The organism is Nitrospira moscoviensis (assembly GCF_001273775.1).
Classification (GTDB): Bacteria; Nitrospirota; Nitrospiria; order Nitrospirales; family Nitrospiraceae; genus Nitrospira_D; species Nitrospira_D moscoviensis.
The window spans coordinates 1,671,749-1,785,362 of the sequence record NZ_CP011801.1; the positions used below are offsets into that span (position 1 = coordinate 1,671,749).

A 113,614-nucleotide genomic window follows, 5' to 3' on the forward strand; every position below is an offset into this window, starting at 1 on the left:
TCCCATGGTGGCGGAGTCCTATCCAGGTTTGCAGCTGTTCTTGGTCGGGGAGGGCCGAACGAAAGGGGCGCTCGAAGACCTCGTGCAGCGACGGGGCCTCGGCGCGCACGTACGATTTGTGGGACGGGTGGAGTTTGATGCGGTGCCGGCATGGGTTGCCTCGTTCGATGTCTGTGTCGTCCTCCATCAACGGACCCGGTCCTATCCGGGCGACAGCATGAAACTATGGGAATATCTGGCCTGCGGCCGCCCGGTCGTGACGACCGCCGGTCCCGGGTACGGCGACACGGTGGAAGCCATGGGAGCAGGCTTGTCCGCGAAAGCGGATGACGCGGAGGATCTTGCGCGCCAACTCCGCCGTCTGCTCGCCGATCGGGCGGTGCGGGCGGCGATGGGTGAGCGGGGACGAACCGCTGTGGTGCAGTCCCACACCTGGGCGGCGCGCGCGGCGCAATTGGAGTCGGTCTGCCGGCGGGTCCTATCGCGGGAGGAACTGGCCGCATGACCTCGGCGGCGCTTCAGAGCGAGCGGATCTCGGATCAGCAACCGCCGCGGCACGATCCGGCCGTGCCGCCGCGTCTCCGCCACCGTATCGTGAGAGCGGGCGGATGGGCCGCGGCGGGATTCGGCTTGGATAAAGCCCTCGCGATGGTCCAACTGATGGTGGTCGCGCGGCTCCTGACGCCGGCCGACTTCGGCCTGCTGGCCGCATCGGCTGCGGTCTTGCTTGCGGTGCTGACGGTGACGGAGCTCGGCTTGGAATCGTCGCTGGTGACCCGCCCGGAGGTGACGGAGCACGATTTGGCGGTGGCCTGGACCTTGTCCATCGGCCGTGCCTGCCTGCTCGCCGCGGGACTGTGGCTCTGCGCCGATGCCATCGCCCGGTTGATGCGGATGCCGGAGCTCGCCCTGCTGGTGCGGGTGCATGCCTGCGTTCTGTTGATTCAAGGGGCGAAGAGCCCGGCCGTCGCGCTCCACCTCAAGAATCTCGATCTCGGTCGGCGTACGCGGCTCAATCTGGCCTCCCGTGCCCTGGAAGTCTTCGTCACGATCATGCTGGCCTGGCGCCTTCGGAGCGTGTGGGCGCTCGTGTACGGCCAGATGGTCGGGTTCGTCTTCAACAGCCTTCTGTCGTACCGGGTCGCTCCGTTTGTCCCCCGCCTGCTGGTGGACCGGCAGGCGTGCGCGCGGTTCCTTCGATTCGGCGCGCATGTCAATGTCGCCCACATCCTGGCGTTCGGCGTGTTAAGCGGAGGCGAATTCGTTATCGGGCGAATGTTGGGACGGGAAGCACTGGGGTTCTATCTGATGGCGATGGTGATTCCGACGATGGTGGGCATTCGGGTGCCGGCCGTCCTCTGGGAAGTCAGCTTGCCGGTCTATGCCTCGCTCCAACGGGATCGGCGGGGAATCGTCCGCGTGTTCGGCATGCAGTTCGGCATTCAGACGCTGGTCTTGCTTCCCGTGGCCGGAGTGCTGGCGTTCCTCGCCCCTGACATCGTCTCGATCGTCGCCGGTGCCCAATGGTGGGCCGCCGCGCCCCTCTTGCAGGCGCTGGCCGTCTTTGCCTGCTGCAGCGCGCTCGCCAGCACGATGGGGTCTCTCCACTATGGGATGCAGCGCCCGGAGTTTCCGACCAAAGTGTGGGCCTGCCAGTTCCTTCTGTACGGCACGCTCATCGGGCCGTCGATAGCCGCGTGGGGGCTCATGGGAGCGGTCTGGGCCCTCAATGCGAGCTATCTCATGGGATTGGTCTTATGGATGGCCGGTACGTGGCGTCTGTTGGGACATGACGCCCGGTCGGCCTTCGGCCCCTTTATAAGAGCCGTGACGCCGGTCACGGCGGTCGCGAGCGGCATCGTGCTGCTTCAGGACGGCCGGCTCTTTGCGCTCGATACGTGGCTCATTGCGCTGTGCTTGGCCGCCGGCGCCGCCCTGTACTCGATGTACGTGTGGCGCGTCGAGTACCCGCGGCTTCTCCGGCTGTGGCACGCATAAGAACGACGGACGCACGCCGATGGATGTGGCAATTGGCATCGTGAATTGGAACACCTGGACGCTGTTGGAGCCGTGCCTGCGTTCCCTGACGGAAGGGACGAAGGGCGTGTCCGCCCAGATCATCGTGGTGGACAATGGGTCTGCCGATGGCAGCGCAGCCAACGTCCGCACTCGATTTCCGGAAGTCATGCTGATCGCCAATGAAGCGAATGTAGGGTTTGCACGCGGGACCAATCAAGCCTATGCGATGGCGAAGGGGCGGTATTTTCTGCTGCTGAATCCCGATACGGTGGCCCGTCCCGGCGCCGTCGCGTCGATGGCGCGGTTTCTCGATGAAACGCCTGCGGCGGCCGGCGTCACCTGCCGGCTGGTCAATCCCGACGGGTCGTTTCAGCGGATCTACACGCGGCTTCCCGCCTGGCGGTACGTGTTGGCCGTCCACACCGTCTGCCGGGCCTTCCGACCCAACAATAAATTCGCGCACGAATTCTATATGGTTGATGATCCGTTCGATCGCGCCATGGCGGTAGAACAGCCCTCGGCGTCCTGCTTGATGATTCGCCGGGCGCTGTTTCCCGGTCCCGTGCTCCTCGACGAGCGGTTTCCCATTCTGTTCAACGATACGGACTTGTATCGGCGCATCCACGATCGCGGCCTCCGGTTCTTCTTCTCGCCCGCGGGAGAAGTGCTGCACCATCGCGGAGGCGGCGGGGTCGGCCAAATGGGCGACGACGGCATCATCGACTATTTGATTTGCCTCGTGCGCTATTACCGCAAACATGAGGGATGGGCCGCGGCCGCGTTTCTGTGGTGTCTGTTCACCGCCGGCTCTGTGTTGATCCTCCTGAAAGGACTGGGCGAGGTGATGCTGGGCGCCAAAACGATCGCCTGGCTGCGACATGAATCGAAGCGGCGGTTCAGACTGGCGCGTTGCCGCGAACGCTTCTCTTATCCCGCAGGCATCACGCCGGCGGTTCCTTACCGGCCGGCTATGCCGGAGGGGACCCAATGAACGTGCGGCGGGAAACGGCGGGGGCCTGTCCCCTGTGTGGAACGGCCGGTGAAACACGGTACACCGAGTTGTCCGACCGATTGGAGACGTACGAGAGCGGGTTCGGATTTCAGCGGTGCCCCCGCTGTTCGGTCCTCTGGCTCTCGCCGCGGCCGGAGCGTGAGGAATTGCCGAAATTCTATCCCCAGGGCTATTACGCGTATCAGACCTCCGATGACGGAGCGGCAGCCGGTGGAATGGGCAGAGGACTGCGCGACCACCTTCGCCGGCTGATTCTCAGGGAAGTCTTCGGGTACGCCCATCTTGTCAGAGGCGGCCGCTGGTCGTCCTGGGTCGGGCGCCTGTTGGGCGCGATTCCTTCGTTGCGGCGCCGAGCGGCGTTTGATTGGGAAGAGCTGCTGCCCCGCTTTGTGCCGAACGGACGTCTGCTGGACGTGGGATGCGGAGCGGCGACGTATCTCGCGCGCATGCGGGAGCTGGGATGGGATGTCCACGGAGTGGATCTCTCGCCCGACGCGGCCCGGGCGGCGCAGAATCGCTACGGCATTCCCGTCAAAGTGGGCATGTTGCCGGAGGCCCGATTTCCAGACGGCATGTTTTCCGTCGTGACGATGAGTCACGTCATCGAACACGTGCCGGACCCGCCCGCCCACCTGGCGGAGTGCCGGCGCATCATGGCGCCGGGCGGGCGGCTCATCATCAAGACGCCGAATCTGGCGGGATTTGCCAGCCGCCTGTTCGGAAAGCACTGGGTTGCCTTGGACCCGCCGCGGCATCTTGTCCTCTTTAGCCCGCAGGCTCTGCGGGAGTGCGTGCAGCAGGCCGGGTTCCAGGTCATTCGGGAGCGCAGCCATCCTGCCATGGCGGAGTGGAACGCCCGCATCAGTCTCTTCATCCGCCGGCAGGGGCATGCCCGGGGCTACGCGCGCATCACCAGGACCGGATTCGCTGCATGGGTGTGCGGGCTGATCGAGCGCCTGCTTCTGTTGCTGTGGCCTTGGGCGGGGAATGAATTACGGCTTGTCGCGATGAAGCCGCGCTCGTGAGTCGGCGCAGGCAGGCGGCGGTGTGTCTTGTCGCAAAGGATGAAAGGACCATCCGTGCGGATCGGCATTAACAGCCAAGTGCTCGGCATCGGGGTGCGGCACGGGTTCTCGACCTATCTCGACAATGTGTTGAGAGCGCTCCGGGCCCGGCACGGCGCGCATCAGTTCGTGGAGTGGGCGTGCGAAAGCGGTCCGCACTGGCGCCTGCCTGATCAGCTTTGGTGGGATCAGGCGCTGGTGCCTTGGCGCGCATTTCAGGATCACGTCGATCTGGTGCACGTCCCGGCGTTTTCCGGTCCTGTCCTCAGGACCTGTCCGCTGGTCCTGACGGTGCATGACTTGTTGTATACGCGGTATCCGGAATGGCTGCCCACGCGGCGCGCCCGTTGGTATTGGCGGCAATGGATTCCCTTCACCGCCCGGCGCGCGACGGCCGTCATTGTGCCCTCGATGGCGACGAGAAACGATGTGGTCGAACTGGCCGATGTGCCGGCGGAGCGGGTCTCGGTCGTGCCGGAGGCCCTCGCGCCCCAATTCCGCACGGTCCCGCCGGCGCAGGAGATAGAAGCGTATCGAATTAGAAAAGGATGGGTCGAGCCGTATCTGCTCTACGTGGGCAGTATCGACCGGAGGAAGGATTGGCGCGGATTATTGCGGGCCTTCGCGATGCTCCGCGACGCCGGCCATGCGCGTCGACTGGTGATCGCAGGAACGGTCAGCCCGCAGCGGGCGAAACCATTGCTGGAAGAAATAGAACGGAGTGCCGTGGGACGCGAGATCATGCTCACTGGGTACGTTCCTGACGAAGAGCTGCGCGTGCTCTATGCGGGAGCCGCGCTGTTCGTCTATCCCTCCTGGTGGGAAGGATTTGGGTTGCCTCCGTTGGAGGCCATGGCCATGGGCGTTCCCGTCATCACGTACCGTCGCGCGTCCTTGCCCGAAGTCGTCGGCGATGCGGCGGTTCTCATAGAGGAGCCGTTCTCACCCGAGGCGCTCGCGGAAGCCATGCGCCGGCTGCTGATCGATGACGCCTGGCGGCAGACGCTCATTGGACGAGGTTTTCGACGGGTCAATCAGTTCAGTTGGGATCGGGCTGCCGATCAAACCATGGCCGTGTACCACCGCTGCTTGGCGGCATAGGGAGGAGGTGTCGTGAAAGGCGAGTCACATATGTCCGCGGCGCCTTCCGAAGCCTTCACGTTGACGGGCGATGACCCAGCCGCAGGTCGCGAGAGGAGGTGGGCGCCCCCATTCTTCCATGAGACCGTGCTGCTGGCGGGCGTCGTGCTCTATGCGGCCAGATATTGGCTCTACTGGGATCGATTTGTCGAAGGCACGATGGACGAAGCGATCTGGATTCCGCTGGCGATGAAATGGAATGACGCCACGATCTTCGCACAGGACCCGTTTGTGCCGGTCGTCTTACCGTTCTTCCCCGTCGCCTATACCTGGCTCATGGCGTCGATGCTGACGCTGTGGCCGGATCCGGGAACGGTGTTGTTACTCAGTTCGAGCGCGTTGCTCGCGATCTATGCCGCGGGCGTCTATTGGCTGGCCCGGCTCATCGTGGAGCATCGCCTCGCGGCGCTCTTGATCGCGTTCGTTTCGCTGCGCGTCAACGTCGATCTCAGCGGGACCGGGTGGGGCATCTATCTTGGCAATGCGATGCCTCGCGCGTTCCTCTTTGCGGCGACTCCATGGATAGGGGGATTGTTCATCCAACGGGTCCGCTCTGCGGCCCGTCTGGCGTGGGTGGGAGTGGCGCTCGGCGTGGTAGGCAATCTCCATCCGCTGTCCGCGCTGCATCTCTATCTGCTGATGACGGGAGCGATTCTCCTGACGGAGGGGCCGGACACAAGGCTGTCGCGCTGGAGCAGCTTTACCGGAGGCTTGGCTGTCGGGATCCTACCGTACCTGTTGCAGTGGGCGCAGGTCCGCGACGTGACGCCGCTGCGCATGGAGATCCTCCGGTTCCGGGCCGACGTCCAAAGCTTTCCCCAATGGGATGTCATCATTCGGCATCTTCTGTCTTCGTACCTGCCCCCCTGCCTGATCGCGGCGGTCGGATGGCGGTGTCTCAGGTCGCCACAGGATCGCGACAGGGCAGAGGCGAGCATCCGGTTGGCGCTCGTCGCCGTGACTTGCACGGCGCTGGGTCCCCTGTTGGCCTGGCTGGTGCCGCGGCTTTTTGCCGTTCACCTTCTGCGCATGAGCGGATATGTGTTTCTCTTGTGCCTCCTTCTCTCCGGATTTGTCGTGCGGGAGCTGCTGCGGCGCGGGACAGGGATGATGACGGCGGCGGGCTATGGCCTCGCGGTCGTGCTGTTCCTGACCGCCGGGGGCGGAAGAATCGGCGAGATGGTCCAATGGGCGACGGGGACTTCATCGAAAACGATGACGGCGTTGGGCGCCGACGTGGGAGCGCGGGAGGGCGGCGAAACGGACAAGCAGGCCTTTCTTGATCTCTGCCGCTGGGCCCGCAGTCAGACGGATCGCGACGCGTTGTTTCTCGCGCCGCCGAAACGGTTTGCGTCGTTTCGAATCTATGCGGAACGAGCGCTGTTCGTGACATTCAAGGACGGAGCGGTCACCGTCTTTTCAGGCCGATCTGCCGAGGACTGGTATGAGCGATATCGCGAGGCGGCACGACTCTACCAAGCCTTTCAGCCTGACGCCGTGATCGCCCTGTCGCAACGCCACGGCATCGGCTATGTCGTGCAGGAGAGTACACGGCGGGCCGTCGATCTCCCGGTTGTTTATGAGAATCATCGGTATCGGGTCTATCGAGTACCGGCACCAGAAAGGGCCTAGCATGCGAGCGCAGGCGTATCCGAACCACATCATCGGCGGAAATGTATTCGACAAGTACCATTCTTCCAATCCGGTGGCGGGACTGCTCGTGCGGAACTTTCTTCACACCATGCTCGGCATGTTGGCGCCTCTGCCAATCAAGCACGTTCTCGATATCGGCTGCGGAGAGGGTTACGTGTTGAATCTCCTGTGCCGGCAATTGAAACCGGAAAAGGCCGAGGGTGTGGATGTCGTGCTCGATGTGGTCAGCCGGGCGAGGCATGAGCATCCGCACCTGGCATTTTCCGTCGCCTCGGTTTACGAGCTTCCATATGCGACGAAGTGTGCCGACTTGATCGTGATGAGCGAGGTGCTGGAACACCTGGATGATCCCGCGAAGGCATTGACAGAAGTCCGACGGGTTGCGGCGCGATTTTGCTTGTTCAGCGTGCCGCATGAACCTTTGTGGCGCATATTGAACGTGATGCGGCTCACGTATCTGCGCGATATGGGCAATACGCCGGGTCATGTTCAACATTTTTCGAGCAGAACGTTTCTCGCCGCGCTACGCGAGCAGTTTCATGTGCGGCAGCTGGCGATGCCGTTTCCCTGGTTGATGGCGCTGTGCGAGCGACGGGATCCATAAGGAGAGGCCATTCGTGAAGCCGACATTGCTTGAACGGTTAGTATGTCCAGCTTGCAGAGGCACGCTGGTCTTGTCCGAAGCAGTCGAAGATAGTGGCGAGATATATGGCGGCACGCTGCGGTGTGGCACATGCCATGGAGGCTATCCGATCACTCATGGAGTGCCGCATCTCGTGCGCCCGTTGTCTCCTGGTGAAGTCCAGGTGAAAGACAGGTTTGAGCTGCAATGGAGTACATGGGGAGACGAGGAGCGGATTTTCGGGCGGACGAAGCAGGATGTGATGGCGTACTTGGTGACGAATTTGATGCATCCGGCGATGACGCAAGAATCCCTGCGGGGGAAGTGGGTGCTCGACGCGGGATGTGGGCATGGCATGTATATGCGCTGTCTAGCTGAGTGGGGAGCGGAGGTCGTCGGGCTCGATGTCGGCACCGCCGTGAGGCAGTCATACAACAGTATCCGGGGATTTTCCAATGCACACGGTCTGCAAGCAGATGTACTGGCTCCGGCTCTTAAGCCGGGGACATTTGACTATGTGTTCAGTAACGGGGTCATTCACCACACTTCGGACACCAGACTGGCATTCCAGCAGTTGGCCTCGTTGGTTCGTCCGGGTGGCTATCTCGGTGTCTGGGTGTATCCCTTCCGCAATCCGATATGGGAAGGCACTCAGCGCGCCATTCGTGCCGTCACAACGCGGTTGCCTCCACGGGTGTTGCGTTCGCTCTGTTATCTCCCTGTGCCGCTGCTCGAGCTTTTCCCCGCCTATAGCGGAACGAGCCTTCGAACCGCGACATGGCGGCAATGCGCACAGGTCGTGTTCGATTTTTATGCTCCCAAATACCAATGGCATCATGAGGCTGAGGAAGTCCAACAGTGGTTCTATGAGGAAGGATTCGAGGACGTCGTCGCTATGCCCGATCCGGTCAGTATGACCGGGAAGCGACGCGGGGAACCCTGATGTGCGGCCTTGTCGGCATGGTCTTGTGTGAGACGGAGCGTCGTGCGAACTCCTCCGTGTTGGAGCGCATGACGGCGCGATTGCGCCATCGTGGGCCGGACGACGCCGGCCTGTATATCGACGGTGAATTCGGCGTCGGCGTCAGGCGGTTGAGCGTACTGGATCCCGGCGGCGGGCATCAGCCTATGACCAACGAGGACCGGACAGTCGTGGCAGCATTGAATGGGGAAATCTATAACTTCCGCGCGCTCAAAGCCGAATTAAGCGGCAAGGGCTACCGTTTCAGGACCGATTGCGATACGGAAGTTCTCTTAAGGAGCTACGAGGCCTATGGGTTCAAATGCTTCGAGACATTCGAGGGCATGTTTGCGGTGGCGCTCTGGGATGCCAGCCGGCGTGAACTGATCCTTGGCCGAGATCGGCTGGGCATCAAACCGCTCTTCTATGCACGGATCAAGCATGGGCTCGTCTTCGCCTCCGAGCTCAAGGCACTGTTGGAGCATGAAGGGGTCGAGCGGACCGTCAATATGGAGTCGTTGTCCCATTTTCTGACGCTCGGGTACACGCCGGGGCCGCAATCGATCCTCGAAGGGATCAGACAGGTGCCGCCCGCGCATTACCTCCGTATCGGCAGGGAGGGAGTCGAATCCGTCGAATGGTGGTCCTTGCCTCACAAAAGAGTCCACCCCGGGACTGTTGCCGAAGCCGAGCATGATCTAGCCGATCTCTTGGAACAGTCCGTCGGCAGCCACCTCGTGAGCGATGTGCCGGTCGGGCTGCTGCTCAGCGGCGGGATGGACTCGGCCGTGCTTCTGGCGTTGATGCGCGACAAAACGAGAGAGCCGGTTAAAACATTCACGGTGACGTTCGACGAGCCCTCCTTTGACGAGGGCCAGGCCGCGCGGGAAGCGGCCGCATGGTATCGAAGCGAGCATCATGAAATTCTCTGCCGTCCATCGTACGTAGCCGAGCAGCTGTCGTCGATCGTGCAATCCACGGACAATCTCATGGCCAATCCGGCGGCCATTCCACTCCATCTTGTCTGTAAATTGGCCGGTACTCATGTCAAAGTCCTGCTCTCCGGCAACGGCGGAGACGAGGTCTTCGCCGGCTATCCTACTTACGCGGCCGACAAGCTCGCTCCGTTCTATCGAATGGTTCCCGCCGTCCTGCACGACCATCTGTTGAATCCTCTGGTTCACGCGCTCCCAGCATCGTTCGACAAGTTGACGTGGGAGTACAAGCTCAAGCAGTTCGTCGAGGGGGCGAGGCTGTCTCCCGAGCAAGCCCATTATTGGTGGCGGACGATTTTTACCGAAAAGGAGAAGCGGCTTCTCTTCCAATCTGATGTCGACCGGCGCGACACGTTCGGGGTCTTCCGGGCCCATTTTGAACGAACGCAAGGCAACCCCGACTTTCTGAATCGAGCGATCTACTGCGACATAAAAACCTGGCTGGCCGACATGGGATTGCCGTTGTTCGACAACATTGGAATGGCGCACTCGGTGGAGATCCGCGTGCCGTTCCTAGATCATCGGTTGATCGAATACTCGATGCGCCTGGCGAGCTCGCTGAAAATGCCGGGCTTGCGGCTGAAACATCTCTTGAAGCGCATCATGGCGCACCGGCTGCCTCCGTCCACCCTGCGCCGCCCGAAAGCCGGCTTTCACGTGCCGCTCGCCTCATGGTTGTGCGGCGACCTCAAGCCCCTCATGTGCGATGTGTTGACCCCCGAGGCGGTCAAGCGGGTGGGGTTGTTCAGAGTTGAGGTGATCGAGCGGTTGAAGTTGGAGCATCTGACTCGCCGGCACGATCATTCCTGGCGGCTGTGGAATGTGCTGTGTTTCTTCGTCTGGCAGGAGGCGTTTCTCGCCAAGCGGTGAACGGTCCTCGGAGAGATGACCATGAAAGTGATGATCCAGATTCCCTGTCTCAATGAAGCGGCAACGCTTCCGATCCTGTGGCCGCACTTGCCCGCTGTCCTGCCCGGCGTGGATATCATTGAAACGGTCGTGGTGGACGATGGAAGCCGGGACGGCACGGCCGATGTGGCCCGGCGGCTCGGCGCGACGCACATCGTCCGGATGACGTCAAGAAGGGGGTTGGCGCACGCCTTTAAGGCAGGCATGGAGACCTGTCTGCGGCACGGCGCGGACATCATCGTGAATATCGACGCCGACAATCAATACCGGGGAGAGGATATCGCCGCCCTGATCCAGCCTATTGTCACCGGCTCAGCCGACATTGTGATCGGCGATCGCCAAGTTGGGTCGCAGCGCGGCTTTTCACGTGGCAAGCGGCTGCTTCAGCGGTTCGGAAGTTGGGTGGTGCGCAGCCTGTCCGGCATCGACGTGCCGGACGCGGCGAGCGGGTTTCGCGCCTATTGCCGCGACGCGGCGCTCAAGACCCATGTCTTCTCGTCGTACACCTACACGCATGAAACCTTGATCGAGGCGGGCCGGAAGAATCTCACAGTCGCCTCGGTTCCCATCCGAACCAATCCGCCGCTCCGCACGTCGCGGCTCTTCAAAAGCACCTTGGTCTATGTGCTGCGCTCCGCCAAGACCATTCTCCAGACCTATATCGTCTATACTCCCCTGCGTGTGCTGGCGTTGTGCAGTGCGTTGGCGTTTCTCCCCGGTGCAGCGCTGACGGGGCGGTTTCTGTACTACTACGCCACATCCGAAGGCCAGACGGGATACATCCAGTCCTTGGTGGTCGGAATCGGGCTGGTCATGATCTCAGTCTTTGTCCTGTTGTTCGGGATTATTGCAGATCTGGCGCGGGTGAACCGGACGTTGATGGAAGACATGTTGTACATCCTGCGCAGCACCCCGGCGCCGCCGGCCGCCGGAGTCGAATTGGGCCCTGTCCTCTTGTCGCAAGCGGCAAGAGACGATCGTGGAAGACCGGCGATAAGGGGGGGTCGAAGAGCTCATGTCAGAGAGGTCTAGCAGGCGATGATCGCTGCCATGGACCGGTTCTATCGCGCGCTGACTACCCCGCTGTACGACCGCTGGTTGGGCGGAGTCCATGCCGGACTCGTCATTAAAGGGCTGTATCTCCAGTGGATGGTGGCGCGGTTCCTACGAGAGGGCCGTCGGCGCGTCCTCGACGCGGGATGCGGACCGGAAGCTCAGATGGCGGCGCTGTTGGCCGGGCGCTATCCGACCTCTTCGTTCGTCGGGTGGGATTTGCATCTTGCCCCTCAGGCGCACGCACGGCGGCCCAACTTGTCCGTAGTCGAAGCGGATCTGAAGACGCTGGGCGAGGTGGAGACGTACGACCTGGTGTACTCCATCGACGTGCTGGAACATATGGACGACGTGGAGGGCGCGCTCGATCGCCTGGCCAGATCGCTGCGTCCCGGCGGGCTGCTGTTCATCCATGTGCCCGATCCCGAGGCACGATCGTGGTGGACTTGTGCGGAGGGGGAGGTGCCCAATTGCTTTCGCCCTCATCGGACCGGCGATGACCATGTGCACGAGGGGTTTAGCGTCCCGCAATTGGTGCAGGCGCTCCGGCGGCGGTCGCTCGAGGTGCTCGATGCGCGGCCGACGTTCGGGCGGGTGGTCGGGTTGATCAAGGACTTGTTCTCACTCGGGGAGCGCCGAGGGATCAAGGGCATCGGGCTGATGCTCCTGCCGGCGGTGCTGCTCGGAGTCGCGGGGGAGATCGTCTTTCCGCCGAAACGAGGCAACGGCTCCATGATTCTCGGGAGAAAATCCGGAGGCTTCGCGGCATGATCGTTCTGGCCGAGCTCGCCGGGTCCGCCGGTTATGGCGGCGGCGAGCGCTATTTGGACGTGCTGTTCGAAGGCCTGGACCGCTCGCGCTACCGGCCGCTGTTGATCTTGCCGGAGCCCGGTCCGTTTGCGGACACGATGAACGCCCGCGGGATCGCGACGCGGCTCGTCCGGTTGGACCCGCTGGTCAATCCGCTGGCGTTGCTCCGGCTCGTGCGGCTGCTGCGCGAGGAGCGCGTGACCATCTTGCAGACGCATGGAGCCCGCGCGAACGTCTATGGCCGGCTGGCCGGCCGGCTGGCCGGCGTGCCCTGCATCGTGTCCACCGTGCATAATGCGATCAAGGATTATGAAGTCAGCCCGTTCAAGCGCTGGTGCTATGAGACTGCGCTTCGCGTGACGGCTCCGCTCGCCCATCGCATCATCTGTGTGTCGGAGGCCATCAGATGCGATGTGATTCAGAGCTGCCCGCCAGTTGCCGCGCGCGCGGTCACCATCTACAACGGCGTGGACCGCGCATGGCAGCAGCAAAACGGACAGGGCTCTCGCGTCCGGGCCGCATGGCGCTGCGAACGAGGGCCGGTGCTGCTGGTCGTGGCGCGGCTCACGGAGCAGAAGGGGCACCGCTATTTACTGCAGGCCTTGCCCACGCTGCTCGCCCATTGGCCCACGCTCACCAGCCTGTTTGTCGGAGCGGGTTCGTGCCGCGAGTCGCTCCAACAGGAGGCGGAGCAGTGGGGCGTCGGGCAGGCTTGCCGGTTTGTGGGAGCGACGGAGGCGGTGGCGGATTTCTATGCGGCGGCCGATGTGGTGGTGTTGCCGTCCCTGTCGGAGGGATTTCCGTTCGTCATTCTGGAGGCGCTCGCCATGGGCAAGCCCGTGGTGGCGACGCGCGTCAATGGCGTGCCTGAGATCATTGAGGACGGCCGCACCGGGCTCCTTGTGCCGCCCCGTGATGCGCCGGCGCTCGAACAGGCGATCGCGCGGGTGCTCCGGCAGCCGGATGACGCGGCCCGGATGGCGCAGGCCGGTCGAACGGCGGTCGCGGCGCGCTTTACGGCCGAGCGGATGGTGCGGGAGACGGCGACTGTGTTGGAAGCTGGGCTTCCCGGAACGCAGTCCCTGCAGTGTTCACCGAAGGTGGCGGCGTGACCGGCGTAAAAGCCTGTACCACAGCGGAGCTCGGGTGCCCTTGCGGAAGCCGGGCCTGGTTCGATCTGTTTCGCACGCCGACCAGGCGCTATGTCCGGTGTTCGGCATGCGATTTGGTGTTTCTTTATCCACGCCAAGGCCGTGGCGTGGTGGAAGGGTATTTTCGCAGTGCCTACGACGGCGACTATGGAGCAGCCGAAGCGTCGGACGACCGGATGCCGGTCTTTGAAAGCGTCTTCGAATATGTATCGGCCTCTCGCCGGACGCCGGGCAGCGTGCTGGACATCGGCTGCGGCGACGGCGAGTTCTTACATCTCTGCCGGTCGGCCGGGTGGGCCTGCGCCGGGATTGAATTGTCGCAAGGCGCGGCGGCCCGGGCGGCCAAACGCGGATTCACGATGGTGCCGCCTCAGGCGCTGGAACAGCCCGACGGGGCCGGGTCGTTCGACGCGGTCACGTTGATCAATGTGTTGGAGCATGTGGCCGACCCGTTGGTGATGCTGCGGCAGGCGGCGCGGGCCTTGTCGAGGGACGGCGTGCTGGTGGTGCGGGCGACGAACGGTTCGTTTCACCTGGCGATGCGGGCGCCGGCCCGCTGGATCGGGTCGCGGCACGATCAGGCCTTCCATTGGTACCTCTATACGGCCAGGGCGCTGCGGAATTTGATGGACAAAGCCGGCCTGGCAGTCATCGGCCTGCGTAACTCGACACCCAGCCGAGGCCCGGTGTCGCCGGCGCATCCCGTATGGAGCCGGGTGAAATGGACGATCAGCCGCGGGCTGCTCTGGCCGGCGGCCCAAGGGCTGTTCGCCGTGACCGGCGGGCGCATGGTGTGTGCGCCGTCGTTCGAAATGGCCGCTCGCAAACGAGGCGTCCGATGAGCGGCGGCTATCCGAGAGTACGTCGGCCGTTGCGGAAGAGAGTACGGCGGTGGGTGGCCGTCCTGCTGTTGTGCCTCTTGGGCGCGGCGGCGGCCTTGGGCCTGCGGGGTCTGCTCGATTCCGTCGGTTCATCCAAACATACGCGTTATGAGCCGGTCGATGTGCCGCCCTCGTCGGTCTCGCCGCGGCACGAGCGGGAGCGCGAGGAATTGCAACGCCGGGATCGCGCCGTCTCGGAGAAGGCTCCGTAACCATGTGCGGCATTTGCGGGATCATTGGACCCGACGATGGCGAGGCGCTGCGGCCGATGCTGCGGCGATTGATTCATCGCGGGCCGGATGAGGAGGGCATCCATCGCGAAGCCGGCATCGCGCTGGGCGCGAGACGGCTGCGCGTCATCGATCCGGCCGGCGGCCATCAGCCGGTGCAGAACGAAACCGGCGCGATCTGGGCCGTGATGAACGGCGAGATCTATAACTATCGCGCGCTGCGCGAGGAGCTGATGCGGAAGGGGCACCGGCTCACGTCCCGCTGCGACACCGAGGTGCTGGTGCACCTCTACGAAGAGGAAGGCCTGGCGGGCTTCCACCGGCTCCGCGGCATGTTCGCGATCGCGCTCTGGGATGGGGAGCGGCGCGAAGCCTATTTGCTGAGGGATCGGCTCGGCATCAAGCCCCTCTATTATACGGTCCGGCTTCCGGAGGCCGGTCTCGGGAGCCGGGTCTTCTTTTCATCCGAGCTGCCGTCGCTGTTGGCGGCGCTTCCGGAGTGGCGTCTGCGGCCCGAGGCCGTCGCCGGGTACTTGACGCATCTCTATGTGCCGGGACCGGACACGATCGTCGAAGGGGTCTATCAGCTCCGGCCGGGCGAGGCGATGAAGATGGCGGACGGCAGGGTGGAATTCGTCCGCTACTATCGGCCCCAGCCGGATCCGTCTCCTGTCCGTGATTGGACTGCCGGCGTCGAGCAGGAGGCGATGCTCGCGGTGCTGCGGGACGCGGTGTCTTCCCACCTGGTGAGCGATGTGCCGCTCGGCTTGTTCTTATCGGGCGGCCTGGATTCCGCCGCGCTACTGGCGCTGATGCAGGAGGCGGGCGGCGGGCCGGTGAAGACCTTTTCCATCGGCTACGAGCATCCAGCCGATCAATCGTTCAATGAGCTGGCCGCGGCGCGGCAACTGGCCCGGCACTTCGGAGCCACACACAGCGAAACGATCCTGGCTCCCGACGTGCGCGCGCTGTTGCCGCGGGTGGTGGAAGCCATGGGCGAGCCCTTCGCCGACTCGTCGGCGATCCCGACGTTTCTCATATCCGAAGTGGCGCGGCGGTCGGTCACCGTGGCCTTGTCCGGCATCGGCGGCGACGAACTCTTCGGCGGCTATCCGCGGTATCTCGGCATGCGGGCCGCGGCCCGCTATCAACACGTGCCGCCCACCGTTCGGACCTGGCTCGCGAAGGTCGGAGGGAGGACCTTGCGGGAATCAGGCGGCGGGCGCGATCAGGTTGGGCGACTGAAGCGATTTTTGATGGATGGGCACCGGCCGCTTGCGGAGCAGTATCGCCGCTGGACGACGTTCATACCGGGTGAATGGGAAGACCGGCTGTGGAGCTCGAATTTTGAAGCCATGATGGCGCTGGAGTCCGCTCACAGCCTCGTGGAAACGCTGTTCGATGAATGGCCTTCCTCCGATCCGTCAGACTGTGCGATGGGCGTCGATCTGCAGACCTATCTGCCGGACGATCTCCTTCGGATGGGCGATCGGATGAGCATGGCCCATTCCCTCGAGCTGCGGGTGCCCTTTTGCGACGATCGTATCGTCGCGCATGCGCTCCGCATCCCGGCGCCGGCGCGGTTCAGGGGCCGGCGGTTGAAAGGTTTCATGCGCCGGATGCTCCGCGGTCTGGTGCCGAACCCAATCTTGGATGCGCCGAAGCAGGGCTTCATGGTCCCGCTGGCCCGCTGGTTGCGGGAGGATCTCGACGACATGGTCCGTGATCTGCTCTCGGACGACGCCGTCCGGCGTCGGGATTATGTGAAGCCGGCCTATGTGCGGTGGCTCCTCCAAGCGCATCACGGCGGGCGGCGCAATTGCGCCGATCAACTCTATGCCCTCATGGTGCTGGAGCTGTGGCATCGCTCGGTGGAGGCGCGAACCGACGCGCCCGTCGCGGAGGCGGCGTTGTCATGAAGCTCGCCATGTTGGCCGAGGTGACGGCCGAAAAGGTGATCGGTGGAGCCGAGCGGGTGCTGCGTCACCAGGCGCTCGGTCTCGCCGCGCTGGGGCATCACGTCGAGCTGCTGGTGCGCGCACCGGAAGGAACCGTTACCGATGCCGTGACGATCGGCGGGATTCGCGAGCGGCGCTATGTCGTCGATCGCGCGCATGAGGCTTCGTTTGTCTGGTCGTCGGTCCGCCGGTCGGTCGAGGCGTTCGACCGGCAGCGGCGCACGGAGCCGCTGGAAGCCGTCGTAATCCATCAAGCATTGGCCGGATTGGGGCCGATCCTGTCCCGCCGCCACGCGGCCTCGCGCTGGATCTACGTCTGCCATTCGCTCGCCCATGAGGAATACGCGACGAGACAGGCAGCGGCGCGGTCCAACGGGTTGCGCCGCTATCTCAATGGGCATGCGCGGCGCTGGATCGAACGGACCGTGATGAGCCGCTGCGACCGGGTGGTCGTTCTAAGCGAATACATGCGCCGGCGCGTGATGGAGACGCACGGCATGCCGGCCGAACGCATCGTGCTGATTCCCGGCGCGACGGATCCGCAAACCTTCGTACCCGTCGTTGATCGTAAAGCAAGCCGCGCCGCCCTCTGCCTCCCGGCACACCGGCGCGTGCTGTTCACCGTCCGGAATCTCGTGCCCCGCATGGGCTTGGAGAATGTGTTGGACGCGATGGCGCTGTCGCGGACCGCGAGAGAGACCTGCACGTTGGTGATCGGGGGCGAAGGGCCGTTGCATGCCGCGCTCGAAGCCGGCATCCGGAAGCGCGGATTGGCGGGAGCCGTCCGGTTGATCGGATTCGTGCCGGAAGCCCGATTGGCGGCCTATTATCAGACCGCCGACCTGGTCCTGATGCCGAGTCTGCAGTTGGAGGGATTCGGACTGGTGACGGTCGAAGCGATGGCCTGCGGTACGCCGGTGCTCGGCACGCCGGTCGGCGCGATTCCGGAAATTCTGAGCCAGGTCGATCCCATCCTGGTCGCGCAGGGGACCGACGGCCGATCGCTCGCCACAGCTCTGGAAACGCTGCTGCGACGTATCGACGTGCCCGGCGAATACGAACGGTTGGCCGGAAAAGGTCGCGCGCTGATCGAACGGCGATACAACTGGGCTGATCATTGCGCGGATCTGGTCGGACTGTTGGACGGCCGGATCGAACGGAAGAACGCTGCGTAATCTCATGGCGCCTCGGAAAGTCATCCATATCATTACCCGGCTGGATCGCGGCGGGTCGGCACAAAATACGATGCTGACCGTGTTGGGTCACGATCGCACCCAGTTCGAGCCGATCGTCATCACCGGCGACTCCCGCATGGAAGATGCGCAGGGCGGCCTCCGGGCGACCGCCGACAATCTGCGGAGGTTGGAGAAAGAGCACATCCGGTATCACGTCATCCCCTCGCTCGTTCGGCGGGTCAGTGCGCGCCGGGATCTCGTCGCGCTGTGGAATCTCTATCGGCTGTTGCGAAGGGAGCGGCCGGCGATCGTCCATACGCACACGTCGAAAGCCGGCGTGTTGGGCCGGCTCGCCGCATGGTGGGCCGCGGTGCCGGCGGTCATCCATACGCCGCACGGCCACGTGTTCTACGGCCATTTCGACCGGCTGCGCTCATGGCTGTGTCTGATGATCGAGCGCCTGCTGGCGCGGATCACCAGCCGTCTCATCGCACTGACCGGCGCCGAGCGCCAGGAGCATCTTGATCGCCATGTGGGAACGGCCGAGCGGTTCGCGGTCATTCCGAGCGGCATCGACGTGGAGCGGTTTCGCCGCGTCCGGGCCGGCGGCAAACTGGTGCCCGACTGGTTCGGCTGTCCTCCGAATAGCCGGATCGTCGGCTCGGTCGGCTGGTTGACCGGCATTAAAGGGCATCGTGTCTTGGTGGAAGCCGTCGCGATATTGAAACAAGAGTTTCCGACCCTGCATCTCGTCATCGCCGGAAGCGGCGACCGGCGCGAGGCGCTGATCGAGCAGGCCCGGCAAGCCGGCATCTCCCACGCCGTGCATCTTCCGGGACATCGCGAACAGGTTGAGGACTGTCTCAAGGGTTTCGATTGCTTCGCCCTCCCGTCGCTCAACGAGGGGATGGGCCGGGCGTTGATTGAAGCGATGGCGGCCGGCTTGCCGATCGTGGCCAGCCGGGTGGGGGGGATTCCCGCCGTCGTGCAGGATGGAGTGAACGGTCTGCTGGTTCCGCCGGGAGAGAGCCGGGCGCTTGCAGAGGCGCTGCGTTCGGTGCTGCGCGATCCTCAATGGGCGCGGCGATTAGGGGAGCAGGCCGGCCGATCGATCGGAGAGGAATACGGGATCGACCGGATGGTGCGCGCGATCGAAACGGCCTATCGGGAAGCCCATGGCTAAACGACACGTCATGGCGGCCGGTCGCGCGGGCTTTGCGCTGCTGTGGCTGTTCTCGGCGCCACTCGTACGCGCAGAGAGCCCAACCCCGGCGCGAATCCCGTTGCGCGCCGCCGTCCATGTCCACAGTACCGTCAGCACCGGCACGTTGAGTCCGGAGTCGCTGGCGCAGCGGGCCGAACGGCAGGGATTGGATGTCCTGATTCTGTCCGAGAACTTCACGCTCCGCTACGACTATGGTCTCCGTCCGTTGGAAGGGATTCTCAAATACGGAGTCTCCTTCCCGTCCGTCTTGGACTATGGAATCGAGCGGTTTCTCACCGAGCTGCGCGAGGTCCGGCGGCGGCATCCGAAGTTGATCATCATGCCGGGTGTAGAAGTGGCACCCCACTATTATTGGACCGGGTCGCTTCTGGCGGGCGACCTCACGATGCACAATGCGCAGCGCAATGTCTTGGTGATCGGGCTAGAGAAGAGCGAGGATTACGCACGGATGCCGGCGCGCGGCAATCCCCATTCCTTCGTCTGGGACGGGAAGAGTCTCGCGAACGCCGCGCCGTTCCTCCTCCTGGCCGTGCCGGCTATCCGGCTGTGGCTGCCCCGCCGTCGGGAGAAAGAGGCGTGGCGTCATTCGCATCAGACAATTCGGCGGATGGCGGCTGCCGCGGGTCTTGTGCTGACGGCGGGACTCGCGGCCAACGCCTGGCCGCTGACCAGCCCGCGGTTCAGTTCCTACGACGCACAAGCCGGCTACCGGCCCTATCAAGCGGTCATCGACGCGGCGATTGAGCGGGGCGCGTTGGCGTTTTGGTCCATGACGGAGGCGCGGGATTTCAGCCGGCATTCCTTCGGTCCGCTGACCGTCACCGTCAAGACCGATCCTCATCCCGACAGCCTCCTCTTGACTCAGGGCTACACCGGCTTCGGCGGGCTCTATCAGGACACCCGGCGCGTCACCGCTCCGGGCGGGGTGTGGGATCAAGTCGTGCAGGCGCGATTGAATGAGGGCGGGCCGGTTCCGACCATGATCGGGGAAGTCGCGTTCCACGGCTTACAGGACGCGGGAAAGGATTTGGATCGGGTCTACACCGTCGTGCTGGTCACCGAACGGACGCAGGCCGGCGTACTGGAAGCGTTGCGCACGGGCCATGCCTATGCGGCGGCGAGAGGTGACGGAGATATCCTGCTCCAGTTGGACGAGTTCAGCGTCAGCGATCGTCGCCGCTCGGCCGGGATGGGAGACCGGCTGGAATCGGAAGGGGGAAGGCCGGTGACGGTTCGCGTCGCGGTGTCGGCCGCTGATCGCGACGCTCATCCGGTCCGGCTCAGGGTGATTCGCGCCGGACAGGTGGTCGGCCAGATCGAAGGGCGGACTCCGCTGCGGTACGAGCTGACCGACGGCGACGCGCCGGCCGATCGCTGGCTGCCGTATCGGGTGGAAGCGATCGCTCAGAGCGGCGAGCTGCTGACGAACCCGGTGTATGTGTTGAAAGTTAAAAGTAAAAAGTAAAAAGGAAAAAGTATTGAGAGCCATGCGCGTCACGATCCATCAACCGCAGTTCCTGCCCTGGTTGGGGTATCTCGACAAGATCGACCAGGCGGACCTCTTTATCGTATTGGATACCGTCCAGTTCAAAAAGAACGAATGGCAGAATCGCAACCGCATCCGCACGCCGAAGGGCTGGCAATGGCTCACGGTGCCGGTGCTGCAGCGCTTCGGCCAGCGGATTCACGAGGTGAGCATCAATCAGACGGTCAACTGGCGGGCGCAACATCTGCGCGCGCTGGAGATGCACTATGCCCGCGCTCCGTATCGCGACCCATATCTGGACGAACTCCGTGCCTTGTACGCCATGCCCTGGGAGAAGCTCGCGGACCTCAACTTGGCGGTGATCGAATGGCTGCTGCGGTCTTTCGGCATCGCGACGCCGGTTCGTCGTGCCTCCGAATGGCGGGCGCGGGAAGAGCCGACGGATCGGCTGATCGATCTCTGCCGGTCGGCCGGCGCGGCCGACTATCTTGCCGGTCCCGGCGCCGACCGGTACATGGACAAACCACGCTTTGAAGCGTCCGGTATTGCGCTCATCATGCAGGCGTTCCACCATCCCCGGTATCGCCAGCTGTACGAGCCGTTCGAGCCGAACGTGTCCGCGATCGATTTGCTGTTCATGCAGGGGGCCGAGGCCCTGGCGACGTTGCGCCGGTCGCGAGTACAGGCGCCCATGCCCGTCGTATAGGAGGGAGTCCGAGATGGCGAAGAAGACGGAACCGATGCGCATTTTGGCGTTAGGCGCGCATCCCGACGACATTGAAGTGGGCTGCGGGGGGACGCTGATCAAGTACGCCGAAACCGGCCATCGGATCTTTCTGATGGTCATGACGGAGGGCGGGCAGGGCGGGCTGCCGGACATGCGCAAGCGCGAGCAGGCGCAGGCGGCGAAGATTCTGCGCGCTGAAAAAGTCTTTTGGGGCGGGTACCAAGACACCGAAGTGCCGATGGGGCGCGACTTGATTCAAACGGTCGAGGAGATCGTCAAGAAGATCGAGCCGCACTTCATTTTCGTCCATTACCACGACGACACGCATCAGGATCACCGGCATCTCGCGATGAGTACGATCACCGCCACCCGCTACACGAAGAACGTGCTCTTTTATGAAGGACCCACGACGCAGAACTTTGCGCCGACCGTGTTCGTGGACATCGAACAGGCGCTCGACCGGAAGATCCAGTCGCTGGAGGCGCACGCGTCCCAGGTCAGGAAGACGAATATCGAGGGGCTGAGCATCGCCGACGTGGTGCGGTCGTCGGCGCAGTTCCGCGGCATCCAAGGGCGCGTGAAAAACGCGGAAGGCTTCCTCCCGCTGCGATTGTTTATTAATATCGGCCTATGACGACCGTCGCCAGGATGATTCCGCATTCTCGGCCCTCCATCGAATACTCCGACATCCACGCCGCGACAGAGGTGCTGCGGTCCGGCCGCCTGGCACAAGGTCCGCTGGTCGAGCGATTCGAACGGCGTCTGGCGGCTGACATCGGCTTGGCCGGCGGCGTGGCGGTCAACTCGGGCACGTCGGCGCTGGAAGTCGCGCTGCGGGTGCTGGACATCGGGCTCGGCGATGAGGTCATTCTGCCAAGTTATGTTTGCGCCGCGCCCTGGCTCGCCGTGCAGCGGGTCGGCGCGACCGCTCGGCTCGTCGATATCGAACCGGAGACCTATAACATCGACCCCGATGCGGCACGCCGGGCGCTGAACCCCACAACACGCGCGATCATCGTGCCGCATCTCTTCGGCTTGCCGGCCGACTTGACGGCGCTCGAACCGCTCGGCGTGCCGCTCATCGAAGACTGCGCGCAGACGCTACGAGCCTTGGAGCAGGGAAGACCGGTCGGATCGGTTGGACGGCTGACGGTCTGTTCCTTTTATGCGACGAAGCTCCTCTGTACCGGCGAGGGGGGGATGGTCCTGTCGCGCGACGAGGCTCTGTTGGACCAGGCACGCGCGTTGCGCGAGTACGATGAGGGCGCCGCACTCACTCCGGCTTCCACGAATGTGAAAATGACAGACCTGCAAGCGGCGATCGGCTTGGCTCAGTTGGATCGCCTGCCGTCGTCATTGGAGCGACGCCTCGAGCTTGCCCGTAACTATACGGCGGCCGTGAAGGGGACCGATCTCCGGCCGCCGGTCGTCCCCGCCGGCCGGAGCCATGTCTATTCTCGTTTCGTCGTTCGCGTGTCCGGCCTTCGACATGAGCCCGACGCGTTGAACGACGTGATGGCGCGTTTCGAGCGGTCCGGCCTGCACTGTCGCAAGCCGGTGTTTCGGTCGCTCCATCGCTATCTCGGGCTCCACGGATTTCCGGCTGCCGACGAAGCGGAGCGCACGGCGCTTTCCATCCCACTGTATCCTGGACTGAACGACGACGAGGTGGCTCAGGTGTTGGCTCTGTTACGAGGGGCGCGGGCATGAAGGCCGTCGAGACCGCCCTCGCGCCATCACTGTTTTTGCAGTCGTGGCGCTGGCTCACGCCGGCCGTCGCGGGCGCGGCGCTCGGAGCCCTCATCCTGGCGGTGCCGTCGATCAGGGAACTGTTCCAAGTTGAGGGACTCCGCTGGCTCTATATTCTGCTCTTTGCTTTTCTCGGAACCGGCGCGTTGACACCCGTCATGGTCCAGGTGGGCCACCGTTGGAACCTTGTGGATACCCCGACGGATCGTAAGATTCACGTTCTGCCGACCCCGCGGCTCGGCGGGATTGCGATCTATGTCGGATTCGTCGGCTCCGTGCTGCTCAATTCGATTCTGCCCGAGTGGATGTCGGCCATCCTCGCGGCCGGCTCGCTCTTGCTCGTCATCGGGGTCCTCGACGATGTGCGCGAGCTGCCGGCCTCGGTCAAGTTGACCGGCCAAGTCGTGGCGGCCGGCATTGTCATCGCCTCCGGCACAGTGCTCACGCTCTTTCCAGCCGGCCCCTTCGGGGACACGGCCAACATTGCCTTGACGCTGTTCTGGGTCGTCGGCATCACCAACGCGTTCAACTTCTTCGACGGCATGGACGGTCTCGCGACCGGCCTCGCCGTGCTGATGGCGGCGTTCCTCGGCGCCGTGGCGTTCGAAACGAATCAAGCCGGACTGGGTTGGCTGGCGATCGCCATGATCGGCGCGGGGCTCGGCTTCCTGCCCTACAATTTCCGGGGCCGTGAGCCGGCGATGATTTTTTTGGGCGACGGCGGCTCCACGTTCATCGGCTTCACGCTCGCCTGCCTGGCGGTCAAAGGCAACTGGGCCGACTCGAACCCCATCGTGTCCTTCAGCAATCCGCTGCTCATTTTCGGCGTGTTGATCTACGACATGATCCACATCACGGTCGAACGCATCGCCACGGGAAAGGTCCGGTCGGTGAAAGCATGGCTGGACTATGTCGGCAAAGACCATTTACATCACCGTCTCGAACGGGCGCTCGGGTCGCGCCAAGCCAGCGTCGCGATGATCTTTCTCCTCACCATTTGTCTCGGTCTGGCCGCGATGGCGCTCCGGCATGCCGGCACCACCGAAGCCATGCTGCTCTTGGTGCAAGCGGGGCTCATCGTCGCCATGGTCACGCTGCTCGAAGTCACCGGCCGCAGACGGCGCCCGTAATAGCCTCTTGCACTCTCCCTCCTGTTCCCGCTAGAAGAGTCCTCCATGGTTCCTACCGTTGAATGGAAAGACGGTGCGGTCTGTCTACTGGATCAGAGCCGGTTGCCCGGTACGGTGGAGATTCTGACCTGCCGCGATTATCGTGCCGTCGCCGACGCGATCCGCGAGTTGAAAGTCCGTGGAGCCCCCGCGATCGGCGTGACGGCGGCGCTCGGTGTCGCGCTGGGCGCCTTGTCCGTTCGCGCGACGGACTACGCGTCATTCGCCAAAGCGGTGGGGGAGATTTGCAATCATCTGGCGGCAACGAGGCCGACGGCCGTCAATCTGTTCTGGGCTATCGAGCGGATGAAGCGGAAGCTGGAGGCCTCGACGAGTCTTTCGATTCCCTCCGCGCAGCAGGCGTTGCTGGCCGAAGCGCAAGCTATTCTTCGAGAGGACATCGCCTTGTGCAAAGCGATGGGGAAGCACGGAGCCGAATTGATCCGGGACGGACAAACGGTGCTCACCCACTGCAACGCCGGCGCGCTGGCGACTGCGGGGTACGGCACGGCTCTCGGAGTAATCCGGGCAGCTTGGGAACAAGGGAAAACAATTCAGGTCATCGCGGATGAAACGAGGCCGGTCCTCCAGGGCGCGCGGCTCACGGCCTGGGAGCTGATGCAGGATCACATTCCTGTCACGTTGATTACGGACAACATGGCCGGGTCGTTGATGCGGCAAGGCAAGATTCATTTGTGCGTGGTGGGGGCGGACCGCATCGCCGCCAACGGCGACGTGGCGAACAAGATCGGGACCTATTCCGTCGCCGTGCTCGCCAAGGCGCACGGCATTCCCTTTTATGTGGCGGCGCCGTATTCCACGATCGACCTCAAGACGAAAACCGGCGCCGACATTCCGATCGAACAGCGCAATCCGCTCGAAGTGACGTCCATCCACGGCAGCCACCCCGTCGCCCCCGCCGGCGTCCGTGTCTACAATCCCGCCTTCGACGTCACCCCCGCGGAGCTCATCACCGCCATCATCACGGAGCGGGGGGTGTTCAAGCCGAGTGAGTTGGCCGACCGGTTTCGGTAGGTTTCACTGCGCGCCCGCTCGATCCTGCGGTTGAGCGGACGATCAATGATGCCTTTGCATCTGAGATGAAAAGACATCTGTAAGCCTACATGTTTCCTTCGGCTGGCCTTTCTAGTCAGATATGACTATCATCTGGTCATGAAAGGGACCGGGGAGCTGGCAAGACTGTTTGCTTCATAGCGCCGCAGCTCTAGTCAAGCTCTTCGCAATGCAACGTCCATGGCAATTGCGATCGCCGCATGCCGATTGTCGATGCCGAGCTTCTGGTAGATGCGTTCGACATGTTTGTGAACGGTTCGCACGCTGATGCTGAGAATGTCGGCGATCTCGGCATTGGCTTTCCCTCGTGCGACCCACATTAAGATTTCGGTCTCCCGCTGACTGAGCCCCAACTTCAGCAAGACCGGCAGCGATACATCGGGTGTTCGCTCCTCGAGAATCACCAACCGCCTCTCCCCATCCTTGATGAATCGGACACGCAATCGTCTCCCGTGGAGCTCGACATCCAAGGGCTGAGGCGGCGCTGATAAGAGTGTGCTTTGCGACAGGAGACGGTCTTGCTGCAAGACCCAATCGGAAAGAGGGGATGGAAGCCGGGCAGCATCCTTCTGTCTCTTGTCCAGAGGCTGTAGCAACATGGCGGCTCTGGGAGTTGCCCAGCTGATCCTGCCCTTCGGCGTCACTTGGATAATCGCCTGATCCAAGTGTTCAATCAGCCGCTTGTAGTCCGCGACTTCCCGGCGCATCTCTGTCACGGCTTGGGCATTGTTATAGGCCTGAGACAGATGGGGGCGGAGCACGTTGAGGATGGAGCGGTCCCTCTCCAGAAAATCACGCCCGCCCCGATGGAAGCCCATTGAGACGATCGTCGAACGATCCCGTCCGCTGGCGAACTGCATGCCGAGGTTATGGACCGTCCGGAAGTGCTTATAAAACTCGTTATATAGCGGCGTGCGTTTCCACTGATTGACGGAAATGAAGTCGGATATTTTCGTCGGCGACCCGTCGCCTGTCGTGTGGGCATGGGCTACGCATGGATGCTGGTGCAGCAGTCGGCCCAAGATCTCAAAGCCGTTCTCGGGCATAGGGACGTCATGAGGAGCCACCTTCACGAAGGTCTTCTTCGTTGTGGGATTCAATTCATCGTATGAAGCCACATCGACCGGGACAAGCGAGGCGAGCACGTCGACAAGAGTGGTCGTAAAAGAGGCGTGATCTTGCAACGTGTAAAGGCGCTGTACGCCGTCAAACAGGCGGCGCAGATCCTTAGCGCCGAGCGGTTCCCGTCCCATCAATCTCACCCCATGCGTACGCTCTGACAGAACATCGCCGCTTTTGAGATGCGCTAGCTCAAAGTAAATACCTTTGCCATTGCGGCATGACGATGGTCCACGCCAAGATCCTGGTAAATCCTTTCAACATGCTTGTGCACCGTGCGGACGCTGATATTGAGAATATCCGCGATCTCCGGATTCGATTTGCCTCGCGCTACCCAGCCAAGGACTTCTGTCCTCCGCTTGTTCAGTCCGAGTGCTCGAATGGCATTGATTTCGACGCCGCGCGATTGTTTTTCGAGCGATAGCAGTATTTCACCGCCTTCTGAGAGTTTGCGTGCAAAAACCGAGCCTCCTAAACCATGGACATCCAGCGGTAGACGGGCCGCAGCAATGCTGCTTTCTGCACTTACTTGTCGCGGGCGAAGCCATTCGCGCATGGAGTCGGATAAAAACTCTATACGGGTCGGATGAAGTAACCCATATTCCCGACATAATGTCCGGGCCGCTTCAGTCTGCCATCTGATCTGCCCACTCACGGTTACGGCCATAATGGGCTGTTGCACAGTCTCTAGTGCCGCCTGCCGGGACGCCGCTTCCTTTCGCGCAGAACTATAAATGCGAGCGTTCTCGATCGCCTGCACCACATGAGGGCGGATGAGATCGAGGGTTGTTCGCTCTGATTCTGAGAAATCTCTCTTCCACCGATGAGAAGTCAGAGTGATGAGTGTTTTTCGGCGAGACGTCAACGCGGTGGAAAGATGATATCGGATTCGAAATGGCAAGTAAAACTCATTGTGCAGGGCGCAGTGCTGGAATTGTCCCAGGGGGATGAAATCGGTGACTTTTTTGGGGCGGCCGTCGCCGGTCCTTTCGAAATAGGGAACCACGGGGTTCTCTTCCGCATGTCTTGCCAGGATGCTGAATCCGTCAGGAATCATCTGCACCGATGAGGGAGCCCATTTTGCTATGGCCTGTTTCCGCTCTGTACAGATCTCGTTATAAGCGTGGATATCGCCAGGAACGATTCGCCCTACAGATGTGACGAGATAGTCGGGAAATTCACTGTGAGGTCGCAAGGCATAGCTGTCGCGGATGAAGTCCAGCAGCCTTCGTAGTTCACGGCTACTTAAGCGCGCCATTGCTGCCTCGCCGAGGCTTTTTAACACCGGACTTGTACACGGGAGGCACGCCCGCAGTCAAATTATGAATACGCATGGATGCGTATTGGACCTTTGGAGGGAATGCGGTAATGGGACCAGGTTAGCAGGTAATGGACAGGATTCTTTAAGCATGGCGAGGCGCCATGTCAGTGGATCGTTTTAGATTGTCAAAACATTTGCTTGGGCAGTTCCGAAATTGGGCGCAGCCATAGGGGGCAATCATGAGAGGAACCGGTGCATGCATTGGACTGCTTGCTGGACTGCTTCTACTCTTCAATAGCTCGCTGCCTGGTGAGGCCAGCGTCACGACTGGTCTTCCGCCGGTAACCCCGCCACCCAGCCTTTCTAAGCCATTGGTCGCCACGATGCTCAAGGCCCCGATGAGCTTCGAAGCCAATCAAGGCCAAACCGATCCCCGCGTGAACTTCATCGCCCGTGGCAGCGGTTACACCATGTTCATTACGCCCACGGAAGCGGTCATGGTGTTGCAGCAATGGACGACAGCGGATGACGGAAAAGAGATCGGAGTGCTCACTCAACCGCCGTCCCACAAGCGGAGTGTATTACGGATGAAATTAGACGGTTCTGACCGGACCGCTACTGTCGAAGGCAGCGATAAGCTACCCGGCATCGTGAACTATTTCATCGGCAATGACCCTACCAAGTGGCGGACCAAGATTCCGACGTACGCCAAGGTGAGCTATAAGGAGGTTTATCCCGGTATCGACGTTACTTACTACGGCAACCAAGGTCGGTTGGAGTATGACTTTATCGTTGCACCTGGCGTGGATCCTAAGCAGATCAGGATCGTCTTCGAAGGTGCCTCAGACGTCCGAGTGAAGGATGACGGTAGCCTGTCACTGTTCACCGCACTCGGAGAAATGAAACTTCAGAAGCCGGTTGTCTATCAGCTGACAGAGAGCGGTCACAAGCAAGCGATTGCAGGGCACTACATTCTGGGCGAGGCTAAAAACGACGTCCGGATAGCTTTAGCAGAATATGACCGTTCAAAGGCCGTTGTTATTGATCCTGTGTTGGACTATCTCACGTATCTTGGCGGCCGGTATGTCGATTTTAACTCTTCTATCGCAGTTGATACTCAGGGCAATGCGTATGTGACTGGTACGACAGGCTCATTAGACTTTCCTGTTACAGCGTCAGCATATGATTCGACATTCAACAAGTATCCTGCTTGTCCTAACCCACCGCCGACAGACACAAGATGTTTCGATCCTGCGCTTACTCTAAACATGAATACGGACTACTTTGTCGCAAAGGTCAACGCATCGGGCACAGCCCTCATTTACTCCACTTACCTAGGCGGCACTGGCCCTGAATTGCTGATACCGAAAGTGGTTGTTGATGCTACGGGCCATGCCTATGTTGCAGGCGAAACCCGGTCTGCTGATTATCCTGTTACCTCTGGAGCGTTCCAAACAACAGCACACCATTCACCCACCTGCGTGTCGCCGAGCAACTGCAGCGCAGACGGAGTCATCACTAAGCTGGACCCCTCAGGCAGCGGCCTCGTTTACTCGACCTATTTTGGCGGCAACAGCGGTGATGGAATTACCGCTATCGCCGTGGATAGCACCGGCAACGCTTATGTGACCGGCGATTTTCGGTCGACAGACATTCCCATCACGCCAGGAGCCTTCTCGTCTACACCCCTCGGCGGTTATGTGGCCAAGCTTAATGCTGCCGGCAGTGCCGTTGTATGGGGCACGCGTCTTGGTATCGCAGGGAGCGGATTCCAAGAGGGCCGCGGTATTACTCTTGATGCGGCCGGAAACGTCATAGTCACGGGTGGGGCGCAATCGGCCATTATGCCTTTAGTAAACCCGGTCCAGTCCTCGTACGGTGGTAATTCGGATGCCTTCTTGTGGAAGTTCAATCCGACCGGCACCGCGCTGTTGTTTTCTACCTATCTTGGTGGGTCGGGAACGGATTGGGGCTACGGTGTTACCGTAGATAGCGCTGACAACATCTATGTCACGGGTTATACGCAATCGACAAATTTCCTCGTTACGTCTAGCTCTTACGACCCCACTCATAATGGTAGTAGCGATATTTTCGTTACCAAGTTAAGCCCGGGCGGAGCTCCGATAATCTATTCGACTTTTATCGGGGGGAGCGGGTCGGATGAAAACCGAGGAAACATTGTCGTTGATGTCGCAGGGAACGTGTATGTTGCAGCGGACACAAATTCTTCGGATTTCCCGCTCACAAACCCTTTAGATACGACACGCGTCAGCGGCGAGATTGCGATTGTAAAGCTCAACGCCGGCGGTACTGGTCTTCTCTACTCGACTTTCCTAGGTGGCAGCGGCAATGATTTCAGACCCTATATCGCTCTGGGCCCATCGGGCTCACTCTTCCTCACTGCTACAGCAGGGTCTAACAACATGCCAGTCACGCCAGGCGTTTTTCAGCCGGCGACAGCCGGGTTTGAAGACATCTTTATCGCAAAAATAACGGACAAACCCATTGCCAACGCCGGCCCTGATCAATCCGTCCCCGAAGGGACACTGGTCACTTTGGATGGTAGCGGTTCGATGGGTGGATCGCTGACGTACCAATGGACTCAAGTTGCCGGTCCGCCTGTGTCACTGGGCAGCCCCACGACCGCCCATCCCACGTTCCCGGCCCCGCACGTGCCCGCCGCGGGCGCGACCGTCACGTTGCAGTTGATCGTCTGCGAAGGCACCAGCAGCAACTGTAGCGACCCCGATGCCGTCAACGTGCATATCACCAATGTGAACCAACCGCCGGTGTCCCAGGCGGGCCCGGATCAGACCGTGCAGGAAGGGAGTCCGGTGCAGTTGGATGGCAGCGCGAGCTTCGATCCGGACATCGAACCGCTCACCTATACCTGGCTGCAGCTCTTTGGGCCACCGGTCACGTTGGCGAATCCATTGACGGCCACCCCCTCCTTTACCGCTCCCTCGGTGGGGACGTCAGGGACCCAGGTGGACTTTGAATTGATTGTGACCGATCCCCATGGGCTGAACCACTCGGACTATGTGTCGATCTTCGTCACCAACGTCAATCAAGTGCCGACGGCGAATGCGGGACCCGATCAAACCAAGAACGAACAGACACTCGTCACGTTAGACGGCAGCGCGAGCCACGACCCGGATCTCGATCCCTTGAGCTATAACTGGGTGCAAACGGGTGGCCCGCTCGTGGTCGTAACCGGGGCCAACACCGTCAATCCCACCTTTACCGCGCCCGATGTCGGAGCGGGCGGGGCACTCCTCACCTTCCAACTCACGGTGCATGACGGGCACGCGGCCAGTGCGCCCGATACCGTGCAGGTGGCGGTGGTGAACGTGAATGATCCACCGGTCTGTAGCCTGGCACACGCGAGTCCCTCACTTCTCTGGCCGCCGAACCACACGATGAGCCAGATCAGCATCCAAGGCGTCACGGATCCGAACAACCACAGCCTGACGATCACCTATACCGCGGTGACGCAGGATGAGCCGGTGAACGGGGTGGGCGATGGCGATACAAGCCCCGATGCCGTCGTAGCCGGCAACTCCATCCTGCTCCGAGCGGAGCGCGCCGGGACGGGTAATGGCCGCGTCTACGTCGTGCACTTTACGGCGACGGATACGGAAGGGGCGCATTGCAGCGGGACGGTGCGCGTGAGTGTGCCGCACAGCAAGAAGGACCCGGCCGTCGAAGGGTCGCAGCTTTACAACTCCTTCGGACCGTAGTTAGATCGTGAAGAGAGAGGGGCTCCGACAAGGAGCCCCTCTACTGTCTCGCTCGGCTCATCTTCTTTTTTCAGACTTATCGTGCCCCGAACAGCGCAGCTCGCTCAAGCCACCCCGTCGCGCCCGCCGGCGTCGGCGTCTACAATCCCGCCTTCGACGTCATCCCCGCGGAGCTGATCACCGCCATCATCACGGAGCGGGGGGTGTTCAAGCCGGGGGAGCTGGCTGCGCTAGCGTACTGACATGCAAGGTCATTACCTGGAGACTATAGTAGTAGTAGTCACATCGATCAGACCAAAGAGGCGGTCATGAAACGAGCAGCGGTTTCGACGGTCAAGGCGACGTTCAGCGCCTGCCTGGCCAAGGTGAAGGCGGGCGAAGAACTATTGGTGATGGAGCGCGGGAAGCCCGTGGCCAAGTTGGTACCAATACCGAAAGAAACTGGAGTCGAGGAGGACCGCGCACTGGTGCGTGATTTGGCTCGCGCGGGCCTGGTTCGAGTCGGGACCGGGAAGTTGCCGGCGGGTTTTTGGAAGATGGCCAGACCGCGGGATAAAAAGGGGCGTGCAGTGGCGGTCCTGCTGGCTTCGAGAAACGGCTCGGCGCGAAGGTTTCACCGTCCTTCCTAAGCTCTGAGTACAGCTACAGCGGGCCCTTGATCAGAGGAGCGCGTGAAGTTTGCTCAGGGTTTCAGCTACGACGTTGGACGAGGCGCTTCCCTTCTTGATGGCCCGCCAGGCTTTCCAATCAAGACTCTTTACCTGATCCGCCAGTACCAGGCTTTTGTGGTCCGGTTCGTCGGTTACCACGACCTCGAAGGGATATCCCTCCTTCTGGCTCGTCATGGGGCAACAGATCATCAAACCGCTTGCGCGATTGTAGTTGGCCGGTGACAGTACCAGAGCCGGTCGATGTCCGGCTTGCTCATGACCTGCTTGTGGGGTGAACTGCAACCACACAATGTCTCCTCTGTCCGGGACGTACGTATGCCGCTTCATCACCAAGCGTATCCCGGCCGGCACAAGTCGACGACGAGGCCGGTCTCTTCAGGGCTTGGCGTGTTGCCTGAGCACCGTCACAGCGGCGCGGTTGCAAGCCGGATAGGAGGTCCCTATAATGCGCGCGACTCTTCAATTCATCCTTTAACTGTGCGGAGGGAACCGTAGAGACAATGAGCGAACGAACGTTAGCGATCATCAAGCCGGATGCGGTAAAGAAAAATGCCATCGGCGACATCGTCAGCCGCTATGAGAAGGCGGGCTTGAAGCCGGTGGCGATGAAACTGATGCACATGTCGAAGCGGACGGCGGAGGGATTTTACGCTGTCCATAAAGCCAGGCCGTTTTTCGACAGTCTCTGCTCGTTCATGTCGTCCGGTCCTTCGCTCGTACTGGTCCTCCAGGGTGACAACGCGATCAAAAAGAATCGGGATCTGATGGGCGCGACCGATCCGGCGAAAGCCGACGCCGGGACCATTCGCAAAGTCCATGGGACCAACATCGAGTTCAACGCCGTGCACGGGTCCGATTCTCCGGAGACGGCGGCGTTCGAGATCGGCTACTTCTTTCCCGGCATGGAAATCTTCGGTTGACGGGACGCGGTCACGTTATTCCTCCGTTGCCCTGAGCTTGTCGAAGGCTGCTGCTCGATACGAGACCATCAGGCTTCGATGGCTTCACGCTTCGACAGGCTCAGCGTGAGAGGATATGTGGTTCCTGGACTTGATTGCCGCACCTCGGAGGGCGGTGAGACGGTTGCTCTTCTCCCATGTCATTCGGATAGTCGGGAACGCCACCCTATTGAGCCTGTGCCTTCTGTCCTCCTGCACCTCTCCGACCTTCCAAATTCCTGCTCTTTCTCAGTCTGATCAAGTTCCACTGGGAGATCCAGCCCGTGATGCGCAGGCGCGCTTGCTGGCTGAGGCGCATCGGGCTTTCGCACAGGCACGGTATCCCACGGCCGTCTTATTTTTCACGCGATTTATCGAGCGTGCGCCGGATTCTCGCCATGCCGCTGAAGCCCGTTGGTGGCTGGGGCAGGCGCACGAGCAATTGGGCGATTACGCCGCCGCAATGCAGGAGTACCGGATCGTGGCGGCGGGTGCCCTCTCGGCGCGAGCGAATAGCAGGGAGTATGAGACGCAGGCGCTTCGGAGACTCGACGAACTACGGGGACGGCAGGCCGCCGATCGCACCAGCGGCAGACGCCCGGTTGCCGTGCGCCTGCCGGCAGCCTCTCTTCCCGCGGAATCGGCGATCACCGCGTGGCTTCGCGATCTGTCATCGGCCGGGGTCACGGCCCTCGTGATCGATGCGGATCCTTTGCCGGCGACCGAGCGGGAACGGCGCCCTCTTCAGCGCGCCAAACAAGTGATTGCTGAGGCGCATCAGCTCGGGCTCCTCGTCTGGATGACGTTCGATGTGCATCGACCGCAGGGGATCGGTGTGCGGCCGGATTGGCTGAGCGTCACATCCAACGGGGCCGCGTCGGCCTCGACTCCCGATGTGACCAACATCGGCTATCAGGCGTACCTTGAGAAAGTCCTTCGCGAGTTGCTGGACACCGGATGCGATGGGATTTTCGTACCGGCGCGGCCCACTGATGGATTTGCCGCCGAGTTCTCCGAGGGCGGGTTTCGCGCCTTCGCCGCTTCCTTTGAGCCGAGCCTTTCTCCGCAAGACCTGTTCTCTCCCGGTCCATCCTCGGACGGCTCGCCGTCGGACCGGACTGTGTGGTATTGGCGCTGGGTAGGTTGGAAAGCGGCTTCCTATGCGAAGTTTTTGGTGAGCCTTGCCGCGGTGCTGCGGGCCGGCGGCACACCGCGCGCGCTTCTTCTGGAAGTCCACCAAGAGACGTTGTTGAATCCGCTCGAGGGGTTGGAGCGTTATGGAGAAGACGTCGTGGAATTGGTGCGGCGGACGGGCGGGACGATCATCGTCAGGCGCGAGGCCGCCGACGGGGAAGTCCTTATCGAAAAACTCGGGCAGCAACTAGGTGCCCCCGATCGGCTCTGGACGGAAATTCTTCCTAGAGCCAGCGGCGATCCGTTCTCGGCCGCGTCGTTGAGACTACTTTTAGGAGAGCAGGATGAAGCCGGCCGGCGGTCGCTGCTGATCGCACCTCAGCTCGTTCCCGCCGTTCCTTGACAAAGCCGGTCGAGGCCCACTATGATCCGTCCGCGTTGAGTGCGACGCGCTGATCATCATATGAGGAGCCTATGATCCCTTCCGAGTTGCGGTATCACAAAGAACATGAATGGGTTCGCCTGAACGGCAGGCAGGCCACCATCGGCATCAGCCATTTTGCGCAGGATGCGCTGGGCGACATCGTGTTTTTGGATCTTCCGAAAGCCGGCACGGCGGTCAAGGCCGGCCAGCAAATCGGGGAAGTGGAATCGACGAAGACCACCTCGACCATCTATACGCCGGTCAGCGGGACGATCTCGAGCATCAACACAGATCTCAAAGACCATCCGGAGGTCGTCAACTCCGACCCCTATGGCAAGGGCTGGATCGCCGTCATCGAATTGTCCAATCCGAGCGAGGTGGACGGGTTGATGTCCGCCGCCCAGTACGAGCAGTTTCTCGCCAGCCAGAAGAAAGGTTAAGGTCGAGGCTCAGGCTCAGGTACCCTCGGCCTCAGCCTAAGCCTTAACCTTCATATGTCTTCCCCAGCCCACATCGCCATTCTCGGCGCCGGCCCGGGCGGCTATGTGGCCGCGATTCGCGCGGCCCAGCTCGGCGCGCGCGTCACGGTCGTCGAGCGCCAGGCGCTCGGCGGCGTCTGCTTGAATTGGGGCTGCATTCCCAGCAAGGCGCTCCTGTCCGTCATCGAGCTCGGTGACAAGCTGAAAAAAGCGGATGAACTCGGGCTGGTCCTCTCGGAGCCGGCCCGCTATGATCCCGCCCGCATGGTGGCCCGTAAAAATAAAGTGGTCGCCGGCCTGGTGAAGGGCATCGGGACTCTCTTCAAAGCCTGGAAGATCGAGGTGGTGGAAGGGACCGGGGAGTTGCTGGACGCCCGAACCATCGCCGTGACCGGCGCCGATGGGACGGCTCGCAAAGTCGAGGCCGATGCGGTCGTCATTGCGACCGGATCGTCGTGGCCGCAACTCGCCCAGTTTCCCGTCGACGGCAGGCAGATCATCACCAGCAAGCAGGCTTTGGATCTCGAAATCGTGCCGAACCGGATCGTCATTTTGGGAGGCGGCGTGGAAGGCTGCGAGTGCGCATCGCTGTACAGCGGATTGGGCGCACAGGTGATCTTGGTCGAATTGATGCCGCGTGTGCTGCCGCTCGAAGATGAAGAAGTGTCTGCGATCATCACGCGAGAGCTCAAGAAACGGGGTGTCGAGATCAGGACCGGCCTCACCATCACAGCGGTCGATCGGCGAGCGGGGACGCTGGCCGTCATGCTGAGCGACGGCGCGACTATAGAGACGGACCAACTGCTCATTTCCATTGGACGCGGGTTTCATTCCAAGGGGATCGGTCTCGAACGGGCCGGAGTGGCCACAGGCAAACGGGGCGACGTGCTCGTCGATGACCGCATGGAAACGAACGTGCCGGGCGTCTATGCGATCGGCGACGTGGTCGGCAAGGCCATGCTCGCCCATGTGGCATCGGCCCAGGGCAAGGTGGCGGTCGAAAACATTCTCGGGCATCGCGCGACGATCAACTACGATGTGATTCCGGCCGGCATCTTCACCATCCCGGAAGTCGGTCGTGTCGGTCTCACGGAACAGCAGGCGCGTGAACGGGCCGCGGCGGCGGGACAGAGTGTGGAAAAAGCGATTCGGGTGGGTCGCTTCAAGCACGTCGCGCTCGGCAAGGCGCAGGCGACCGGCGAGACCACCGGCTTTTTCAAAGTCATTACGGATGGCGACAGGGGGAAAATTCTGGGTGTCCACATCGTCGGAGCGCATGCGGCGGATTTGATCCATGAAGCGGCCGTGGCGATGGAGGCCGGCGCGACGGCGGGACAGCTGGCGCGGACCATCCACGCGCATCCCACTCTGGCGGAAGGCCTCATGGAGGCGGCGGAGGATGTCGAAGGCGCGGCGATTCACCAGGTGCGGATCAAAGCAGGATCATGATCCAATCACTGCTGATCAAGGTGGCGATGTTGACCCTGACGATGGGCGTCGTCTTCTGGATCGGCTGGCAGGCACCGCAGGCTTCGCAGGACGACAGTGATTCGGAGCCGGTTGCCGTCCAGACGGAGCAAAAACCTGGACCTGAAAGAACAGCGGTCACTCCGGATACTGTCCGGCCGGCGCCGAAGACCTCGGCGGTCTCGACGCGCCGGACAACCGGCGTCCCTGCTACTCCGCGCACCGTGGATCTCAATCGCGCGAGCGCGGAGGAGCTTGAATCCTTACCGGGCATCGGGGCAGTCTTGGCGCAGCGGGTCATCGAGTACCGCGGGTCACATGGAGGGTTTCGAAGCGTGGAGGACTTGCGGCAGGTGAAAGGTATCGGCGCGAAGAAATTCGAGCGGGTACGATCCTTGGTGAGCGTGGCGGCTCCCGCCGCGGCGGGACAGTCGGAGAAGCGGCAACTATGACGGACGTGAACCAGCAGTTGGATCTGATTCTGCGCGGCGTCGTGGAAGTGATTCAACCGGGTGAGCTGGAATCGAAGGTGACTCGCTCGCTCAAGGAGCGGCGGCCCCTTCGTGTGAAAGCCGGCTTCGACCCGACCGCGCCCCATCTGCACCTCGGCCATACGGTGCTGATCCACAAGCTGAAACACTTTCAGGATCTGGGGCATCATGTGATCTTCCTCATCGGCGACTTTACGGGCATGATCGGCGATCCCACCGGCGTCTCGGAAACGCGCAAGGCGCTGACCAAGGAGCAGGTGCTGGAAAATGCCAAGACCTATCAGCGCCAAGTGTTCAAGATCCTCGATCCGGCGAAGACGACGGTCGAGTTCAACAGCCGGTGGATGGGGTCTATGTCGGCCGGCGGGCTCATTGAGCTGGCCGCGCACTACCGTGTGGCCCGCATGATGGAGCGGGAGGATTTCCGCAAGCGATTCGAGGAGCAAAAGCCGATCAGCGTACACGAGTTTCTATACCCGCTGGTCCAGGGCTACGATTCGGTCGCGCTGAAAGCCGACGTCGAGCTTGGCGGGACGGATCAAAAGTTCAACCTCCTGATGGGGCGGGAACTGCAGCGCGACTACGGCCAGGAATCTCAAGTCGTCATCACGATGCCGTTGCTCGAAGGCACCGACGGCGTGAAGAAGATGAGCAAGAGCGTCGGCAACTACATTGCGCTCGAAGACAAGCCGGGCGACATGTTCGGCAAGCTGATGTCGATCAGCGATGCGCTGATGCAGCGCTATTACGAATTGCTGACGACGGAGGATCTGAGCCGCGTGAAGACGCTCCATCCGATGGAGGCGAAGCAGTCGCTGGCCGAGATGATCGTCGCCCGTTATCACGGAGCCGACGCGGGTCGCCAGGCGCGGGCGGAGTTTCAGCAGAAATTTCAGGAGCGGGAATTTCCTGACGAGCCCGACGTGCGTCTGTTCGTCACTGCCGACATGCTCCGCGAGGGCGACGCGATCGGCCTGGTTGATTTGGTCGCCAAGACGGGATTGGTGCCGAGCAAGAGCGAGGCCCGCCGGTTGATCGTCCAAGGCGGCATTGAGCTGGACGGGCAGAAGCGGAGCGACGCCAATACGATCGTCACCGTGCTGCCGGGACAACGATATCGCCTCAAAGTCGGGCGCCGCAAATTCGCATTCATCGAGCGGGCGCCGTAGGGACCGGGGGAAGTTGGATTGTTGGAGCGGGCGATGGGATTTGAACCACACTCCGTCGCCGGGTCGGCCCTGGGGCTTGCCTCCCGGCTCCCACAGAGGGGGCCAGCCCCCTCTGTGCGCTCCCCGCGAAAGGGGCTCACCCCTTTCGAAATCCCCTGTCGTGGGTTCAAATCTACGGGAGAGTCGCGTGGTGCATTGGAGCGGGCGATGGGATTTGAACCCACGACAACTTGCTTGGGAAGCAAGGACTCTACCACTGAGCTACGCCCGCTCGCGAATCGAATCCTACGCTGGCGTTAGGGCCAAGTCAAGGAATGACCGGCAGTAATGAAAGGATGATCATGGTGACAAGACGACGGTTTCTTCTGCTTATGGTCGCCGCATTCGCAGGCGGTCTACTCGGCGGGGCCGTGAGCGATCAGCTGTGGTCCGGCCGCGCCGCTCAGGCGCAGAAGCCCAACGGCGTCAATGCGGAAGAATTCCTGCTGCTGGACGCAACCGGCAAGGCACGAGGCGGCTTCGGGCTGGACGCCAACGGTGAAATCGGGCTGGTGCTCACCAGTAAAGACGGCAGCCGGACGCTGACCCTCACTCCCGATGATCGACAAGTGATCAAGCTGGTGGAGCGGGGAGGCCGGGTCCTCTGGGGAGCGCCGTAACGAAGGAAGAGGACGGAGGGATCAAACCGCCTTCTTGACGAGCCCGGAACGCAGACAGCGGGTGCAGACGCGGATGCGCTTATGGGCGCCGTTGACCACCGCGCGCACGGTCTGCAGATTGGGGCTGAATACCCGCTTGGTCTTGTTGTTCGCGTGACTCACATTGTGCCCGGACTGATGTCTCTTCTGACACATTTCACATACGTACGCCACGATGAGGCTCCTTCCGCGTCGGTCGAATGTCTATCGTTTACAAACCGGGGGATGCTATCACAGGGCGGCGAACCGTGACAAGCGGTTCGGATATCAAGAGGAGAGGATGGACTTCGTCACTCAGATCGGCTCAGTAGCGGGCGCCCTCACTACCATCGCCTTCTGGCCTCAACTCCGGAGGACCTGGAAAACGCGATCGGCGGACGATGTGTCGCTCGCCATGCTGCTCACCTTCACGACGGGCGTCTTTCTGTGGTTCGTCTATGGGTGGCTCTTGAACGCGTGGCCCATCATCGTTACGAATGCCGTCACGTTTCTGCTCACCGCCTCGATTCTGGTGCTGAAGCTGCGCTTGCGCTCGTAAGCCGGGTTTCAGCGAGCCGCCCGTTTGGCGACGGCCATGGACGGGTCCATCGCCGGCGTCAGCGGCACGCTGATGTCGAAGGTCGGATCGCCGCCGTCGTCCAGCCCGTCTTTCCCCACGCTGTACAGCCTCTTTTGTGTCGGGCTCCACAGCATCGGAAAGCCGGTGAAGGGATCGAAATACATCGAGCCGACTTCCGCCAGTCTCGTCGGGATGGTCGCCGTCGTGGCCGGATTCCGCAATAAGATCTGCAGCGAGGCCAAGCGAAGCCGCGCGTCCGTTTCCACCAACCGTTGCGCGAACGGCTCCCAATTCGGATCGAATTCCAGCGGATTCGTCATCCGTTCCAACAGCGTCAAGGGCGAGTCGCGGGCGACATCCCGCAGTTTCGGGAGCGGGCTATGGACGGAATCGGCGGCCTTGATCGTCGCGTCATAAAACATCGCATAGGTATCCCAGGTCCGCTGCGAGGCCGAAGACATCCCGAAGAACCGGTGAGTCCTCGGGTGCTCCACGGTCTTGAATAATTCAGGCTGGAGATGCGCCGCGCGAGCCAGCGACGCCGTCGTGGAGTTGTCGCGGCGCTCTTGAGGGATGAGCGTCCGGTCGGAGCGCTGCTCGCGCCGGTACCCGAGCACGAACTCGCTCTGGACGGGCCATCGCAAGGAATACTCGCTCCGCGTGAGCGGCTGGAGGAGGTGCAGGGCTTGCGTCAGCAGAGTCCGGTCCACCGTGGGCTGGCTGATCAGGCGGGACAGGAACTCGACGTCGTCTTCGAGCATCACTTCCGCCAGCACCTTCATGGACAGCGTGCGGGCTTCGCGCAGGACGATGCGCCAGCGCGTCACATCCCGCGTGAGGCGTTCGAGACCCAGCCTGGATTGTTGCGCAAACCCGTCGGCGACGTAGAGCCGGTGCGTGCTCATCAGCTCTTCAACGCGGGGGGCGCCGGTATGGGCGTATCCCCAGTCTTCAAACCGCATGCGCAGCCACTGGTCATACCGCTGGAGCAGGATTCGATACCGGGCGGCCGAGGTCCGAAACAGCGCATCCCGCCGCTGAAATTCCTCGAGCGGGTTCGAAGCCTTCCATTCCGGCAGGACGTCGTCGATGCCGACCGGCACGCGAAGCTCGGATCGGCCGGGTTTCTCGAAATCGAACTCCTGCGGGAGGGAGCGACCGTCCGCCTCGAGCCAGATGTCGTAGCCGACCTGGACGGGATCGGCGCCGGAGGCTGCGGCAAATCCCAACAACAAGAAGTAGCCGTTCTCCAGCGGGTTGTCGAGGACATGGGGCACCGGCTCCGTGAGTTTCAGAAATGTCTCGCTTGGTTTGTCCTTCTTCGACGACCAGATCAAGCCGGAGATTTCGAGAAACATCCCGACAATGCAGAGGCTGATGATGAGGGTGCGCAGGGGAATCGTCCGGGATTTCATCGTATGCATCGGTCCTTCATGGTGGAGGGGGCGGAGTGTCCGCGATTGCCGGCCGAGAGAATGAGCAAGGCCTGTGCCGAATGGGATCGTGGCAACCCTTTGTCACATAGCCCATTTTCTGGGAATTCTTTCCAGAGGGCGGTCCCGGCTGTGGTGTCAGTGAGCAGGGGCGGACATTATTGAACTTGACAACTTTTGGCACTCTCTCCTAGAGTGCCCGCACATCACGAGTGATCCTGAGTGACGGGAAGAGGGTGCAAATCCCTCGCGGTCCCGCCGCTGTAAATGGGGACGAACCCCGCGGATGCCACTGTCTTAGAGACAGTGATGAGTGATCAGTGACGAGTGATGAGTTGGGAGCTTGGATTTCCACTCATCACCTATCACACATCACCCATCACTGCTCAGCAAGCAAGATGGGAAGGCGCGGGTAGTAGATCGGTGGTCGTTCCGCCGGTCCCCTGAGCCAGAAGACCTCCTCAGGATCGTACGGACTCTCCCTCGTGGGCTGGGGAGGGGTGAGGATGAGCTGCGGGTTGCCAATCCTCAGGGTCCAAGCCCTGGGGATTTTTTATTTTGAGCCGGATGAGTCGGAGCCGTGGCGCCGCCGTAGGCATCGGGCTTGCGCTTCTGGCTTTCCTCTCTCTCACGTGTGCGGCTGAGCCTGGATCGTCAACCGATATGAAACGGCGCCAACAGGGCATTCTGACCGGCATGCCGTTCATGGCGAACATCGTGCCGCGGACGTTCGTCGACGACCTGAACCGGAAAATTTATTTGGCGCAAGCCCCGGCGCGCATCGTTTCGCTCGCGCCCAGCATCACGGAAATCCTGTTTGCCCTCGGCTTGAACGACCAGATCGTCGGCGTCACCGACTTCTGCGACTTTCCCCCTGAGGCGAAGCAGAAGCCGAAGGTGGCCTACTCTCATCCGAACGTCGAAGCGATCGTGCAGCTTCAGCCGGAGCTGGTGCTGACGCCCCGGGCCTTTCTCCGTAACGATGTGCTGGCAAAACTGGAGCAGCTCAAGATTCCGGTCTTCGTGGTCGATCCGGAATCGTTTGAGGAGATCCCGAGTCGTATTCAGCTGCTCGGTCGCATGCTGAATCGATCCGCGACGGCCGATGCTCTGGCGATGGAGATGCGGAAGCGGACTGCGGAGATCCAGCGCAAGATGCAGGCGCAGCCGCGCCTCCGGGTGCTCTACGTGCTCAACAGCCAACCGCTGATCACCGTCGGGCCGGGGAGCTACATTCATCAGGCGATCGGGTTGGCCGGCGGCCTCAACATTGCGGCTGAGGCGAAGGCTCCGTATCCCCACCTGAACATGGAAGCGGTGCTCAGGGAGGATCCCCAGGTTATCGTGTTTCCGATCGGCGCGGCCGAAGGCATTCCCCCGGGCGAGCAGCAACTCTGGCGGCAATGGACCTCGCTGTCGGCCGTGAAGCGCGGACGCCTGCATCAGATTCCCGCCGACGTGCTGAATCGTCCCGGTCCGCGGATCGTCGAAGGACTGGAACAACTGGCCAGGATCATTCACCCCGAGGCTTTTTAGTCGGCGCATGATTGCCACCGAACCGCACAAGGCTGAGCCGATCACGGCGACCGTGGCCCGCAAGGAGACGGTCCGGGGAAGCTTGAGTCGCATCGGTGACGCGCGGCTGACGCGCGGACGGTGGTGGGCGGTCTTGGCATCGCTATCGACGACGGCGGTTCTGCTCCTGTTCGTCTCCCTGCAATTCGGCACGCAGTGGATCGGACTCGGAGACATCGTGGATCTCGTCATGCGCGCCCTGCGCGAAGGGCGGCTGGACCATGACGCGATCGGCACGGCCGGCGTGATCCTGTTTCAGGTGAGATTGCCGCGGGTCTTGCTGGGTTTTCTCGTCGGGGCCTGTTTAGCGGCCGTGGGGGTCGTGCTGCAAGCGCTGCTGCGCAACCCCCTCGCCGATCCTTACGTACTCGGCGTGTCCAGCGGTGCGGCGCTCGGTGTGGCGCTCGCCATCCTTCTGGGGATCGGCACGACCGTGTTTGAGCTGTCTGCCTTGCCGCTGTGCGGCTTTGCCGGAGGCCTGTTGTCCCTGGTGGTGGTCTATCGTATGGCGGCCTCCTATGGCCGGCTGCCCATCCACAGCCTGCTGCTCGCGGGAGTCATTCTGAACGCGATCCTCTCGGCCGTCATCATGTTCATCACCTCCATTATGGAGCCGAACCGCGCCGCCGGGGTGATGACCTGGCTCTTGGGAAATCTCACTGCGCCTTCGTATCCGGCGCTGGCCGTCTTGGCCTTGTACCTGATCGGGGGGATGCTCCTCCTCTTGAGGCAGGCGCCGGCGTTGAACGTGCTCACGTTGGGCGAGGAATCGGCTCGATCCTTGGGCGTCGAGACGGAAGGGGTCAAGCGCGCGGTCTACGCTCTGTCCGCCCTGATCACCGGGGCGGTCGTGTCGATGAGCGGCATGATCGGATTTGTGGGGATGATGGTGCCTCACGCGGTCCGGCTTCTGCTGGGGGTGGACCATCGCCTGCTGTTACCGGCTTCAGCGCTTGCCGGAGGGATGCTGCTCATGGTGGCCGACACCGTCGCACGGACGCTGCTCAGTCCGTCCGAGATTCCCGTCGGAATCATCACGGCGCTGGCGGGAGGGCCGTTCTTCATCTATCTCCTGGCATGGAGAAGGGATCGATTGTTGTGAGAACGGCTCCCTATGGGCATCGCTCCGCTTTCGGCGCCGCGGCCTCCGCCGCGGCCTACCTGGTCCAATCGGTTCGGTTTCGATATCGCGCTGGATCCCACAGAGAGGCTTCATGGGTACTGGATGGTTTGACCTTCCAGGTCGAGCCGGGAGAGGTGCTTGGGATCGTCGGTCCGAACGGATCCGGCAAATCGTCGTTGCTCAAACTCCTCGCGAAGGTGTTGCAGCCTCAGGAAGGGAAGATCGAGATGTTCGGGCGGGAGCTGACTTCGTTGGCCCAGGACGAAATTGCCAGGACGGCGGCCTTGGTGCCGCAGGACAGCCAGCAGATTTTTCCGTTCACCGTCTTAGAGACCGTGCTCATGGGCCGGTATCCGCATCATGAACGAACGGCCTGGGCTGGATTCGGCTGGGAGAATGAAGAGGATCTCGCCGTCGCTGAGCAGGCGATGGCTGCGGCCGATATCCGTCATCTCGCGGGGCGTGCCGTCACCGATCTGTCCGGCGGTGAGCGGCAACGTTGCGTGATCGCGCGCGCCCTGGCGCAGCGGCCGGACGTACTCTTGCTGGATGAGCCGACGGCGTTTCTCGATCTGCCGCACCAGATCGACATTTGTACGATTGTGCGGCGGCAACAGGAAGAGCGGGGTCTGACCGTCATCCTGGTCTCACATGATTTGACCCTGGCGAGCCAGTACTGCGATCGGATCCTGATGCTCAAAGAAGGGCGCTTGTTCCGCCTCGGAACGCCTGAGGCGGTCATCCGCCCGGAAGTCATTCGTGACGTCTACGGCTGTGAGGTGTTGGTGGACCGGCATCCGGAATCGGGGTTGCCGCGCGTGACGCTGCCGGCCAGGAGTCTGTGAGAGAGCGCGGGAAGGGCCCGTACCCAGCCTGCCCGTTCATCGTCAAGGGTACGTGCGTTCATCAATTGTGGAGGGAGTTGTAGAAGTCAGCCGTCGGTGACGGGGAAGATGGTGCAAATCCATCACGGTGCCGCCACTGTAAGCGGGGAGTGATCCTGCAATTGCCACTGTCTGAAGGACAGTGACAGGTGACAAGTGACCAGTGACGAGAGGGGAATGTGAACTCGTCACGCGTCACGCGCCACGCGTCACTGTCCCTGGATGGGAAGGCGCAGGAAAACAGCGATCCGCAAGTCAGGAGACCCAACCGACGGACGTGTCCGAGGAGCCGGCCGGAGCCTATCTCCGCGTCAGGCTCCTTACCCTTCGAGCCAAAGGGGGCCAACATGTCCGTATTGTTTTGGAGTCGCTGTTCAATCGTCCTGAGCGTGTGTCTGTCCTTGCCGCTGGTCATCGAAGCCGGCCGTGCGTCGGCGGGAGACGGGGCCGATCCCGATGCGATCGAAACCAGGGAAGTCGTGATCAGCGCGACGAAAACCCCGGTGCCGGTCGAGCACCTCACCAGCTCCGTTCAAGTCATCACCGGAGAATATATTGAGCGGAGAAAGATCCGGTCGGTCATCGAGGCCCTGCGTCTTGCCGAGGGAGTGTTCGCATCATCGAGCGGCGGTCCCGGGACCGAAGCGACGGTGAAAATGCGCGGCGCATTCGCCCGGCACACCTTGGTGCTGATCGACGGGGTCATCGTCAACAGTCCCACCACGGGAGCGTATGACTTCGGCAATTTAACGGCGGAAAACATCGACCGCATAGAAATTCTGCGGGGCGCGCAAAGCATGCTCTATGGGTCCGATGCGATGGGCGGCGTGATCAATATTTACACCAAGCGAGGGATCGGCCGACCGACGGTCCGTGCGTTTGCGGAATATGGATCGTTTACGACGCTCCGCGAGAGCGCACAGGTCTCCGGCGCCAAGGGACCGTTTGATCTGTCGGCGTCACTGCTGCGGTGGGACGCGAGCAGTTTCTCCGCCATCAACTATCGTCGTGGTGCCACCGAGCGGGATGGGTTCCACAACTGGAATGCATCCGGCAAGCTGGGTGTTTCGTTGCCGAAGGACGGCCGCCTGGAATTCAATTTCCGCTGGTACAACTCGGATGTGAACTTCGACGGGTTCGCCGACAGCGGCGCCCCGGCCGACATCCTTGGTTCCAGGCAGACTACACGGAACTTGATCGTGAGCGGAGTGTACAGCCAGCCTATCACCTCCTGGTGGTCTCAGGCACTGACGCTCGCCCGCTCCAATCAACGATCCCTCATCACGAGCGGACCTGTGGGGCGGAATCTGAATACCGGGGAAGTCATCACGGCCAGTCCGCTTTCCTGCTTTCCGAACTTTGACAGCTGCTTTACGCCGTTCTCGACCGATTTGGAAGTCCTCAATCATCGATTGGAATGGCAGCATAATATCCAGGTCGGCAAGCCGCTCCTGTTGACGGCCGGATATCAGTTCCGGGAAGAGCAGGGAGATGCGTCAGGTTTCTTCGGCGGAGCCACCCCGAACAAGCGCCTGGCGTCGCATGCAGGATTCGCACAGGCGCAGGTCAGTCTCTGGGATCGTGTCGCCGTGACGGGAGGCATTCGCCAAGATCACTACAATATTTTTGGAGACGCGACGACCTATCGCGTGACGGCCGGCTATCTGCACCAGGAAACAGGGACGAAACTGCGGGCAAGCTACGGAACAGGCTTTCGAGCTCCCACCTTGAACGATCTCTTCTTCCAGGGATTCGGCAATCCCAATCTTCAGCCCGAGAAAAACAAGAGCGCCGATGTGGGTGTGGATCAGAGCTTGTTCGATGGCAAGCTAAAGGTGAGCGTCGTCCATTTTTGGAACCGTTTCGATAATCTGATCACCTTTTTATCGGTCCCCAGTCCCAACTGTCCACAAGCGACTTTTGGATTTTGTCCGGTCAACGTTGCCTCGGCCAAGACACAGGGATGGGAAACCAGCTTCCGATACCAGATCATCAAGGAGTTGTTCGCCTACGGGCAATATACGATGACGATGACAAGAGCCTACTCGGTGCCGGGTCGACCCGAGAACACGAGGCTTCCGCGATGGCCCTTCGATCAAGCCACTGCGGGACTCGAATATCATCCGATTGAAACCGCTCGCGTAAATCTCGATTATCGATTTGTCGGGGCGCGAAACAATGACACGGCGAATAGTCCGGGTCAGAAGCAAGGGTCGTTTGGAGTCTTCAACGTGTCCGCCAGCTACGACGTGACGAAGCAATGGCAAGTGTATGCCCGTGCGGAAAACTTGTTGAATCAAAGGTATGAAGAAATTCTGTTCTTTGGAACACCAGTGCGGTCTATCTTTGCCGGCGTCAAGCTGGTGTATTAATTGAGTCCAACATGACCTTCCCCCGTTTGATCATCGCCGGCACGCAGAGCGGGGTCGGCAAAACGACCGTGACGCTCGCCATCCTGGCGGCCTTGCGCCAGCGGGGCCGCCGTGTCCAGCCGTTCAAGGTGGGACCTGATTTCATCGACTCCGGCCACCACACGGCGGTGACCGGCCGCCCCTCCCGCAACTTGGACGGCTGGATGCTGGGGGAGAGCGTCAATCGCGAGATTTTTGTGCGCGCTGCCGCCGAAGCGGACATCTCCATTATAGAAGGGATGATGGGGTTGTTCGACGGCAGCTCGCCGGTGAGTGACACCGGGAGCACGGCCGAACTGGCAAAGCAGCTCGCCGCGCCGGTCTTGCTGGTGATCGACGGAAGCGCGATGGCCCGCTCGGCGGCGGCCATGGCATCGGGCTATGCCAAGTTCGATCCCGATGTCCATGTCGCCGGCGTCCTGTTCAATCGTGTGGCCGGGGAAGGGCATTACCGGCTGCTGAAGGAAGCAGTCGAAGCGGAGACCGATCTCGCGGTCGTGGGTTATCTGAAGCCTGATCCGGCCGTCACGGTTCCGGATCGGCATCTCGGTCTGGTGACCGCGATCGAAGAAGGTTCGACGGAACTCTATGACCGGCTGGCCAAGGCGGCAGCGGAGACGATCGACGTAGATCGAGTGGAGGCGCTGGCGCATGGTGCAGGACATCTTGCCTCCCTCCCTAGCCCTCCCCACTTGAGGGGGAGGGGTTGGGTGGGGGGATCAGTTCGCATCGGCGTCGCCTACGATCCGGCCTTTGGTTTTTACTATCAGGACAATCTGGATTTGCTGAAAGCGGAGGGTGCCGAGATCGTGAACTTTTCTCCGCTCCGCGATCGGGCGTTGCCCGACGTGGCTATGTTGTATCTCGGCGGCGGCTATCCCGAACTGCACGGCCCGGCGCTGTCGGAGAATGTGGGGATGCGGCAGGCTATTCGCGCGTTTGCCGAGCGCGGCGGAGTTATTTATGCGGAGTGCGGCGGCATGATGTACCTCACGCAAGCCATCCGTGATTTCGAAGGGCGCGCGCACGACATGGTCGGGCTGTTTCCAGCCGAAGCGGTGATGAAGAAAGCCGATCTGACATTGGGGTACCGGACTGTGGAGCTGTCACGGGATTGCTTGCTTGGAGCCGCCGGTATGATGGCGCGCGGGCATGAGTTCCATTACTCCACGCTGATTCCACGAGGGTCGCTTCAGTATGCCTGCGCGATCAGCGATGCGCGAGGGAGCTCAAGGGGGCAGGACGGGCTTGTGACGGGCCGTGTGCTGGCGCTCTATACTCATGTGCATTTTGCCAGCCGGCCGCAGCTGGCGGCGGCGCTGGTAGATGCCGCCAGCCGGGCAACCAGCAGGGTTTCCGCGAGTCAGACTGGAGTCTGATGGTCGATCAGGACGAGCATAAGGCCCGCATGCAACGGCTCAAAGCGTCGGTGGATCGGCGCATCGAGGCGGCGCAGCAAGAAAAAGGGTTGGTGATCGTCTACACCGGCGCCGGCAAGGGAAAGACCACCGCTGCGCTGGGCATGGCCTTGCGTTGCATCGGTCACGGCATGAAGGTGGCGGTCGTGCAGTTCATCAAGGGCGCCATCGACACCGCGGAAGAACGAGCGTTGAAATCGTTCGGCGACCGAGTGACGTTTTTGCGGATGGGCGAAGGCTACACCTGGGAAACGCAGAACCGCGAGCGGGATACCCAGTTCGCTCGGCGCGCCTGGGAGAAAGCCGGAGAATTTCTGTGCGATCCATCCTATCCAATGGTGATCCTCGACGAGTTCAATATTGCGCTGCAGCATGGCTACGTGGATGTGGCAGACGTCTTGCCGGTGCTTCGAGCCCGTCCTCCGATGCAGCATGTCGTGATCACCGGTCGCGCCGCCAGCGATGTGTTGATCGCAGAGGCCGATCTGGTCACTGAGATGAAACAGGTGAAGCATCCCTTTCGCAAAGGCATCAAGGCACAGGCCGGGGTGGAGTTTTAGGGAGATCCGTATGAGAGGGCCGGTGACCAAAACCTGTGAAGCCTGCGGCGCAACCTTTGAATGCGGCGGATACCAATGTTGGTGCGGGAAGATCGGCATTACAGAGCGGCAGATGGATTGGATCGCCGCACGATTCAAGGACTGCCTCTGTCCGACCTGCTTGGAAAAAGTCGGTGTCGGCGAGTTGGATCGGCAGTCCAACGATCGGTAGAGACGGTGAACGGGTGAAACGGTGATGCGGAGTGCCGGTCGGTTCTCAAACCTCGAGCGGGAGGCCGTGTACCGGTCGATTTTCGAGCGCCGTGATGTGCGCAAGAATTTTCTGCCGGCGCCGATTCCGGATGACGTCTTAACGCGGTTGCTGACGGCGGCCCACCATGCCGGCTCCGTGGGGTTCATGCAGCCGTGGGATTTTGTGGTCATTCGCGATCGTGCGACCAAACGCGCGGTGAAAGATTTGTTCGACGATGCCAACGCCGAGGCAGCAGGCCGATATACAGGCGCCAAGGCTGAACTCTACCGGCGGCTCAAGCTCGAAGGAATCGAGGAAGCGCCGGTCAATCTCTGTGTGACCTGCAGCCGCCGGCGTGGCGGCCTGCACGTGCTGGGGCGTTCCACGGTGCGCGAGACAGACTTGTACAGCACGTGTTGCGCGATCCAAAATCTCTGGCTTGCCGCAAGGGCCGAAGGAATCGGCGTCGGATGGGTCAGCATTCTGGACCATGGAGCGGTGAAGCGGATACTCGGGATCCCCAGGCCGGTCAAAGTGCTGGCCTATCTCTGTCTGGGTTATGTCTCCGAGTTCGCCGCGCGCCCCGATCTGGAAACGGCAGGGTGGCGGAGCAGGATTCCGGTTGAACAACTCATTCATTCTGAGTCATGGGGAAACAGGATGCAGGGCGTGAGGAGGAACGTGGATGCGGATCACGAAGGTGTACACGCGAACCGGCGATGCGGGGCAGACGCGCTTGGCCGGCGGGCAGCAGGTGTGGAAGGACAGTCTCAGGGTCGACGCCTACGGCACGGTCGATGAGTTGAACGCGTCGATCGGGATCGTGCGGGTGATGAATGCCGAGATGGGTGCCATGTACGCGGAAGCCCAGCAGTTGGAAGACGATCTGCGCTGGATTCAAAACAAGCTGTTCGACATCGGGGGGATTCTTGCGACGGCCCCCGGTCAGACCTTCAAGCACATGCCGCAGGTCACGGAGAAGGACGTGACGAAGCTGGAAAAGATGATCGACCGCCGCCAAAAAGACTTGGCTCCGCTCAAAGAGTTCATTCTGCCGGGAGGCGGAAAGGTGTCCGGCTTTCTCCATCAGGCCCGAACGATCGGGCGGCGAGCGGAACGCATCTGCGTGCGTCTGTCAAAAGAAGAGCCGGTCGATGCGGTTCTGATCAAGTATCTGAATCGCCTGAGCGATGCGCTGTTCGTGCTGGCGCGCTGGACGGCCAAGGTGCAGGGGGAGCCGGAGTTTTTGTGGGAGCGTGATGGCGCCAAGAAAACCGAATAGGCCCAACATGCCGGCGAAGCCGGCAGGGCGGATTATGTTCGTGCTGGGCGGCGCGGCGTCCGGTAAGAGTCAGACGGCGCTGGATCTGGCGAGGGGACTGGCTCCGCCGCAGGCGGTGCCTGTCCCCGTCGGAAGGTCGGTCCAAAGTGGACAGACACCACGCGCCGACGGGGGGAAGGGTGTCAGTCCCCGAGACGCCAGGAAAAGTATCAGTCCCCGGTTGGCCTTCGTGGCGACCGGGCAGGCGTTGGATGAAGAGATGGCCCACCGAATTGCCCGGCACCAGTCGACCCGGTCGTCGGACTGGACGACGGTCGAAGAGCCGATCGATCCGGCCGCGTGGTTCAGCCGGCATGCGCAGACTTATCAAGCGATCGTGTTGGATTGTGTCACGCTCTGGTTGAGCAATCTGCAGGGACAAGGCTTCCCGGAGGCGGCGGTGCCGGGAAAGGTCGAGGAATTGCTGAAGGCGATGAGGGGGTCGGGGGCCCGGGTCGTGATCGTGAGCAATGAGCTCGGCTTAGGTTTGGTGCCGCTTGAGCCGGCCGGGCGGGCGTTTCGCGATCTGGCGGGCCGCGCGAATCAGCAGATTGCCGCGGAAGCCGACGAGGTCTATTTCGTCGTAAGCGGATTGGCGCAACGCATCAAGTGAGCAGGCAGTGAGTAGGCTAGAGCGATGATCTCATTGAGCGAAACACTCGCGCGGATTCATTCGCCGGATCGGGGTCTCCTGACTCGGGCACAGGAGCGGCTCGATCGTCTGACGAAACCGCAGGGGAGTCTCGGGCGTCTTGAAGAGCTGGCCGCGCAGTATTCCATGATCACCGGCGAGTTGAAGCCGGCCGCGCCGCGCGGGGCGGTGTTCACGTTTGCGGCCGATCACGGCGTGGCGATGGAGGGCGTCAGCGCGTACCCACGCGAGGTCACGCGGCAGATGGTCTTGAACTTCCTGCGCGGCGGCGCCGGCGTCAACGTGCTGGCGCGCCACGCGGGAGCGGAAGTCCGCGTGGTGGATATCGGCGTGGCCTATGATTTTGAAGTCGCGCCCGGGCTGATTCACAAGAAGATCATGCCGGGGACGAACAACTTCCTTCTGGGACCGGCCATGAGCCGCGAGCAGGCGGAGCGAGCGGTGCTGGTGGGAGCGGAGTTGGCTACGGAAGCGGTCGAGGGGGGCATCGGCTTGATCGGGACCGGCGATATGGGCATCGGCAACACGACGGCCAGTTCGGCTATCACGGCTGTAATGACGGGGCGTCCTGTCGCCGACGTGACGGGGCGCGGCACCGGCATCGACGAGGCGGCTCATGCGCGGAAGGTTGCCGTCATTGAACAGGCGTTAGCGCGTCATCGTCCAAATCGAATGGATGCGATGGATGTGCTGTCGAAAGTCGGCGGGCTTGAGATTGCCGGCCTGGCCGGCCTGATGCTCGGCGCCGCGGCTGCGCGGGTCCCCGTGGTGCTGGACGGATTCATTGCCGGAGCGGCGGCCTTGATCGCCGTCGCGCTCCAGCCCCGCTGCCGCGAGTATCTGATCGCGTCCCATCGTTCGGTCGAACGTGGTCATCAGGCGTTGCTCGATCACTTGCACCTGACGCCGCTGCTCGATCTCGATCTGCGCCTCGGTGAGGGAACGGGAGCCTGTTTGGGCATGAGCCTCGTCGTGGCCGCCGTTAAGATCATGACCGAGATGGCGACGTTCGGCGAAGCCGGCGTGTCGGAGCGTGACATGTGAGAAGTGACGCGTGACGGGTGACGAGTGAAAGTTGGAACCGCGGAAACCGAAAGAGGGCAAGCTGGCGCGCAGCCGGCGCGTTCTAATCTGCTGAGGCGTTACTCATCACGCGTCACGCGTCACGCGTCACGGCAGTTCATCATCGCGTGGCATTTTCTGACGGCGATTCCGATCAGCCGCGGGCACCATGAGCCGGCGGCCGGCGAATTGGCTGCGTCGATGGCTTGGTATTCGGCGATCGGCCTCCTGATCGGGGGGATCGTGGCGCTGGCCGATGTCGTCCTCGCCCGCTGGTTCAGGCCGGAAGTGGTGAACGCGCTCGTGATCCTGCTGCTGGTGTCGTTGACGCGGGGGCTGCATCAGGACGGCTTGGCGGACACCTTGGACGGACTCGCCGGCGGCCGGACCGCCGCGGAGCGATTAACGATCATGCGGGATCCGCGGGTCGGCGCGATCGGCGCGACCGGGCTCTTTTTGTCGCTGCTGCTGCGTTATGCCGGACTGCTGGCACTGCCGCAGGCGATGCGCCTTCCCGCTTTGATCTGCATGCCGGCGTTGGGACGTTGGGCGATGGTCGCGACGGCGTGGATGTCTTCGTATGCACGGGCGGAGGGAGGACTCGGGGCGCCGTTCCTGACCCATCTGTCGTTCTTCCACGTCGTCGCCGCGACGCTGCCGCTGTCTGCGGCGCTGGCCATCGGCCTGGGGCCGCGAGGGGCGGGCGCCGCGCTGGGGCTGGGAATCGCCGCGGTAGTCGGCGCTTGGGCCGCGTGCCGTCACTGGTTCGGGGGGGTGACGGGTGATACGTTGGGCGCGACGAACGAGCTGACAGAGATTGTGTTTCTCCTGCTGCTTCCGGTACTCCTGTGGCTGCCATGACGGCGGTCGAGGTGTTGTTGGCGGCCGTACTCGACGCGGCGATCGGGGATCCCCGCTGGCTTCCCCATCCGGTCCGCGCTATCGGAGCCGTGATCGCCTGGTGCGACGAGCGCGTGAGGCGTCTATGCCGCTCACCCGGGGCTCTTCGACTGGCCGGCCTCGGTCTCGCCCTTGCGATCCCGGCGGCGGTCTACCTGGCCGGCCGCTTCGCCATCGAACAGGCCGAAAGCCGGTCCCATTTCTTCGGCCATGCGGTCACGATCGGGTTGGCCTTCACCACGCTGGCCGGACGGGATCTGTTGGATCACGCCCGCGCGGTGAGCCGCGAGTTGCACAGCGGGAACATGCCCGGCGCGCGAGAAGCAGTCGCGATGATCGTGGGGCGCGACACAGACGACTTGCCGGAGGCGGAGCTCGTGCGGGCGACGGTGGAAACGATCGCGGAGAGCACCACCGACGGCGTGATTGCGCCGTTGTTCTATCTGACGGTGGGCGGCGCGCCGTTGGCGCTGGCCTACAAGGCGGTGAACACGCTGGATTCGATGGTCGGTCATCTCGACGAGCGCCATCGAGATGTCGGGTGGGCCTCGGCGCGGCTCGATGATCTGGCCAACTGGATTCCCGCCAGACTGGCGGCCCTCTTGATCGTGTGTGCGGCGGGACTCACCAGCGGCCGATGGCGGCGCGCGAGCGACAGTTGGCTGGTGCTGTGGCGCGACGGCGGCAAGCATCCCAGCCCCAACAGCGGCAGGCCGGAGGCCGCCATGGCGGGCGCGTTGGGCGTGCAACTCGGGGGCGTCAATTATTATGACGGCCGCCCGCAGGAGCGTCCGCGCCTGGGCGACGGGACAAGAACCTTGACGCGGGACGATATCGCTCGCGCGTCGCGCATCATGGTCGCAACCTATGGCTTGGGACTGGCGCTGGCTGTGGCGGCTCTATGGCTGACCTGACTTGTTCACAGCACGCACATGGCGGAAACGTCTATGCGGCGGCCCGTGAATTGGGGCGTTCGGTCGACAAGCTCATCGACTTCAGCGCCAGCATCAACCCGCTCGGTCCGGCGCCGGGCGCGCTGCGAGCCGTAAGACGGGCCCGTGTTCTCGAACACTACCCCGATCCTGACTGTTGGGCGCTGCGGCAAGCTCTGGCCTCTCGCTGGCGCTGCGACATGGATCAGATCATCGTCGGCAACGGCTCCACCGAGCTGATCCATCTGCTTCCGACGGCGCTTCGGATGCGCCATTTGCTCGTGATCGGTCCCACATTTTCCGAATACGCCGCTGCGATGGAACGGTCAGGCGGGCGAGTCACGGCGGTATTGGCGGACCGCGCCGATGGATACGCGCCGCCGCTCGTTCGCGCCATCGAGGCGATCGGCGCGAACGCACCGAAACGCAAGGCCAGCCTGCCGATCGATTCCGTGCTCCTCTGTAACCCCAACAGTCCGACGGGACAGGCGTGCGACGTGAAAGAGGTGGCGGCGCTCGCACGGGCGGCTCAGAGGCGGAACGTCCGGCTGATTCTTGATGAAACATTCGTAGACTATTGTGTGGAGCGATCGGTCCTGCCCGTTATGGATGACGTGGGGCAGGCCATCGTTCTGCGGAGCTTCACGAAGTTTTTTGGATTGCCCGGCCTGCGTATCGGGTATCTCGTCACCGACGCCGATACCGCGCAGCGGATCCGCGCCCGGCAGATTCCCTGGTCCGTCAATGCCCTGGCTCAGGAGGCCGCGCTGGCGGCGCTCGCGGATGAGCGCCACGCGCGGCGCAGCCGGTCGTTCATGGTGCGGGAGCGGGCGCGGTTCCTCCGGTTGCTGGACAGGCTCCCCGGCTGTGTGCCGTTTCCTTCGCAGGCGAATTTCGTGCTCATGGAGCTTCCCCGCGGATGGCACGCCCGCGCGGTCACCGCAGCCCTCCGCCGGCAGGGGATTGTGATCCGTGATTGCTCGACCGTTCCCGGATTGAATCAACGATCGATTCGCATGGCCGTAAGGGCGAGAAGAGACAACGATCGTCTCGTTCGGATCTTGGCCGAGCTGCTTGGTTCTCGGTGAGGCATGGGCACAGACCGGCGGGTCAGGATACGCATCAGCTACCGGGTGACCGGCGGTACGTTGGTCGTCGACTGCGGCACCCCCATGCGCGTGCTCTCGTCGGCGCCGTGGGGCGGAGGGTTGCAAACGACGCGCTACATTCTGAACCATCAGGTGGACGCCAATCCGGCTGCGAACGGATTGCAGACAGCGGCTCGGCAGCCGCTGATACCGAACGGCCACCCCTCGCGCCGGCTTCGGCAGGTCGCTTCCTCTCTAGGGATTGACGAACCCTGTGTCGGGCTCATGACCGCCGTGCCCATGACGCAATTGATCGCCGGCCGGGAAAAATCGAACGGATTGTGGGTCGAGTGTTTTGCCACAGTCGGGGTGACCAATGCGGTCTGCGCCGGAGAGCCGCACAACGGGAGCCGTTCCGTCTTACAGAAGCCGGGTACGATCAACCTCATTCTCATTACCAACGGCTGCTTGTCCCACGCCGCCATGGTCGGGGCGGTGCAAGTCGCGACCGAAAGCAAGACCGGCGTCTTGCGCGACCATGCGGTGCCGAGTTGGACCGGCCGGCGGGGCGCGACGGGGACCGGCACGGACGCCGTGGTGATCGCCTGCGCCCATCGTCATGAGGGACGGTGGTTGCCGTACAGCGGGACGCACACCGCAATCGGCGAGCTGATCGGCCGGGTCGTGACCGACTGTGTGACGCGAGGGCTCGCCCGAGCCAAGGAATGGCGAGCCCGATCCGGGCGGATCAACGTATGACCGCGAAGGCGATCGCCGTGCTGGGAACCGGTTCGGACGTCGGCAAGAGCCTGATCGCCGCCGGCTTGTGTCGATTGCTTGTCCGCACCGGCGTTCGCGTGGCGCCGTTCAAGGCCCAGAACATGTCGAACAATTCGTTCGTCACGCCGGAGGGCGGGGAGATCGGGCGGGCCCAAGCGCTGCAAGCGGAGGCCTGCGGGTTGGCTCCCCACGTCGATATGAATCCCATCCTGCTCAAGCCGGAATCCGATTGTCGCTCACAGGTGGTCGTCCACGGGACGGTCTTCGCGAAGCTGGATGCCTCGGCCTATTTCGAGGGCCGCGCGCAGTTGTTTCAGGCCGTGCAGGACAGCTATGCGCGGCTGGCCGCCCGCTACGACGTCTTGGTGATCGAAGGGGCGGGGAGCGCCGCCGAAGTGAATTTGCGGGATCGGGATCTGGTCAATTGGCCGGTGGCGCACCTGGCCGATGCGCGGGTGCTGTTGGTCGCGGACATCGACCGAGGCGGGGTGTTTGCGCAGGTGATCGGTACGTTGGATTTGTTGCAGCCGGAGGAACGCGCGCGGATGTGCGGGGTCGTCATCAACAAGTTCCGCGGAGACGCCGCATTATTCGAGGACGGCGTGCGCTTCTTAGAACGTCGGACCGGCCTTCCGGTGCTCGGCGTGGTGCCGTTTCTCCGCGATCTGGCGCTCGATCAAGAAGACAGTCTGGATGTGGCGATTCGGGATCAGCGGAAGTTTACCGTCGATCGAGTCAATATCGCCGTCCTCCTTCTGCCGCATCTCAGCAACTTCACGGACTTCAATGCGCTGGCTGCGGAAGAGGATGTCGCAGTCCGCTATGTCGCCGATCCGTCGGAATTGGCCCGCGCCGACGTGGTGATGATTCCCGGCAGCAAGAACACCATCGCCGATTTAGAATATCTGTTCTCGAAACGGTTCGGCGAAGCGCTGCGTCTCCATGTGGATTCGAAGAAAGAGCTCGTGGGCATCTGCGGCGGTTATCAAATGCTGGGACGGCGCATCGCGGATCCGTACCGGGTGGAACAGGGCGGCGACGTCTCGGGGTTGGGTTACCTGGACACGGAGACGGAATTGCAGACGCACAAATGCACGATGCAACTCGAGGCTCGGCCGGTGGGCTGGCCACTAGCGGGCGCCACAATTGTTCGCGGGTACCGGATTCATATGGGGAGGACGTTCCGCAGAAACGAGCGCCCCTGTTTTCAGATCTGCCGTTCGGACCAGAGCGTTCCGGAGAACGGCGAGATGGAGGGCGCCATCACGCTGGACGGGCTCGTCTGGGGAACCTCTATCCATGGCCTTTTCGATCAGCCCGGCTTTCGCCGGTGGTGGCTCAATCGTAGTCGGGGCAAGAAAGGCTTGCCGCCTCTCGACGCGCAGGTCTCGCAAACGGTGACGGCTCGTTTATCCGCTGAATTAAACCGCTGGGCCGATCACCTGGAGGCTCATCTGAATCTCGCCCCACTCTTCGCTATGCTCCGTTCTTAACCGGATTCGTTTTCCCAGACGTCCGAGTTTTCCATCGCCGCGCGCCCTCCCTCCTTGTCTGCCACGAGCCGGGCAAGAATTGTTACTTATTGCACAACAGTGCACAAAGGCAAGCAGAGTGCCGCGCCCGCTGATATGTGCGGGCGGACACAGCAATTCGTGTGTGTTTGGCAGCATTTGGATGCATTTCGACCGGAAGAAAACTCCCGTGGGGCCGATGAGTTAGATCGGCACAAAAGTTGCCAGAGCCACAGCGGGCTTCCTACGCGTTCTTTGCGGTTAGGGGCCGACGGATATGGCGATGCCGCGACTGCCGGAGGAACGGAATCGTTGAAACGCACGGTTTTCTTGCCAACTGTCGGCAAGTCGATACACTGGTGAGCACAACGCCAGTTGGTCTTCTCAAAGAGGAGGAGCGCTATGAAGGTGCGGATGTCATCACTGATTGTGGGAGCCGGCCTCTGTGCCTTGGTGGCGGGAACGCCGCAATCGGTCCGGGCGGGTGATGAGGCCGAAACCGCCGAGCTGTTGATCGCCTTGCTCAAAGCCGGCCGCGCCGTGGTGTCTGAACATCAGGCGCTGATCAACGATGCGTCGAAAGGGAACAAGGGCTTCACCGATGAATTCGTCGCACACGAGATCATCGAAAAATTCAAAGCCAAGACCCGTGTGGACCTGAGCCGCCCCAGCGGCATCCCGCAAGCGCCGGTGCTGCTCTCGCTGCTCGAGGCCGAGCGCGAGGTCGTGCTTGAAGCGCAGCCCGTCATCAATAAGCAGGGCGTCGCATTCAAGGGGTTCATCCCCGCCGTGTTCGCGCGCAAGTCCGGAGAGAAGTTCTACAAGAAGACCGGGATCAAGCTGAAATTGACCGGCACCGATTACCGGTACCCGGGCAACAAGCCCGACGACTTCGAGGCGGAAGTGCTGCGCATGTTCGCCGATCCCCGTCATCCGAAGGGCCAGCAATATGCCAAGGCCACGATGGTCAACGGCAAGCCGGTCATGCGCGTGATGGACCCGGAATATGCCGGCGCCACCTGTTTGACCTGCCATGGCGGGCCGAAAGGCGAGCGCGACATCACGGGCTCGAAGAAAGAAGGCTGGAAAGAAGGAGAATTGGCCGGTGCCATCAGCATCGTGATGCCCATGCGGTAAGGATCGTGACACACCATTCAGCGTAACAGGAGGAACGGACTCATGAGTAAGATCGTCGTCGTCGATGATTCGTATGCGGAACTGCAAATGATCGAATCCTATCTCAAGGCCGCCAACCATACCGTCGTGTCGTTTCCGAACACCGACAAGCTGGAAGACAAGATTGCGGCGGAAAAGCCGGATCTCATCGTGATGGATGTCGTGATGCCGGGACGGAACGGGTTTCAGGCCTGTCGCGACTTGAAGAACGACGACCGTTTCAAAGGCATTCCGATCGTGCTCTGCACGTCGAAAGGACAGGAGAGCGACAAGTTCTGGGGACAGCAGCAGGGCGCCAACGGGCATGTCGTGAAGCCGTTCAAATCGGAAGATCTGCTGGCCGCGGTCAAGCGGGCGCTGGGCTGACCAGGGCTCTGCCACACCTGTCACCCCGTAGGAGATGATGGCATCGACGGTTGAGCAGCGACAATCCGGCGCCCCTCCGGCATCCGAGCACAGCCCCTCCGCCGTGCCTTCGAGGATCTGTCTCCTGACGTTGGGCGGCGAGCTGTTTGCGATCGATCTCCGCCATATCCGCGAAGTCTTCGAGCTGGAATCGGTGACCCCGGTGCCCGGCATGCCGGCATCCTTGGTAGGGGTCGCCAATCTGCGGGGCACGGTGGTGCCGCTGGCCGATTTGCGGCCGCAGTTGGGCCTCCCCGCCGCCGACGTTCCGAAGTATGCGGTGGTCGTGCGATACGGCGCCCGACAGGTCGGGATCCTGGTCGACGAGGTGCCGGAGATCCGGACGATCCACGCCGACGATCTCTTGGCCGCCTCCGCGCGGGGCGTGACCGAGAGCCGTCCCTTCCTCTCGGGACTCCTCAAGATCGAGGATCGCATGAGCGGCATGGTGGAAGTGTCCCGGCTATTGGCCTCTGTCGAAGGAGCGATCCACTAGAGGCGCCGCGGCCGGCGCCCGGGCGACGAGCCACACAAGCACGACGGTGACCAGCGGCATTCACTATCCCGAGGGCTGAGGAGGAGGGAAGTCATGGCGAGGCACAGCAAGGCATCCAAGACGTGGTCGGTGCAGTCCTGGTTCCAAAACTTGAAAACCCTGCCCAAGCTGATCGTGGGGTTCTCCGCCGTCGGCGCCATCATGATCATGGTGGGGTTGGTCGGTCTGATCGGTCTGAACAAGCTGAAAGGCGAGTTGCAGACGATTTACGACGGATCCACCCTCGCCCTTTCCAATACCGGTATCAGCAGCACGAACCTCGGCCTGTACCACGACGCGCTGTTGGGCGCCGGCCGCCACACGAGAAAGGGCGACTTCGAAGAGGCGATCGCGCCGCTGGCCGAGCTCAAGAAGCAGACGCTGGCGCCGCTCGACGCCTATCAGGCCTCGGAGCTCCACGAATCGTCCACCGGCAGGAACGAGGGCAAGGACCTCGCCGCCCTCAAAGCGGCGCTGAAGGAATACTTCGCCTCCGCGGAAGGCGCCGTCGGCGCCTTTGCCGACAGCTACGCCTCGTCGCTGTCGGACGATCAGAAGCAAGCCATGCGGGATCTGGGTAACCTCGCCTTGTCCGTCGAAGTCGCCAACAAGTACAGCACGGCGACCCTGCGCGTGCGCGAGTTGATGTCCACCATTCGGGAAATCGCCAAGGAGCTGAACGAGAGCGGGCAGGCGGAGGCCACCTACCGCACCAACGTCGTGCTGCTCGGAGGATTTGTCGCGTTGCTGCTCGGCGGCGCCATCGGGTACTTCCTGGCGCGGTACATCGCCCGGAACATCGTGCATGTGGCCGACGTCGCCGAACAGGCCGCGGCGGGCAACCTGCAGGCCCGCGCCAAGCTCGAAAGCGACGACGAGGTGGGTCACATGGCGAAGGCGTTCAATTCCATGTTGGACCGGATCACGGCCCTCGTCTCCACCGAGGAAGAACGCGACATGATGCAAAAGCGTCTCATGAACTTCCTGGTCCTGGTGTCGGAAGTCGGTAAGGGCGACCTCACGAAACGCGGCGAGGTGACGGCCGACATGTTCGGCAACCTGGCCGACGGGTTCAACCTCATGATTCAGCGGTTCGCGCAGCTGATGAAGCAGGTGCGCGAATCGGCCGAACGCGTCAACCGATCCGCCGGCGCCCTCCGGGACAACGCCGGGCAGATGGCCGGCACCGCCAAACATCAGGCCGACGAATCGGTGAAGGCGCTCAGCGCCGTGGAACAGCTGGCCGTCTCCATGCGCCAAGTCGCGGAAACCGCCGGCGCCTCGTCCGAATCCGCCCGGCAGGTGTTGCAGGCCACGGAGCGCGGACGCGTGGCCGTGCAGGAAACCGTGCAGGACATGCAGAGCATCCGCTCCGCCGTGCAGCGCATGTCGAAGCAGGTCAAAGCGCTCGGCGATCGGTCGTTGGAGATCTCACAGATCGTGTCGACCATTCGCGAAATCGCGAACCAGACCAACCTGCTTGCGCTGAACGCCGCCATCGAGGCGGCCGGCGCCGGCGAGGCCGGCGCGCGGTTCGCCGTCGTCGCCGACCAGGTGCGGAAACTGGCCGAAAGCTCCACGCAGGCGACCCGCGAAATCGCGGACCTCGTGAAAGTCATTCAGAGCGAAACGCAGGACGCGGTCGTCGCGATGGAACACGAGACCCAGGCGGTGGAAGCCGGATCGGCCTCCGCTCTCCGGACCGGCGACGTGTTCAAAGAAATTTCGGCGATCGCCCAACGCTCCGCCGAGCTGGCCCAAACCATCGCCGCCTCCGCGGCCAATCAAACCGCCTCGACCGATCAGGTGGGCCGCTCGATCAAGGACTTCACCGGCGGCGCCGTGGCGACCCAGAAGGCGACCGACTCGGCGCGCGCGACCGTCGAAGACATGGCCAAGCTGGCCGAGAGTCTGACGGCCTCGGTGGCGCAATTCAAGTTGGCCTAACGGCGGTGACCGCCCGGGGATGATCGACAGGCTCCGGGGTGAAGAGGCAGCATGGAGTCCGATTTCGATCGCCAGAATCTCGTCAGTATTTTTGTCGCGGAAGCGTCGGACGGGATGAATGTGCTGACTGCGGCCCTGCACCCCGCGGACGGCAGCGTGCCCCAACCACAGCCGCTTGAGGAGCAGTACATCGTCGCCCACCGCATCCGCGGCGCCGCCGCGCTGTACGGCTACGCCGGCGTCGCGCGTCTCGCCGAGCGTCTGGAAGCTCTGCTCGAACAGGCCTCAGCGATTGCGGAAGCCGACTGGCTGCGCGCCGTCGGGGCTATGCGCGAGATCGTCCAAGGGATCCAGTCCCAGGTGGAGTCGATCGGCCGGGGAGGGCCGGAAGATCCGGCGGGCGTCGACCGCTGCCTGGCCTCCTCCGGAGGGCTCCTGCCCCCGCCGGACGCCGAATCGTCCACCCCGGCGCCGGCGTCGGCGTTGACCCAGGATTACCTCGTGCCGACCCTCGATGCGGACGTGTTGTCCTATTTCGTGCCGGAGGCCGAAGAGTATCTCGATACGATCGACGGCCTCGTGCGGACGCTGGACGCGAGTCCGGGGGATGAGGACGCGATCTACCGGCTGTTTCGCACCGCCCATACCCTCAAGGGATCCAGCTATACCGTGGGGTTTCACGCCATCGGGGATCTGGCGCATCCGATGGAAGATTGCATGGCCGCGGTGCGGGAAGGACGCGCCAGGCTGAGTCGCGAAGTCTTACACGTGATGACGCAGGCCGGCGGCCTGATCCGGTTGCTGCTCCGGCGCGATCCCGCCCATGCCGCGCGGTTGCAGGCGGAGATTCCTCCGGTGCTCGGCTGGCTCAAGCAGCTGGCCGATGGAAAAGCGGTGGCGCTTCCCGGCGCCGCTCCCGTCGCCGTGCTGCGACCGGACGCTCCGGTTCCCGCGGCCGCGGCGCCCGCGGCGGAGGCGGAACAGCCGGCGAACCTGAGCGATGAGTATTTGGTGCCGCATCTGGACCCGGAAGTGCTGTCCTACTTCGCTCCGGAGGCGCAGGAGTATCTGGAAACGCTGGAAGCCAATCTGCTCAGGCTGGACAAGGATCCCCAGAACAAGGAACTGATCAATCAGTTGTTCCGCACGGCCCATACGCTCAAGGGCTCGGCCTATACCGTCGGGTTCCAGTCGATCGGCGATCTCGTGCACCATCTGGAAGACTTCATGGGCGCGGTCCGGGACGGCCGGCTGGCGGTCAAGGCCGGCCATACCGACGTGCTGCTGCGCGCGGTGGACGTGGTGCGGGTGCTGATGCGCCGGGATGTGAGTATGGCGGCCGTGACGCGGCAGCGATTCGCCGCGGCGCAGTCGGAGTTGAAGCGCCTGGAGCAGGGCGACGTGGTCGACCAGCCGATAGCCGAGATCGGTCTGGCCGCGCCGGCGGCCGGCGAGCCGGCTGGCGAGGAGCAGGCGCAGGGCAGGGGAGCGGAGGGCAAATCGGCGGAGGACCGCGAGGTCATCCGTGTCAGCCGCGATCGGCTGGAGCGTTTGCTGAACCTCGTCGGCGAGTTGGTGATCGGCCGCGGCCGTCTGGAACAGCGGCTGCGGGTGCTGGAGCAGCTTTCGCAACAGGTCTTGGCCTGCAAAGCCCGGCTGGTGGACGCCGTCCAGTCGTTCGAAGAAAAGCACACGTTCACGTTCCAGCAAGCCGCACCCGCCGGTCCGGTCGAGGCCGCGGCGCAAGCCTTCCCGGGCTTGAGCGATTTCGGCAGCCTGGAGCTGGACAAGTACGACGACTTCAACATTTTGGCCCGCCGCATCAGCGAGGTCACCGCCGACATCAGCGAGTCGATGTCGCAGTTGAGCGGGTCGATCCGGCGCTCGCATGACGACATGAGCCAGCTGCAGCAGCTGACCCTGGGCATGCGGGATGAAATCGCCCGCGCCCGCATGGTGCCGATCGGCACGCCCTTCACCCGGTTCCGCCGGGCCATCCGGGAAATCGCCCGCGCCTCCGGCAAGGAAGTATCGTTGGTCACGTCGGGCGAACATACCGAAGTGGACACCGGCGTCGTGGAGCGTCTAGTCGATCCGCTGATTCACCTGGTGCGCAATGCGGTCTACCATGGCATCGAACCGGCCGCGGACCGCATGGCGAAAGGGAAGCCCGCGTCCGGGACGGTGTATCTGCACGCCGCCCACCGCGGAAACTCCGTCATCATCGAAGTCGAAGACGACGGGGCCGGGTTGGATCTGGCCAGGATCCGGGCCAAAGCCGTGAAGCTCGGCTTGGTCCGGCCCGATCAGGCGCAGGCCATGCCCGACGCCGAAGCGTTGAAGTTTATTTTCGCGCCGGGATTCTCGACGGCGGAGAAGATCGGCGATCAGGCGGGCCGGGGCGTCGGCCTCGATGTCGTCAAGCGCGTCATCGAAGGCATGAACGGCCATATCAATGTGGAAACCCTGCCGGGCGTCGGAACCAAATTCACGCTCGATCTGCCGCTCACCCTGCTCATCGCCACGGCGCTCTTGGTGCGGGGCGGGAGCGAGCGCTATGCCATCCCGCTGCCCAGCGTGCGCGAAGTCACCATGCCGACGGCCGCCTCCATGCAGCGGATGGGCGAGCAGACCGTGCTGCATCTCGGCGAGGAAGCGATCGAGGTCTACTCGCTCCGGCATCTGCTTCGGCGGGAGCCGGGACCGGTCGACATCGCCATGCCGATCGTCATCGTGCGGACGGTTACCGGACCGGTCGGGGTGGCGGTGGACGAGCTGCTGGGGCGGCAAGAAATCGTGATCAAATCGCTCGGCTCGTTGAAGCCGCTCGAGCGATCCGTCTTCGGCGGCGCCACGATCGACCCGGAAGGGCGTGTCGTGCTGGTCATCGATCCGGGCCGCTTGACGGCGCGCGGCGAACGGGAGGCCGTGGCCGAGGCCGGAACGCAAGAGGCGCCGCTTCTGCCGGACGCGACCCTTGACCCGGAGGAGCCGTCGGACGATCAGGCCGGCGCGCCGATTCTCCTGATCGACGACTCGTTGAGCATCAGAAAATTCGTGGGCAGAATGTTGGAGAACGCGGGATACCACGTCGACACCGCGGTGGACGGAGAAGACGGATTGCGGAAGGCCGCGGCCCGCTCCTACCGGCTGATCTTCACCGACTTGGAAATGCCGAAGCTGAACGGATTTGAAGTGATCCAGGCGCTGCGCAGCCGCCCGCAGACCCAGCAGACGCCGGTGATCGTGATGACCACCAGGGCGGGCGACAAACACCGCCAAATGGCCATCAGCATCGGCGCCACCTCGTATGTGGCCAAGCCGGTGGAAGAGCGGGCCCTGCTGCAGGAAGTGGAACGATGGGTGGGACGGGCGCCGGCCGTGCGCAAGTAGCCGCGTCCCCGTCAGGGACAGATCATGCGTAAGGCGAGACCATGAGTTTGCGGGGGCGTCATGCGAGGGCGTCGGTTGCGCCGACCGTACGGTTTCTGATCATCTCCCTCGGCGGGGTCTCCTTTGCGCTGCATGCCGATCGGGTGCAGGGTTTGTTGACGGTCGACGAGGCGGGCCTCGAGTCGGTCATCCGCGTGCAGGGGGTTCCCTATCCGAAGATCGATCTGGCGTCGCGCCTCCGCCTGGCCCCCGGGAGCGATGGGCCGGAGACCCGTTTCGTGCTGCTGGCCAAGGGGGGCCAGCGGGGCCATCTGCGCGTGGACGTGGTCATCGGGTTGAGGGAAGTGGAAGCGTCCGAAGTGCGTCCCCTGTCGCGACAGTTTCAGGGCGACGAACAACGGTGGTATCAAGGTCTGATTCTGGTCGAGGAAAGCGTGGCCTTGATTCTCAATCCGGCATGGGTGCTCGAAGGCGTGGAAAGCGGTCCCGCGGGCGGATCGGTGGGGCCGAGGTTGGAACCGCGGCTGATCGGGCAGCCGGCCGTGGCCGGAGGGATGGCATAGACGATGCTCCGATCCGCACTCGGCAGAGCGCACACGGTCACCGCGAGGCCCTGCCCGCTGCTGCTCTTTTCCGTCGGCGGCCGCCGCTTGGCGGTGAAGACCGACGAGGTAGCCGGCATCTCGCACTGGCCGGGCAGCATCCCGGTGCCCAGCCGCACGCCCTTTGTGTCGGCCGTGGTGCGCCGGGACGAAGACGTGCTGCCGGTGTTCGATCTGGCGGGTCTCCTGCATGTGACGCCGCGCGGCGAGGCGTTGTTGTGCGTGACGGCGAAGCATCCGCGGGGACCGATGGCGATCTGCATCGACGAAGAGATGCCGGTGCTCCAGACGCTCGACAGCGGCGCCATGCGCGCCTATCGGGGGGGCGAATTCGAAGCGGTCGGAAGTTTTGTCCACGGGCCGGACGAAATCCCGATCCTGTCATTTGCGAAACTCGGAACGGTCTCATAAGGGACGAATTGTCACAACGGGTGGAAGGGAGTGGGTATGCCGAAGATCCTGGTGGCCGACGACAGTATCGCGGTCCGGAAAGTCGCGGAGCGGTTGCTGACCGAGGCGGGGCTTGGAGTGACGCTGGCGGCGAACGGAGAGGAAGCGCTGGCGTATCTGTCGAAGGAGCGGCCCGACGTCATCGTGTCCGATGTCATCATGCCCGACAAAAGCGGCTATGAGGTCTGCGCCTTCGTGCGCGGCAATGCGGCGCTGGCTTCGACGCCCGTGCTGCTCATCTCCGGCATCGTCAACGACGAAGTCACGAAGCAGGCGGAATCCTGCCATGCCGACGGAGTGCTGAAGAAACCGTTTCAAGGCACCTCCTTGAAAGATCGGGTGATGGAGCTGCTCGCCAAGCGCCAGGAGCCGGCGTCGGCCCCCGCGCCGCGCAAGGCTCCCGTGCCGGCGCCTGCGCCCGCCGAGCAGCCGAGTGGGCCGCGCGTCTCCGAGGAACAGTTGGAGACTTATCGTCAGGCGGTCGCGGGGTTGAAGGAAGCAGAAGGACTGCTCGATGCCGAGCGGGCGCGCGCCGCGGAGCTCGCCAAACGGGTTGTGGAACTCGAAGCCTCGGCCGCACGAAGCGCCCAACTGGAGCCGCAGTTGAAGGCGGAACGCGAGCGCGCGGCGCAATTGACCGAACAACTGTCTCAACAGGAGCGGCAGCTGGCCGGCCTGGCGGAGGCGGAACGCGCGCTGAAAGCCGAGCAGGCCCTCGCCGCGAAGCTGAAACAGGAGATGCAGGGACTGCAGAAAGCGGTCAACAAGGTGGCCGAGCTCGAGGCGACCCTCAACGCCGAACGCGCCGCCGCGGCGCAGCTCGTCCAGCAACTGACCGGTTTGGAGAAGGCGGCGGCCCGCGGCAAGGAGTTCGAAACCCGCCTGGCGCAGGAAGAGCACCGTGCCGCCGACTTGGAACGCAAGTCCGTGGAAGCCGAATCGGCGCTGGCCGGCGAACGGGCGCGGGTCGGGGAATTGAGCGGCAAGCTCGCGGAGGCCGAACGTCAGGCCCGGCGGGTGGATGAGCTGGAGGCGCAGTTGGCGGCCGAGCGGCAAAAGACCGCGGACAGCGTCAACCGATTGGAGCAGACCGCGGCCAAGCTCAAGGAAGTCGACGCGCTGTTGGCCACGGAACGGGATCGCAACGCCCTGCTGACCCGCCGGGTGTCGGAAACCGAACAGGCGGCCGAACAGGCGACCAAGCGATTCGAGGAGATGGCGCGCAAACTGGGTGAAATCGCCGGCTTGGCCTCACAACTCGGCCACGGAAAGAACCGATCCTAATTAGCCCTGTCGGATCTCCGCATGTCCGGGATGTGTCCGAGGAACCAGGACCGATGGCCGTCGAAGCAGAAGATGATTTCCAAAAAGAACTCATCGAACTCTTCGTGCAGGAGGCGCACGAGTGGCTCCAGCAGATTCACGTCGCGTTGGATGAGCTGCAGCAGGGCCCGGCGTCCGACCGCCATCTGAAGCTGGCCCAGACCATCAAGGCCGGGATTACCAATCTGGGAGGCTCCGCCGCCACGATCGGGCTCGACGAGGTCGAACGGGCGAGCTTTGCGGCCCTGCCCTTCGTCGAAGCCGTCCAGAATCCCGCCGCCGCTATTTCCGCCAACGACTTCCTCATCCTCTGCAAGCAGCTGGGCCACATTCACCAGGCGCTGACCCGCGCGACCGGGGTGACCTTCGAGGCGGACCAGGCCGCGGCATGCGAGTCGCTGCCGGTGACGATCCCCGCCGGCGAGCTGCTCGCGGGCTTACAGGAGATGGAGCGGCGCCTGGCCGGCTCCTCGGCTCCGTCACGCAACCTGGTCCAGACGATGATCAGCCAGATTCAGGGCCTGCTCAACAACGGGGTGGCGCAGTGCGACGTGAATTCGATGCGCGACTTCCTCGGGCGGTCGGCTGAGGCCGACGACGCGTTCTTGTCGGCGGTGCAGCAACAGGTGCCGCGCGTCAGCGACGGCATTGCCCAACTCAAGATGGAGACGGATTTGCCGGCGCGGGCGCCGGAGCGGATGCAGGCTCTTCAAGAGCTGGTCGCCTCCCTCTGGACGTCGGCGCAGCAGGTCAACGCCTCGCAGGCCATGACCTTTTTCATGGGGCTGCACGGTTTCCTGGCGGTCGTCTCGCAGCAGCGGGTGGCGATCGCCGCCCGGCGGTACGAGGCCGTCGAGTCGCGGCTCAAGGCCGTGATGCCGGCCGTTCAATCGTGGGTGGAGGCGGGCCGCGTGGAACGGGCCGCGGTCGGGGAGTTGCTGCCCGCCCAGGCGTAGCCCATCGGAGGACACGGAGCCGTGATTGTTTCTGCCGTGGATGCAGCGCCGGCGCCGGCCGCGTCACAAGCCGGTCCGGTGGAATGGTCCTATGAGGGATATTGGGGCCTCGCGGCCCGCCCGTTCGACAATGTACCCGACCCCCGGTTCTACATCCCTTCCGCGCAGCATGAAGCGGCCAAGCGGCGGATCCTCTACGGCATCCACGGCCCCAAAGGGATCGTCATGTTGACCGGTGAGATCGGCAGCGGGAAGACGCTCATGACCCGCGCGCTGGTGCTGAGCTTGCCGCACACGCGGTACGATGTGGGGCTCGTGGCGAATCCGTCGATGCCGGAGGAGGAGTTTCTCGGCGAGATCCTGTTTCAATTCGGCATGGCGCCGGGCGGGAGCAAAGCCGAGCAACTGCGCAGGCTCAACGAACGGCTGCTGGCGAATCATCAGCACGGCATCGAGACGATCCTGATCGTGGACGAGGCCCAGGGGATCCGGCACGATGAGGTCTTCGAGGATCTACGCCTCCTCAGCAATTTTCAATTGAACGACCGATGTTTACTGACGCTGGTGTTGTTCGGCCAGCCGGAGTTGCGGGAGCGGGTGGCGCGTATCCCGCAACTGGCGCAACGCGTGGCGGTGCACGCGCATCTGCCGCGCTTCACCCGGCCGGAGACCAAGGCGTACGTCCGCGGCCGCCTCGTCCTGGCCGGTTCCACGCGGGATATGTTTTCTCCCGGCGCGCTGGCGCAGATCCACGCGCAGACGGGCGGCATTTGCCGCCTGATCAATGCGCTCTGCGACGCCTGTCTCGACGCGGGGCGCCGGGCGGGCGCTTCCCGCGTCGGCCGTCGCCTGGTTGGCCGGTTGGGCCAGGAGCTGCTGTGCGCAGCGCAACACCGAGAAGGGATATGATGGGTCATGACTTGGTATCGTGACGCGGAAGCCGAACTGGGCGAAACGGCGGCGGCCGTCCAACGCCAGCGTCCGCTGCAACTCGAGCGGCTGGAGGTGCTGGCCGCGCGGCTCGTGTCGTCGCTCAGGCAGAACGACGAGTTGGTGGTGGAGGCGCTGTCCGGTCCTGCGGGCTCGCCGTTGATCACCAATCTCGTCAACGTCGCGATCGTCGGCACCAAAGTCGGCATCGGGCTGGGCTATTACGGCAAGGAGCTGGAACACTTGGCGTTGGCCGGCTTGGTTCACGACATCGGATTGTTCGCCGTGCCGCAGTCGATCCTGACGAAGGCGGGGCGGTTGACGCAGGATGAGCGGCTGCTGATCGAGCAACATCCCGAATTGGGGTATCAAGTCGTCCGCCAGGCCGGCCCGGAGTACGAGTGGCTGGCGCAGGTCGTGCGCCAGGCGCACGAGCGGTCCAACGGGCAGGGGTACCCGGCCCGGTTGAAGGGCCGGCAGATCGGCGAGATGGCCCAGATCCTGGGCGTCGTGGACGTCTTCGATGCCTTGGTGAGCGAGCGGCCCTATCGCCGGCGGCTGCTGCCGCACGAAGCCGTCAAGGAATTGTTGGTCAGCGAACGGTCGACGTTCCCCCGCGAAGTGCTGAAGGCGCTGGTCGAGCAGCTCTCCGTCTATCCGCTGGGGACGACGGTGCGTCTGACGACGGGAGAGGTCGGGACCGTGATCCGCATCAACAGCCGCTATCCGCTTCGCCCGGTGGTGCGGGTGAACGAAGACGAGGGGGGAGAGCCGTCGGACGGCCGGGACGTCGATTTGAGCCTGACGCCGCTCGTCTCCATCGTCGCCACGCTCAATCCTCCCGTCGTCGGGCGGGTCCGCTTCGCCGGCGGCGGGATGAAATCGGACGCCGTCTTGTCGGGCTGCAGGGCCTCGGATCATTTCACGTCCTTGCTGGAGAGCCTCGACGCCATCGCGACGGCGATCCAAGGGGTGGTCGAGACCCGCATTACTTCGCAGGCGGAACCGGCGGCCCGCGCGCAAGAGCCAGCGGACAGCGCGGGGCCGGCTCCCGAAGATCGCGCCGACCAGCCGTTCCGCAACGAGATCGTCGGCCTGTTCGCGCTGGAAGCGCGCGAATGGTTGGCGCAGATCCAAACGGCCTTGAAGCAGCTGGGCAACGGAGCGGAAGGTCCGGTGCGCTCCAAACTCTATGGGTTTATCTTGAACGGCGTGACGAACCTCGCCAAGTCGGCGTCCACCGTGCAGCTTTTCGAGATCGAGGCGATGGCCTCGAACCTCCTGCCGATCTTGCGGGACGCGGGCCGCGCCCGTGCCGATACGCTGGCGGAGACCCTGCGGTCGTTCGGAGCGGGCCTCGATCGGATTACCGCCGCGGTGCAGCGTCTCGCCGGACAGGAGTCCGCTGCGGAACCGCCTTCCGCACCGCCTGACCAGATTGCGGAGCAGCGCGGAGCGGTGGAGCGGACCGAACCGGCGGAGCCCCCTCTGCCGGCGGCGTTGCCTGCTCCGGTTGCGCCGGAACGGATGCCCGCGACAATGCCGTTGTTGGACGCGTTGCGCGAACTCCAACAGGCCCGCGCCCGGTCGGTGCAGCCGGCGAGGGACGTGTTGGAAGCGGTCATCCAACGTGCCGAGGAAAACCAGCCGGCGCCTGAGCGCATCGACGCCGCCGCGATCGAGCGCATCCTGCGCGAGCTGGATGAATTGGACGAAGCCTTTCTGCGCGAGGTGCACGAACGAGTGCCGGCAATGACGGAGATGCTGGCCCGGTTGCGCGAGCAGGGCGCGCAGGATTTTGTGACGGCGTCGCAGCTCGATCCGATTCTGGCGCATCTGGAAGCGCTGCACGAATCGGCCAAGACGATTCAGGCGGCGACGATCACGATGTTCTTGCAAGGAGTGAAATCCTTCCTGACGGTCACGGCTTACAGGAAAGTGGCGACCTTGCCGCAGCGTCTGGAAGCGGTCGAGGAACGACTGAAGGCCCTCGTGCCGATGGCCGAACAATGGGTCAGCTTGGGACGTATGGAGCGGGCCGCCATCGAAGAAATCCTTCCTGCTTAATCACAACCGACTCACAACCGGCCGCCGCTCCCAAATGCCTCCCGAATCGGTCTGCTAACCTCTTAATCTATCAAGAGTGCCCAATAGATTGTGGTGCGTGTTCCGCTGCCGCCGATTCACGCGAACTATTCGATAATGTTGCGCAATCACTGCCCAAGGTTTGGGCATCCTGCTCGATCTCGCCGCCCGCCATATGGAGAACCGCTCATCCACATGGATATCCACAAGCCGCCCACAGAATTTGTGGACAGGACGGCTTCGGAGCGGAAGCGCCGAAATGGAAATTCGCTTGAGCGATGAGGACGAAGGCGATTCGATCGGCGATCGGTCTCTCGCACAGCGGCGAACCATCGTCGCCGTCACGAAACCGCAGGCTTGAAGAAGTCGATCGATCGACTGCACGCGCAACGCGGCTCGGTGAGACGCGATCGTTTGCGGGCGGTTGGAAGGGGCGTGACCCGTGCGACAAACCGGCGGATAGACGATTGACCGACGGCGCCGGGACAATGCGGCAATCTGTCCGTTCATTGTTGTACGATTGCGGTCCTGATCGGGATCGTTATAATGCGCCCCGGTCACATCAGTTCATTCCATTCAGATCGTGGAGAGGGCCATGCCGAAGCTCGTCACCGTGCGCCGGCCGGAGGAAACCAGAAGCCAGGCGCAGGAGTACGTCAAATCGTACATCCTGTTTCCGTCCGGGGTGGTGGGATTGATTTGTCTGGTCGGAGGCGTAGGCGGATTGGGGTATCAGCTGATCGCGGCCGACAGCTACACGTGGGACACGTTCTACCAAAGCTCCGGGCTTGTCGTCTTGGGCGTGCTGCTCGGCGTCGCGCAGACGCGGTACCAACAGTATCTGTACCGGCAGTTCCCGGAGGTGTTCGCGGCCCGATGGCGCATGGCCTCCGCCAGGTATGGGAGCAAAACGAAAAAGGAGACGCAGCCGGCGAAGATCGGCCATCCCGGTCGCCGCTTCGTGGCGCCGGCCTATGTGGCAGGGATCGTCCTGTTGCTCGGCGGCGCGATCGCGGCGGCGGTCTATGGAGAGGTGGGTCCCGTCCCGGCGTTGCTCATGCCGTGGGCCGGATTCTACTGGGCGCGCCTGTTTTTCTGGCGCAAAGTCGTGCAGTAACGGCCGGCGCACAGTACTTATTTTTTGCCGCGCCGTTTCTTGTCGCCGGTTTTTGCCGCCTCGCGCGGACGGCCTTCCAGCGCCGCCACCCGCTGCTCCAGATTCCTGACGAGTTGTCGCAGTTCCGGTAACCGCGGGATCACCGCCTGCGCCTTCATCCATGTTTCGTGCGGCATCACCGGCGCCCCCGACACGATTTGGTTCCGTTCCAGGCTCCGATTCACACCCGTGCGCGCGGCGATCATGACTTGGTCGCCCACGTGCAGATGGTCGCCGAGTCCCGCCTGTCCGCCGATCATGACGTGATGGCCCACCGTCGTGCTGCCTGCGATGCCGACCTGCGCGACGAGGATCGAATCTTCGCCGATCGACACGTTGTGGGCGATCTGCACCAGATTGTCGATCTTCGTGCCGCGTTTGATGATCGTATCGCCGAGCGTCGCCCGGTCGATCGTGACGTTGGCGCCGATCTCCACGTCGTCTTCGATGACGACCCCGCCGAGTTGGGGAATTTTATGATGCCGGCCCTCATGCTGCACGTAGCCGAACCCGTCCGCGCCGATCACCGTGCCGCTGTGAACGATGACCCGCGCGCCGAGCGAGCAGCCTTCCCGCACGACGACGTTCGGGTACAGCACCGCGTCGTCTCCGATGGCGCAATCCGCGCCGACGAACACGCCGGGATAGAGCGTGACCCGATTGCCGATCGTCGCTCGATCTCCGAGCGTCACGAAGGGCCAGATGGACGGGTCGCTGCCGATGCGGACGCCCGCTCCCTGCGAGACCTCCGGGGCGATGCCGCGCGGAGCCGGTGTGGCGACGAAAAAGTGTTGCGCGACCTGCGCAAAAGCGAGGAGCGGATGGTTCACGACGATTTGAGGAATGGCCAGCTCGGGATAGCGGCGATGGACCAGCAGGGCTCCGGCGCGCAGGTTCTGAGGCGACTTGAGCGCTTTGTCGCCGGCGATGAAACACAGAGCCGACGGAGTGGCCTCCTGCAGCCCCGCGAGCGACGTGATGGTCGCGCCCGGGTCGCCATGAAGCTCGCCGCCGACCAGCGAGTGGATCTGGGAGAGGGTGACCGGCGCAGCGGAACGGGGAATGGCCATCGCGCGTTATCGCTTCTTCTTCCGAGGCTTGGGTTTGGCGGTTGCCGGCTTGGCTGCGCGGACTTTCGCCGGTTCGGCGGGCGTCAGCCGTCCCTCGACGTACGCGGCGACGGAGCCGACCGTCGTGAGGGCGGTCAAGTCCTGGTCGGGGATTTGGATGTTGAACGTTTCTTCGATCTTGTACAGCAGCTCGATGACCGCCATGGAATCGAGGCCCAGATCGTCGCGTAAATGATGCTCCTCGGTGATCGAGGCGGCGTCGCGCTTCAAATACTCGGCGAGCGCCTGGATGATCTTGGAGACGATGGCGCGATGCGTCATGGCATTAGTCCTCGTCGCAACACATGATGCGAATTTCTCACGCCGCGAACTTTTTCAGGACCACGGCGGCGTTGTTGCTGCCGAACCCGAACGCGTTCAAGAGGGCGGCGCGGATTGTGCGCTCCTGGACCGATCGGCTGATCCCCGCCAATCGGCAGGCCGGGTCGGGATGGTCGTAATTGGCCGTCGGATGGATCTGTCCCGTGTGGATGGCGAGGGAGGTGGCGACGGCGCCGAGCGCTCCGGCCGCGCCGAGCGTATGGCCGATGAGGGACTTCGTCGCATTGACGGCGATCTTGTCCGCGTGGCCTTTGAAGAGCTGTCGCACGGCCTTGGCTTCCACGGCGTCGCCGATGGTGGTCGACGTCGCGTGGGCGTTGATGTAGTCCACCTGAGCGGCGGCGATGCCGGCGCTGTCCAGCGCGAGCTTCATCGTCATGGCGACCTCCGCTCCGTCTTCCCGAGGAATCACCATATGATAGGCCTCGCTCGTGGCGGCATAGCCGGCCAGCTCGGCGTAGATGCGGGCGTTGCGTTTCCTGGCGTGGGCCAACGATTCCACGATCAGCGCGCCGGCGCCTTCACCCATCACGAAGCCGTCGCGGCCCTGATCGAAGGGACGCGAGGCTTTGTCCGGGTGATCGTTGTATTTGCTGGAGAGCGCCCGCAGCGAGCAAAAGCCGGCGAAAACCAGCGGCGTAATGCTGGCGTCCGCGCCGACCGTGATCACGACGTCCGCCTGGCCGCTGCGGATGCACTGGAGCGCCTGACCCAGCGCATGCGCGCTGGACGAGCAGGCCGTGGAAATGGTCAGGTTCGGGCCCTTCGCCCCGGAGGCCATCGCCACGATGCCGGAGGCGCTGTTCAGCGTGATCACGGGAATGAAATTGGGGTGAACGCGATGCGGCTTCTGCTGCTGATACAGCTGCGTGATTTCCCGCTCGCCCATCACCATGCCGCCCATGCCGGCCCCGACGATCACCCCGACCCGGTGCGGGGCTTCTTTCGCCATCACGAGATCCGCATCGGTCAGGGCTTCTTTCGTCGCGACGAGCGCGAATTGCGCGTACCGGTCCACGCGGTCGGCTTGCTGTGACGGCAAATATCGCTCGGGCGAAAAATTACGGACCTGGCCCGCCACCTTGGAACGATAGCCGTCCATCGGAAAGGGATCGAAGGACTCGATTGCCGTGACGCCGGAGCGGCCGGCCAACGCGGCTTTCCAGAATTCGCTCACGCCGATGCCGATCGGCGACACGACGCCGAGGCCGGTGATGACGACGCGGGTGGACAAAACAGCTCCTTCCTCCGAATAGCTCGTGCCTCTACTTACCGGAAGGTGTGCACGCAGTCAACCGGCGGATTCAATGCAGCGGCTCAATAGCGGACTTTCAGCAGCAGATAGAGGCCGAAGCTCGCGAACAGGAGATTCGCCATCCATCCGGCCAGCATCGGCGCGAGCACGCCGCCGCGTCCCAGCGCAATGGCGATGGAATGGGTGGTCCAGTAGCAAAATCCCACGATGAAGGCCTGGCCGATGCCCATCGCCATGCTGCCGCCGCGGACGCCGCTCCGCCGCAAGCTCAGCGCGATGCCGACGATGACCATGATGACCGTCACGAAGGGAAAGGCGAGCCGGCCATAGTAATCCGTCAGCAGGCGCGTGAACGAGAACCCTTCCTCCCGGAAGCGGGCGACGTAGTTGCGGATCTCGCGGAAGGTCATCGTCTCCGTGTCGCCCGACAACGAGCCGGCGAAGTCGTCCGGAATGAGCGGGATGTCGACCGGCTGTTCGGCGAAGGCGATGAGATCCACCGTGCCGTCGGGCCGGAACCGCCGCTGGTGGCCGTTCATCAGGATCCAGCCGTGCGGCGTATAGCGGGCCTGGTCCGCTTCGGTCATGCGATCCAGCCGGAATCCGCGACCGAAGTGGAAGAGCCGCACGCCGCGGATCGTCGCGCCGCCCCGGTCCACCTGGTCGACCTGCATCAGCGCCTCGGCGCCGATCCGGGCCCAGGGCTGCGACGCCTTGACCGTCAAGGGCAGGGCCTTCTTCTCGATCTGAATGAGCCGGATCGCTTCGGCCTGTTCCGAGGCGAGCGGAATGATCGTGGAGCTGAACGACAAGAGGATCAAGGCGATGCCGACGGCGAAGACGACAAAGGGCGAGCTGATCCAGGGCAGACTGATGCCGCAGCTGCGCATGGCGGTGATCTCATTGCTGCGCGAGAGGAGGCCGAGCGTCAGCAGGGTCGCCATGAGGATCGCCAGCGGGGCGATTTGAAACGAAATGGCCGGCACCTTCAAGGCGAAGTACAGGAGCAGCGGCGCCCAGCTCACGTCGTACCGGAGGAACCGGCGGATCTTTTCGAAGAAATCGATCACCAGATAAATCGTGAGCAGCCCCGCGAAACACATCAGGAAAATCTTGGCGTACTCGCGGAAGATGTAGCGGAAGAGGATGGTCATAGCTTATTGCCGGCTCATCTTGAGAAACCAAAGAACGGTAATCACCACGAAGATGCCGTTCGGCAGCCAGGCGCCCGCAAACGGCGGGATCACGCCGGTGGTCACCAGGAATTCACAGGCCACGTTGAAGACATAATAAATCACGACGATCAGGACGCCGACCGCGAATCCGCCGATGCGGCCGGAGCGTTTCGAGACGATCCCGACCGGCACGCCCAGCAGGCAGAAGACCAGCGAGGCCGTGGGAAAGGCCAGGTCCTTGTAATACTCCATCAGCCGGCGCAGCGCGGTCGGGTCCGTGCCTTGCGACTGCCGCAGCTGCGCCATGATGGCCTCGTACGTGGGCCGCTCTTCCGCCGTGGCGTAGCCGCTTTGATTCAGATTCAACTTGAGATCGTAGCTGGTGAAGGCGATCTGCTGGTACTGGTCGATCTGGTCCGGCTTGCTGTGGATCACGCCGTTGAGCAGCCGCAGCGCCACCTGGTCGTTGGCCTGGTCCATGAGTACCTGATAGCGCTCGGCGACGATTACCCGCGGCTCCTCCGCCGAGCGCTCGTCGGAGACGAAGATCCCCTTCGCGGTCCGGCCGTCGGCGCTGTCATGCACGTAGATCATCATTTTGGGGATCGGCTCGTTGAACGTGCCGCGCTCGAGCGCCAGCACGAGCTGGTCGCGCAGCAGATTCAAGGCCACCTTTTTCAGGTTCAAGGAGCTCCAGGGCTGCCCCCACTGGGACAGCAGCAGCGTGAGGCCGAACACCGACAGGGCAAAGAGGAGCACCGGCCGCGAGAGACGGAAGAGACTCAGCCCGGCCGCCCGCATGGCGACCAATTCCTTATCGAACGACAAGCGGCCGAAGGCGGTGATCGAAGCGATGATGCCGGCGATGGGGAGGGTCAGCACCAGAAACGAGGGGAGGAGGATCGAGAAGACTTTCAAGACCGACCAGAACCCGACGCCTTTGGACACCAGCAGCTCGACCAGCCGCAGGAGCTCCCTCGTCAGCATGACGAAGCAGAGAGCGCCGAGACTCAGCCCGAACGGGGAGAGCAACTCGGTGAAGATATAACGATCGAGCAGGGTTCGCAGGATCACGGCGCGCGGTGTGAAAAATTGCGAGACATCATAGGGGAGTCCGGCCGATCTGTAAACCAACCGGCCGTGCCGGGCCGGCGGCCAAAAGATCCGCTTGACAGGGTAGCGATGCTGTGTTACATGCGACGCGATTTTTATTCTCTAGATGGGTCCCCGTGAGTGATTCAACTATCCTGCTGGTGCCCGTCGGTGTTCCCGCCCCATTCGTGCCATATTTCCATTTCATACATGCCGCTATACGGCTTATTGGGCCGGCTACGTAACTGCGCGTGGTCGTTGAGGAAAGGAGGGTTTTGTGAAGACGAAAGGTACCGTCAAGTGGTTCAATGATCGGAAAGGGTTCGGGTTCATCCGTCTCGACAGTGGGGAAGATGTCTTCGTCCACTATTCCGCCCTGCAGGGGGACGGATTCAAGACGCTGAAGGAAGGCGAACCGGTCGAATTCGACATTGTACAGGGAGCCAAAGGACCTCAGGCGGCGAACGTCCTGAAGACTGCCGTGCCGGCGTCCTAGCGATTCGCGGCGCACTGTTATGCCGATGGGTTTGTCGTCCGATAAGGACGGCAGGCCCATCGGCTTTTTTTACGCCCTGGCGTCGGAGTTTCATGCAATTTGTAGACAAAACCTATTGATACTGTTAGCGTTTGCCTATTCTTCTGCTTAGAGGTCTCTGTTGGCCGCCGATCGCAGCAAAATTCTCCAACAAGCCCAGCTCCTTGCCTCCCGCGGCCAGTACGACGCCGCGATCGCCGAATGGAAAAAGCTGGCGGCCGACGCCCCCAACGACGGCGGCATCCATAACTCCATCGGCGACCTCCATCTGAAGCGGAACGCCGGGGCTGAAGCGACGACGGCTTTTCTTCAGGCCGCGGCGGCCTTCCGCGCCGAAGGGGCGACGCTCAAGGCCATCGCCGCCTATAAGAAAGTGCTCAAGATCGATCCCACCCGCTACGAAGTCTATCGCCACCTCGGGGACCTGAACGCCGAGCGCGGCCTCCTGAGCAGCGCCGTGCAGGATTATTTGACGCTGGGCAAACATTACTTGAAGGAGCGCAAGGGGAAGGAAGCGCTCGAGATCTACAAGAAGATCGTGAGTCAGGATCCCTCCAACCTCGACGCGCAGCAGCGGGTCGCCGAGCTTTGCGTCCAGGAAAACCTTCAGGACGAGGCGACCAAGGTTTACCTCCAACTCGGCCGCGAACGATCGGCGCAGGGGCGCTACGACGAAGCGAAAGACGCCTATCTCGCCGTGCTCCGCATCGATCCGAAAAACAGCGAAGCGGCCCAGTTCGTCGAGAGCGTGCAGAAGGGCGGGACCGGCGCGATCAAGGCCGTGAAGCCGGGCGCCGCCGCGGCCGCACCCAAGCCGTCGGAGCCGCTCGATCTGCTCGCCGAGGCCACGAGGCGCATCGACGAAAAGCAATATGCCGGCGCCGAAGCGATCCTGAATCAGTTGCTCACCAGGGAACCGGGGAACCCGCAAGTCTGCCAGCTGCTCGCGCGGCTGCACCTGCAGCGGGGCGACGTGCAAGTGGCGTTGGGCGAGTACCGGTTCCTGGCCGGAGCGGCCCTGCGGGCGCAGGACTATCTGCTGGCGGAATCCTTGATTCAGGAATTTCTCGCCGCCGAGCCGAACTGTGTGCCGCTGCTCGAACTGTACGGCGAGCTGTACCAGGAAAAAGGGGAAGCGGCAACGGCGGCGCAGCACTATGCCAAGGCGGTGGAGCTCTTGATGGAGCATCCGGAGCCGGGCATGGAAAGCCTCCATGAGGAACTGTTCGAGAAAGTCAAAGCGCTCTCTCCCGACAGTGCCTTGGTCGCCCGCCTGGCGGCGCGTATCTCCGGTGAACCGGAACCGGTGGCGGAGAGCGCCACGGCTGGCGAGCCCATAGCGCCGGCAGCGGTTATCGAGCCGGCGGCGGAGAGGATCGACGGATTTTCGCTCCAGGGCGCCGAGCCGGACCAGGAGCCGCCTGGATTCTCCTTGGCGGCGGCTGCTCCGGATGACATACCGGTCGGCGCGGCGAGTTCCGCTGAGAGTCCTGGACTAGAGCCGGCTCAGCCAGCACCGTCGCCGACCGGCGACGAGCGTCCTCCGTCGATCGCGGCCACAGAGGAGCCGGCGGCGGTGACCTGTGAACCGGCTGCGGCTCACGACGAACCACCGGCCGTTGTCGAACAACCTCCAGCGGTCGCCGCCGCCGCTCCCGCTATGCCGGCGCCCGATCATGAAGCGCATTTCGCGCTGGGTGTGGCCTATAAAAATATGGGGTTGTACGAAGAAGCGAAGGAAGAGTTCGAGGTGTCGAAGCAGGCCGACAGCTTCTACCTCGACTCCTGTTTGATGACCGCCCTGTGTTTCAAGGAAGAGCAGGAGCTGGCCCAGGCGATCACAGGGCTCGAGACCGTTCTGATGGATCCCCGCTGCCAGGGCGCGAAGGGACAGGCGATCCGCTATGAGCTCGGGCTCCTCTACGAAGCGGAGTCCCAGTGGGACAAGGCCGCGAAGACCTTCCAGTCCATTCCCACCTTTCATGATGTGCCGCAACGGCTGGAATCATTGAAAGGCCGGCGCTCTGAATTCCGCCTCGCCAGTTAGCAGCCTGTTGAAAAAAGGTTGTTCGCACCACTCGCCTCGGTCAACCAACCCGATTCGGCGCCGGCCGCCCGTTCAACACCGCCGCGATATTCTCGAGACAAATCATGCCCATCTTAACGCGGGTGGCGAAGGTCCCGGAGCCGAGATGGGGCAGCAGCACCACGTGCGGCAGCCCGATGAGTCCCGGATGCACGGCCGGCTCGCGCTCGTAGACGTCCAATCCCGCGCCGGCGAGGCGGCCGTTCTGCAGCGCCGCCACCAACGCCGCTTCGTCCACCACCGGACCGCGCGATGTATTGATGAGAAAGGCCGTCCGCTTCATCCTCTCCAACTCACGCTCCCCGATGAGATGATGCGTCGCGTCGGTCAGCGGCACGTGCAGGGAAAGAAAGTCCGCCTCCGCCAACACGTCTTCTTTCGCGAGATACTTCCAGGCCGGCGCCGGTGACGGTGCGGCCCGGCGGCTCGCGTAGATCACCGGCATGCGGAAGCCGGCGGCCCGCAGCGCGACGGCTTGGCCGATCCGGCCCATGCCGATGATGCCCAACGTCTTTCCCGTCACCTCCGCGCTCAGCATCTGAGTCGGCGCCCAGCCGGACCAGGCCCCGGCCCGCACCACCCGGTCGCCTTCCACCACCCGGCGCGCCGAGGCCAGGAGCAGCGCCCAGGTCAGATCCGCCGTGGCATCCGTCAGCACGTCCGGCGTATTGCTCACGATGATTCCCCGTGCCCGCGCCGCCGCCACGTCGATATTGTTGTACCCGACCGCGAAGTTCGCAACGATTTTGAGGCGCGCCGCCTGTGCGAGCAGCGCGGCATCGACGGTGACATTCAACGTGCAGATCACCGCCTCAGCCTGGCTGAACCCTTGGTGGAGCTCGGCCGGCGCCGGTGTCTGATCGGTCGGTTCAGCGACGAGCCGGAACCTCCGGCGGGCCTCGTCCATGACCGGATCGGGAAGGCGGTGGGTGATATAGAGGGCTGGTGGATTCATCACGAAAGAAAAGCGCCATTCTAGAAGATGCCGCCCGGCTCCACAACAGACCTAGGCGTCTGCGCCTTTGCTGCCGACTTGCCTCACGTTGCTCCGTAAATCTGCGGCGGGTCGGCATGGAGCTGGCAATACACTCGGCGCGGTCGCAATGCGCGCATTGTTTTTGATGTAAGGCGTTGATTGGCAGGCTCACGAGGGGCTTCCCCTGGATCGTTTTCAATACTGGTAGAACCCAAAAGGATGCGGCGTCCCTGTTGGACGGGGGTGGCAGCCTCGCTCTGATCTCTTCAACAAGGCAGTGACGAGATGGCTCAGCCAAAGTTCTTCTGGGATCGTTGGTTGCGACTGTTCTTTGGGCTCCTGGCGCTCATCGTGCTCGTCATCTTTTGGACGGGCGCCGCCCTGTTCACGATCGTCAACGTGACGGTCGCCTGGCACCGGCTCTGGCGATATTTCGGGGTCTGGAACCTCGTTGCGTTCCGATTCGTCATGCGGATGCGGAACCTCTATGATACGTCGCGACTGGTGCTGACCGGCCGCCTGGACGCCCGGCACCAGCCTCCGCTTCCCTGGGAGGCGCGCTACCGCCATCAACGCACGGTGGACGGAAGCTTCAACGATCTCGGCAGCCCGGACATGGGCAGGGCCGGAATGCCGTTCGGCCGAAACGTTCCGCCGAATCGATTGCGCAGACCCACGCACGCCGACCTGGTCGGGGATCCGGATTCGCCGGGCAACCCGCCGCCGCGGGAAGTGAGCCGGGTCTTACTCACGCGGGACCGTTTCCGGCCGGCGACCGGCTTGAACGTGCTGGCTGCGGCATGGATACAATTTCAGGTCCACGATTGGTTCAACCACAAGCGGCAGCACCAATCTTTGCCGGTTCCCCTCAAAGGCGACGATCCCTGGCCGGGCGCCCGGCACGGTTGCATGCAGATCCGCCTGAATGAGGAGATCCCGGACAAAGAGAAGGTCTCCGCCGAGGACTTTCTCAAGGCCGGCTTCCCGCGAGAGCTGCCGATCTATGCGAATACCGAGAGCCACTGGTGGGACGGGTCGCAGATCTACGGCAACAGCCCGGCACGCCAGGACGCGGTCCGCGATCGCGCGGGCGGCCGGGGAAAGCTGAAAATCGCCGCCAACGGCCGTCTGCTGCCCGAGCTGGACCCGGATCTCGCCGGCATCGACCTCACCGGCTCCAACGAGAACTGGTGGATCGGCCTGAGCCTCTTCCATACCTTGTTCACGCGGGAGCATAACGCCATCTGCGACGCGCTGCACGAGGCCTATCCGCAGTGGGACGACGAGCGGCTGTTTCAGACGGCGCGGCTGATCACGACGATGTTGATGGCGAAGATCCACACGATCGAGTGGACGCCCGCGATCCTCGGCCACCCCACGCTCCTGATCGGCATGCGTTCGAACTGGCACGGCGTCCTGGGCCGCTTCAACAAGCTGTTCGGCCGCAGCAAGTTCCTCACCGGCATTCAAGAAGAATTGACGGGGATTCCGGGGTCGGCCGCGGAGCACCACGCGGCCCCCTATTGCATGACGGAAGAATTCGCCGCCGTGTACCGCCTGCATCCACTCGTGCCCGACGACTACCGCTTCTACGACAGCCGCACCGACGAGCTGATCAAGGAACTGTCGTTCGACGACATCCAAGGCCGGCGCACGAGACAGGCCATGGACACGATGCGGATGGAAGACCTGTTCTACTCCTTCGGCTCGGCCCATCCGGGAGCCGTCACGCTGCATAATTTTCCCCGCGCCCTGCAACAGTTCACGCGCATCAAGGATCCGGGCGGTCCCGTCTTGAACGAGCCGCTGGATCTGGGTGCCCTCGACGTGTTTCGGGACCGGGAACGGGCGGTGCCTCGCTACAACCTCTTCCGCCGCCTGCTGCTTCGGCTGCCGCAGACCTCCTACCGGCGCCTCGTGGGCTTGCCGCTGATCACGTCCGCGTTCAGCCGCTTGAGTCCGCGCGAGCGGCGAGAAAGAAACACATGGGTCCAGGAATTGAGAGCCCTCTACGGTCCGAACCGTCTGTGGAAACAAATCCTGCACTATGTGGGCCTCGGACCGGCGCAGGGCATCGATCGGCTGGACACGATGGTCGGTCTCACCGCGGAAACGCCTCCCAAGGGATTCGGCTTCAGCGACACCGCCTTCCGCATCTTCGTCCTCATGGCGTCCCGCCGCCTCAAAAGTGACCGGTTCTTTACCGACGACTACAAGCCGGAGGTGTACACGGAGCTGGGGATGCGGTGGATCGAAGCGAACGGGTTGAAGAGCGTGATCCAACGGCACTACCCGGATCTGTCGGCCGCTCTCGCGATCGTGGACAACCCCTTCGCCCCGTGGACACGCGTGGATCCGCCGTCCTGCGAGCCCGCTCATGCCCATCCGTTTTCCTTCAGCATCGCGCCGATCATCGCCGGCGTCGTGACGTGGGGTCTTCTCGGTTGTCTGGTGGACCTCTTCGCGCCGCGCGCCGATGCCGGATTCGCCGCGGCCCTCATGGATGCCCTGTTCTCGTGGAATACGCTGGGCGGAATGGTCGTGGGGTTTTGCGTCGGCGCGGCGGCCCAGGTCGTGATTCATCTCAGCGACAATCTGTTGGGCAGGAAGTTGACCGTCGGCGGATTGGCGGCGATCGTCAACTTGGCCATCGTATCCGGAGTGCTGTATGGAAGATTCTGCATCGACCAGCCTGCGACCCGTACGGTCGTGGACGAGACGTTCCTCAGCCGGTTTGCGACGGGGACCACGTTCAGGGCGGGGGTCATCGGCGGGATCGTCGGGCTCGTCATCGTGGGCCTCCTTCGCTTGGTGCAGGTGTGCGGCAGGAACACCGTCTATAAGGAGCTCGTTCTGCCGGCGCTGCAGGCATTACCGGTTCTGCCGCTCTTTGCCATGGCGGGGGCCGCCGGCGGCTGGGCCGCGGCGTTCGGTCTTGAAGCGCTGGAGCGTCTCCAGCTCGGAGCTCAAGCGGTCGGCTCCTTCACGCTGTCTGCGTGGCCGCTCTCCGACGACACCCTGTCGGTCCCTCTTCGGGCCACAGGCCTCGGGATCGGCGCGGTGGCGGGGGCTCTGTTCGGATTGCCTCGTCTTCGGCGTATTCCGATCGGGTTGATCCTTGGGGCGGCGATCGGCCTGCTGTCGGGAATCCTCGTGTCCCTTCTGGCTGACCCCGCCGTCACCGGCGTCGACGTCGTGCAGGCGATGGCCGAGGCGGCGTCTCAACCGCTCGTCCTGTTTGGCGCGCTTGGTCTCGCTCTCTTCGTCTCCCTGGATCGGGGACTGCCAGCCGCCGTCCCGGGATTTCTCGGAGCCTGGCTGGCGGCTTCGGTGGTCGCATTGGCCGGCAGGGGATTAGGGGAGCTCGGATGGTCGGGCATCGCCGGCGCGGTACGGTCTCCCGTGACGGGCCGGGCGGTGGTGGCCGGGGCCTTGTTCGGCACCCTGCTGACGTTGTTCGTCTGGCAAGTGCGTTGGCGCCTGCGGCGATGGTTGTGGGACTTCTTGGCCTTCGTGAAGTTTTTCGCAAACAAGCCGCTGATCATCGGCGCGAAACGGCCGGCTGCGGAACAGATCGAGGAGATCGGGCTTCCGCAGAGCTTCGGGCTGAAGGATCCCCGGTCTCCTGTCTTGGAAGCTATTCGCGCGGCGAAATCGGTTCCGCCCGACGAACGCAGCCGTCGCTCTCGCGCGCGCTACCTGCCCAAGGTGTTGATGTTCGGGTTTCAACGGTGGGCCTACCGGTGGCTCAGTCCGATGCAACCGGATCTGCCTCCGATCGACGCGGACCCGTTCGTGGCATTGGACTATGCGTACCGAGGCCTGCGCAGGCGGCGCTATGAGGCGCCGCTGCTCCCTCCCGAATTCGAAGGGAGCCCCGACCTCGGCGGCTTGGCCGTGCGCGGTCCCTACGCGTGGTATCTGAGACGAAGTCGCGAGGACGGCACATGGGAATGGGACTTCACGGAGCTCGGCCAATACGACATGCAGGACAATCTGTACCCGCTCGATGTGCGAGTCACCTTTCGCCTCGATCGCGGCAGGCTCAGAGAAAGCGGCATTACGTCGGGGGCGATCGGCGCGTGCCGTCCGGGGGATAAGGGCTGGCAGTTCTCCAAGAAGCTCGCCCTCTGCGCGGCCGCCAACCACATCTCGCTCGTGCGGCATTGGAGCTGGATCCATCTCACTCCCGCCGCCGCCTTCGCGATGGCGACCAGACGGCACCTCGACGCCGATCATCCCATTGCCCGGCTTCTGTGGCCGCACGTGTTCGGCACCATTCAGAGCAACAAGTTCGGCAATATGGCGCAGTTGTCGCCGGACGGAGATTTTGAAGGCATCTTCTCATTCACCCGCGGAGGATTGTACGATCTGTTGCGGGATGGCCACCGAACATTCAGATTCGACATCACGGATCCCGACAGGGATGCCGCCGTGCGCGGGATCGATCACGGGCCATTTCCGCTTCCCACTCACGAGAATCTGGGGCGGTTGTTCGAGCTCTTCCTCGCCCATGCCCAACGGTATGCCGCGCTCTACTATCCTCCCGGCTTGCTCGACGCCGTCCTCCGGAATGCGGGAACCGATGCCCGGACCAAGCATGAACTGACCGCGCTCCGAGAATGGCTGGAGGCGTTGAACCGGCTGATTCCCAACGAGACCGGCTATGCCTGGGCCTCGTTCACCCGCGACGATCTGGCGCGGCTGCTCGCGCGTTTCATCCATCTCGTGACGGCCATTCATGAGACGGTCGGATCCGCCCTGTGGAATTATCAGCTCTGGACGCACCGGCAGCCGGTTCGGCTCTACAAGGACGGCCGGCGGGAACCCCTGGATGTGTATCAGCGGCTGGTGAATTACAATTACTTGCTCAATGTGGATCGGATGCCGCTCGTCGCCGACTATTCCCATCTCGCCTTGCCGGGGCCCCGGCAAGACCGCGCCAAGGCCGTGTTTCAAGACTTCACCCGGAGCTTGGAACGATGCGAGCGCGAGATGCGGACGGAGCCCTGGGCGGTGTGGAAAGTGTACCCCAGCGACTTAGAGGCCCATATCAACGCATGAAGGGCGTGCGAGTGCCGGAACACGACCTGGAGGCTGTCGAGCTCCTTTCCGCGGATCACACGATCCTCGAGCGGCCCTGTTTGCAGTTCCGCCCCTTCGGAGAGGACGAACAGGGCGAAAAGATCGGCGACGTGAGCGGCCTGCTGATCCGCGACAACGTCGAGTATCTGGAGGACTGCGTGCGCCGCGTTCAGGGGCCCGGCGCCGGAGAGGGCATCGTCGAACACCTCTGTGCGCTGCTCAATGAACGGATCCGGGACCCCGCCTACCACGTCACGCCCGCGTTTCTCAAAAACGTGTGGAACAGCTATTCCTACGAGTTCGCCTGTTTCGTCAGGGAATTTTGCAAGGTCTTGTCCGGCGATCCGCAGTACCACTATAACGTCGGGAAAGAAAAACACATCTCTCCGCTGATCCAGACGTTGGGCCGCCCCTTCGCGTTGTCACAGATCCACAAGATGTATCCGTACTTCGCGCACAAGTATGCGCGCGCGTTGGAGTGCACGGTGATGCACGTGACCGACAATTCGGCGGTGCTCCGATTGCAATTTCCGGAGCGCGTCCTGCAGCAGTTCGGCCCCTATCGGAAAGCCTGCGCGGCGCAAACCTGCGAGTCCTCCAAGAGCCGCATCGCGATGGTTCCGGTGCGGGTGCACGGGCGCACCGCGTCCATCGTGAAAGATCGGGCCTGTATCGTAAAGGGCGACGCCTTCTGTGAATGGGAGGTCACGTGGACGCCGGAGCGGCGCGCGTTGGCTTATTGGCCTATGTGGGGGCTGCTGTCCGGGACGGCGGTCTTTGCTTATGTGATGGCAGCCGACTCCTCGGCCTCGCTGTGGCGGGCTTCGGCGGCCGGCCTGCTCGCCGGCGGCACCGCGCTCCTCGGCACCTATTTGCTCCAGCGCGAAGCCAAGGCGCGGGAAGCTGTGATCCAGGAACAGGTGGGCTTCGTCGACACCCGGCATGAAGAATTGCGCGAGAGCTATCTCGAGCAACAGCGCATCGCCGTCGAGCTCCGGCGCAAGGTCGGCCAGCTGACCTCGTTGCATCGCGCGGGCCTGCTCTTGAGCTCGACGCTCAACCGGGAAACGCTGCTCCGGAGCGTGGCGAAGACGATCGTGGAGGACCTGCAGTACGACCGCGTCATGGTGACGATGTACGATCCGCTCCGCTGCGTGGCGTACGGGGCCCGGCTCTTCGGCGTCCCGGAACAGGTGGCGGCTTTCGCCGAGGCCTTGGAGATTCCGGTGTCCGATCCGGCGAGCGTGGAGGGCACGGTGCTGTTGAGAGGCCGGCCGATTCTCGTCAACGACGTGCAGGAGGTGCGCGACCGCATGCACCCGTTGTATCAGGAACTGGTGAGCCGGACGGGCTGCCGATCGTTCGTCTCCGTTCCGCTCCAAGCCAAAGATTGGATTCTCGGGTCCCTGACCGTCGATCGGCGCGCCGCCGGCAGCCTCACGCAGGAAGACGTCGACGTGCTGGTGACGCTGGCCAATCAGCTCTCCATCGCGCTGGACAATGCCGCCGCCTACCGGGAGATCGAAGAGCTCAACACGGGCCTGGAAGAGAAGGTCCGCCTGCGGACGGCCGAGCTCGAGGCGGCGAACGAGAAGCTCCGCGAGCTGAATCAGCTGAAGTCCACTTTCGTCTCCGTGGTCTCGCACGAGTTGCGCACGCCGCTGACCTCGATCCGGAGTTTTATCGAAAACATGTTGGACGGCATGACCGGCGCGTTGAACGAGAAGCAGTCGCGGTATCTCAGCCGCATGCTGTTCAACATCGACCGGCTGAGCCGGTTGATCGTCGATTTGCTGGACCTGTCGCGGATCGAGGCGGGGAAGGTGGAATTGCGGCTGCAGCCGGTCGCGGTGGCGGACCTGGTCAACGACATCGTGGAGGGGCTGCGGGCGATCGCCGGCGAAAAATCCGTGACGCTGGAGGCGCGGCACGATCAGGCCCTGCCGTCCGTTCGGGCCGACAGCGACCACCTGACCCAGATCCTCACGAACCTGATCGGCAACGCCATCAAATTTACGCCCGTCGGCGGGCGGGTGGAAGTCCATACCGGGACGCAGGAGCCGGGCCTGGTCCGCATCTCCGTCTCGGACACCGGCTGCGGCATCGCGCCGGAAGACCTGCCGAAGGTTTTCGACAAGTTTTATCGCGGCGTGTCCGTCCCGCCCGACGCCCGCGGCGCCGGCTTGGGGCTGGCGATCGCGAAGAGTCTGGTCGAGCTCCACGGCGGCCGCATTTGGGTGGAGAGCGTGCAGTGGAGCGGCAGCTCCTTTTCCTTCACGATTCCCGCGCATCCGCCGGGCGAGACGGCCGGTTGAGCGGCTTGTCCTCCCGTCCTTCCACCGTCTACAATGGCGCACCCTCTACCATGGCGGCCCCAACCCTGATCCTGCCCGACCGTTCCCGCGCCATCGCGTCCGATCTGAGGGCGCAACTCGGCTCCAACAAAGTCAAGGACGACGGACCGACGCTGACGGCCTACGCGGTGGACGCCAGCATCTATCGGATCGCTCCGCAGGCCGTCGTGCTGGTCGAATCGGAAGAAGACATCGCCGTGACCGTGCGCTACGCCGTGTCGCGGGGCATTCCACTGACGCCGCGCGCGGCCGGCACCAATCTCACCGGCTCCGCGATCGGCTCCGGCCTCATCCTCGACGTCTCGCGATTGAATCGCATTCTGGAAGTCAATCGCGAGGAACGGTGGGCGCGGGTGCAGCCCGGCGTCGTGCTGGCCGAATTGAACAGGCACCTGGCCCGGCAAGGCCTGCTCTTCGGCCCCGATCCGTCCAGCGGCGACATGTGCAAGCTGGGCGGGATGTTGGCGAACAATTCGTCCGGTCCCCACACGCTCCGGTACGGTGCCGTCAAGGACAACGTGCGCGCGTTGCGCATCTGTCTCACGTCGGGAAGCCGGCTCAACGCGCGGGCGTACCGGCTCGACGATCCGGCGCTGGAACGCGAGCTCGCGGCCACGCCGGCGCTGCGCGAGCTGTTGGTCCTGGCGCAGTCGCATGCCGATCTCATCCGCGCCAAAAAGCCGGCGGTGAGCAAGAACAGCTGCGGCTACAATCTGTTCGGCCTGGTCGACGGGCTGGCCGAGGGCCGGTTCGATCTCCCCAAGCTGCTGGTCGGCAGCGAAGGGACGTTGGGGGTCGTCAGCGAAGCGACGCTTACGCTGGTTCCCAAGCCGAAGGCGACCCTCACCGCCTTGATCCATTTCCGGCATCTGGACGAAGTCGGCGACGCCGTGCCGCGCCTGTTGGCGCTGGAGCCGAGCGCATTGGAGGTGATGGACGCCAACACGCTGGATTTGATCGGGCGGAGCGCGCACGGCATCCCGGCCGACGCAGCCGCCACGCTGCTGATCGAGCTGGACGCCGATTCTTGCGAGGTGGATGTACGCGAGCGGGCCGAAGACATGGCGGCCGCCTGCCGGCCGTACCGGCTCGCGGCCGAGATGACGGTGGCCTTCGACCCCGAACGCCGCGAACAGTTGTGGAAAGCGCGCAAGGCCCTTTATCCGACGCTCTATCGATTCGATCCGCTCAAGAAGCCGATCAATTTCGTGGACGACGTGGTCGTGCGGGCCGAGCGCATCAGCGACTTGATCCGGTACCTCGAAGGATTTTTCGCCGGGCAGCGGGTGCCCGTGGCGATCTTCGGCCATATCGGGAACGGCAACGCCCATATCGTGCCGCTCTTGAACGTCAATGACGACAAAGACTTCGAGAAGATGGTGCAGGCCTATCATGAGATTCACGAGACGGTCCTCTCGCGCTTCGGCGGCTCGATCTGCGGCGAGCACGGCGACGGCAGGGTGCGCGCCGAGTACGTGCGGAAGATGTTCGGCGAGGAGCTGTACCGGCTCTTCGCCGAGGTGAAGCGGATCTTCGACCCGGACCGGGTCCTGAATCCCGGCATCAAGATCGGCGACGCGCCCTTCACCGACCACATCGACTACACCAGGCTGTCCAAGTCCTGCGCCACCTGCGCCAAGTGCAACGCCGTCTGTCCGGTCTACGACGTCTTTCAATCCGAAGACATGAGCTCGCGCGGCTGGTTCGAAATCGTCACGGCGAAGGACTACAGCTATCTGGATTCCAAGCGGGTGGTGGAGGCCTGCTTGAACTGCAAATCCTGCCGGACGGTATGCCCGGCCGGCGTGGATGTATCGGATCTGATTTTGCAAAAACGGGCCGAGCATCCGAACCGGCTCGCCGGCTGGATCTTCCGCTGGCAGGCCAGGGGAGGGTCGTTTGAATCGCTTTTGCGGTTGCTGGGAAAAACGCAGCGGCTCTGGGACCGGCCGGCCCTCCGGCGGCTGCTGGAGTGGACGACCAGGCCGGTGATGAAGCTGTTGGCTGCGACGGCGCGCCTGCCGCACGATTTGAAGCTGCCGAAGCTGGCGGCGAGACAGTTGCGCGAGCGATACCGTGAGCTGGTGCCCTCCGGCGAATCGTCGCCGCCGGGCGGCGTCGCCTATTTCCATGGCTGCGCGGCCAACTATTTCGACGATGGGGTCGGCGACGCGGTCGTCGGCGTGTTGCGCCGGCACGGCGTCGAGCCGGCGCTCCCGCCGCAACGCTGCTCCGGCACGCCGATCCAGACCTATGGGCATGTCGAGCTGGCGCGCGAGGGCGCGCGGTTCAACCTGCGATCGTTCGCCCCCTACGGCACCATCGTGACCGGCTGCGCCTCCTGTACGCTCATGCTGAAAGATTATCCGACATTGTTCCCCGATGGAGCCGAGCGGGAAGAGGCGGAGCGGCTCGCAAAGAAAGTGGTCCATATCGCCGAATTCGTGGCCCGGTCCCCCAAGCAGCCGGCGATGAAGGCGTCCGGTTCCCGCACCCAGTCGGTGACCTACCATTCCTCCTGCCATCTCCGGGCCGCCGGCGTGACGAAAGAGCCGCGCAAGATCCTGGCCTCCCTGCCCGGAGTCAATTTCGCGGAGATGCCCGACGCCGACCGCTGCGCCGGCGGCGCCGGGACGTTCGTCGTGAAGGACTACGCCACATCGCAACGGATCGTCGAGCGGAAAGTGCGGGCCGTCGAGCAGGTGGGCGCCGACGTGGTGGCGACCAGTTGCCCCGCCTGCATGATTCAGCTACACAATAACCTGCCTGAACGGGTGCAGGTGAAGCATGTGGCGCAGATGCTGAACGACGCTTACGAAGCAGCCGACCGGACCGCAAAGGCGTCCGGCTCATGAAGCTACGCAAGGTCGACTGGCTCTTCGTGGCCTTTGCCCTGGCGGTCGTGATCGGCGTCTCGCTCCTGCCGACGCCGAAAGACCGCAATCCGACGATTCCCGGCACGCCGGCACACCGGACGATCACCGCGGAAAAGGAGTGCGTCGGCTGTCATCAGGCCGGCGGGGAGAAGCCGGTGCCGGCCCGGCACCCCAAACGGCAGGATTGTTTTCGCTGTCATGCGGGACGATAGTAACGGTTTATTTGGTTTCTCTGGTTTGTCTGGTTATTTCGTTGATTTGGTTCTCAAACAACGAACCAAACAAACCAGACAAACCAGACAAACCAGACTGACGAGGGTTCCATGGTCACGGTGCTCGTGCTCGGCAATACGTTGCGGGATGCGGTCGGGGAGAGTCAGATCGAAGTCGACCTGGCTGCGCCGACGACGGTGAAGAAGCTCATCGAGGCGAATCCGGACCAGCTCGGCGGCCTGCTGCGGTTCATCGTCAGCCGTGAAGCGCTGATCACGGTCAACAAGAAGATCGGCACCGAAGATTCGCCGGTGAAAGACGGCGACACCGTGAAATTCGCGCACCAATCGCGCACCTCCTACGACGGCACGCGGGACATTCCCATTTGAGAGGTTTAAATCGCTTCTCTCCCTCTAACCAAACAAACCAGACAAACCAAACAAACCGGCGACAACCAAGCATCCGGGAGTCACCGCGTGATGTCCCGCTCCATCTCTTCCAAGGTCGGCGCCGGCTTCAGGTGGGCGAGCGTGCCGGTGTTGTCCAGCTGCGCCACCACTCGGCCCCCGATGCGGACCGTCGATTCGAGTTCCGTGTTCCGATCCGGCCTGAGGGCCACTTCCTGCCCGTCCACCTTGCGCACGATGTAGATGCCGTCTTGAATGGCCAGCAGCCGGCCGACGATCTGGCCCGGACCGCTCGGGGTGGAGCGGACTTTCCCGGGATCGATCAGGCTCCCGCCCTGTTGGCCCGTGCCGCGGTTGCCGGTGCCGAGCTGCGGCGTCTGCTCGTCGGGACGGCCGCCGGTGATCGGGCTCTGCCCGCCGCCGCTCTGCATCGTGGGCGGTTCCGTCGCCGCGCCGCCTTGCTCCGAGCCGAGCGCGAGCAATCCGAACACCACCACCGCTGTTCCTATCCACATCCGTGTCATAGAACCTCCTTTCGGCGGAGTAAGATCGTCGAGTCTATCCAATTGCCGTCCCAAGCGCGGCTCGGAAGGGGCCTAGGGGGGAAGCAAAGGTGGTTATAACCAGAGAAACCGTCGCACGAAACAAACCAGACTGTGTTATAAGCCTCCTGCGACAAACCGACGCATGACGCTCGCCATCGCCTGATGAAGAACTCCGCCGGGTGGTTTCCGCCGCCGCTCTATCAGCAAGTGTTACTTGCGGTGGCCTGCGGCGCGGCCTTCGGGATACTGTTCGGGCAGGAGGCCTATCTCGGCGGCCTCAAAAACGAGCACTTGGGTCAGGCGGGGCTGGTGCTCGTCACGCTGCTCCGGGCGCTCGCCATTCCGCTCATCTTCTTCGCCATTCTGGATTCCTTCATCCGCACCAGCCTGCCGCTGCGCCAAGGGACGAAACTGGTGCTCATCTGTCTCGTCAACGTGACGGTCGCCATGGCGATCGGTCTGGCGATCATGAACAGCTGGAAGCCCGGTCTGGCCTGGCAGGGCCATGTGGAGGAGTTGCTGCACGTCGTGCCGGGGTATAAGCCGGCCGGCGCGCTGGGCCCCGAGCAGACCGGTTCGCAGGGTCCGTTCCAATTTCTCTTTTCAGGCCTGTTGCGCGGTCTGGCCGCGCCCTTCTCGAGCAATAACGTCATCGGCGTCGTCGCCCTGGCGCTGGTCCTCGGCGCGCTGCTGCGGCGGGCGAGGCGGACGGCGACGGACAAGAATCCCGTGGCGGCGGCCGTCCGGGGAATCGAACGCCTCTATCGTCTGCTCGTGAGCCTGCTCGATTGGATCATTCTGCTCGTGCCCTTCGCCGTGTTCGGTGTGATCGCGCAGGTCGTCGGCAAATCGGGGATCGCGGTCTTTTCCGTCTTGTGGATCTTCCTCGCCGCGATGGTGCTGGGGCTGGCGCTGCATGCGCTCGTCTACTATCCGGCCGTCGCCTGGCTCCTGGGCGGGCGGTCCCCGAAAGTCTACGTCGGCCAGGGAGCCGACGCGATCATGACGGCGGTCTCCTGCAACAGCAGCCTCGCCACGGTGCCGGTCACGCTGCGCTGTCTGGACCGCATGCGGGTCTCGCCCGAATCGTCCCGCCTCGCGGCCTGCGTCGGCACGAACCTGAACAACGACGGCATCACGCTCTACGAAGCGATGGCCGCGCTCTTTCTGGCGCAGGCGCTGGGCTTCGACCTGCCGCTGGCGAAGCAGCTTCTGATCGTCTTGGCGTCGATCGTCGCGGGCGCGGGCGTCGCCGGCATCCCCGAGGCCGGCTTGATCGTGCTGCCGCTGGTGCTCTCCACCGCCGGGCTTCCGGACCAAGTCATCGTCGCCGCCATCCCCTTGATCATGACGGTCGATTGGATCATCGCCCGCGCCCGCTCCGGCGTGAACGTGATGAGCGACATGCTGGTCGCGATTTTGTTGGACGTGAAGCGGAGCAAGTAAGTCTGTCTGGTCTCTCTGGTCTATCTTCTCTATCTCGTCTGAGCCGACCAGTCACGGTTTCACGACCCCGGTTCTCTTCTCTCGCACTGCGCACCAGACAGACCACATAGACGAGACAGACCGGAATAGACCAAACCAACCCGATAGACCAGCCCACCGCGCGATCGGTATCATAAAACCAGCGTTGCACCGATCTCGGGCTGCTTCATGCGAACCGTCCGCTCGCCGCGAAGTGCCGCCGATCAAATCCTATTCACCCGCGCCGACTTGAAGCCGGGGCGAACGTTGTTGTTCCGCATCGCGCTGGTGCTGGCGCTCTTCGCGCTTGTCTTCCTGGTGTTGTGGCTTGAACGCGACGGGCTGAAGGACAATCAGGACGATCACATGACGGCGGTCGACGTGCTCTATTTCGCGATGGTGACGGTCACGACCGTGGGATATGGAGACATCGTGCCGGTCACGCCGCGGGCCCGGCTGCTCGACGCCGTCTTCGTCACGCCGATCCGGCTCGTCATCTGGTTTCTATTTCTGGGCACGGCCTATCAACTCGTCGTGCGCCAATATATGGAGGGCTACCGTATGGCCAAGGTACAGGCGGCGCTGCGCGACCATATCATCGTCTGCGGGTTCGGCTACACCGGCTGGTCGGCGGCCAAGGAGCTGCTGGCCAAAGGCGCCGAGCCCGACCGCATCGCCGTGATCGATCGCGGGGAAGAGCGCGTCCGCGCGGCGCTGGAGTTGGGTCTGATCGCCTTTCGGGGAGACGCTACGCAGGAAGCCATGCTGCAGCACGCGATGATTCAGCGCGCGCGGGCCGTGATCATCGCGACAGGCCGGGACGATGCCAACGCGCTCGTGCTGCTCACGGCGCGGCACTTGAATCCCACGGTCGAGATTTTGGTCAGCGCGGTCGAGGAGGAAAACGTCAAGCTGTTCCGGCAGGGGGGCGCGAGCGCCATCATTTCGCCTTCGACCTTCGGCGGCTATCTGCTCGCCGCCGCAGTAGGCCATCCGCATTTCACGGAATATGTGCAGGACCTGCTCACGGCGGGCGGCCGGGTCAATCTCATCGAACGTCCCGTCGAGCCGGAGGAGATCGGGCGGACCGCGTCGGCCCTGAAACCGGACATCCTGCTCCGCCTCTATCGCCGTGGTTCCGTCATCCACTTCTGGGACCTCCAGGAAGGTGAGAAGATGGAAACCGGCGACATTCTCCTCGTGTTGAAATCCACTCCGGACGCCACTGCCTCAGACCGGGCAGCCTAACCAAACAAACCAAACAAACAAACCAAACAAACAAACAAACAAACAAACAAACAACCCTCACTCTACTGCTAGGGACCTTCCCAGGCAGGGGTTTGCCCTCAATGCCTGTAGCATGGTCTCGCAGACGTAGACCGATACAATACCATGCGAGCGACACGCGGCATACGATCGACTCTTGTTCTCGCGGCCCTGGCGGCCGGGTGCGGCGGGCCGGCGTACCAGCCGGACCTCACGCTCACCCGGAGCGGGCCGATCATCGACGCGACCGTCGAAATGCACGATCTCTACGCGGCGCCCGCCTTGATGTCGGGCAAGAAGACGTTCGGCCTCGAGGCTCCCGATGCCAAGCGGGTGGCGCCCACGGAGCTCGCCGAGCAGGTGGAAGAGGAATTGTTCACGGAGCTCGCGCAGGCCGGCCTGTTCTCGCGGGTCACGCGATTCGATCCGCAACCGGATCTGATTCTCTCCGGCCGTATCAACGCGCTGCACGAGCACAACCGGCCGCGCCTCTGGACGAAAATCCCGGGTGTGGGGCAAGTGGCCGGCGCGTTGGAGATGAAGACGCACGTCAGCAGCGGGGAAGCCGACCTCACGGTGTATCTGCTGAAGCCGGACGGCGAGGTCGTGGGAACCTATCGCGGACAGTCGTCGTTCGACGAGACCTTCAACCCCACCAAAGAAGTGCCGCCTGGCGCGCGCTTGAACCGCGCCTTGTCGGAAGCCGTGGAGCAAATTCAGAAGAAGATTCTCCAAGACCGGACCGTGCGGGCCATCGCCTCGCGATAACTTTGGCTTGTTTGGTTTAGTGGTTTGTCTGGTTTCTCTGGTGCGCTGAGCCGATGCCTACCAGACAGCCAAACACACCAGACAAACCAAACAAACGGTTTCAGGGTTCCTTCCGGTGGACCGCCTGTCTCGTTCGGACAACTTGTCCCGCCTCTAGACGGACTCCTGAATCGGCACCGATACAACTCCAAGCAGCATCGCGACTTGGCGGTCTCGCGGTCCGGTTTGGGGCTGGTCCTCTCTTTGCATTTCAGGGTTTGAGTCACTTTACAAGGAGGCGTTATGCCAACGAGCACGCCTGATGTCTATATCGAGGAGCACAATCTCGTCATCGCGCCGGGCGCCGCGAACAGCAAAGCCTGGCCGCTGTATTGGGGTGCCATCTGGGTCGGCGCGCTGGCGTCGATCGCCGCGGTACTCCTGTTCGGGTTGATCGGCATCGCGGTCGGCGCGCATCAAGTCGGGAAGCAGGCCGTCCGGATGAGCGACATCACGTTCGCCGGGCTGGTCTTCAGTGTCGCCGGCGCCTTCTTTTCCTTCGTCATCGGCGGCTGGGTGGCGGCTACTATCGCGGGTCTGCGGCGGGCCGAAACCGCGTCGCTTCAGGGCAGCATCGTCTGGCTGGTCGCGCTGCCGCTGCTGCTGGTCTTCGCCGCGCTCGGCGCCGGCGGTTTCTTCGGCGGCTGGTACGGCGGCCTCGCCGGCACGCCGGTCTGGGCGTCGGGCTCCGCCGCGACCGCGGATCCCGATGCCGCGATAGCGGCCAGGAACTCGGCCCTCGGCGCGATGACGGCGTTGCTGATCGGACTGATCGGCGCGGTGATCGGCGGCTGGTTCGCCTCCGGCGAACCGATGACCGTCACGGCGCAACGCGCCAAGCCGGAATTGCGGCAAGCCGCCTAAGGGAAGCCGTGCATAGGAAATAAGAAAGGAGATCCCCATGGTCTATGTGATTCTATGGCTGCTGGGCGTGCCCCTCAGCCTCATCGTGCTGCTCTGGCTGGTGGGCATCGGCACGTAACGGCCGACGCCGCGGGAGCGGAAGGCGCCGGCCTCCGGCGCCTTCCTGGCACCTCCGCCTCGTCCATCTCACCGACCGCGACCGTGTCGTTTTTTCCTCGCGTCCTTGCTCCAGTCCCGTCTCCTTGCTACACTCCCGCGCCACGCGAGTGCGCGTGACGTCACAAGGAGGGGATATTCATGAACAGTCATGTTCGGATGGTCGGCATCCTGGCGATCGGCGCGGTCGTCTTGTGGGGCGCCGCCGGCTGCGCAAATAAAGCGGTCAAGTCGGGCGGGGAGACGGGAACCTCCGCGCCGCGCGAGCAAGCTCCGTACATCGCCGAGAGCGACCTGCCTCCCGGCACCGAGCGGGTGGCGCCGGTCATCGCGGCCGCGAAAGTAGACCCGGCCGAGCGGATGCGGCAGCAGGAAGAAGCGAAGGTGGAGCAAACGGCCACCGCCGCGGCCGGCCTCCGCGACGTGTTTTTCGGCTACGACAGTTGGACGATCAGCGAAGAGGGGCGGCAGGCGCTGGCGCGGGATGCCGAGTGGCTGCGGGCGCATCGGCAAGCGCAGCTCAAAGTCGAGGGCCACTGCGACGAGCGGGGCAGCTCCGGCTATAATTTCATTCTGGCGGAAAAGCGGGCGAAGGCGGTGCGGAATTACCTGCTGGAGCTCGGGATCACCAAAGACCGCGTGACGGTCGTCTCCTACGGCAAAGAGCGGCCGTTCTGCCGCGAGCGCTCCGAATCCTGCTACCAGCAAAACCGCCGCGGCCATCTCGTGGTGAGGCCGTGAGCGACCAAGAAAGCACGAATCAGCCGCGCGGGCAGACCGTCTGGGAATGTCCGGCCTGCGCCCGCCGCTACCTCACGGACCGACCGCCGGAGAAGTGCCCCTTCTGTCTCCGGCCGGTCACACGGTGAAAGCGGTTAGTCTGGTTGTCGGTTTGTTTGGTTTGTCTGGTGCCAGATGAACCAAACAAACCAGATAACCAGACAAACCGGATAGACCGCTCTCCTCGTCCCGCTTCTTCTCACTCCGCCGTTCGGCTTGCGCGCTGGCCGGCCTGTTGGAAGTGATTCGGGAGCAGCATGATGCAGTTCGGGTTGAATCCCTGCGCCTTCAGGGTGTCGATGCTCCCGAGCACCTGCCCGCCCTTGGACAAGTCGATCACCGTGATCGAGCCGTCGCTCATGCCGTCCAGGTTGAGCAGGCTGTTCTGCACGAACAGATACCGCTCGTCGGGAGACAACACCGTATGGTGCGCGCCCGGGGCGGCGGGGATAGCCTTGAGGAACTTCGGCTGTAGCGGGTCGGCGTTGTCGTAGAGGTTCACGAATCCCGGCTTGGCCGTCGTGACGAACAACCGATCCCCCTTGGCGTTGTAGAGCATCTCTAACGGCATCCCCTGCCCGCGCGGGCCGAAATCGTCCACCTGATAGAAGGAAAAGGTCTTGGTCCTCGGGTCCCACACGCCGGCCCACAGGGTCGCCTCCAGCATGTTGGTGATATGCACGACCGGTGGATCGGCATTTGGCGCGAACATGATTTCGACCGGCGCGGATTTCGCCGACGGCTTCGATGAAAGTTTGTGCGTCGAGAGCACCGTGCCCGTGCTGGCCTCCAGCACCGAGACCGTCTCGCCTTGCTCGGACATATCGGGCTTGACCGTGCTGGTGACCAGCACCCGGTCGATGCCGTTGTGAATGGCGATCCCATGCGGATAGAGCACGAAGGCGGCCGGATCTGACGAGCTCAGGGTCTTGAGCGGCGTGTCCCTCACGGCATCACCCATAATGACGGTGCTCGAACCCATGCAGGTGAGGAACCAGGTCCTGTTGTCCTCCGACACGACCAGATCCTCGCCGACCTTGCAGTCCGGCACATCGATGGCGCGCAACCTGTAGGGGAACTTGGTGAGATCGACCGCGTGCAGAATGCTTTTCCCGAGGGCCGTCACGTAGGCCTTCGTGCGATCGCGGTTGAAAAAGATGTGGTGGGCGACGAGATCGGGCGGCAGGGGAATCTCCATCAGAATCTTCCCGAAGTCGGCCGATTGCGGATCGATGTCCATGATGGCGATGCCTTCGCGCCGCACCGGCTGGCCCGGCTTACTCTCATAGTTCAACAGCGCGAGCATCTCCGCGGCGGCAAGCGAAGCGGACGAGAGAACGAAGACCAACGTCAAGGCGAAGAGCCGGCGGGCAGGCATGGGACCCCTCCTTGGTGAGATGGCTATCGGAGAACCGTACTCCTCTTCGCCGGCTTGGGCAACCGGGAGAGGCCTTGGCTTGGCGGTCGAGGCGGCAAGACACCGTAGCGCGCGGGCGCTCAGCGCCCGGCGAAGAGGTGCGGGTAGAGATTGTAGGTGACGCGCAGGCCGTAGGTCGGGCCGAAGTCCTGGCGGTTCAGCTGATCATTCCACGTTTCGAACGAAAAGTTGCGGACACGGAATCCCAGGGACCAGAACCGCTGCTCCAGGGTGGACCCGCGCGCACTGGTGAAGAGCCCCGAATCGATCGTGACGCCGCCTTCCACCTCGAAGAACGGCTCGCCGCCCTCCGGATCGTAGACGCCCCAGCTCAGCGAGGCTTGCCCGAGATAGGACTGGGAGCTGACCGTGCCTTCGGGAAAGGCCGCCGCCGAACGGATGCCGCCGAAGCGGCCCATCGCCGAGAGACGGAAGCCCTTCACCAACTGTCCGAGCCACCAGTCCCCGGCCTCGGACGCCTCGCAGCTCGGTCGGCCGGCGAGCGCGCAACCGATCGGCAGCCGCCGAAAGCCGGCCCGCGCGAACCCTTCGGTATAGAGACTGCCGTGCGAAAAACCGCCGCCGAGGAAGAAGACGCGGGGGACGGACGGCACGGGCAGCCAATAGGTCGCCGAGGCGCTGGCCATGACGTCGAACTCGTCGCGCGTGCGGCCCACCGGCACTTTGGGAATGCCGTAGACGGCGTCATGGACGAATTCGTTTTGCAGATAGCGGGTCGGCTGCTCGCCGGTCGGTCCGGCCCCGATCGTCAGGTTGGTGCTCAATCCGTCCAGGCACCTCCAATGCTGTGTCCAGCTCACCGAGCCGAAGTTGAACCCCATCGTCTCCGAGATGCGGTTGAACTGGTCCCTCTCGCCGTTGAACTGCGTGAAGCGATTGCCGGTGTACCCGATCGAGAGGGTGTTGACCTGATCGGGATAGGCGAGCGCCCCCCAATGGACCGACGGCGCGGGCGGCTCGGCCGCCGCCGGCCCGGCCGGCCAAATCGCCAGCAGCGCCGCGCACATGACGCCCGCCCATCCCGCCGGAATGCGCACTCAGACCTCTCATGGAGAAATATCCTAGGATGATACCCGGCCCCCCGACATCTGACAATGTGAATGTCATTCGTCTCGATCTGAAGGTATAAAGCCGTAAACGGCGCGAGGCGCCGCGGGAGCGGCGCCTCGTGATGCGTCAGGCGTGGCGATCGACGGCCACGATCATCTTCCGCACGTCAATGATCTGGCCGCGTTCGTTCAACTCCACCGTGATGGGAGACCCCACCGGAATGGCGTTGAACCGGGCGATCGCCGTGGTGGAGACCGGTAAGACTTTCTTCCCCTCCGCCGTCCAGAGGCGGATCTCGTTCTTCACCGGCGTGCTCGCCAGCAGATGGCCGTTCAGCACCGTATGCCGGGGCGCCGGCGCGCCCTCCTTGTGCACGTCCACCACGCTGTTGTCCTCGTTGACGAGAATCGTCACGCGGTCGCCCACGCCCAGATCACCGAGTTGCTTCTTGGTGCCGATGATCCGCATGCCCCACGGCGTTTTCGCAAACACCACGTCGGACTGGATCTTGGCGACCATGCCGTTCAACTGCACGTGATCGGCATAGGCGTCGGTCGCGGCCAGCAGCGGCGCGGCGAGCACGGCGCCGATCAGCAGAGCCGCCATCAGGAATTTGTTGTCAGCCATAGGTCTGCACCTCCTTTCGTTCGCGGACGCGTAGATAATCCGGGAGGCTAGGGGGTTCAAGATCTTGACGGAGGGCGAGCCCGAAATTATCTGGTCATTCTTTTGGCCGGAATGCCGGTACTCCTTCCGGCGAACCCACACAGCCGCACATTGCCTGGGACGCAGTTGATTTCTCGCGCTCAACACGGTAAGCCTCCAGGATCTCGGCTTTCAGGTCGAGGAGAGCGTGCGGGAGGTCGGGTTCCTGCGCGCGACCAAGGAGCGCAGCGCGCGGGAGTACGGGCAGGACATCCGGCGGGCGCTCGTGGGTTTGATCACCCCGCTCGCGTTGTTCCGAGCCGGCCCCATCATCCTGCCGGTGGACATCCATCAGAAGATCGCCGCCGCGCTCATTGCCCGTCCGTTGAACCAGGAAGGCACGCGCCACGAAGTGCGCATCACGTTTTATCGGGCCGTCTGGCAGGGCGAAGGGATCGCCAGCGAGAACACGATTCCGCCGGGCAGCCAATATATGGAGATGCTCAAGGACCCGGTCCTGTACCAGCAATTTTTTGCCAAACTATCGAAAGCGGTCTTTCTCGAAGCCTTCACGTTGTAGCACGAGGGATCATGAACGGATGGAAAGGGGCGGGATTGCTGGCGCCGACGGAGGCGCAACTGAAAATCCGCAGCGCCCAGACGCGTTCGTTCGAGATCAAGGACCGGGCCGCGGCCATCCGGGGCGTCATCGCGGCGCTGCAAGACCTTGGGTTCATCATCGAACGGGCCAACGAATCGCTGGGCCTCGTGACCGCCGCGCGCTTCGCCGAGCCGAACTACTACGACGTCGTGAGCGTCACGGTCACCGTCCGGGAAGAAAATCCGGGGCACCTCATGGTCCGGGCCAACGCCATCTACAACAACAAGCCCATCGAGGACCCAAAGATCTACCAGAACTTCTTCGCCACGCTGGAGCGGTCGCTCTTCGTCACGAAGTCGTAAGCCATGCGCCGTCTCAGCCTCAGCCTCAGCCTGAGCCTCCTCTTCCTCCAAGGCTGCCCCACGCCCTACGAGATGCGGCATGAGAACCAGTGGGACGCCCGGGATCAAATCTGGTTATCGGAGCAGAGCCAGGTGAAGCTGCGCGCCGCCCAAAGCCGCGTTTTCGAGACGACCGACCGCCCACGCCTACTGCGGGCGATCATCGATACCATGCAGGATTTGGACTTCAAGGTTGAAGTTTTGGATGAACAGTTGGGAATCGTGTCGGGAAAGAAATTCGTGGAGAACGAAGAGGTCTACGGGATCGATCCGTCCTATCTGCTCTATCAGCCCGACACGCTGCTCTTTTTGACGCGGAACTACCGTTCGTGGGGGCCCTTCCACCACCGGAACAACCTGGTCCGGTTCACCGTTACCGTCCGCCCTCGCGGCGACACCCAACTCGTCGTCCGCGCCAGCGCGCAGTTCTATCTGAGAGCCGTCGAAGATCCGCTCCCGTACCAACGATTCTTCCGCACGCTGGAACAGGCCTTGTTTCTGAAAAGCATAACGGTCGAGGAGGGCTTTTCTTTCCCTTAAGCTTGCTGGTTCAACCAGACCAACCAGATAGACCAGACCAACGGCGCACCAGACAGACCCATACAGGCCCACCTTCGGAAGGATTGCTTTCTTTGCGAGAAATCGGTAAGCCTTTCCGCGATTATTTGCGGCCGGCCGGTTCTCGTTCGGAAGAGGCTTGGGGTATGCCGACTCCCGAAGACAAAGCGCGCGAGAAGATCGACCTGGCATTGGAGTCAGCCGGCTGGAAGGTGCAGGACACGAAGGCGGCAAATCTCAACGCGGGTCGCGGCGTCGCCCTGCGGAACTTTCCTCTTGGCAGTGGGCACGGCTTCGCGGACTATCTCCTCTACATAGACGGCAAGGCTGCCGGAGTGGTGGAAGCCAAGAGAGAAGGCTTTCCACTGGTCGGCGTGGAGGTCCAGGCGGCCAAGTATAGTGAAGGCTTGCCACCCACATTGCCCGCGTATCTCCGGCCGTTGCCGTTCCTGTATCAGAGCACCGGCATCGAAACCCGCTTTACCAACGGATTGGACCCGGAGCCGCGGAGTCGCGGTGTCTTTGCCTTTCATCAACCTGCGACATTGGCCGTGTGGCTCGATCAAGCCGGATTAAATGAACAACCGGCACAACACCTAAAGGCCGCTCTTCGCGAGCCGCCCTATCGAAAGTTGAACACACTGCGAAGCCTCCTTCGCCAACTTCCTCCGCTGAAGACCGAAGGACTTTGGCCGGCGCAAGTCACCGCCATCGCGAACCTCGAAACGTCATTGGCTCAGGATCGGCCGCGTGCGCTGATTCAAATGGCGACCGGCAGCGGCAAGACCTTCACGGCGATCAACTTCATCTATCGCCTCGTCAAATTTGGCGGAGCCAGGCGAGTTCTCTTTCTCGTCGATCGGGGGAACCTGGGCGACCAGACGTTGAAGGAATTTCAGCAGTACGTCTCGCCGTACAATAACTTCAAGTTCACCGAAGAGTTCATCGTCCAGCGGCTCACGAATAATAAATTCGATACCACGGCCCGCGTCTGCATCGGGACGATCCAACGGCTGTATTCCATGCTCAAGGGAAAGGAGTTGGCGGAAGAGGACGAAGAGGCATCGGTCTCCGGCCTGGAACTGCTCTTCAAGAAACCGGACCCCATCGAATACAACCCGGCCATCCCTATCGAAACCTTCGACGTCATTGTGACGGACGAATGCCACCGGTCCATCTACAATCTCTGGGCGCAGGTGCTCGAATACTTCGATGCCTACCTGATCGGCCTCACCGCCACGCCGAACAAGCAGACCTTCGGGTTCTTCAACCAAAACCTGGTCATGGAATACAACCACGAGCAGGCCGTGGCCGACGGCGTGAACGTGAATTACGACGTGTACCGCATCCGCACCGCCATCACGCAGGCCGGCTCGATGGTGGATTCAGGCTTCTATGTGGAAAAGCGCGACCGCGAGAGCCGCGCCACGCGCTGGGAACAGCTCGACGACGACTTCGCCTACGACCCCGATCAACTCGATCGGGACGTAGTGGCCCCGGACCAGATCCGCACCATCATCAAGACATTCAAAGACAAGCTCTTCACCGAGATCTTCCCCGGCCGCACCTGGGTGCCAAAGACACTGATCTTCGCCAAGGACGATTCGCACGCCGAGGACATCGTGAAGATCGTGCGCGAGGAATTCGGCAAGGGGAACGACTTCGCCCAGAAGATCACCTATCGCACCACCGGCGCCGATCCGAAGGAACTCATCAAGGCCTTCCGCGTCTCTCCATTACCCCGCATCGCCGTCACAGTAGACATGATCGCGACCGGCACCGACATCAAGCCGGTCGAGATTGTCCTCTTCATGCGCGCCGTCAAATCCCGGACCTTCTTCGAGCAGATGAAGGGGAGAGGCGTCCGGGTCATCAAGGCCGATGACTTGAAGAGCGTCACGCCCGATGCCCCGAGCAAGGACCACTTCGTCATCGTCGATGCCGTGGGCGTCTGCGAGCAGGACAAGACCGACGCCAGGCCGATGGAAAAGAAGCCGAGAGTCTCGTTCGACAAGCTGCTGCAAGCCGTGGCCTTGGGCAATACCGAAGAAGATGTGCTCACCAGCATCGCAGGCCGGTTGGCCCGCATGGAGCACCGCATCACGAAGCAAGACGACCAGGCCATCGTCCAAGTCAGCGGCGGTCTCACGATTAGAGACTTGGCTCGTCGGATCGTCGAATCGCTTGATCCTGACAAGTATCCCCCCTCGCCCCTTGCGGGAGAGGGCAGGGGTGAGGGGGGTTCCAAACGAGCCCGTCAAGAAGCAGCCAAGCCGTTCCAAGACCCGAAGCTGCGCGAATTGCTCATCGACATCAAGAAGAAGAACGAACTCGTCATCGACCACGTGAGCCAGGATCAAGTCATCGAAGCAGGCTTCAGCGCCGAGGCGTTGGCTCGCGCCAGGACCATCGTGCAGTCGTTCGAACAGTTCATCAAGCAGCACAAGGACGAGATCACCGCACTGCAAGTCCTCTACAGCAAGCCCTACAAACAGCGCCTCACGTTCGAGAACATCAAGGAACTGGCCGACGCCATCGAGAAACCGCCCTATCTCTGGAATGAATCCCAACTCTGGCAAGCCTACGCGGCGCTGGAGAAGTCGAAGGTCAAAGGCGCAAGCGGCAAACGCATCCTGACGGACCTGGTTTCGCTCGTCCGCTTCGCCATCCACCAGGACAACGAGCTGGTGCCGTTTCCCGAGCGGGTCAACGCCAACTTCAATGCCTGGCTCGCTCAGCAACAAAGCATTCCTTCGCCCCTCATGGGAGAGGGCAAGGGTGAGGGGCTGCGGTTCACCCAGGAACAAATCCATTGGCTCGAAATGATCCGCGATCACGTCGCCGCGAACCTCGCCATAGGCCCGGACGATTTCGAGTACGCGCCGTTTGCCCAAGAAGGCGGATTGGGCAAGGCCCATCGATTGTTTCCAGAAGGCCTGCAGCCCATAATAGATGCGCTGAACGTGGCCCTGGTGGCCTAAGGAGAGGACTGAAGCGGGCGCAGGAACCGGCGATGCGCCACGTGTGGGACAGCCAGGCCGACGAGGTTTGGAATGGCGTGTGAGCCTGCGGACATGGAGGAGGATGCACCATGAAGGCTAATGCAAAGAAGATTCTGGAAGAGGCTATGCAGTTGGAGCCTGGCGCCCGTGCCATGATTGCCGAAACTCTCTTGGAGAGCCTCGACTTCGAGGAGGACTTTGAGATTTCGCAGGCGTGGCGGGAGGAGATTCAACGGCGCTGTGATCAGATCGATCGCGGGGAAGTGGAGTTGATCGACTCTGAGACAGTGATGGCTGAACTGCGGAAGAAGCACGCCTGATGCGGGTCCGGTGGCATGGGGAAGCTCGAATCGAGGCGGACGAGGCAGCGAGCTTTTACGGGGCAAGGCAACCGGGTCTTGACCGACGTTTTCTCGACATCCTGGAAGATGCCCTCCAGAGAATCAGCCGTCGCCCCCAGATGTATCCGAAGGTTGAGGGCGCTATCCACAAGTGCAGGCTCCCTCGCTTCCCATATGGGGTCATCTATCGGATGAAATCAGAGACAGTCGAAATCCTCGCGATCATGCACCTGAAGCGAGAGCCAGGGTATTGGAAGGCACGATCGCGATGAGTCGTGTCTCTTTGCCTGAGGATGCCTGCGAACACGTCGCAGGCGAATCTCAGCATCGAGAAGGACGACTTTGAGCTGGCGCCGTTTAGTCGAGAAGGTGGGTTAGGGAAGGTGCATCAGGTCTTTGGGGGTGAGTTGAACAGGATTATTGATGAGTTGAACGGGGTACTGGCTGCATGACGAAAACATTAGAAGATATCTTTGAGCCCGCAATACCCATTGTGCCTGCGGGCTGGGATGTTTTGCCCTTTGAACAAGCTGCAGATGTAGTTTCCGACAAGGGCAAGCGAATTAAACAGGGGTCGTACCTGCCAGCCGGCGCGATTCCAATAATCGATCAAGGACAGGAGCCTATCGGAGGCTACACGAATGATCAGGACTTGGCTTATGAGGGTGGGCTGCCTGTTATTCTTTTTGGCGACCATACGCGATCGGTCAAGTACGTTGATAGGCGGTTTGCTGTTGGAGCCGAAGGTGTAAAGATTCTGAGGCCAAATGACGCCTATGTTCCCAAGTTTTTTTACTACTTGCTTCGCTCGCTACAGATTCCGAGCCGAGGCTATAGCAGGCACTTTCAGTTTTTAAGAAAGTTTCATTTCCCACTTGCTCCATATAACCAACAGACCGCCATCGTCGCGGAGATTGAAAAGCAATTCTCCCGCCTCGACGAAGCCGTCGCCTCGCTCAAGCGCACCAAGGCCAGCCTCAAGCGTTACAAAGCCGCCGTCCTCAAAGCCGCCGTCGAAGGAAAACTGACCGAAGGCTGGCGCAAGCAGCATCCGGATGTCGAATCTGCCAGCAAACTGCTCGAACGTATCCAGGCCGAACGTCGGACTAAGTGGAACGGCAGAGCAAAATATCAAGAGCCAGAGAAACCGGACGCCAGCAGGCTGGCTACTCTTCCGGAGGGATGGGTATGGACCAACATAGATCAACTCGCAGAGGTAGGAACGGGCGCCACGCCGAAGCGAGGCAAGGCGACGTATTACAGTGGTGGCCACATTCCATGGGTGACAAGTTCAGCTTTGAACAAAGAGCATGTAGACAAAGCCGATGAGTTTGTGACTGACACAGCCCTTAGAGAGACAAACCTTAGTCTCTATCCGCCTGGAACGCTCCTTCTTGCGATGTACGGCGAAGGAAGAACACGGGGGAAATGTTCTGTGTTGCGCATTCATGCAACCACCAACCAAGCCATTGCCGCCATCCAGTGTGCTGGCGAGATTCGGGATTACCTCAAGTTAGCAATCTGGAATCAATACGAAGATCTCAGACGGACCGCTTCCGGCGGGGTGCAGCCCAATCTTAACTTGAGCCTCGTACGGGCCATTACGATTCCGGTCCCCCCTCTTTCAGAGCAAGTGCATATTGTTGCTGAAGTCGAGCGCCGCCTGTCCGTCATTGACGAACTCGAAGGCACCGTCGAAGCCAACCTCACCCGCGCTGAACGCTTGAAGCAGAGTGTTCTCGCAAATGCTTTTTCCGGCAAGACTGGGTCATCCAACTTGGTCAGAGAGATTAAGGAATGAAGCTGGCAAGGTTAAGAATTCGAAACTTTCGTTGCTACAAGGATGAGATCGCCTTTGATTTTGATCAGCTGACGGCCTTTATTGGCAGGAATGACGTTGGCAAGTCGACGGTTATGGATGCCCTCGATATATTCCTAAACGATGGTGCGCCTGATAAGAATGATGCAAGCAAGAGCGGCGACGCGAAAGACCTGACAATTATCTGTGAATTCAGTGATCTCCCTACTGCTGCTGTTATTGATGAAGACTTTCCCACGACATTTGAAGCTGAGTACCTACTTAACGCCGAAGGGCGATTAGAGATCCATAAGACATATAGCGGCCATACCGCTACTCCTAAATGCGTTAGCATTGGTGCGTTTGCTATTCATCCAACCGCTGACATAGCTTCGGATTTACTACAGCTAAAGAACCCAGAACTTAAACAGCGAGCGAAGGAACTGAAAATCAGCCTGGACGGGATTGATCTGAAGATAAATGCTCAATTGCGGCAGCGAATTCGGGAAGCAATCGGCGATCTGAAGCTTCAGCCGTCATTTGTTCCTCTGCATGAAGAGAATGCTAAAAAAGCGTGGGAAGGCATAAGGGCACACATGCCGGTATTTGCGCTATTCAAATCAGATAGAGCAAGTACCGACCAAGATCCTGAGGCGCAAGATCCGTTGAAGGCTGCTGTGAAGGAGGCTATCAAGGAGAAAGAGCATGAATTAAATGCCATCGTGACCCACGTTGAGACAGAAGTGAGGAGAATAGCGCAAAAGACTCTGGAAAAGCTAAGGGAAATGGACTCGAGTTTGGCGCAGAAGCTGACTGCCCAGTTTACGGCCCCAAAATGGGAGTCACTGTTCAAGGCAACCATTGCTGGGGACGACGACATTCCCATTAACAAGCGAGGAAGTGGTGTAAAGCGCCTAATTCTTTTAAATTTCTTCCGCGCAAAGGCTGAGATGCAGGGGAGAGAAAGAGACGGTGCCCCCATAATTTACGCCATCGAAGAACCTGAGACGAGCCAACACCCGCACAATCAGCGCATGTTAGTCAGTGCCTTGATGGATTTGGCCACTCAGAACCAAGTTATCATAACGACACACACGCCAATGCTCGCAAGGACGTTGCAGGATAGCTGTCTTCGCTACATTCACCAAAATGCAGACAAAACACGAGAGGTGCGTCGAGGTGGGCAAGATACTAATAAGGTGTTTGCTAATTCGTTAGGGGTTCTTCCAGATAACTCGATCAAGCTTTTTGTTGGAGTCGAAGGAAGACACGACATAACTTTTCTTAAGCACCTGTCGAAGATCCTAAGATCCGCAGGTGTCAATGTCTTAGATCTGGAAGGCATGGAGCTTTCAGGCGAGTTAATCTTTTTCCCGCTGGGTGGATCATCCTTGGCATTGTGGACATCTCGCTTGGAACCGCTAGCGCGACCTGAATTTCACCTATTTGACCGTGATACTCAGCCGCCAGCAGCCGCGCGGTATCAAGCCGAAGCGAGTGCGGTCAACTTACGGGACAGGTGTAAGGCACTCATCACGGCAAAGAAGGAAATGGAAAATTATTTGCATTTTGAAGCGATAAACGAAGCGTACTCTCAGTTCGGTATTGCCTTAGGTCTGACATCTAACTTTGGGGATTTCGATGATGTGCCTGCTTCGGTTGCCCAGAAGGTACATGCACTTAACGGCAGTCAGAAGTTATGGGCCCAGTTGGATGACAACACACGCAAGAGAAAGATCTCCCAGGCGAAGGTCCATCTAAATGACCTTGCAGCCTCCCTTATGACAAAGTCACGTTTAGATCAAATTGATTCTGACGGAGACGTTATGGGTTGGTTTTCAGAAATGAAGAGGTTATCGAGTGTCTAGCAGTGGTATTCAAATCGTCCAAAAACTTTGGAACTACTGCAGCGTTCTGCGTGACGACGGCATGAGCTACGGCGACTACGTCGAGCAGTTGACGTATTTGCTGTTCCTCAAGATGGCGGATGAGCGGACGAAGCCGCCGTATAACCAGCCGAGTCCCATTCCTGACAAATATAGTTGGCCGAGCCTGCTCAAGAAGGACGGTGATGAGCTGTTCGACCACTACCGCCACAGCTTGGAGAGGCTCGGCAACGAGAAGGGTTTGCTCGGACTGATCTTCAACAAGTCGCAGAACAAATTCCAGGACCCCGCCAAGCTGCGCCGCTTGATCGTGGACCTGATCGACAAGGAAGACTGGTCGGCGATGAGCGCCGACGTGAAGGGCGACGCCTACGAAGGGTTGCTCCAAAAGAATGCCGAAGACGTGAAAGGTGGTGCCGGTCAGTACTTCACGCCGCGTCCGTTGATCCAGGCGATGGTGGACTGCGTTGCGCCGAAACCAGGTGACACGATCTGTGACCCCGCCTGCGGAACCGGCGGATTTTTGCTCGCGGCGCACGACTATGTGGTGAAGCACAATCCGAATCTAACCAAGGCCGAAAAGAAGAAGCTCAAGCAGGAAACGTTGAAGGGCTATGAGTTGGTTCAGGGCGTCGTCCGCCTCTGCGCCATGAATCTCTTGCTGCACGGTATCGGCTCACAGGATTTTGAGCCGGTCGAAGCGGCAGACGCCCTGGCTTCAGATCCGAAGGACCGATTCAACGTCGTGCTGACCAATCCGCCGTTCGGCAAGAAGAGCAGCTACACGGTGGTCGGGCAGGAGGGTGAGGTCTCCAAGGAGCGTGAGACTTACGAGCGGGACGACTTCTGGGCGACGACCTCGAACAAGCAGCTCAATTTCGTTCAGCACGTGAAGACGATTTTGACAGTGAACGGCCGCGCTGCTGTCGTGGTGCCGGACAACGTGCTATTCGAGGGCGGAGCTGGCGAAACGGTCCGCCGAAAGCTGCTGCACGACTGCGACGTCCATACGCTGCTCCGCTTGCCGACCGGCCTCTTCTATGCCCAAGGCGTGAAAGCCAACGTTCTGTTCTTCGACAAGAAGCCGGCCAGCGAAACACCCTGGACCAAGAAACTCTGGATCTACGACCTCCGTACCAACCAACACTTCACCCTCAAGACGAATCCGCTCAAGCGCGAGGACCTCAACGAATTCGTGAAATGCTACAACCCGGCCAACCGCCACGACAGGAAAGCCACCTGGTCCGAAAAGAAACCAGACGGCCGCTGGCGCGCCTACCCCTACGATGAGCTAGTCGCTCGCGACAAAGCCAGCCTCGACATCTTCTGGCTCAAAGACGAATCCCTCGAAGCCTCCGACAACTTGCCCGATCCAGACGTGATCGCGCAGGAGATCGTCGACGACCTCGAAGCGGCGCTGGAACAGTTCAGACTGATAGCGAACGATCTCGGGCCGGCAGCTACAAACCAAGCGGAATAGGCAAAGCCGTTAGCCTATCTGTCGGATCTAGAAAGACTGTATGGCTGAATTTATCACGGCACTGTTTACTCACAGCGCAAACTTCATTTCGTGGATATGGGACTCAATCGGCGATCTCAATGATTTCGTACAAATTGTAGCGATCATCGTCACTGGCATTTGGGGGTATATTTTATTCATTCGTCAAAGACAGAGATATCCGCGAGCAAACCTAGCGCATCATATTACGCACACGCGTCTTGATGATGGAACGATCGTACTCCATGTTGATGTCACGCTGACGAACGCAGGCCAAGTGCTTTTAAAAATCGTCAAAGGACAGTTGCGGATTCAATATGTGAAGCCAGCTGGAAGAGATGTCCTCAAAGACGATCCAGGTCCCTTTCCCAGCAACAACGAACGAGAATTTCGGTGGCCATCAGACGAATGGGAAGAGACCCTCGGGGCATGCGAGGTCGAGCCCGGTGAGAACAACCAGTTTCATTACGACGTCAGATTGAAACAGGCCGTGGAGGTTGTGAAAGTCTATAGCTACTACAAAAATGAGGTGAAGAAAGGCAGGGACATCGGCTGGAACCTCACGACGCTCTACGACCTCAACGCTGCGCAGCAACAAAGGGAGAAATCACTTATCCAGGAGGTGAATCCATGAAGCTCAACGGACCCCGGAAAGGGTTAGACAAAAAGCAGGAGCTCCCCAAGCCTAGGCCACAACCTATTTCACCGAACCCTGGTCCGGCGCCTCTTCAGGAGCCCCGTAAGCCGAGGCCATAGGACTGGAGGAATCGGGGGGTCAAATCCCCCATGGTGCAACCTTCGAGGAAATTCACGAAGATTACCCAGACCTCGAACGCAACGATATTCGGCAGGCTCTTGAATATGCCGCGTGGTTGACTCAGGATGAAGTGTCCACCTCATAAGGCTGCCCTATGATGCGCTTCTTGTTACCTCTTGGCTTGAGTGCAATTGTGCATCATGACTTGGAGTGAGACCACCACGAAATGAGTCTTCCGCCATCGTCCAAAAGCTTTGGAATGCAAGACTGGGGTCATTTGGGGCACAGATGACCGATGGCTAAGAAATAGAGTACAGTTTCCGCATCCTTCACGAGGCAATTCATGGCTGAGCGAGTAGCCACTTCCGTTCCCGTTCAAGATTCCATCCGCGAAATGGTGCGGCGGATTGCCGCCCAATTTCACCCCGACAAGATAATTCTATTCGGCTCGCACGCGCGAGGCCAGGCAGGTCCCGACAGCGACGTGGACCTCTTGATCGTCATGCCGGTGAAAGGCTCCAAGCGGCGGAAAGCGACTGAAATCGACGGCGCGCTCGCGGATAGACGAATTCCCCTGGATCTCATCGTGGTGACTCCAGAAGAGTTTGAACGGGCTCGTCATCAGGTCGGGTCGGTCTTACGTCCCGCAGCGCTCGAGGGATTGGTCCTGTATGACCGAGCCGCGTGACGCACTCCAGCAGGTCAGACAGTGGGTTGAAAAGGCAGAACATGATCTGCGAAACGCGGAACACACCCTCACCATCCGCGACGAAGACTGCCCGTTTGACACCGTCTGTTTTCATGCTCAGCAGTGTGTCGAGAAGTATCTGAAGGGCTGGCTTGCTTCTCGGCAGCTCGATGCTCCTCGATCCCATGATCTTGTGGTTTTGCTCAATCTCGCGCTGGCCGCTGGGCCTCGGCCTCAGTCCGCACGACGTGCAACCCCTGAATCGCTACACCATCGAAGCCCGATATCCCGGGGATTGGGACCCGATTGACCGGTCTGAGGCAGAGCAGGCCGTTGCGATGGCTCGCCAGGTACGAGAGTCGGTGCGGAAATTGTTGCCGCGCGAGGTGCTTTGAGGGGACGACGGATGGCTTCTTTGAGACAGCAGTTTTCCAAAGCTTCGAGAAAAAGAAAAAATCGGCTGGGACAGGACTTTCTTTAGTATCGCCCTGGGCGGAGTCCCCACATCAGGGCCTCGAAGAGCCGTTCCACGTCGTCTGCCAAGTCATCGGCGAAGGTCATAGGCGAGGGGCGGCTCCCAAGCACTTCCGCCTGCTCCGGCACCAGCGGCTCGGGCCACGAGACTCGTGAACGGGGCCGGGTGGGGACCAACGGCTCCGGTTCGACGGCCATGGCTCGACGACTCGGGCGCCGGCGATCCAACGACGCATCGTAGGCTTCCCGCCTGTCCGGGTCGGACAGCACCTCGTAGGCTTCCTGAATCGCCTCGAATCGTTCGCGGCTGGGAACGCCGGCGTGGTCGGGGTGGGTTTGCTTGGCCAGCGTGCGGTAGGCGCTCTTGATGCGCGGAAGGGTCTCCGCCCGGGGGACGCCCAGCACGGCGTAGTAGTCTTTCTCCAGCGGCTCATGCATACCTAAAATCCTAGAACCGAGCGTGTCTGAAATCAAGCCGCGTCCGTTCTCCTCCTAGTGGCTTTCTGGGCGTTCATGTACAATGGCGTCACGATGAATGAGCTATCCCGATCCGATCCTCCATCCCGCCGGCCCAGCAAGCTGGGCGAGCGACTGACACAGCAGAAGCTCGATGGGGCTCGGCGGCTCACTCCTGAACAACGCCTGCGGCTGGCGCTGGATCTCTCCGACGCCGCTGTTGCGTTGCGCCACGCGTGTTCCAAGAAGCGTTAATCGAGAGCGTCACCAGGCTGGAAGCGCGGCGTGATCCATCTCACGATCGGACCGTCGCCCGAGGTGGTGCCTCTTCAATTGGTCCTCTTTCCCCCGCGCTGACCGAGCTCATTTTTCATGACGTCGAGCAACTCTCCATCATGGGCCACATGGTGCCGACCGTTTCTTGGCAGGCGCTCGTCGTGCTGAAGCTCTATGCCGGCGGGCCACAAGATCGTCTCGATGCCGAACAGATTCTTCGGACGAAACAGCCTAGCGAGCGTGAGAGAGAGCACTTGAGAGGCATGGCGGATTCTGTCGGCCTTTCCAAAGAATGGCAAGCGTTG

The 113,614-nt window shown here is 62.4% G+C and carries 106 protein-coding genes, 1 tRNA gene, 1 pseudogene and 2 riboswitches (2 of these 110 cut by a window edge); of the genes and pseudogenes, 91 read left to right on the forward strand and 17 right to left on the reverse strand.

Going from position 1 to position 113,614, the window contains the following annotated elements; translation table 11 throughout:
• The 23 genes in view from NITMOv2_RS08210 to mtnA are tightly spaced (at most 54 nt apart) and all read left to right on the forward strand, a layout consistent with a single transcriptional unit that may run on beyond the window.
• Positions 1 to 505: the end of a glycosyltransferase family 4 protein gene (locus NITMOv2_RS08210; protein WP_187299405.1), read on the forward strand. 662 nt of this gene lie to the left of the window's left edge; 505 of the gene's 1,167 nt are visible here — the last part of the coding sequence; the start codon falls outside the window, past its left edge; the stop codon is at positions 503 to 505.
• A complete protein-coding gene (locus NITMOv2_RS08215; protein ID WP_053379403.1) occupies positions 502 to 1,998 on the forward strand; it encodes an oligosaccharide flippase family protein in 1,497 nt (498 codons plus the stop codon). The genes NITMOv2_RS08210 and NITMOv2_RS08215 overlap by 4 nt, the downstream gene beginning before the upstream one ends.
• Positions 1,999 to 2,017: 19 nt before the next feature.
• Entirely contained in the window at positions 2,018 to 3,010 is a 993-nt protein-coding gene (locus tag NITMOv2_RS08220) for a glycosyltransferase family 2 protein (protein WP_053379404.1), read from the forward strand.
• Positions 3,007 to 4,056, forward strand: a complete 1,050-nt coding sequence (locus NITMOv2_RS08225) for a class I SAM-dependent methyltransferase (protein ID WP_053379405.1) — start codon at positions 3,007 to 3,009, stop codon at positions 4,054 to 4,056. The genes NITMOv2_RS08220 and NITMOv2_RS08225 overlap by 4 nt, the downstream gene beginning before the upstream one ends.
• A gap of 54 nt (positions 4,057 to 4,110) precedes the next feature.
• On the forward strand, positions 4,111 to 5,196 hold the full coding sequence (locus NITMOv2_RS08230) for a glycosyltransferase family 4 protein (RefSeq protein WP_053379406.1): 1,086 nt from the start codon (positions 4,111 to 4,113) through the stop codon (positions 5,194 to 5,196).
• A 30-nt stretch (positions 5,197 to 5,226) separates the two neighbouring features.
• On the forward strand, positions 5,227 to 6,867 hold the full coding sequence (locus tag NITMOv2_RS08235) for a DUF6798 domain-containing protein (RefSeq protein ID WP_145976228.1): 1,641 nt from the start codon (positions 5,227 to 5,229) through the stop codon (positions 6,865 to 6,867).
• A 1-nt stretch (position 6,868) separates the two neighbouring features.
• Positions 6,869 to 7,492, forward strand: coding sequence for a class I SAM-dependent methyltransferase (locus NITMOv2_RS08240; protein WP_053379408.1), 624 nt, complete (start codon positions 6,869 to 6,871; stop codon positions 7,490 to 7,492).
• Between the two features lie 13 nt (positions 7,493 to 7,505).
• On the forward strand, positions 7,506 to 8,453 hold the full coding sequence (locus tag NITMOv2_RS08245; protein WP_145976229.1) for a methyltransferase domain-containing protein: 948 nt from the start codon (positions 7,506 to 7,508) through the stop codon (positions 8,451 to 8,453).
• Positions 8,453 to 10,336 carry an asparagine synthase (glutamine-hydrolyzing) gene (gene asnB, locus NITMOv2_RS08250; RefSeq protein WP_053379410.1) on the forward strand — a complete coding sequence of 628 codons (1,884 nt, stop codon included), beginning with the start codon at positions 8,453 to 8,455 and terminating at the stop codon, positions 10,334 to 10,336. Before NITMOv2_RS08245 ends, asnB (NITMOv2_RS08250) begins: the two co-directional genes overlap by 1 nt.
• Before the next feature lie 21 nt (positions 10,337 to 10,357).
• Complete coding sequence (locus NITMOv2_RS08255; RefSeq protein WP_202967332.1) at positions 10,358 to 11,407, forward strand: glycosyltransferase family 2 protein; 1,050 nt, start codon at positions 10,358 to 10,360, stop codon at positions 11,405 to 11,407.
• A gap of 18 nt (positions 11,408 to 11,425) precedes the next feature.
• Positions 11,426 to 12,199: a class I SAM-dependent methyltransferase gene (locus NITMOv2_RS08260; protein ID WP_053379412.1), complete on the forward strand. Its 774-nt coding sequence runs from the start codon at positions 11,426 to 11,428 to the stop codon at positions 12,197 to 12,199.
• Positions 12,196 to 13,350 carry a glycosyltransferase family 4 protein gene (locus tag NITMOv2_RS08265; protein WP_053379413.1) on the forward strand — a complete coding sequence of 385 codons (1,155 nt, stop codon included), beginning with the start codon at positions 12,196 to 12,198 and terminating at the stop codon, positions 13,348 to 13,350. The genes NITMOv2_RS08260 and NITMOv2_RS08265 overlap by 4 nt, the downstream gene beginning before the upstream one ends.
• A complete protein-coding gene (locus tag NITMOv2_RS08270; protein ID WP_145976230.1) occupies positions 13,347 to 14,231 on the forward strand; it encodes a class I SAM-dependent methyltransferase in 885 nt (294 codons plus the stop codon). Before NITMOv2_RS08265 ends, NITMOv2_RS08270 begins: the two co-directional genes overlap by 4 nt.
• Entirely contained in the window at positions 14,228 to 14,482 is a 255-nt protein-coding gene (locus NITMOv2_RS08275) for a hypothetical protein (RefSeq protein WP_053379415.1), read from the forward strand. Before NITMOv2_RS08270 ends, NITMOv2_RS08275 begins: the two co-directional genes overlap by 4 nt.
• A 2-nt stretch (positions 14,483 to 14,484) precedes the next feature.
• Positions 14,485 to 16,419 carry an asparagine synthase (glutamine-hydrolyzing) gene (gene asnB / locus NITMOv2_RS08280; protein WP_053379416.1) on the forward strand — a complete coding sequence of 645 codons (1,935 nt, stop codon included), beginning with the start codon at positions 14,485 to 14,487 and terminating at the stop codon, positions 16,417 to 16,419.
• The gene (locus tag NITMOv2_RS08285) at positions 16,416 to 17,633 is read left to right on the forward strand and encodes a glycosyltransferase family 4 protein (protein WP_053379417.1); all 1,218 of its coding nucleotides are present in this window, start codon (positions 16,416 to 16,418) and stop codon (positions 17,631 to 17,633) included. The genes asnB (NITMOv2_RS08280) and NITMOv2_RS08285 overlap by 4 nt, the downstream gene beginning before the upstream one ends.
• Positions 17,634 to 17,637: 4 nt before the next feature.
• A complete protein-coding gene (locus tag NITMOv2_RS08290) occupies positions 17,638 to 18,816 on the forward strand; it encodes a glycosyltransferase family 4 protein (protein WP_053379418.1) in 1,179 nt (392 codons plus the stop codon).
• Positions 18,809 to 20,323, forward strand: coding sequence for a hypothetical protein (locus NITMOv2_RS08295; protein WP_145976231.1), 1,515 nt, complete (start codon positions 18,809 to 18,811; stop codon positions 20,321 to 20,323). Before NITMOv2_RS08290 ends, NITMOv2_RS08295 begins: the two co-directional genes overlap by 8 nt.
• Positions 20,324 to 20,345: 22 nt before the next feature.
• Positions 20,346 to 21,050, forward strand: a complete 705-nt coding sequence (locus tag NITMOv2_RS08300) for a WbqC family protein (protein ID WP_053379420.1) — start codon at positions 20,346 to 20,348, stop codon at positions 21,048 to 21,050.
• A gap of 13 nt (positions 21,051 to 21,063) precedes the next feature.
• Positions 21,064 to 21,705: a PIG-L deacetylase family protein gene (locus tag NITMOv2_RS08305; protein ID WP_053379421.1), complete on the forward strand. Its 642-nt coding sequence runs from the start codon at positions 21,064 to 21,066 to the stop codon at positions 21,703 to 21,705.
• Between the two features lie 14 nt (positions 21,706 to 21,719).
• On the forward strand, positions 21,720 to 22,781 hold the full coding sequence (locus NITMOv2_RS08310; protein WP_187299407.1) for a DegT/DnrJ/EryC1/StrS family aminotransferase: 1,062 nt from the start codon (positions 21,720 to 21,722) through the stop codon (positions 22,779 to 22,781).
• Positions 22,778 to 23,950, forward strand: coding sequence for a glycosyltransferase family 4 protein (locus tag NITMOv2_RS08315; protein WP_053379423.1), 1,173 nt, complete (start codon positions 22,778 to 22,780; stop codon positions 23,948 to 23,950). Before NITMOv2_RS08310 ends, NITMOv2_RS08315 begins: the two co-directional genes overlap by 4 nt.
• 45 nt (positions 23,951 to 23,995) lie before the next feature.
• A complete protein-coding gene (gene mtnA, locus NITMOv2_RS08320; protein ID WP_053379424.1) occupies positions 23,996 to 25,024 on the forward strand; it encodes an S-methyl-5-thioribose-1-phosphate isomerase in 1,029 nt (342 codons plus the stop codon).
• A gap of 194 nt (positions 25,025 to 25,218) precedes the next feature.
• On the opposite strand, the gene NITMOv2_RS08325 is transcribed toward mtnA, so the two are convergent.
• Entirely contained in the window at positions 25,219 to 26,316 is a 1,098-nt protein-coding gene (locus NITMOv2_RS08325; RefSeq protein WP_053379425.1) for a helix-turn-helix transcriptional regulator, read from the reverse strand.
• A gap of 53 nt (positions 26,317 to 26,369) precedes the next feature.
• Positions 26,370 to 27,467 (reverse strand): helix-turn-helix transcriptional regulator, encoded by a 1,098-nt coding sequence (locus tag NITMOv2_RS22640; RefSeq protein ID WP_145976232.1) that lies wholly within the window; start codon positions 27,465 to 27,467, stop codon positions 26,370 to 26,372.
• Between the two features lie 215 nt (positions 27,468 to 27,682).
• On the opposite strand from NITMOv2_RS22640, the gene NITMOv2_RS22645 reads away from it, so the two are divergent.
• The 3 genes and pseudogenes from NITMOv2_RS22645 to NITMOv2_RS08345 all read left to right on the forward strand — a co-directional run bounded on the left by NITMOv2_RS22645 (position 27,683) and on the right by NITMOv2_RS08345 (position 31,812).
• Positions 27,683 to 31,183: a DUF7948 domain-containing protein gene (locus NITMOv2_RS22645; RefSeq protein WP_083447873.1), complete on the forward strand. Its 3,501-nt coding sequence runs from the start codon at positions 27,683 to 27,685 to the stop codon at positions 31,181 to 31,183.
• Between the two features lie 116 nt (positions 31,184 to 31,299).
• Positions 31,300 to 31,425 (forward strand): annotated as a pseudogene (locus NITMOv2_RS22650) (S-methyl-5-thioribose-1-phosphate isomerase); the annotation flags it as partial.
• Positions 31,426 to 31,491: 66 nt separating this feature from the next.
• Positions 31,492 to 31,812 carry a type II toxin-antitoxin system Phd/YefM family antitoxin gene (locus tag NITMOv2_RS08345; RefSeq protein ID WP_053379429.1) on the forward strand — a complete coding sequence of 107 codons (321 nt, stop codon included), beginning with the start codon at positions 31,492 to 31,494 and terminating at the stop codon, positions 31,810 to 31,812.
• 30 nt (positions 31,813 to 31,842) lie between these two features.
• Here NITMOv2_RS08345 and mazF read toward each other — a convergent pair whose 3' ends face one another.
• Positions 31,843 to 32,181, reverse strand: a complete 339-nt coding sequence (mazF, locus tag NITMOv2_RS08350) for an endoribonuclease MazF (RefSeq protein ID WP_053379430.1) — start codon at positions 32,179 to 32,181, stop codon at positions 31,843 to 31,845.
• A 173-nt stretch (positions 32,182 to 32,354) separates the two neighbouring features.
• On the opposite strand from mazF, the gene ndk reads away from it, so the two are divergent.
• The 6 genes from ndk to tyrS all read left to right on the forward strand — a co-directional run bounded on the left by ndk (position 32,355) and on the right by tyrS (position 37,956).
• Positions 32,355 to 32,774, forward strand: coding sequence for a nucleoside-diphosphate kinase (gene ndk / locus NITMOv2_RS08355; RefSeq protein WP_053379431.1), 420 nt, complete (start codon positions 32,355 to 32,357; stop codon positions 32,772 to 32,774).
• Positions 32,775 to 33,093: 319 nt separating this feature from the next.
• On the forward strand, positions 33,094 to 34,329 hold the full coding sequence (locus NITMOv2_RS08360; RefSeq protein WP_053379432.1) for a tetratricopeptide repeat protein: 1,236 nt from the start codon (positions 33,094 to 33,096) through the stop codon (positions 34,327 to 34,329).
• Between the two features lie 71 nt (positions 34,330 to 34,400).
• Positions 34,401 to 34,790 carry a glycine cleavage system protein GcvH gene (gcvH, locus tag NITMOv2_RS08365; protein ID WP_053379433.1) on the forward strand — a complete coding sequence of 130 codons (390 nt, stop codon included), beginning with the start codon at positions 34,401 to 34,403 and terminating at the stop codon, positions 34,788 to 34,790.
• Between the two features lie 54 nt (positions 34,791 to 34,844).
• Complete coding sequence (gene lpdA / locus NITMOv2_RS08370) at positions 34,845 to 36,278, forward strand: dihydrolipoyl dehydrogenase (protein WP_053379434.1); 1,434 nt, start codon at positions 34,845 to 34,847, stop codon at positions 36,276 to 36,278.
• Positions 36,275 to 36,748: a ComEA family DNA-binding protein gene (locus NITMOv2_RS08375; RefSeq protein ID WP_053379435.1), complete on the forward strand. Its 474-nt coding sequence runs from the start codon at positions 36,275 to 36,277 to the stop codon at positions 36,746 to 36,748. Before lpdA ends, NITMOv2_RS08375 begins: the two co-directional genes overlap by 4 nt.
• Entirely contained in the window at positions 36,745 to 37,956 is a 1,212-nt protein-coding gene (gene tyrS / locus NITMOv2_RS08380; protein WP_053379436.1) for a tyrosine--tRNA ligase, read from the forward strand. The genes NITMOv2_RS08375 and tyrS overlap by 4 nt, the downstream gene beginning before the upstream one ends.
• 196 nt (positions 37,957 to 38,152) lie before the next feature.
• Here tyrS and NITMOv2_RS08385 read toward each other — a convergent pair.
• Positions 38,153 to 38,227, reverse strand: a tRNA-Gly gene (locus NITMOv2_RS08385).
• Positions 38,228 to 38,297: 70 nt separating this feature from the next.
• Here NITMOv2_RS08385 and NITMOv2_RS08390 point away from each other — a divergent pair.
• Positions 38,298 to 38,615 (forward strand): hypothetical protein, encoded by a 318-nt coding sequence (locus NITMOv2_RS08390; protein WP_145976233.1) that lies wholly within the window; start codon positions 38,298 to 38,300, stop codon positions 38,613 to 38,615.
• Positions 38,616 to 38,636: 21 nt separating this feature from the next.
• Here the strand turns inward: NITMOv2_RS08390 and rpmB are convergent, their stop codons facing one another.
• Complete coding sequence (rpmB, locus tag NITMOv2_RS08395; protein ID WP_053379438.1) at positions 38,637 to 38,828, reverse strand: 50S ribosomal protein L28; 192 nt, start codon at positions 38,826 to 38,828, stop codon at positions 38,637 to 38,639.
• 106 nt (positions 38,829 to 38,934) lie between these two features.
• Here rpmB and NITMOv2_RS08400 point away from each other — a divergent pair, with 106 nt between their 5' ends.
• Positions 38,935 to 39,192, forward strand: coding sequence for a SemiSWEET transporter (locus tag NITMOv2_RS08400; RefSeq protein WP_053379439.1), 258 nt, complete (start codon positions 38,935 to 38,937; stop codon positions 39,190 to 39,192).
• A gap of 8 nt (positions 39,193 to 39,200) precedes the next feature.
• On the opposite strand, the gene NITMOv2_RS08405 is transcribed toward NITMOv2_RS08400, so the two are convergent.
• Positions 39,201 to 40,628, reverse strand: coding sequence for a hypothetical protein (locus NITMOv2_RS08405; RefSeq protein WP_145976234.1), 1,428 nt, complete (start codon positions 40,626 to 40,628; stop codon positions 39,201 to 39,203).
• 221 nt (positions 40,629 to 40,849) lie between these two features.
• Positions 40,850 to 41,125: riboswitch (cobalamin riboswitch) on the forward strand.
• A 184-nt stretch (positions 41,126 to 41,309) separates the two neighbouring features.
• Between NITMOv2_RS08405 and NITMOv2_RS08410 the strand changes: the two genes are divergently transcribed.
• From NITMOv2_RS08410 to NITMOv2_RS08545, 28 genes are all read left to right on the forward strand, one after another.
• Positions 41,310 to 42,182 (forward strand): ABC transporter substrate-binding protein, encoded by an 873-nt coding sequence (locus NITMOv2_RS08410; RefSeq protein ID WP_053379441.1) that lies wholly within the window; start codon positions 41,310 to 41,312, stop codon positions 42,180 to 42,182.
• A 7-nt stretch (positions 42,183 to 42,189) separates the two neighbouring features.
• Positions 42,190 to 43,323 carry a FecCD family ABC transporter permease gene (locus tag NITMOv2_RS08415; protein ID WP_053379442.1) on the forward strand — a complete coding sequence of 378 codons (1,134 nt, stop codon included), beginning with the start codon at positions 42,190 to 42,192 and terminating at the stop codon, positions 43,321 to 43,323.
• Positions 43,320 to 44,189 carry an ABC transporter ATP-binding protein gene (locus NITMOv2_RS08420; RefSeq protein ID WP_238590493.1) on the forward strand — a complete coding sequence of 290 codons (870 nt, stop codon included), beginning with the start codon at positions 43,320 to 43,322 and terminating at the stop codon, positions 44,187 to 44,189. The genes NITMOv2_RS08415 and NITMOv2_RS08420 overlap by 4 nt, the downstream gene beginning before the upstream one ends.
• Positions 44,190 to 44,266: 77 nt before the next feature.
• Positions 44,267 to 44,515, forward strand: a riboswitch (cobalamin riboswitch).
• A gap of 60 nt (positions 44,516 to 44,575) precedes the next feature.
• Positions 44,576 to 46,600 (forward strand): TonB-dependent receptor, encoded by a 2,025-nt coding sequence (locus NITMOv2_RS08425; protein ID WP_083447875.1) that lies wholly within the window; start codon positions 44,576 to 44,578, stop codon positions 46,598 to 46,600.
• Between the two features lie 11 nt (positions 46,601 to 46,611).
• A complete protein-coding gene (locus NITMOv2_RS08430; protein ID WP_053379444.1) occupies positions 46,612 to 48,018 on the forward strand; it encodes a cobyrinic acid a,c-diamide synthase CobB in 1,407 nt (468 codons plus the stop codon).
• Entirely contained in the window at positions 48,018 to 48,617 is a 600-nt protein-coding gene (cobO, locus tag NITMOv2_RS08435) for a cob(I)yrinic acid a,c-diamide adenosyltransferase (RefSeq protein ID WP_053379445.1), read from the forward strand. Before NITMOv2_RS08430 ends, cobO begins: the two co-directional genes overlap by 1 nt.
• 10 nt (positions 48,618 to 48,627) lie before the next feature.
• Positions 48,628 to 48,828: a cysteine-rich CWC family protein gene (locus NITMOv2_RS08440; RefSeq protein WP_053379446.1), complete on the forward strand. Its 201-nt coding sequence runs from the start codon at positions 48,628 to 48,630 to the stop codon at positions 48,826 to 48,828.
• A gap of 24 nt (positions 48,829 to 48,852) precedes the next feature.
• Positions 48,853 to 49,650 carry a 5,6-dimethylbenzimidazole synthase gene (bluB, locus tag NITMOv2_RS22655; protein WP_145976235.1) on the forward strand — a complete coding sequence of 266 codons (798 nt, stop codon included), beginning with the start codon at positions 48,853 to 48,855 and terminating at the stop codon, positions 49,648 to 49,650.
• Positions 49,535 to 50,131: a cob(I)yrinic acid a,c-diamide adenosyltransferase gene (locus NITMOv2_RS08450; RefSeq protein ID WP_053379448.1), complete on the forward strand. Its 597-nt coding sequence runs from the start codon at positions 49,535 to 49,537 to the stop codon at positions 50,129 to 50,131. The genes bluB and NITMOv2_RS08450 overlap by 116 nt, the downstream gene beginning before the upstream one ends.
• Positions 50,109 to 50,783: a bifunctional adenosylcobinamide kinase/adenosylcobinamide-phosphate guanylyltransferase gene (locus tag NITMOv2_RS22660; RefSeq protein WP_238590494.1), complete on the forward strand. Its 675-nt coding sequence runs from the start codon at positions 50,109 to 50,111 to the stop codon at positions 50,781 to 50,783. Before NITMOv2_RS08450 ends, NITMOv2_RS22660 begins: the two co-directional genes overlap by 23 nt.
• 24 nt (positions 50,784 to 50,807) lie before the next feature.
• Complete coding sequence (cobT, locus tag NITMOv2_RS08460; RefSeq protein ID WP_053379450.1) at positions 50,808 to 51,866, forward strand: nicotinate-nucleotide--dimethylbenzimidazole phosphoribosyltransferase; 1,059 nt, start codon at positions 50,808 to 50,810, stop codon at positions 51,864 to 51,866.
• 24 nt (positions 51,867 to 51,890) lie between these two features.
• On the forward strand, positions 51,891 to 52,745 hold the full coding sequence (gene cobS, locus NITMOv2_RS08465; protein WP_053379451.1) for an adenosylcobinamide-GDP ribazoletransferase: 855 nt from the start codon (positions 51,891 to 51,893) through the stop codon (positions 52,743 to 52,745).
• On the forward strand, positions 52,742 to 53,698 hold the full coding sequence (gene cbiB / locus NITMOv2_RS08470; RefSeq protein ID WP_053382031.1) for an adenosylcobinamide-phosphate synthase CbiB: 957 nt from the start codon (positions 52,742 to 52,744) through the stop codon (positions 53,696 to 53,698). The genes cobS and cbiB overlap by 4 nt, the downstream gene beginning before the upstream one ends.
• Positions 53,686 to 54,804: a threonine-phosphate decarboxylase CobD gene (gene cobD, locus NITMOv2_RS08475; protein ID WP_053379452.1), complete on the forward strand. Its 1,119-nt coding sequence runs from the start codon at positions 53,686 to 53,688 to the stop codon at positions 54,802 to 54,804. The genes cbiB and cobD overlap by 13 nt, the downstream gene beginning before the upstream one ends.
• A 3-nt stretch (positions 54,805 to 54,807) precedes the next feature.
• Positions 54,808 to 55,563 carry an adenosylcobinamide amidohydrolase gene (locus NITMOv2_RS08480; protein WP_053379453.1) on the forward strand — a complete coding sequence of 252 codons (756 nt, stop codon included), beginning with the start codon at positions 54,808 to 54,810 and terminating at the stop codon, positions 55,561 to 55,563.
• A complete protein-coding gene (locus NITMOv2_RS08485; RefSeq protein WP_053379454.1) occupies positions 55,560 to 57,077 on the forward strand; it encodes a cobyric acid synthase in 1,518 nt (505 codons plus the stop codon). The genes NITMOv2_RS08480 and NITMOv2_RS08485 overlap by 4 nt, the downstream gene beginning before the upstream one ends.
• Positions 57,078 to 57,497: 420 nt before the next feature.
• Complete coding sequence (locus NITMOv2_RS08490) at positions 57,498 to 58,232, forward strand: Tll0287-like domain-containing protein (protein ID WP_053379455.1); 735 nt, start codon at positions 57,498 to 57,500, stop codon at positions 58,230 to 58,232.
• A 42-nt stretch (positions 58,233 to 58,274) separates the two neighbouring features.
• Positions 58,275 to 58,637: a response regulator transcription factor gene (locus tag NITMOv2_RS08495; RefSeq protein WP_053379456.1), complete on the forward strand. Its 363-nt coding sequence runs from the start codon at positions 58,275 to 58,277 to the stop codon at positions 58,635 to 58,637.
• Between the two features lie 34 nt (positions 58,638 to 58,671).
• Positions 58,672 to 59,172, forward strand: coding sequence for a chemotaxis protein CheW (locus NITMOv2_RS08500; RefSeq protein WP_053379457.1), 501 nt, complete (start codon positions 58,672 to 58,674; stop codon positions 59,170 to 59,172).
• 93 nt (positions 59,173 to 59,265) lie between these two features.
• Positions 59,266 to 61,158, forward strand: coding sequence for a HAMP domain-containing methyl-accepting chemotaxis protein (locus NITMOv2_RS08505; protein WP_053379458.1), 1,893 nt, complete (start codon positions 59,266 to 59,268; stop codon positions 61,156 to 61,158).
• A gap of 51 nt (positions 61,159 to 61,209) precedes the next feature.
• Complete coding sequence (locus NITMOv2_RS08510; RefSeq protein WP_053379459.1) at positions 61,210 to 64,551, forward strand: Hpt domain-containing protein; 3,342 nt, start codon at positions 61,210 to 61,212, stop codon at positions 64,549 to 64,551.
• A gap of 41 nt (positions 64,552 to 64,592) precedes the next feature.
• A complete protein-coding gene (locus NITMOv2_RS08515; protein WP_053379460.1) occupies positions 64,593 to 65,114 on the forward strand; it encodes a chemotaxis protein CheW in 522 nt (173 codons plus the stop codon).
• A 3-nt stretch (positions 65,115 to 65,117) separates the two neighbouring features.
• Positions 65,118 to 65,564, forward strand: a complete 447-nt coding sequence (locus tag NITMOv2_RS08520) for a chemotaxis protein CheW (RefSeq protein WP_053379461.1) — start codon at positions 65,118 to 65,120, stop codon at positions 65,562 to 65,564.
• A gap of 36 nt (positions 65,565 to 65,600) precedes the next feature.
• Complete coding sequence (locus tag NITMOv2_RS08525; protein WP_053379462.1) at positions 65,601 to 66,887, forward strand: response regulator; 1,287 nt, start codon at positions 65,601 to 65,603, stop codon at positions 66,885 to 66,887.
• A gap of 53 nt (positions 66,888 to 66,940) precedes the next feature.
• On the forward strand, positions 66,941 to 67,882 hold the full coding sequence (locus tag NITMOv2_RS08530; protein WP_053379463.1) for a hypothetical protein: 942 nt from the start codon (positions 66,941 to 66,943) through the stop codon (positions 67,880 to 67,882).
• Positions 67,883 to 67,903: 21 nt separating this feature from the next.
• Complete coding sequence (locus NITMOv2_RS08535) at positions 67,904 to 68,791, forward strand: ExeA family protein (protein ID WP_145976236.1); 888 nt, start codon at positions 67,904 to 67,906, stop codon at positions 68,789 to 68,791.
• A 6-nt stretch (positions 68,792 to 68,797) separates the two neighbouring features.
• Positions 68,798 to 70,879: an HD-GYP domain-containing protein gene (locus NITMOv2_RS08540; protein WP_053379465.1), complete on the forward strand. Its 2,082-nt coding sequence runs from the start codon at positions 68,798 to 68,800 to the stop codon at positions 70,877 to 70,879.
• Between the two features lie 613 nt (positions 70,880 to 71,492).
• Positions 71,493 to 72,014, forward strand: a complete 522-nt coding sequence (locus NITMOv2_RS08545) for a hypothetical protein (RefSeq protein WP_053379466.1) — start codon at positions 71,493 to 71,495, stop codon at positions 72,012 to 72,014.
• A 17-nt stretch (positions 72,015 to 72,031) separates the two neighbouring features.
• Here NITMOv2_RS08545 and lpxD read toward each other — a convergent pair whose 3' ends face one another.
• The 5 genes from lpxD to lptF form a co-directional block, all read right to left on the reverse strand.
• Positions 72,032 to 73,123, reverse strand: coding sequence for a UDP-3-O-(3-hydroxymyristoyl)glucosamine N-acyltransferase (gene lpxD, locus NITMOv2_RS08550; protein WP_053379467.1), 1,092 nt, complete (start codon positions 73,121 to 73,123; stop codon positions 72,032 to 72,034).
• 6 nt (positions 73,124 to 73,129) lie between these two features.
• Positions 73,130 to 73,444, reverse strand: coding sequence for an acyl carrier protein (locus tag NITMOv2_RS08555; protein ID WP_053379468.1), 315 nt, complete (start codon positions 73,442 to 73,444; stop codon positions 73,130 to 73,132).
• A gap of 37 nt (positions 73,445 to 73,481) precedes the next feature.
• The gene (gene fabF, locus NITMOv2_RS08560; RefSeq protein ID WP_053379469.1) at positions 73,482 to 74,738 is read right to left on the reverse strand and encodes a beta-ketoacyl-ACP synthase II; all 1,257 of its coding nucleotides are present in this window, start codon (positions 74,736 to 74,738) and stop codon (positions 73,482 to 73,484) included.
• Positions 74,739 to 74,821: 83 nt separating this feature from the next.
• A complete protein-coding gene (gene lptG / locus NITMOv2_RS08565; protein WP_053379470.1) occupies positions 74,822 to 75,913 on the reverse strand; it encodes an LPS export ABC transporter permease LptG in 1,092 nt (363 codons plus the stop codon).
• Between the two features lie 3 nt (positions 75,914 to 75,916).
• Positions 75,917 to 77,008, reverse strand: coding sequence for an LPS export ABC transporter permease LptF (gene lptF / locus NITMOv2_RS08570; protein ID WP_187299410.1), 1,092 nt, complete (start codon positions 77,006 to 77,008; stop codon positions 75,917 to 75,919).
• 295 nt (positions 77,009 to 77,303) lie between these two features.
• On the opposite strand from lptF, the gene NITMOv2_RS08575 reads away from it, so the two are divergent.
• Both NITMOv2_RS08575 and NITMOv2_RS08580 read left to right on the forward strand, forming a co-directional pair.
• Positions 77,304 to 77,522, forward strand: a complete 219-nt coding sequence (locus NITMOv2_RS08575; RefSeq protein WP_053379472.1) for a cold shock domain-containing protein — start codon at positions 77,304 to 77,306, stop codon at positions 77,520 to 77,522.
• 160 nt (positions 77,523 to 77,682) lie between these two features.
• Entirely contained in the window at positions 77,683 to 79,608 is a 1,926-nt protein-coding gene (locus tag NITMOv2_RS08580; protein ID WP_053379473.1) for a tetratricopeptide repeat protein, read from the forward strand.
• 40 nt (positions 79,609 to 79,648) lie between these two features.
• Here NITMOv2_RS08580 and NITMOv2_RS08585 read toward each other — a convergent pair whose 3' ends face one another.
• On the reverse strand, positions 79,649 to 80,602 hold the full coding sequence (locus NITMOv2_RS08585; RefSeq protein WP_053379474.1) for a 2-hydroxyacid dehydrogenase: 954 nt from the start codon (positions 80,600 to 80,602) through the stop codon (positions 79,649 to 79,651).
• A gap of 306 nt (positions 80,603 to 80,908) precedes the next feature.
• Here NITMOv2_RS08585 and NITMOv2_RS23840 point away from each other — a divergent pair, with 306 nt between their 5' ends.
• The 5 genes from NITMOv2_RS23840 (at position 80,909) to NITMOv2_RS08610 (ending at position 91,540) form a co-directional block, all read left to right on the forward strand.
• Complete coding sequence (locus NITMOv2_RS23840) at positions 80,909 to 85,687, forward strand: peroxidase family protein (RefSeq protein ID WP_053379475.1); 4,779 nt, start codon at positions 80,909 to 80,911, stop codon at positions 85,685 to 85,687.
• Positions 85,684 to 88,023, forward strand: a complete 2,340-nt coding sequence (locus tag NITMOv2_RS08595) for a sensor histidine kinase (RefSeq protein ID WP_053379476.1) — start codon at positions 85,684 to 85,686, stop codon at positions 88,021 to 88,023. The genes NITMOv2_RS23840 and NITMOv2_RS08595 overlap by 4 nt, the downstream gene beginning before the upstream one ends.
• Positions 88,024 to 88,073: 50 nt before the next feature.
• Entirely contained in the window at positions 88,074 to 90,917 is a 2,844-nt protein-coding gene (locus tag NITMOv2_RS08600; protein ID WP_053379477.1) for an FAD-binding and (Fe-S)-binding domain-containing protein, read from the forward strand.
• Positions 90,914 to 91,150, forward strand: a complete 237-nt coding sequence (locus tag NITMOv2_RS08605; RefSeq protein WP_053379478.1) for a hypothetical protein — start codon at positions 90,914 to 90,916, stop codon at positions 91,148 to 91,150. The genes NITMOv2_RS08600 and NITMOv2_RS08605 overlap by 4 nt, the downstream gene beginning before the upstream one ends.
• Before the next feature lie 111 nt (positions 91,151 to 91,261).
• Positions 91,262 to 91,540, forward strand: a complete 279-nt coding sequence (locus NITMOv2_RS08610; RefSeq protein WP_053379479.1) for a MoaD/ThiS family protein — start codon at positions 91,262 to 91,264, stop codon at positions 91,538 to 91,540.
• Between the two features lie 80 nt (positions 91,541 to 91,620).
• Here the strand turns inward: NITMOv2_RS08610 and NITMOv2_RS08615 are convergent, their stop codons facing one another.
• Positions 91,621 to 92,082, reverse strand: coding sequence for a hypothetical protein (locus NITMOv2_RS08615; protein WP_145976239.1), 462 nt, complete (start codon positions 92,080 to 92,082; stop codon positions 91,621 to 91,623).
• 183 nt (positions 92,083 to 92,265) lie between these two features.
• On the opposite strand from NITMOv2_RS08615, the gene NITMOv2_RS08620 reads away from it, so the two are divergent.
• The 5 genes from NITMOv2_RS08620 (at position 92,266) to NITMOv2_RS08640 (ending at position 97,401) form a co-directional block, all read left to right on the forward strand.
• On the forward strand, positions 92,266 to 93,549 hold the full coding sequence (locus NITMOv2_RS08620; RefSeq protein ID WP_053379481.1) for a dicarboxylate/amino acid:cation symporter: 1,284 nt from the start codon (positions 92,266 to 92,268) through the stop codon (positions 93,547 to 93,549).
• Positions 93,550 to 93,756: 207 nt separating this feature from the next.
• Positions 93,757 to 94,815 (forward strand): potassium channel family protein, encoded by a 1,059-nt coding sequence (locus NITMOv2_RS08625; RefSeq protein ID WP_053379482.1) that lies wholly within the window; start codon positions 93,757 to 93,759, stop codon positions 94,813 to 94,815.
• Positions 94,816 to 94,959: 144 nt separating this feature from the next.
• The gene (locus tag NITMOv2_RS08630) at positions 94,960 to 95,601 is read left to right on the forward strand and encodes a YajG family lipoprotein (RefSeq protein WP_053379483.1); all 642 of its coding nucleotides are present in this window, start codon (positions 94,960 to 94,962) and stop codon (positions 95,599 to 95,601) included.
• Positions 95,602 to 95,883: 282 nt separating this feature from the next.
• The gene (locus NITMOv2_RS23845; protein WP_053379484.1) at positions 95,884 to 96,504 is read left to right on the forward strand and encodes a hypothetical protein; all 621 of its coding nucleotides are present in this window, start codon (positions 95,884 to 95,886) and stop codon (positions 96,502 to 96,504) included.
• 297 nt (positions 96,505 to 96,801) lie between these two features.
• Positions 96,802 to 97,401: an OmpA family protein gene (locus tag NITMOv2_RS08640; protein WP_083447878.1), complete on the forward strand. Its 600-nt coding sequence runs from the start codon at positions 96,802 to 96,804 to the stop codon at positions 97,399 to 97,401.
• A 238-nt stretch (positions 97,402 to 97,639) separates the two neighbouring features.
• On the opposite strand, the gene NITMOv2_RS08645 is transcribed toward NITMOv2_RS08640, so the two are convergent.
• The 3 genes from NITMOv2_RS08645 to NITMOv2_RS08655 form a co-directional block, all read right to left on the reverse strand.
• A complete protein-coding gene (locus NITMOv2_RS08645) occupies positions 97,640 to 98,818 on the reverse strand; it encodes a YncE family protein (protein WP_053379486.1) in 1,179 nt (392 codons plus the stop codon).
• 119 nt (positions 98,819 to 98,937) lie between these two features.
• Positions 98,938 to 99,915, reverse strand: a complete 978-nt coding sequence (locus NITMOv2_RS08650) for a hypothetical protein (protein WP_053379487.1) — start codon at positions 99,913 to 99,915, stop codon at positions 98,938 to 98,940.
• A gap of 139 nt (positions 99,916 to 100,054) precedes the next feature.
• A complete protein-coding gene (locus tag NITMOv2_RS08655) occupies positions 100,055 to 100,555 on the reverse strand; it encodes a hypothetical protein (protein ID WP_053379488.1) in 501 nt (166 codons plus the stop codon).
• A gap of 226 nt (positions 100,556 to 100,781) precedes the next feature.
• Here NITMOv2_RS08655 and NITMOv2_RS08660 point away from each other — a divergent pair, with 226 nt between their 5' ends.
• The 15 genes from NITMOv2_RS08660 to NITMOv2_RS25000 all read left to right on the forward strand — a co-directional run bounded on the left by NITMOv2_RS08660 (position 100,782) and on the right by NITMOv2_RS25000 (position 112,498).
• The gene (locus NITMOv2_RS08660) at positions 100,782 to 101,153 is read left to right on the forward strand and encodes a hypothetical protein (RefSeq protein ID WP_053379489.1); all 372 of its coding nucleotides are present in this window, start codon (positions 100,782 to 100,784) and stop codon (positions 101,151 to 101,153) included.
• An 11-nt stretch (positions 101,154 to 101,164) separates the two neighbouring features.
• Complete coding sequence (locus NITMOv2_RS08665) at positions 101,165 to 101,536, forward strand: hypothetical protein (protein ID WP_187299411.1); 372 nt, start codon at positions 101,165 to 101,167, stop codon at positions 101,534 to 101,536.
• Between the two features lie 3 nt (positions 101,537 to 101,539).
• Positions 101,540 to 102,115: a hypothetical protein gene (locus NITMOv2_RS08670; protein WP_053379490.1), complete on the forward strand. Its 576-nt coding sequence runs from the start codon at positions 101,540 to 101,542 to the stop codon at positions 102,113 to 102,115.
• Positions 102,116 to 102,279: 164 nt separating this feature from the next.
• A complete protein-coding gene (locus NITMOv2_RS08675; RefSeq protein ID WP_053379491.1) occupies positions 102,280 to 105,114 on the forward strand; it encodes a type I restriction endonuclease subunit R in 2,835 nt (944 codons plus the stop codon).
• A gap of 110 nt (positions 105,115 to 105,224) precedes the next feature.
• Positions 105,225 to 105,455: an addiction module protein gene (locus NITMOv2_RS08680; RefSeq protein WP_053379492.1), complete on the forward strand. Its 231-nt coding sequence runs from the start codon at positions 105,225 to 105,227 to the stop codon at positions 105,453 to 105,455.
• Positions 105,455 to 105,748 (forward strand): type II toxin-antitoxin system RelE/ParE family toxin, encoded by a 294-nt coding sequence (locus NITMOv2_RS24980; RefSeq protein WP_053379493.1) that lies wholly within the window; start codon positions 105,455 to 105,457, stop codon positions 105,746 to 105,748. Before NITMOv2_RS08680 ends, NITMOv2_RS24980 begins: the two co-directional genes overlap by 1 nt.
• 21 nt (positions 105,749 to 105,769) lie before the next feature.
• Positions 105,770 to 105,928 (forward strand): type I restriction-modification enzyme R subunit C-terminal domain-containing protein, encoded by a 159-nt coding sequence (locus tag NITMOv2_RS24985; protein ID WP_083447879.1) that lies wholly within the window; start codon positions 105,770 to 105,772, stop codon positions 105,926 to 105,928.
• The gene (locus NITMOv2_RS08690; RefSeq protein WP_053379494.1) at positions 105,925 to 107,277 is read left to right on the forward strand and encodes a restriction endonuclease subunit S; all 1,353 of its coding nucleotides are present in this window, start codon (positions 105,925 to 105,927) and stop codon (positions 107,275 to 107,277) included. The genes NITMOv2_RS24985 and NITMOv2_RS08690 overlap by 4 nt, the downstream gene beginning before the upstream one ends.
• Entirely contained in the window at positions 107,274 to 109,142 is a 1,869-nt protein-coding gene (locus tag NITMOv2_RS08695; RefSeq protein WP_053379495.1) for an ATP-binding protein, read from the forward strand. Before NITMOv2_RS08690 ends, NITMOv2_RS08695 begins: the two co-directional genes overlap by 4 nt.
• Positions 109,135 to 110,640: a type I restriction-modification system subunit M gene (locus NITMOv2_RS08700; RefSeq protein ID WP_053379496.1), complete on the forward strand. Its 1,506-nt coding sequence runs from the start codon at positions 109,135 to 109,137 to the stop codon at positions 110,638 to 110,640. The genes NITMOv2_RS08695 and NITMOv2_RS08700 overlap by 8 nt, the downstream gene beginning before the upstream one ends.
• Positions 110,641 to 110,680: 40 nt before the next feature.
• On the forward strand, positions 110,681 to 111,292 hold the full coding sequence (locus NITMOv2_RS08705; protein WP_053379497.1) for a hypothetical protein: 612 nt from the start codon (positions 110,681 to 110,683) through the stop codon (positions 111,290 to 111,292).
• Positions 111,293 to 111,437: 145 nt separating this feature from the next.
• On the forward strand, positions 111,438 to 111,560 hold the full coding sequence (locus NITMOv2_RS24990) for a DUF433 domain-containing protein (RefSeq protein WP_420799896.1): 123 nt from the start codon (positions 111,438 to 111,440) through the stop codon (positions 111,558 to 111,560).
• Between the two features lie 198 nt (positions 111,561 to 111,758).
• Positions 111,759 to 112,103 carry a nucleotidyltransferase domain-containing protein gene (locus tag NITMOv2_RS08710; protein ID WP_202967335.1) on the forward strand — a complete coding sequence of 115 codons (345 nt, stop codon included), beginning with the start codon at positions 111,759 to 111,761 and terminating at the stop codon, positions 112,101 to 112,103.
• The gene (locus tag NITMOv2_RS24995; protein ID WP_083447880.1) at positions 112,087 to 112,413 is read left to right on the forward strand and encodes a HEPN domain-containing protein; all 327 of its coding nucleotides are present in this window, start codon (positions 112,087 to 112,089) and stop codon (positions 112,411 to 112,413) included. Before NITMOv2_RS08710 ends, NITMOv2_RS24995 begins: the two co-directional genes overlap by 17 nt.
• Positions 112,352 to 112,498 carry a HEPN domain-containing protein gene (locus tag NITMOv2_RS25000; protein WP_187299412.1) on the forward strand — a complete coding sequence of 49 codons (147 nt, stop codon included), beginning with the start codon at positions 112,352 to 112,354 and terminating at the stop codon, positions 112,496 to 112,498. Before NITMOv2_RS24995 ends, NITMOv2_RS25000 begins: the two co-directional genes overlap by 62 nt.
• Positions 112,499 to 112,580: 82 nt before the next feature.
• Here the strand turns inward: NITMOv2_RS25000 and NITMOv2_RS24650 are convergent, their stop codons facing one another.
• Positions 112,581 to 113,015 carry a J domain-containing protein gene (locus tag NITMOv2_RS24650; RefSeq protein ID WP_053379499.1) on the reverse strand — a complete coding sequence of 145 codons (435 nt, stop codon included), beginning with the start codon at positions 113,013 to 113,015 and terminating at the stop codon, positions 112,581 to 112,583.
• A 93-nt stretch (positions 113,016 to 113,108) separates the two neighbouring features.
• On the opposite strand from NITMOv2_RS24650, the gene NITMOv2_RS23410 reads away from it, so the two are divergent.
• Positions 113,109 to 113,288, forward strand: a complete 180-nt coding sequence (locus tag NITMOv2_RS23410; protein ID WP_145976241.1) for a hypothetical protein — start codon at positions 113,109 to 113,111, stop codon at positions 113,286 to 113,288.
• On the forward strand, positions 113,270 to 113,614 hold the 5' portion of the coding sequence (locus tag NITMOv2_RS23415) for a hypothetical protein (protein WP_145976242.1). 18 nt of this gene lie beyond the right edge of the window; only the first 345 of its 363 coding nucleotides appear in the window; its start codon is at positions 113,270 to 113,272; its stop codon lies off the right edge, out of view. The genes NITMOv2_RS23410 and NITMOv2_RS23415 overlap by 19 nt, the downstream gene beginning before the upstream one ends.

Excerpts from the sequence above, each read along its gene's own strand:
- NITMOv2_RS08705 (WP_053379497.1), top strand. The coding sequence starts at position 110,681 with ATGGCTGAATTTATCACGGCACTGTTTACTCACAGCGCAAACTTCATT.
- NITMOv2_RS08545 (WP_053379466.1), top strand. The coding sequence starts at position 71,493 with ATGCCGAAGCTCGTCACCGTGCGCCGGCCGGAGGAAACCAGAAGCCAG.
- NITMOv2_RS08425 (WP_083447875.1), top strand. The coding sequence starts at position 44,576 with ATGTCCGTATTGTTTTGGAGTCGCTGTTCAATCGTCCTGAGCGTGTGT.
- NITMOv2_RS08605 (WP_053379478.1), top strand. The coding sequence starts at position 90,914 with ATGAAGCTACGCAAGGTCGACTGGCTCTTCGTGGCCTTTGCCCTGGCG.
- cobT (WP_053379450.1), top strand. The coding sequence starts at position 50,808 with ATGATCTCATTGAGCGAAACACTCGCGCGGATTCATTCGCCGGATCGG.
- lpdA (WP_053379434.1), top strand. The coding sequence starts at position 34,845 with ATGTCTTCCCCAGCCCACATCGCCATTCTCGGCGCCGGCCCGGGCGGC.
- NITMOv2_RS08520 (WP_053379461.1), top strand. The coding sequence starts at position 65,118 with ATGCTCCGATCCGCACTCGGCAGAGCGCACACGGTCACCGCGAGGCCC.
- NITMOv2_RS08295 (WP_145976231.1), top strand. The coding sequence starts at position 18,809 with ATGGCTAAACGACACGTCATGGCGGCCGGTCGCGCGGGCTTTGCGCTG.
- NITMOv2_RS23410 (WP_145976241.1), top strand. The coding sequence starts at position 113,109 with ATGAATGAGCTATCCCGATCCGATCCTCCATCCCGCCGGCCCAGCAAG.
- NITMOv2_RS08430 (WP_053379444.1), top strand. The coding sequence starts at position 46,612 with ATGACCTTCCCCCGTTTGATCATCGCCGGCACGCAGAGCGGGGTCGGC.
- NITMOv2_RS08675 (WP_053379491.1), top strand. The coding sequence starts at position 102,280 with ATGCCGACTCCCGAAGACAAAGCGCGCGAGAAGATCGACCTGGCATTG.
- NITMOv2_RS23840 (WP_053379475.1), top strand. The coding sequence starts at position 80,909 with ATGGCTCAGCCAAAGTTCTTCTGGGATCGTTGGTTGCGACTGTTCTTT.
- NITMOv2_RS08220 (WP_053379404.1), top strand. The coding sequence starts at position 2,018 with ATGGATGTGGCAATTGGCATCGTGAATTGGAACACCTGGACGCTGTTG.
- NITMOv2_RS24985 (WP_083447879.1), top strand. The coding sequence starts at position 105,770 with ATGCCTGCGAACACGTCGCAGGCGAATCTCAGCATCGAGAAGGACGAC.
- cbiB (WP_053382031.1), top strand. The coding sequence starts at position 52,742 with ATGACGGCGGTCGAGGTGTTGTTGGCGGCCGTACTCGACGCGGCGATC.
- NITMOv2_RS08325 (WP_053379425.1), bottom strand. The coding sequence starts at position 26,316 with ATGGGACGGGAACCGCTCGGCGCTAAGGATCTGCGCCGCCTGTTTGAC.
- NITMOv2_RS22660 (WP_238590494.1), top strand. The coding sequence starts at position 50,109 with ATGGCGCCAAGAAAACCGAATAGGCCCAACATGCCGGCGAAGCCGGCA.
- NITMOv2_RS08640 (WP_083447878.1), top strand. The coding sequence starts at position 96,802 with ATGAACAGTCATGTTCGGATGGTCGGCATCCTGGCGATCGGCGCGGTC.
- NITMOv2_RS08480 (WP_053379453.1), top strand. The coding sequence starts at position 54,808 with ATGGGCACAGACCGGCGGGTCAGGATACGCATCAGCTACCGGGTGACC.
- cobD (WP_053379452.1), top strand. The coding sequence starts at position 53,686 with ATGGCTGACCTGACTTGTTCACAGCACGCACATGGCGGAAACGTCTAT.
- NITMOv2_RS08300 (WP_053379420.1), top strand. The coding sequence starts at position 20,346 with ATGCGCGTCACGATCCATCAACCGCAGTTCCTGCCCTGGTTGGGGTAT.
- mtnA (WP_053379424.1), top strand. The coding sequence starts at position 23,996 with ATGGTTCCTACCGTTGAATGGAAAGACGGTGCGGTCTGTCTACTGGAT.
- NITMOv2_RS08585 (WP_053379474.1), bottom strand. The coding sequence starts at position 80,602 with ATGAATCCACCAGCCCTCTATATCACCCACCGCCTTCCCGATCCGGTC.
- NITMOv2_RS08500 (WP_053379457.1), top strand. The coding sequence starts at position 58,672 with ATGATGGCATCGACGGTTGAGCAGCGACAATCCGGCGCCCCTCCGGCA.
- NITMOv2_RS08290 (WP_053379418.1), top strand. The coding sequence starts at position 17,638 with ATGGCGCCTCGGAAAGTCATCCATATCATTACCCGGCTGGATCGCGGC.
- NITMOv2_RS08450 (WP_053379448.1), top strand. The coding sequence starts at position 49,535 with ATGCGGATCACGAAGGTGTACACGCGAACCGGCGATGCGGGGCAGACG.
- NITMOv2_RS08415 (WP_053379442.1), top strand. The coding sequence starts at position 42,190 with ATGATTGCCACCGAACCGCACAAGGCTGAGCCGATCACGGCGACCGTG.
- NITMOv2_RS08240 (WP_053379408.1), top strand. The coding sequence starts at position 6,869 with ATGCGAGCGCAGGCGTATCCGAACCACATCATCGGCGGAAATGTATTC.
- NITMOv2_RS08215 (WP_053379403.1), top strand. The coding sequence starts at position 502 with ATGACCTCGGCGGCGCTTCAGAGCGAGCGGATCTCGGATCAGCAACCG.
- NITMOv2_RS08610 (WP_053379479.1), top strand. The coding sequence starts at position 91,262 with ATGGTCACGGTGCTCGTGCTCGGCAATACGTTGCGGGATGCGGTCGGG.
- NITMOv2_RS08655 (WP_053379488.1), bottom strand. The coding sequence starts at position 100,555 with ATGGCTGACAACAAATTCCTGATGGCGGCTCTGCTGATCGGCGCCGTG.
- NITMOv2_RS08620 (WP_053379481.1), top strand. The coding sequence starts at position 92,266 with ATGAAGAACTCCGCCGGGTGGTTTCCGCCGCCGCTCTATCAGCAAGTG.
- NITMOv2_RS08410 (WP_053379441.1), top strand. The coding sequence starts at position 41,310 with ATGAAACGGCGCCAACAGGGCATTCTGACCGGCATGCCGTTCATGGCG.
- NITMOv2_RS24995 (WP_083447880.1), top strand. The coding sequence starts at position 112,087 with ATGACCGAGCCGCGTGACGCACTCCAGCAGGTCAGACAGTGGGTTGAA.
- NITMOv2_RS24980 (WP_053379493.1), top strand. The coding sequence starts at position 105,455 with ATGCGGGTCCGGTGGCATGGGGAAGCTCGAATCGAGGCGGACGAGGCA.
- ndk (WP_053379431.1), top strand. The coding sequence starts at position 32,355 with ATGAGCGAACGAACGTTAGCGATCATCAAGCCGGATGCGGTAAAGAAA.
- NITMOv2_RS08670 (WP_053379490.1), top strand. The coding sequence starts at position 101,540 with ATGCGCCGTCTCAGCCTCAGCCTCAGCCTGAGCCTCCTCTTCCTCCAA.
- NITMOv2_RS08345 (WP_053379429.1), top strand. The coding sequence starts at position 31,492 with ATGAAACGAGCAGCGGTTTCGACGGTCAAGGCGACGTTCAGCGCCTGC.
- NITMOv2_RS08515 (WP_053379460.1), top strand. The coding sequence starts at position 64,593 with ATGAGTTTGCGGGGGCGTCATGCGAGGGCGTCGGTTGCGCCGACCGTA.
- bluB (WP_145976235.1), top strand. The coding sequence starts at position 48,853 with ATGCGGAGTGCCGGTCGGTTCTCAAACCTCGAGCGGGAGGCCGTGTAC.
- NITMOv2_RS08310 (WP_187299407.1), top strand. The coding sequence starts at position 21,720 with ATGATTCCGCATTCTCGGCCCTCCATCGAATACTCCGACATCCACGCC.
- NITMOv2_RS08260 (WP_053379412.1), top strand. The coding sequence starts at position 11,426 with ATGGACCGGTTCTATCGCGCGCTGACTACCCCGCTGTACGACCGCTGG.
- NITMOv2_RS08390 (WP_145976233.1), top strand. The coding sequence starts at position 38,298 with ATGGTGACAAGACGACGGTTTCTTCTGCTTATGGTCGCCGCATTCGCA.
- NITMOv2_RS08615 (WP_145976239.1), bottom strand. The coding sequence starts at position 92,082 with ATGACACGGATGTGGATAGGAACAGCGGTGGTGGTGTTCGGATTGCTC.
- NITMOv2_RS08285 (WP_053379417.1), top strand. The coding sequence starts at position 16,416 with ATGAAGCTCGCCATGTTGGCCGAGGTGACGGCCGAAAAGGTGATCGGT.
- NITMOv2_RS08645 (WP_053379486.1), bottom strand. The coding sequence starts at position 98,818 with ATGCCTGCCCGCCGGCTCTTCGCCTTGACGTTGGTCTTCGTTCTCTCG.
- NITMOv2_RS08710 (WP_202967335.1), top strand. The coding sequence starts at position 111,759 with ATGGCTGAGCGAGTAGCCACTTCCGTTCCCGTTCAAGATTCCATCCGC.
- NITMOv2_RS08225 (WP_053379405.1), top strand. The coding sequence starts at position 3,007 with ATGAACGTGCGGCGGGAAACGGCGGGGGCCTGTCCCCTGTGTGGAACG.
- lpxD (WP_053379467.1), bottom strand. The coding sequence starts at position 73,123 with ATGGCCATTCCCCGTTCCGCTGCGCCGGTCACCCTCTCCCAGATCCAC.
- NITMOv2_RS08255 (WP_202967332.1), top strand. The coding sequence starts at position 10,358 with ATGAAAGTGATGATCCAGATTCCCTGTCTCAATGAAGCGGCAACGCTT.
- tyrS (WP_053379436.1), top strand. The coding sequence starts at position 36,745 with ATGACGGACGTGAACCAGCAGTTGGATCTGATTCTGCGCGGCGTCGTG.
- NITMOv2_RS08625 (WP_053379482.1), top strand. The coding sequence starts at position 93,757 with ATGCGAACCGTCCGCTCGCCGCGAAGTGCCGCCGATCAAATCCTATTC.
- NITMOv2_RS08530 (WP_053379463.1), top strand. The coding sequence starts at position 66,941 with ATGGCCGTCGAAGCAGAAGATGATTTCCAAAAAGAACTCATCGAACTC.
- NITMOv2_RS08600 (WP_053379477.1), top strand. The coding sequence starts at position 88,074 with ATGGCGGCCCCAACCCTGATCCTGCCCGACCGTTCCCGCGCCATCGCG.
- NITMOv2_RS08400 (WP_053379439.1), top strand. The coding sequence starts at position 38,935 with ATGGACTTCGTCACTCAGATCGGCTCAGTAGCGGGCGCCCTCACTACC.
- mazF (WP_053379430.1), bottom strand. The coding sequence starts at position 32,181 with ATGAAGCGGCATACGTACGTCCCGGACAGAGGAGACATTGTGTGGTTG.
- NITMOv2_RS08315 (WP_053379423.1), top strand. The coding sequence starts at position 22,778 with ATGAAGGCCGTCGAGACCGCCCTCGCGCCATCACTGTTTTTGCAGTCG.
- NITMOv2_RS08630 (WP_053379483.1), top strand. The coding sequence starts at position 94,960 with ATGCGAGCGACACGCGGCATACGATCGACTCTTGTTCTCGCGGCCCTG.
- NITMOv2_RS08305 (WP_053379421.1), top strand. The coding sequence starts at position 21,064 with ATGGCGAAGAAGACGGAACCGATGCGCATTTTGGCGTTAGGCGCGCAT.
- NITMOv2_RS08440 (WP_053379446.1), top strand. The coding sequence starts at position 48,628 with ATGAGAGGGCCGGTGACCAAAACCTGTGAAGCCTGCGGCGCAACCTTT.
- NITMOv2_RS08525 (WP_053379462.1), top strand. The coding sequence starts at position 65,601 with ATGCCGAAGATCCTGGTGGCCGACGACAGTATCGCGGTCCGGAAAGTC.
- cobO (WP_053379445.1), top strand. The coding sequence starts at position 48,018 with ATGGTCGATCAGGACGAGCATAAGGCCCGCATGCAACGGCTCAAAGCG.
- NITMOv2_RS08690 (WP_053379494.1), top strand. The coding sequence starts at position 105,925 with ATGACGAAAACATTAGAAGATATCTTTGAGCCCGCAATACCCATTGTG.
- NITMOv2_RS08510 (WP_053379459.1), top strand. The coding sequence starts at position 61,210 with ATGGAGTCCGATTTCGATCGCCAGAATCTCGTCAGTATTTTTGTCGCG.
- NITMOv2_RS08405 (WP_145976234.1), bottom strand. The coding sequence starts at position 40,628 with ATGAAATCCCGGACGATTCCCCTGCGCACCCTCATCATCAGCCTCTGC.
- NITMOv2_RS08680 (WP_053379492.1), top strand. The coding sequence starts at position 105,225 with ATGAAGGCTAATGCAAAGAAGATTCTGGAAGAGGCTATGCAGTTGGAG.
- NITMOv2_RS08555 (WP_053379468.1), bottom strand. The coding sequence starts at position 73,444 with ATGACGCATCGCGCCATCGTCTCCAAGATCATCCAGGCGCTCGCCGAG.
- NITMOv2_RS08495 (WP_053379456.1), top strand. The coding sequence starts at position 58,275 with ATGAGTAAGATCGTCGTCGTCGATGATTCGTATGCGGAACTGCAAATG.
- gcvH (WP_053379433.1), top strand. The coding sequence starts at position 34,401 with ATGATCCCTTCCGAGTTGCGGTATCACAAAGAACATGAATGGGTTCGC.
- NITMOv2_RS08490 (WP_053379455.1), top strand. The coding sequence starts at position 57,498 with ATGAAGGTGCGGATGTCATCACTGATTGTGGGAGCCGGCCTCTGTGCC.
- NITMOv2_RS24650 (WP_053379499.1), bottom strand. The coding sequence starts at position 113,015 with ATGCATGAGCCGCTGGAGAAAGACTACTACGCCGTGCTGGGCGTCCCC.
- NITMOv2_RS08485 (WP_053379454.1), top strand. The coding sequence starts at position 55,560 with ATGACCGCGAAGGCGATCGCCGTGCTGGGAACCGGTTCGGACGTCGGC.
- NITMOv2_RS08595 (WP_053379476.1), top strand. The coding sequence starts at position 85,684 with ATGAAGGGCGTGCGAGTGCCGGAACACGACCTGGAGGCTGTCGAGCTC.
- asnB (WP_053379416.1), top strand. The coding sequence starts at position 14,485 with ATGTGCGGCATTTGCGGGATCATTGGACCCGACGATGGCGAGGCGCTG.
- lptG (WP_053379470.1), bottom strand. The coding sequence starts at position 75,913 with ATGACCATCCTCTTCCGCTACATCTTCCGCGAGTACGCCAAGATTTTC.
- NITMOv2_RS08505 (WP_053379458.1), top strand. The coding sequence starts at position 59,266 with ATGGCGAGGCACAGCAAGGCATCCAAGACGTGGTCGGTGCAGTCCTGG.
- asnB (WP_053379410.1), top strand. The coding sequence starts at position 8,453 with ATGTGCGGCCTTGTCGGCATGGTCTTGTGTGAGACGGAGCGTCGTGCG.
- NITMOv2_RS08665 (WP_187299411.1), top strand. The coding sequence starts at position 101,165 with ATGAACGGATGGAAAGGGGCGGGATTGCTGGCGCCGACGGAGGCGCAA.
- NITMOv2_RS08265 (WP_053379413.1), top strand. The coding sequence starts at position 12,196 with ATGATCGTTCTGGCCGAGCTCGCCGGGTCCGCCGGTTATGGCGGCGGC.
- NITMOv2_RS08235 (WP_145976228.1), top strand. The coding sequence starts at position 5,227 with ATGTCCGCGGCGCCTTCCGAAGCCTTCACGTTGACGGGCGATGACCCA.
- NITMOv2_RS22645 (WP_083447873.1), top strand. The coding sequence starts at position 27,683 with ATGAGAGGAACCGGTGCATGCATTGGACTGCTTGCTGGACTGCTTCTA.
- NITMOv2_RS08540 (WP_053379465.1), top strand. The coding sequence starts at position 68,798 with ATGACTTGGTATCGTGACGCGGAAGCCGAACTGGGCGAAACGGCGGCG.
- NITMOv2_RS23845 (WP_053379484.1), top strand. The coding sequence starts at position 95,884 with ATGCCAACGAGCACGCCTGATGTCTATATCGAGGAGCACAATCTCGTC.
- NITMOv2_RS08695 (WP_053379495.1), top strand. The coding sequence starts at position 107,274 with ATGAAGCTGGCAAGGTTAAGAATTCGAAACTTTCGTTGCTACAAGGAT.
- NITMOv2_RS08375 (WP_053379435.1), top strand. The coding sequence starts at position 36,275 with ATGATCCAATCACTGCTGATCAAGGTGGCGATGTTGACCCTGACGATG.
- NITMOv2_RS08275 (WP_053379415.1), top strand. The coding sequence starts at position 14,228 with ATGAGCGGCGGCTATCCGAGAGTACGTCGGCCGTTGCGGAAGAGAGTA.